This window comes from Achromobacter sp. EG18, assembly GCF_059759395.1.
This window is the reverse complement of sequence record NZ_CM186213.1, coordinates 3762896-3875738: the sequence shown is the minus strand read 5'-3', so window position 1 is coordinate 3875738 and position 112843 is coordinate 3762896. Positions and strand designations below refer to the sequence as shown.

At 67.2% G+C, this 112843-nt stretch carries 100 protein-coding genes and 2 tRNA genes (2 of these 102 cut by a window edge); 61 read left to right on the top strand and 41 right to left on the bottom strand.

The features are described from left to right. The 4 genes in view from AC6CR5_RS17670 to AC6CR5_RS17655 are tightly spaced (at most 39 nt apart) and all read right to left on the bottom strand, a layout consistent with a single transcriptional unit that may run on beyond the window. On the bottom strand, nucleotides 1–407 hold the beginning of the coding sequence (locus AC6CR5_RS17670; protein ID WP_054482505.1) for an ABC transporter permease subunit. Its footprint begins 1369 nt before the window's first position; 407 of the gene's 1776 nt are visible here — the first part of the coding sequence; it begins with the start codon at nucleotides 405–407; its stop codon lies off the left edge, out of view. Between the two features lie 4 nt (nucleotides 408–411). After that, nucleotides 412–1500, bottom strand: a complete 1089-nt coding sequence (locus AC6CR5_RS17665) for an ABC transporter ATP-binding protein (RefSeq protein WP_498084773.1) — start codon at nucleotides 1498–1500, stop codon at nucleotides 412–414. A 22-nt stretch (nucleotides 1501–1522) separates the two neighbouring features. Next, entirely contained in the window at nucleotides 1523–2605 is a 1083-nt protein-coding gene (locus AC6CR5_RS17660) for an ABC transporter substrate-binding protein (RefSeq protein WP_006386246.1), read from the bottom strand. 39 nt (nucleotides 2606–2644) lie between these two features. Next, on the bottom strand, nucleotides 2645–4072 hold the full coding sequence (locus AC6CR5_RS17655) for an FAD-binding oxidoreductase (RefSeq protein WP_437262670.1): 1428 nt from the start codon (nucleotides 4070–4072) through the stop codon (nucleotides 2645–2647). Nucleotides 4073–4292: 220 nt separating this feature from the next. Here AC6CR5_RS17655 and AC6CR5_RS17650 point away from each other — a divergent pair, with 220 nt between their 5' ends. Together AC6CR5_RS17650 and proC are read left to right on the top strand one after the other, a co-directional pair. Continuing rightward, on the top strand, nucleotides 4293–5441 hold the full coding sequence (locus AC6CR5_RS17650) for an alpha-hydroxy acid oxidase (RefSeq protein WP_020926138.1): 1149 nt from the start codon (nucleotides 4293–4295) through the stop codon (nucleotides 5439–5441). Between the two features lie 18 nt (nucleotides 5442–5459). Continuing rightward, on the top strand, nucleotides 5460–6266 hold the full coding sequence (gene proC, locus AC6CR5_RS17645; protein WP_054446728.1) for a pyrroline-5-carboxylate reductase: 807 nt from the start codon (nucleotides 5460–5462) through the stop codon (nucleotides 6264–6266). A gap of 14 nt (nucleotides 6267–6280) precedes the next feature. Here the strand turns inward: proC and AC6CR5_RS17640 are convergent, their stop codons facing one another. Next, a complete protein-coding gene (locus AC6CR5_RS17640) occupies nucleotides 6281–7726 on the bottom strand; it encodes an MFS transporter (RefSeq protein ID WP_498084772.1) in 1446 nt (481 codons plus the stop codon). Nucleotides 7727–7820: 94 nt separating this feature from the next. On the opposite strand from AC6CR5_RS17640, the gene AC6CR5_RS17635 reads away from it, so the two are divergent. The 4 genes from AC6CR5_RS17635 to AC6CR5_RS17620 all read left to right on the top strand — a co-directional run bounded on the left by AC6CR5_RS17635 (nucleotide 7821) and on the right by AC6CR5_RS17620 (nucleotide 11542). Continuing rightward, nucleotides 7821–8759: a helix-turn-helix transcriptional regulator gene (locus tag AC6CR5_RS17635; RefSeq protein ID WP_251200258.1), complete on the top strand. Its 939-nt coding sequence runs from the start codon at nucleotides 7821–7823 to the stop codon at nucleotides 8757–8759. Between the two features lie 78 nt (nucleotides 8760–8837). Next, complete coding sequence (locus tag AC6CR5_RS17630) at nucleotides 8838–9755, top strand: DMT family transporter (RefSeq protein WP_498084771.1); 918 nt, start codon at nucleotides 8838–8840, stop codon at nucleotides 9753–9755. 84 nt (nucleotides 9756–9839) lie between these two features. Continuing rightward, complete coding sequence (locus AC6CR5_RS17625; RefSeq protein WP_047991987.1) at nucleotides 9840–10700, top strand: PadR family transcriptional regulator; 861 nt, start codon at nucleotides 9840–9842, stop codon at nucleotides 10698–10700. Between the two features lie 26 nt (nucleotides 10701–10726). Next, nucleotides 10727–11542: a siderophore-interacting protein gene (locus AC6CR5_RS17620; protein ID WP_006385675.1), complete on the top strand. Its 816-nt coding sequence runs from the start codon at nucleotides 10727–10729 to the stop codon at nucleotides 11540–11542. 84 nt (nucleotides 11543–11626) lie between these two features. Here the strand turns inward: AC6CR5_RS17620 and AC6CR5_RS17615 are convergent, their stop codons facing one another. Continuing rightward, a complete protein-coding gene (locus AC6CR5_RS17615; protein ID WP_035199499.1) occupies nucleotides 11627–12505 on the bottom strand; it encodes a LysR family transcriptional regulator in 879 nt (292 codons plus the stop codon). Nucleotides 12506–12609: 104 nt separating this feature from the next. On the opposite strand from AC6CR5_RS17615, the gene AC6CR5_RS17610 reads away from it, so the two are divergent. Continuing rightward, complete coding sequence (locus tag AC6CR5_RS17610) at nucleotides 12610–13470, top strand: isocitrate lyase/PEP mutase family protein (RefSeq protein WP_020926146.1); 861 nt, start codon at nucleotides 12610–12612, stop codon at nucleotides 13468–13470. A 44-nt stretch (nucleotides 13471–13514) separates the two neighbouring features. On the opposite strand, the gene AC6CR5_RS17605 is transcribed toward AC6CR5_RS17610, so the two are convergent. After that, complete coding sequence (locus AC6CR5_RS17605) at nucleotides 13515–16391, bottom strand: WG repeat-containing protein (RefSeq protein WP_498084770.1); 2877 nt, start codon at nucleotides 16389–16391, stop codon at nucleotides 13515–13517. Next, nucleotides 16388–19489, bottom strand: coding sequence for a WG repeat-containing protein (locus tag AC6CR5_RS17600; protein ID WP_498084769.1), 3102 nt, complete (start codon nucleotides 19487–19489; stop codon nucleotides 16388–16390). The genes AC6CR5_RS17605 and AC6CR5_RS17600 overlap by 4 nt, the downstream gene beginning before the upstream one ends. 418 nt (nucleotides 19490–19907) lie before the next feature. Between AC6CR5_RS17600 and AC6CR5_RS17595 the strand changes: the two genes are divergently transcribed. After that, nucleotides 19908–21320: a sensor histidine kinase gene (locus AC6CR5_RS17595; RefSeq protein WP_498084768.1), complete on the top strand. Its 1413-nt coding sequence runs from the start codon at nucleotides 19908–19910 to the stop codon at nucleotides 21318–21320. Nucleotides 21321–21404: 84 nt separating this feature from the next. Next, nucleotides 21405–22655 carry an MFS transporter gene (locus AC6CR5_RS17590; RefSeq protein WP_026382521.1) on the top strand — a complete coding sequence of 417 codons (1251 nt, stop codon included), beginning with the start codon at nucleotides 21405–21407 and terminating at the stop codon, nucleotides 22653–22655. Nucleotides 22656–22710: 55 nt separating this feature from the next. Here the strand turns inward: AC6CR5_RS17590 and AC6CR5_RS17585 are convergent, their stop codons facing one another. Continuing rightward, entirely contained in the window at nucleotides 22711–23091 is a 381-nt protein-coding gene (locus AC6CR5_RS17585) for a cupin domain-containing protein (protein ID WP_006385683.1), read from the bottom strand. Nucleotides 23092–23236: 145 nt separating this feature from the next. On the opposite strand from AC6CR5_RS17585, the gene AC6CR5_RS17580 reads away from it, so the two are divergent. The 3 genes from AC6CR5_RS17580 (at nucleotide 23237) to AC6CR5_RS17570 (ending at nucleotide 25666) form a co-directional block, all read left to right on the top strand. Continuing rightward, a complete protein-coding gene (locus AC6CR5_RS17580; protein WP_006385684.1) occupies nucleotides 23237–23476 on the top strand; it encodes an Arm DNA-binding domain-containing protein in 240 nt (79 codons plus the stop codon). Next, nucleotides 23473–24021 (top strand): ureidoglycolate lyase, encoded by a 549-nt coding sequence (locus AC6CR5_RS17575; protein ID WP_498084767.1) that lies wholly within the window; start codon nucleotides 23473–23475, stop codon nucleotides 24019–24021. Before AC6CR5_RS17580 ends, AC6CR5_RS17575 begins: the two co-directional genes overlap by 4 nt. Nucleotides 24022–24208: 187 nt before the next feature. After that, nucleotides 24209–25666: a DUF1254 domain-containing protein gene (locus AC6CR5_RS17570; RefSeq protein ID WP_020926153.1), complete on the top strand. Its 1458-nt coding sequence runs from the start codon at nucleotides 24209–24211 to the stop codon at nucleotides 25664–25666. Nucleotides 25667–25718: 52 nt separating this feature from the next. Here the strand turns inward: AC6CR5_RS17570 and AC6CR5_RS17565 are convergent, their stop codons facing one another. Beyond that, a complete protein-coding gene (locus tag AC6CR5_RS17565; RefSeq protein WP_020926154.1) occupies nucleotides 25719–26414 on the bottom strand; it encodes an XRE family transcriptional regulator in 696 nt (231 codons plus the stop codon). 272 nt (nucleotides 26415–26686) lie between these two features. Here AC6CR5_RS17565 and AC6CR5_RS17560 point away from each other — a divergent pair, with 272 nt between their 5' ends. The 15 genes from AC6CR5_RS17560 to AC6CR5_RS17490 all read left to right on the top strand — a co-directional run bounded on the left by AC6CR5_RS17560 (nucleotide 26687) and on the right by AC6CR5_RS17490 (nucleotide 41078). Then, on the top strand, nucleotides 26687–27280 hold the full coding sequence (locus tag AC6CR5_RS17560; protein WP_020926155.1) for a hypothetical protein: 594 nt from the start codon (nucleotides 26687–26689) through the stop codon (nucleotides 27278–27280). Between the two features lie 250 nt (nucleotides 27281–27530). Further along, nucleotides 27531–27998 carry a phage tail tube protein gene (locus AC6CR5_RS17555; RefSeq protein WP_006385689.1) on the top strand — a complete coding sequence of 156 codons (468 nt, stop codon included), beginning with the start codon at nucleotides 27531–27533 and terminating at the stop codon, nucleotides 27996–27998. Nucleotides 27999–28003: 5 nt separating this feature from the next. Continuing rightward, the gene (locus AC6CR5_RS17550; protein ID WP_498084766.1) at nucleotides 28004–28477 is read left to right on the top strand and encodes a phage tail assembly chaperone; all 474 of its coding nucleotides are present in this window, start codon (nucleotides 28004–28006) and stop codon (nucleotides 28475–28477) included. Then, entirely contained in the window at nucleotides 28477–28767 is a 291-nt protein-coding gene (locus tag AC6CR5_RS17545; RefSeq protein ID WP_006385691.1) for a phage tail assembly protein T, read from the top strand. The genes AC6CR5_RS17550 and AC6CR5_RS17545 overlap by 1 nt, the downstream gene beginning before the upstream one ends. 57 nt (nucleotides 28768–28824) lie before the next feature. Next, nucleotides 28825–30123, top strand: coding sequence for a phage tail tape measure protein (locus AC6CR5_RS17540; RefSeq protein WP_498084765.1), 1299 nt, complete (start codon nucleotides 28825–28827; stop codon nucleotides 30121–30123). A gap of 2 nt (nucleotides 30124–30125) precedes the next feature. Next, complete coding sequence (locus AC6CR5_RS17535) at nucleotides 30126–30464, top strand: phage tail protein (protein WP_054472578.1); 339 nt, start codon at nucleotides 30126–30128, stop codon at nucleotides 30462–30464. A 5-nt stretch (nucleotides 30465–30469) separates the two neighbouring features. Continuing rightward, a complete protein-coding gene (locus AC6CR5_RS17530) occupies nucleotides 30470–33106 on the top strand; it encodes a pyocin knob domain-containing S74 family peptidase (RefSeq protein ID WP_054486041.1) in 2637 nt (878 codons plus the stop codon). Nucleotides 33107–33108: 2 nt separating this feature from the next. Next, complete coding sequence (locus AC6CR5_RS17525) at nucleotides 33109–33837, top strand: phage minor tail protein L (RefSeq protein WP_238877555.1); 729 nt, start codon at nucleotides 33109–33111, stop codon at nucleotides 33835–33837. A gap of 2 nt (nucleotides 33838–33839) precedes the next feature. Beyond that, nucleotides 33840–34619: a C40 family peptidase gene (locus tag AC6CR5_RS17520; protein WP_327761243.1), complete on the top strand. Its 780-nt coding sequence runs from the start codon at nucleotides 33840–33842 to the stop codon at nucleotides 34617–34619. Further along, nucleotides 34616–35221 carry a tail assembly protein gene (locus AC6CR5_RS17515; RefSeq protein ID WP_269877331.1) on the top strand — a complete coding sequence of 202 codons (606 nt, stop codon included), beginning with the start codon at nucleotides 34616–34618 and terminating at the stop codon, nucleotides 35219–35221. The genes AC6CR5_RS17520 and AC6CR5_RS17515 overlap by 4 nt, the downstream gene beginning before the upstream one ends. After that, nucleotides 35218–38829 (top strand): TipJ family phage tail tip protein, encoded by a 3612-nt coding sequence (locus AC6CR5_RS17510; RefSeq protein WP_498084764.1) that lies wholly within the window; start codon nucleotides 35218–35220, stop codon nucleotides 38827–38829. Before AC6CR5_RS17515 ends, AC6CR5_RS17510 begins: the two co-directional genes overlap by 4 nt. After that, on the top strand, nucleotides 38826–39197 hold the full coding sequence (locus AC6CR5_RS17505; RefSeq protein ID WP_047991973.1) for a hypothetical protein: 372 nt from the start codon (nucleotides 38826–38828) through the stop codon (nucleotides 39195–39197). The genes AC6CR5_RS17510 and AC6CR5_RS17505 overlap by 4 nt, the downstream gene beginning before the upstream one ends. Then, nucleotides 39178–39414, top strand: a complete 237-nt coding sequence (locus AC6CR5_RS17500; RefSeq protein ID WP_024070527.1) for a hypothetical protein — start codon at nucleotides 39178–39180, stop codon at nucleotides 39412–39414. Before AC6CR5_RS17505 ends, AC6CR5_RS17500 begins: the two co-directional genes overlap by 20 nt. After that, nucleotides 39411–40007 (top strand): tail assembly protein, encoded by a 597-nt coding sequence (locus tag AC6CR5_RS17495; protein WP_006385701.1) that lies wholly within the window; start codon nucleotides 39411–39413, stop codon nucleotides 40005–40007. The genes AC6CR5_RS17500 and AC6CR5_RS17495 overlap by 4 nt, the downstream gene beginning before the upstream one ends. A 141-nt stretch (nucleotides 40008–40148) precedes the next feature. After that, nucleotides 40149–41078 (top strand): LysR family transcriptional regulator, encoded by a 930-nt coding sequence (locus AC6CR5_RS17490; protein WP_026382512.1) that lies wholly within the window; start codon nucleotides 40149–40151, stop codon nucleotides 41076–41078. 18 nt (nucleotides 41079–41096) lie between these two features. Here the strand turns inward: AC6CR5_RS17490 and AC6CR5_RS17485 are convergent, their stop codons facing one another. The 5 genes from AC6CR5_RS17485 to AC6CR5_RS17465 form a co-directional block, all read right to left on the bottom strand. After that, nucleotides 41097–41915, bottom strand: a complete 819-nt coding sequence (locus tag AC6CR5_RS17485; RefSeq protein WP_006385703.1) for an SDR family oxidoreductase — start codon at nucleotides 41913–41915, stop codon at nucleotides 41097–41099. A 30-nt stretch (nucleotides 41916–41945) separates the two neighbouring features. Further along, nucleotides 41946–43145: an ABC transporter substrate-binding protein gene (locus tag AC6CR5_RS17480; RefSeq protein ID WP_058665645.1), complete on the bottom strand. Its 1200-nt coding sequence runs from the start codon at nucleotides 43143–43145 to the stop codon at nucleotides 41946–41948. A gap of 52 nt (nucleotides 43146–43197) precedes the next feature. Beyond that, nucleotides 43198–44133 carry a 3,5-dioxohexanoate:acetyl-CoA acetone transferase gene (gene kce / locus AC6CR5_RS17475; RefSeq protein WP_026382511.1) on the bottom strand — a complete coding sequence of 312 codons (936 nt, stop codon included), beginning with the start codon at nucleotides 44131–44133 and terminating at the stop codon, nucleotides 43198–43200. A 345-nt stretch (nucleotides 44134–44478) separates the two neighbouring features. Further along, on the bottom strand, nucleotides 44479–44760 hold the full coding sequence (locus tag AC6CR5_RS17470; protein WP_006385706.1) for a peptidylprolyl isomerase: 282 nt from the start codon (nucleotides 44758–44760) through the stop codon (nucleotides 44479–44481). Nucleotides 44761–44959: 199 nt separating this feature from the next. Then, nucleotides 44960–45976: an amino acid ABC transporter substrate-binding protein gene (locus AC6CR5_RS17465; RefSeq protein WP_006385707.1), complete on the bottom strand. Its 1017-nt coding sequence runs from the start codon at nucleotides 45974–45976 to the stop codon at nucleotides 44960–44962. Between the two features lie 291 nt (nucleotides 45977–46267). On the opposite strand from AC6CR5_RS17465, the gene AC6CR5_RS17460 reads away from it, so the two are divergent. Continuing rightward, nucleotides 46268–46591, top strand: coding sequence for a YXWGXW repeat-containing protein (locus AC6CR5_RS17460; RefSeq protein ID WP_498084763.1), 324 nt, complete (start codon nucleotides 46268–46270; stop codon nucleotides 46589–46591). A 71-nt stretch (nucleotides 46592–46662) separates the two neighbouring features. On the opposite strand, the gene AC6CR5_RS17455 is transcribed toward AC6CR5_RS17460, so the two are convergent. Then, nucleotides 46663–47265: an SEN1982 family lipoprotein gene (locus AC6CR5_RS17455; protein WP_498084762.1), complete on the bottom strand. Its 603-nt coding sequence runs from the start codon at nucleotides 47263–47265 to the stop codon at nucleotides 46663–46665. Nucleotides 47266–47612: 347 nt separating this feature from the next. On the opposite strand from AC6CR5_RS17455, the gene AC6CR5_RS17450 reads away from it, so the two are divergent. Both AC6CR5_RS17450 and AC6CR5_RS17445 read left to right on the top strand, forming a co-directional pair. Next, a complete protein-coding gene (locus tag AC6CR5_RS17450; RefSeq protein ID WP_316242798.1) occupies nucleotides 47613–47939 on the top strand; it encodes a type II toxin-antitoxin system RelE/ParE family toxin in 327 nt (108 codons plus the stop codon). Then, entirely contained in the window at nucleotides 47936–48238 is a 303-nt protein-coding gene (locus AC6CR5_RS17445; RefSeq protein ID WP_026382508.1) for an addiction module antidote protein, read from the top strand. Before AC6CR5_RS17450 ends, AC6CR5_RS17445 begins: the two co-directional genes overlap by 4 nt. A gap of 55 nt (nucleotides 48239–48293) precedes the next feature. On the opposite strand, the gene AC6CR5_RS17440 is transcribed toward AC6CR5_RS17445, so the two are convergent. Together AC6CR5_RS17440 and AC6CR5_RS17435 are read right to left on the bottom strand one after the other, a co-directional pair. Beyond that, a tRNA-Leu gene (locus AC6CR5_RS17440) sits at nucleotides 48294–48378 on the bottom strand. Nucleotides 48379–48496: 118 nt separating this feature from the next. Next, nucleotides 48497–49888: a nucleobase:cation symporter-2 family protein gene (locus AC6CR5_RS17435; RefSeq protein ID WP_024070521.1), complete on the bottom strand. Its 1392-nt coding sequence runs from the start codon at nucleotides 49886–49888 to the stop codon at nucleotides 48497–48499. A gap of 150 nt (nucleotides 49889–50038) precedes the next feature. Here AC6CR5_RS17435 and AC6CR5_RS17430 point away from each other — a divergent pair, with 150 nt between their 5' ends. The 3 genes from AC6CR5_RS17430 to AC6CR5_RS17420 all read left to right on the top strand — a co-directional run bounded on the left by AC6CR5_RS17430 (nucleotide 50039) and on the right by AC6CR5_RS17420 (nucleotide 55171). Continuing rightward, on the top strand, nucleotides 50039–51442 hold the full coding sequence (locus AC6CR5_RS17430; RefSeq protein ID WP_058207648.1) for a DKNYY domain-containing protein: 1404 nt from the start codon (nucleotides 50039–50041) through the stop codon (nucleotides 51440–51442). 201 nt (nucleotides 51443–51643) lie between these two features. After that, complete coding sequence (htpG, locus tag AC6CR5_RS17425; RefSeq protein ID WP_045952967.1) at nucleotides 51644–53533, top strand: molecular chaperone HtpG; 1890 nt, start codon at nucleotides 51644–51646, stop codon at nucleotides 53531–53533. Nucleotides 53534–53971: 438 nt separating this feature from the next. Then, nucleotides 53972–55171: an MFS transporter gene (locus AC6CR5_RS17420; protein WP_006385726.1), complete on the top strand. Its 1200-nt coding sequence runs from the start codon at nucleotides 53972–53974 to the stop codon at nucleotides 55169–55171. Nucleotides 55172–55174: 3 nt separating this feature from the next. Here AC6CR5_RS17420 and AC6CR5_RS17415 read toward each other — a convergent pair whose 3' ends face one another. From AC6CR5_RS17415 to AC6CR5_RS17380, 8 genes are all read right to left on the bottom strand, one after another. Further along, complete coding sequence (locus AC6CR5_RS17415) at nucleotides 55175–57358, bottom strand: TonB-dependent receptor (protein WP_058665649.1); 2184 nt, start codon at nucleotides 57356–57358, stop codon at nucleotides 55175–55177. Nucleotides 57359–57399: 41 nt separating this feature from the next. Further along, a complete protein-coding gene (locus tag AC6CR5_RS17410; protein WP_498084761.1) occupies nucleotides 57400–58860 on the bottom strand; it encodes an ABC transporter permease subunit in 1461 nt (486 codons plus the stop codon). A gap of 10 nt (nucleotides 58861–58870) precedes the next feature. Next, nucleotides 58871–60259 carry an ABC transporter permease subunit gene (locus AC6CR5_RS17405; RefSeq protein ID WP_006385729.1) on the bottom strand — a complete coding sequence of 463 codons (1389 nt, stop codon included), beginning with the start codon at nucleotides 60257–60259 and terminating at the stop codon, nucleotides 58871–58873. Beyond that, entirely contained in the window at nucleotides 60256–60966 is a 711-nt protein-coding gene (locus tag AC6CR5_RS17400; RefSeq protein ID WP_006385730.1) for an ABC transporter ATP-binding protein, read from the bottom strand. Before AC6CR5_RS17400 ends, AC6CR5_RS17405 begins: the two co-directional genes overlap by 4 nt. 232 nt (nucleotides 60967–61198) lie before the next feature. After that, on the bottom strand, nucleotides 61199–62509 hold the full coding sequence (locus AC6CR5_RS17395; protein WP_024070516.1) for an MFS transporter: 1311 nt from the start codon (nucleotides 62507–62509) through the stop codon (nucleotides 61199–61201). Between the two features lie 32 nt (nucleotides 62510–62541). Continuing rightward, the gene (dgoD, locus tag AC6CR5_RS17390) at nucleotides 62542–63690 is read right to left on the bottom strand and encodes a galactonate dehydratase (protein ID WP_006391563.1); all 1149 of its coding nucleotides are present in this window, start codon (nucleotides 63688–63690) and stop codon (nucleotides 62542–62544) included. Then, entirely contained in the window at nucleotides 63687–64340 is a 654-nt protein-coding gene (locus AC6CR5_RS17385) for a 2-dehydro-3-deoxy-6-phosphogalactonate aldolase (RefSeq protein WP_054446754.1), read from the bottom strand. The genes dgoD and AC6CR5_RS17385 overlap by 4 nt, the downstream gene beginning before the upstream one ends. After that, the gene (locus AC6CR5_RS17380; RefSeq protein WP_498084760.1) at nucleotides 64337–65353 is read right to left on the bottom strand and encodes a 2-dehydro-3-deoxygalactonokinase; all 1017 of its coding nucleotides are present in this window, start codon (nucleotides 65351–65353) and stop codon (nucleotides 64337–64339) included. Before AC6CR5_RS17380 ends, AC6CR5_RS17385 begins: the two co-directional genes overlap by 4 nt. A 257-nt stretch (nucleotides 65354–65610) precedes the next feature. On the opposite strand from AC6CR5_RS17380, the gene AC6CR5_RS17375 reads away from it, so the two are divergent. From AC6CR5_RS17375 to AC6CR5_RS17340, 8 genes are all read left to right on the top strand, one after another. Beyond that, nucleotides 65611–66450, top strand: a complete 840-nt coding sequence (locus AC6CR5_RS17375; protein ID WP_054439240.1) for an IclR family transcriptional regulator — start codon at nucleotides 65611–65613, stop codon at nucleotides 66448–66450. 191 nt (nucleotides 66451–66641) lie between these two features. Then, nucleotides 66642–67148: an RNA polymerase sigma factor gene (locus AC6CR5_RS17370; RefSeq protein WP_006385736.1), complete on the top strand. Its 507-nt coding sequence runs from the start codon at nucleotides 66642–66644 to the stop codon at nucleotides 67146–67148. A 72-nt stretch (nucleotides 67149–67220) separates the two neighbouring features. After that, nucleotides 67221–68240, top strand: coding sequence for a FecR family protein (locus tag AC6CR5_RS17365; RefSeq protein WP_054442601.1), 1020 nt, complete (start codon nucleotides 67221–67223; stop codon nucleotides 68238–68240). A 300-nt stretch (nucleotides 68241–68540) separates the two neighbouring features. After that, a complete protein-coding gene (locus AC6CR5_RS17360; RefSeq protein WP_498084759.1) occupies nucleotides 68541–71618 on the top strand; it encodes a TonB-dependent hemoglobin/transferrin/lactoferrin family receptor in 3078 nt (1025 codons plus the stop codon). Between the two features lie 153 nt (nucleotides 71619–71771). Further along, complete coding sequence (locus AC6CR5_RS17355) at nucleotides 71772–72377, top strand: heme acquisition protein HasA (protein ID WP_020926196.1); 606 nt, start codon at nucleotides 71772–71774, stop codon at nucleotides 72375–72377. A 131-nt stretch (nucleotides 72378–72508) separates the two neighbouring features. Next, nucleotides 72509–74431 carry a type I secretion system permease/ATPase gene (locus AC6CR5_RS17350; protein WP_498084758.1) on the top strand — a complete coding sequence of 641 codons (1923 nt, stop codon included), beginning with the start codon at nucleotides 72509–72511 and terminating at the stop codon, nucleotides 74429–74431. After that, complete coding sequence (locus tag AC6CR5_RS17345) at nucleotides 74428–75774, top strand: HlyD family type I secretion periplasmic adaptor subunit (RefSeq protein WP_200221885.1); 1347 nt, start codon at nucleotides 74428–74430, stop codon at nucleotides 75772–75774. The genes AC6CR5_RS17350 and AC6CR5_RS17345 overlap by 4 nt, the downstream gene beginning before the upstream one ends. Next, nucleotides 75771–77129: a TolC family outer membrane protein gene (locus AC6CR5_RS17340; protein WP_498084757.1), complete on the top strand. Its 1359-nt coding sequence runs from the start codon at nucleotides 75771–75773 to the stop codon at nucleotides 77127–77129. The genes AC6CR5_RS17345 and AC6CR5_RS17340 overlap by 4 nt, the downstream gene beginning before the upstream one ends. Nucleotides 77130–77259: 130 nt before the next feature. Here the strand turns inward: AC6CR5_RS17340 and AC6CR5_RS17335 are convergent, their stop codons facing one another. Continuing rightward, the gene (locus AC6CR5_RS17335; RefSeq protein WP_035182028.1) at nucleotides 77260–78201 is read right to left on the bottom strand and encodes a LysR family transcriptional regulator; all 942 of its coding nucleotides are present in this window, start codon (nucleotides 78199–78201) and stop codon (nucleotides 77260–77262) included. A 92-nt stretch (nucleotides 78202–78293) separates the two neighbouring features. On the opposite strand from AC6CR5_RS17335, the gene AC6CR5_RS17330 reads away from it, so the two are divergent. The 5 genes from AC6CR5_RS17330 to AC6CR5_RS17310 all read left to right on the top strand — a co-directional run bounded on the left by AC6CR5_RS17330 (nucleotide 78294) and on the right by AC6CR5_RS17310 (nucleotide 84904). Beyond that, nucleotides 78294–79769, top strand: coding sequence for an aldehyde dehydrogenase (locus AC6CR5_RS17330; RefSeq protein ID WP_047991948.1), 1476 nt, complete (start codon nucleotides 78294–78296; stop codon nucleotides 79767–79769). Nucleotides 79770–79774: 5 nt separating this feature from the next. Then, nucleotides 79775–80806, top strand: a complete 1032-nt coding sequence (locus AC6CR5_RS17325) for an NAD-dependent epimerase/dehydratase family protein (RefSeq protein WP_006385747.1) — start codon at nucleotides 79775–79777, stop codon at nucleotides 80804–80806. 107 nt (nucleotides 80807–80913) lie between these two features. Then, on the top strand, nucleotides 80914–81873 hold the full coding sequence (locus tag AC6CR5_RS17320) for a tripartite tricarboxylate transporter substrate binding protein (RefSeq protein ID WP_498084756.1): 960 nt from the start codon (nucleotides 80914–80916) through the stop codon (nucleotides 81871–81873). A gap of 334 nt (nucleotides 81874–82207) precedes the next feature. Continuing rightward, entirely contained in the window at nucleotides 82208–84316 is a 2109-nt protein-coding gene (locus tag AC6CR5_RS17315; RefSeq protein ID WP_498084755.1) for a hypothetical protein, read from the top strand. Between the two features lie 36 nt (nucleotides 84317–84352). Further along, nucleotides 84353–84904, top strand: a complete 552-nt coding sequence (locus AC6CR5_RS17310) for a hypothetical protein (protein ID WP_054513677.1) — start codon at nucleotides 84353–84355, stop codon at nucleotides 84902–84904. A gap of 78 nt (nucleotides 84905–84982) precedes the next feature. Here AC6CR5_RS17310 and AC6CR5_RS17305 read toward each other — a convergent pair whose 3' ends face one another. The 4 genes from AC6CR5_RS17305 to AC6CR5_RS17290 form a co-directional block, all read right to left on the bottom strand. After that, the gene (locus AC6CR5_RS17305; RefSeq protein WP_054482543.1) at nucleotides 84983–85603 is read right to left on the bottom strand and encodes a glutathione S-transferase family protein; all 621 of its coding nucleotides are present in this window, start codon (nucleotides 85601–85603) and stop codon (nucleotides 84983–84985) included. Between the two features lie 17 nt (nucleotides 85604–85620). Beyond that, the gene (gene ampD, locus AC6CR5_RS17300; RefSeq protein ID WP_006385752.1) at nucleotides 85621–86199 is read right to left on the bottom strand and encodes a 1,6-anhydro-N-acetylmuramyl-L-alanine amidase AmpD; all 579 of its coding nucleotides are present in this window, start codon (nucleotides 86197–86199) and stop codon (nucleotides 85621–85623) included. 214 nt (nucleotides 86200–86413) lie between these two features. Continuing rightward, nucleotides 86414–86680: a PP0621 family protein gene (locus AC6CR5_RS17295; protein ID WP_054482544.1), complete on the bottom strand. Its 267-nt coding sequence runs from the start codon at nucleotides 86678–86680 to the stop codon at nucleotides 86414–86416. Nucleotide 86681: 1 nt separating this feature from the next. Next, nucleotides 86682–87524, bottom strand: coding sequence for a cytochrome C assembly family protein (locus AC6CR5_RS17290; RefSeq protein ID WP_498084754.1), 843 nt, complete (start codon nucleotides 87522–87524; stop codon nucleotides 86682–86684). Nucleotides 87525–87630: 106 nt separating this feature from the next. Between AC6CR5_RS17290 and ffh the strand changes: the two genes are divergently transcribed. After that, the gene (gene ffh, locus AC6CR5_RS17285) at nucleotides 87631–89037 is read left to right on the top strand and encodes a signal recognition particle protein (protein ID WP_020926210.1); all 1407 of its coding nucleotides are present in this window, start codon (nucleotides 87631–87633) and stop codon (nucleotides 89035–89037) included. Nucleotides 89038–89207: 170 nt separating this feature from the next. Here ffh and lysM read toward each other — a convergent pair whose 3' ends face one another. The 5 genes from lysM to trmB form a co-directional block, all read right to left on the bottom strand. Continuing rightward, a complete protein-coding gene (gene lysM / locus AC6CR5_RS17280; RefSeq protein ID WP_006385755.1) occupies nucleotides 89208–89654 on the bottom strand; it encodes a peptidoglycan-binding protein LysM in 447 nt (148 codons plus the stop codon). 46 nt (nucleotides 89655–89700) lie between these two features. Next, nucleotides 89701–90018, bottom strand: a complete 318-nt coding sequence (locus tag AC6CR5_RS17275; protein WP_006385756.1) for a hypothetical protein — start codon at nucleotides 90016–90018, stop codon at nucleotides 89701–89703. Nucleotides 90019–90268: 250 nt separating this feature from the next. Beyond that, nucleotides 90269–90469, bottom strand: a complete 201-nt coding sequence (thiS, locus tag AC6CR5_RS17270) for a sulfur carrier protein ThiS (RefSeq protein ID WP_006385757.1) — start codon at nucleotides 90467–90469, stop codon at nucleotides 90269–90271. A 10-nt stretch (nucleotides 90470–90479) separates the two neighbouring features. Then, entirely contained in the window at nucleotides 90480–91421 is a 942-nt protein-coding gene (gene pip / locus AC6CR5_RS17265; RefSeq protein WP_006385758.1) for a prolyl aminopeptidase, read from the bottom strand. Continuing rightward, nucleotides 91421–92191 (bottom strand): tRNA (guanosine(46)-N7)-methyltransferase TrmB, encoded by a 771-nt coding sequence (gene trmB / locus AC6CR5_RS17260; RefSeq protein WP_006385759.1) that lies wholly within the window; start codon nucleotides 92189–92191, stop codon nucleotides 91421–91423. Before trmB ends, pip begins: the two co-directional genes overlap by 1 nt. A gap of 181 nt (nucleotides 92192–92372) precedes the next feature. On the opposite strand from trmB, the gene AC6CR5_RS17255 reads away from it, so the two are divergent. From AC6CR5_RS17255 to AC6CR5_RS17230, 6 genes are all read left to right on the top strand, one after another. Beyond that, nucleotides 92373–93284, top strand: coding sequence for a LysR family transcriptional regulator (locus tag AC6CR5_RS17255; RefSeq protein ID WP_024070492.1), 912 nt, complete (start codon nucleotides 92373–92375; stop codon nucleotides 93282–93284). Between the two features lie 144 nt (nucleotides 93285–93428). Next, nucleotides 93429–94622: a CaiB/BaiF CoA transferase family protein gene (locus tag AC6CR5_RS17250; RefSeq protein ID WP_047991943.1), complete on the top strand. Its 1194-nt coding sequence runs from the start codon at nucleotides 93429–93431 to the stop codon at nucleotides 94620–94622. Between the two features lie 40 nt (nucleotides 94623–94662). Then, the gene (locus AC6CR5_RS17245) at nucleotides 94663–95625 is read left to right on the top strand and encodes a hydroxymethylglutaryl-CoA lyase (RefSeq protein WP_047991942.1); all 963 of its coding nucleotides are present in this window, start codon (nucleotides 94663–94665) and stop codon (nucleotides 95623–95625) included. 62 nt (nucleotides 95626–95687) lie between these two features. Continuing rightward, the gene (locus tag AC6CR5_RS17240; RefSeq protein ID WP_155872233.1) at nucleotides 95688–96674 is read left to right on the top strand and encodes a Bug family tripartite tricarboxylate transporter substrate binding protein; all 987 of its coding nucleotides are present in this window, start codon (nucleotides 95688–95690) and stop codon (nucleotides 96672–96674) included. Between the two features lie 79 nt (nucleotides 96675–96753). Then, nucleotides 96754–96827 (top strand) — tRNA-Gly (locus tag AC6CR5_RS17235). A gap of 152 nt (nucleotides 96828–96979) precedes the next feature. After that, complete coding sequence (locus AC6CR5_RS17230) at nucleotides 96980–98035, top strand: DUF72 domain-containing protein (RefSeq protein ID WP_054446767.1); 1056 nt, start codon at nucleotides 96980–96982, stop codon at nucleotides 98033–98035. Between the two features lie 31 nt (nucleotides 98036–98066). On the opposite strand, the gene AC6CR5_RS17225 is transcribed toward AC6CR5_RS17230, so the two are convergent. Further along, entirely contained in the window at nucleotides 98067–99041 is a 975-nt protein-coding gene (locus tag AC6CR5_RS17225; RefSeq protein ID WP_498084753.1) for a Bug family tripartite tricarboxylate transporter substrate binding protein, read from the bottom strand. 28 nt (nucleotides 99042–99069) lie between these two features. Beyond that, nucleotides 99070–100275: a mandelate racemase/muconate lactonizing enzyme family protein gene (locus tag AC6CR5_RS17220; RefSeq protein ID WP_024070483.1), complete on the bottom strand. Its 1206-nt coding sequence runs from the start codon at nucleotides 100273–100275 to the stop codon at nucleotides 99070–99072. A gap of 61 nt (nucleotides 100276–100336) precedes the next feature. Between AC6CR5_RS17220 and AC6CR5_RS17215 the strand changes: the two genes are divergently transcribed. After that, nucleotides 100337–101590: a citrate synthase family protein gene (locus AC6CR5_RS17215; RefSeq protein WP_131727793.1), complete on the top strand. Its 1254-nt coding sequence runs from the start codon at nucleotides 100337–100339 to the stop codon at nucleotides 101588–101590. A gap of 34 nt (nucleotides 101591–101624) precedes the next feature. Here the strand turns inward: AC6CR5_RS17215 and AC6CR5_RS17210 are convergent, their stop codons facing one another. Further along, nucleotides 101625–103169, bottom strand: coding sequence for an amidase (locus AC6CR5_RS17210; RefSeq protein ID WP_051429148.1), 1545 nt, complete (start codon nucleotides 103167–103169; stop codon nucleotides 101625–101627). Nucleotides 103170–103258: 89 nt separating this feature from the next. Here AC6CR5_RS17210 and AC6CR5_RS17205 point away from each other — a divergent pair, with 89 nt between their 5' ends. Both AC6CR5_RS17205 and AC6CR5_RS17200 read left to right on the top strand, forming a co-directional pair. Then, complete coding sequence (locus tag AC6CR5_RS17205) at nucleotides 103259–104065, top strand: RraA family protein (RefSeq protein ID WP_223308544.1); 807 nt, start codon at nucleotides 103259–103261, stop codon at nucleotides 104063–104065. A 110-nt stretch (nucleotides 104066–104175) separates the two neighbouring features. After that, on the top strand, nucleotides 104176–105222 hold the full coding sequence (locus tag AC6CR5_RS17200) for an RNA methyltransferase (RefSeq protein ID WP_054500025.1): 1047 nt from the start codon (nucleotides 104176–104178) through the stop codon (nucleotides 105220–105222). 52 nt (nucleotides 105223–105274) lie between these two features. Here the strand turns inward: AC6CR5_RS17200 and AC6CR5_RS17195 are convergent, their stop codons facing one another. Further along, complete coding sequence (locus AC6CR5_RS17195; RefSeq protein ID WP_498084752.1) at nucleotides 105275–105973, bottom strand: Crp/Fnr family transcriptional regulator; 699 nt, start codon at nucleotides 105971–105973, stop codon at nucleotides 105275–105277. A gap of 216 nt (nucleotides 105974–106189) precedes the next feature. Here AC6CR5_RS17195 and AC6CR5_RS17190 point away from each other — a divergent pair, with 216 nt between their 5' ends. The 5 genes from AC6CR5_RS17190 (at nucleotide 106190) to AC6CR5_RS17170 (ending at nucleotide 112462) form a co-directional block, all read left to right on the top strand. Next, nucleotides 106190–107413, top strand: a complete 1224-nt coding sequence (locus tag AC6CR5_RS17190; RefSeq protein ID WP_498084751.1) for an ABC transporter substrate-binding protein — start codon at nucleotides 106190–106192, stop codon at nucleotides 107411–107413. A gap of 10 nt (nucleotides 107414–107423) precedes the next feature. Beyond that, entirely contained in the window at nucleotides 107424–108338 is a 915-nt protein-coding gene (locus AC6CR5_RS17185; protein WP_047991935.1) for a beta-keto acid cleavage family enzyme, read from the top strand. A gap of 34 nt (nucleotides 108339–108372) precedes the next feature. Then, a complete protein-coding gene (locus AC6CR5_RS17180; RefSeq protein ID WP_155872245.1) occupies nucleotides 108373–109149 on the top strand; it encodes an SDR family oxidoreductase in 777 nt (258 codons plus the stop codon). 319 nt (nucleotides 109150–109468) lie between these two features. Then, nucleotides 109469–110761: an ATP-binding protein gene (locus AC6CR5_RS17175; protein WP_150101209.1), complete on the top strand. Its 1293-nt coding sequence runs from the start codon at nucleotides 109469–109471 to the stop codon at nucleotides 110759–110761. A 162-nt stretch (nucleotides 110762–110923) separates the two neighbouring features. Beyond that, a complete protein-coding gene (locus AC6CR5_RS17170; RefSeq protein WP_148317241.1) occupies nucleotides 110924–112462 on the top strand; it encodes an argininosuccinate lyase in 1539 nt (512 codons plus the stop codon). Between the two features lie 86 nt (nucleotides 112463–112548). On the opposite strand, the gene AC6CR5_RS17165 is transcribed toward AC6CR5_RS17170, so the two are convergent. Beyond that, nucleotides 112549–112843: the final stretch of a TonB-dependent siderophore receptor gene (locus tag AC6CR5_RS17165; protein WP_498084750.1), read on the bottom strand. The gene runs 2177 nt beyond the window's last position; 295 of the gene's 2472 nt are visible here — the last part of the coding sequence; the start codon falls outside the window, past its right edge; its stop codon occupies nucleotides 112549–112551.

Genomic DNA, 112843 nt, shown 5'->3' with positions numbered 1-112843 from the left:
ATCTGGTTGACCACGCCGTTGCGGCCCAGCAGCACGACCCACGCGAAGGTGCGCACCAGGAAGCTGGTCCAGAACGACAGCAACACCCAGAACAGCAGCGACGTCTTGCGCCGGGCCGACAGGCTCGAGATCAGGTAGGCGACCGGGTAGCCGGCCACCACGGCAAAGAAGGTCGTCCAGAGCGAGATCTTCAGCGTGATGAGCAGCACGTTGACGTACACCGACGACTCGAACAACCGGTGGTATTGCGTCAGCGAGAAACCCTGGTCGCCGTAGAAGCTCAGCAGCAGCAACTGGCCGACCGGATAGATCAGCAGCACCAGCAGCAGGATCGCCAGCGGCGCGGCCATGAGGAAATGGCGGCGGCCCTGGCTCATGCGTTTGCGGGGAGGGGCAAGGGGGCTCATGCGGTCACTCCGCGATGGCGACCGCGTCGGCGGCCTGCCAGGTCACCGACAGCGGCTGGCCGATGGCGTACTGCTCGGCCTGGCGGCGCGTGGGGTAGGCGACCACGAGCGGGGCGCTGTCGGGCGCGCCCGAATCGAGATAGAGCTTGGTCAGGCTGCCGGTCACCATCACGTCGAGCAGCTTGCCGGTCAGGGCCCGGCCATGGGCCTCGGCGGGGCCGGCCTGCAGATTCTGCGGACGCAGCATCAGCGTGACCTTCTGGCCGACCCTGACCGTGGCGCCATTGGAAAGTGCCTGGCCGCTGACGCCCTGGTGCGCCAGCCTGACGGTCAGCGTGGCGCCGTCGACGGCCGTGACCTCGCCCTGCAGCAGGTTGGATTCGCCCAGGAAGTCCGCCACGAACAGGGTGCGCGGGCGGAAGTACAGGTCGGCGGGCGTGCCCAGTTGCTCGATCGCGCCGCCGTTCATCAGGCAGATGCGGTCGGACATGGTCATGGCCTCTTCCTGGTCATGCGTCACGTAGACGATGGTGGTGCCCAGTTCGCGGTGGATGCGCTTGATCTCCAGCTGCATCTGGTCGCGCAGCTTCTTGTCCAGCGCGCCCAGGGGTTCGTCCATCAGGATGATCGCGGGGCGGTAGACCATGCATCGCGCCAGCGCGATGCGTTGTTGCTGGCCGCCGGACAGTTCGCGCGGCAGGCGCGCGCCGACCTGCGGCAGCCGCACCATGTCCAGCGCTTCCTGTGCGCGCCGCTTCGCTTCGGCCGCCGGCATCTTGCGCATCTTCAGGGGAAAGGCGATGTTCTCCAGGATGGTCATGTGCGGGAACAGCGCATAGTTCTGGAACACCATGCCGATGTCCCGCTCGTACGGCGCGCCGTGGGTGACGTCGTTGCCGTCGATCAGCACGCGGCCCTCGTCGGGCCGGGCCAGGCCCGCGATCAGGCTCAGCAGTGTGGTCTTGCCGGACCCGGACGGGCCCAGCAGGGTCAGGAATTCGCCGCGGGCGACATCCAGGTGCGTGGGCGCCAGGGCGACGAAATCGCCATAGCGTTTGCCCAGGCCCGAGATTTGCAGATTGGAAGAAGACATGGCGTTCGGCGTATGCAGAGAATTACTTCAAGACCCAACCGTTGAAGCGCTCGAGCACGTCGCGCTGCTTGTCCAGCCAGTAGGCGGCGTTGATGTGCAGGCCGGTCTTGATGTTGTCGGGGTGGGTGGGGCAATTGCGCGCCACGTCGGCCTTGATGTGGTCGAACGCGGCGGGTTGGGTCACGCCGGCGGCGAAGAACTCGACCAGCGCGGCCTGGCGTTTGGGGTCCGAGGCGAACTTGATGAATTCGCGGCAGGCGTCGGCGTTGGGCGTGCCCTTCAGGATCGACCAGTTGTCGCAACCCCAGATGTTCTGGTCCCACACGATCTGCACGGGCGCGCCGTTGGCGATGGCCGATTGGGCGCGCGAGACCCAGGTGGCGATCATGTCGACTTCGCCGGAGCCCAGCATCTGCTCGACCTGCGCGCCGGTGTTCCACCACACGTCGACGGACGGCTTGATCTTGTCCAGGCTGGCCAGGGCGCGGTCGATGTCGCAGGGGTAGACCTTGTCGGTCGGCACGCCGTCGGCCATCAGCGCTTCCTCGATGGTGTCGAACGGGTGCTTGCGCAGGCCGCGCCGGCCGGGGATGTTCTTGACGTCCCAGAAGTCCGCCCACGACGCCGGGGCGCGGCGGCCCTTGAAGGCGTCGGTGCGGTAGGCCAGCACGGTGGTGTAGACGTTGTTGCCCACGCCATAGGGCGACATGTATTGCTTGGGAATGGTGGCCACGACCGGGTCGGATTCCAGGCCGTGCTTTTCCAGGTAGACCTTGCCGCCTTCGGTGAGCATCAGGATGGCGGGCTGGCTGATCTTGGCCATGTCCCAGGTGTAGTTGCCGGTGTCCACCATGCTGCGGATCTGCGCGGTGGGCTCGGCGTTGGCCTGCACGCCCACCACCTGGATGCCGGTGGCGTCCGTGAACGGCTTGTAGAACACCGCGCCATAGGCCTTGCTGTAGATGCCGCCGTCGTCGCGCACGACGATGCGCTTGGAAGCCGCGCGCGACGGCGTCCAGATCATCGGCATGGCCAGGGCGGCGACGCCGGCGGCGGCGGTCTTGAGCGCGCTGCGGCGCGAGGCGTTGTAGGAGGTGGATTTCATGGAAGGACTCCAGCGGGACGGCGGACGGGAAGGGCGGCTTCAGGGCAGCAAGCGACCGGGATTGAAGAGGGCGGCGGGGTCGAAGCTGGCTTTCAGCGTGCGCATCATGGCCAGTTCGACCGGTGACTTGTAGTGCGCCATTTCGGCCAGCGACGTGCGGCCCACGCCATGCTCGGCGCTGAAGGTGCCCCCCAGCGCATCGGCCACGTCGTTGACGGCGCGGCGAATGGCGGCCGCCATGGCGTCGCGCTCGGGCAGCGCGTTCCAGGCGTCGAACGTGAAGAAGGGAATGAAGTGCACGTTGCCGTCGCCCAGGTGGGCCACGATCAGGATGGGCAGGTCCGGCACCAGGCGGCGCACGGCCTCGGTGGCGGCGGCGATGAAGCGCGGCACGCTCGAGACCGGCACGGCGCTGTCGGTGGTCAGGCCCACGCCGGCCTTTTTGTTGCCTTCCGAGACGCTATGGCGCACTTCCCAGAGCGCGGCGCGCTGGCTGTCGCTGCTGGCCACCACGGCATCTCGCAGCAATCCCAGTTCGAAGGCTTGTTCCAGGATCTGTTGCAGGACCTCCTGCAGCTCCGCGCCGCTGCCGGTGTCCGACAACTCCACCAGCACATGCCAGGGGTGCGCGCCGGGCAGTGGATTCTTGCGGCCGGGCACATGGGTCATGACGATGTCCAGCTGATTGCTGTCGATCATCTCGAAGGCGGACAGGCGCGAGCCGCATTGCTGCTGGAACAGGCCCAGGATGTCGAGCGCGGCCTGCGGATCGGTGGGCGCCAGCCAGGCGATGGCGTGGCGATTGGGCAGGGGGTGCAGCTTCAGCACGGCCGCGGTCACGATGCCCAAGGTGCCTTCGGCGCCGATGAACAAGTGCTTCAGGTCGAAACCGGTATTGTTCTTGCGCAAGGCGGTCAGGCCGTTCCAGATCGATCCGTCGGGCAGCACGACCTCCAGGCCCAGGATGTTGTCGCGCGTATTGCCGTAGCGCAGCACGCCGGTGCCGCCCGCGTTGGTGGCGATGGTGCCGCCGATCTGGCACGAACCTTCCGCGCCCAGGCTGATGGGATACAGCCGGCCTTGTTCCGCCGCGGCCTGCTGCACCGAGGCCAGCACGCAGCCGGCTTCGACTTCCATCGAATTGTTGGCCGGGTCCACGCGGCGGATCTGGCGCAGGCGCGACAGGTTGACGATAACGGGCGGCGGGCCGGCCTCGTCCGGCACCGCGCCGCCGCACAGGCTGGTGTTGCCGCCTTGCGGCAATACGGGGGTGGCGTAGTCGTTGCACAGGCGCACGATGTCGGCGACTTGCCGGGTCGACCCCGGCAGGGCCACGCACAGCGCCGCGCCTTTGTAGCGGCCGCGCCAGTCTTCGGTGTAGCCGGCCATGTCGGCGTCGGAGCGCAGGACTGCGCTATCGCCCAGCGCCTGGATAAGCGCATCGAGCAGGGGGGTACCTATGGTCATGTCTGTCGTCCCGTAGGGATCGGAAAGGTCGAGAACCGATCACGTTGAGACACAGCATACGATTACTTAAATTGCTTTTCGATTTGAATAATCGTATATCAATTGAATTTAGGGTATGTCCTAAGCGGGAAGGTCGGAATGGCTTGCTCTAAAACAATCGAAATACAATTGATGTGTTTGTTATGTAATTTAATTGAAATCCAGCCAACAAGGAAGAGACATGCTGCCCAGCGTGATGGATTACCGGGCGCGGGCGCGCAGGCGGCTGCCCCGGTTGGCCTTCGATTATCTGGAAGGAGGGGCCGAGGACGGGATCTCGCTGCGCCATAACGTGGCCGCCTTTGGCGAGCTGGAATTCGTGCCGCAAGTGCTGGCGGACGTCACCGACTGCCACCTGGAAACCACCGTGCTGGGCGCGGCCGCAGCCATGCCCGCCATTGTCGGGCCGACGGGCCTGAACGGGCTGTTCTGGCCCGATGCGGACGTGCACCTGGCGCGCGCCGCGCATCGAGCCGGCCTGCCGTTCGTGCTGTCCACCGCATCGACCTCGCTGCTGGAAGACGTGCGCGCGGCCAGCGCCGGCGAATTGTGGTTGCAGCTATACGTGCAACGCGACCGCCGCATCGCCGAACACCTGATGGACCGCGCATGGCACAGCGGCTACACGGTGCTGTTCCTGACGGTCGACGTGCCGGTGCATGGCAACCGCGACCACGATAAGCGCAACGGCTTCCAGCTGCCGCTGCGCCCTTCCGGCCGCCTGCTGCTCGACCTCGCTGCCCATCCGGGCTGGTGCTGGCGCATGTTGCGCGGCGGCGGTCCGCAGCTGAAGAACCTGGCCGTAAGCTCCAACGCGCGCGAGGACATCACCGAGCAGGCGTCCGCCCTGAGCCGGCAGATGGATATGGCCCTGACCTGGGACGACATCGATTGGCTGCGCCGCCAGTGGCCCGGCCGCCTTGTCATCAAGGGCATCCAGACGCTGGCCGATGCGCGCAGGGCGCAGGCCAGCGGCGTGGATGGCATCGTGCTGTCCAACCATGGCGGCAGGCAGCTGGAATGCGCACCCTGCCCGCTGGAAGTCCTGCCGGCTGTCGCGGCCGAACTGGGGCAGTCGCTCGAGGTGCTGGTGGATGGCGGGGTGCGGCGCGGCAGCGATATCGCCAAGGCGGTGGCGCTGGGCGCGCGTGGGGTGCTGCTGGGCCGCGCGCCGCTGTATGGGCTGGCGGGACGGGGGCCGCGCGGCGCGGGCGAGGTGCTGGCGATCCTGCGGACCGAACTGGAGAACACATTGCGGCTGCTGGGGCGTAATCGCATCGGCGCGCTCGACGCCGCGGCGGTGCGCAGGCGCCGGGCCATTTTCGATTGACACAGGGAACCAGACATCATGCGTGAAAGAATCGTCTTCATCGGCGGCGGAAACATGGCCAGCGCCATCATCGACGGATTGTTGGCCCGGGGCCGCGAGCGGACGGATTTCCTGGTGGTCGAACCCTTTGAACCTGCCCGCGCCAGCCTGCTGGCGCGCGGCCTGGCGTGCCAGGCAAGCGCCGGCCCCGAGATCGCCGACGCGGCGCTGTGCGTACTGGCGACCAAGCCCCAAGCGCTGCATGACGCCTGCGGGCAAGTGCGGGCGCATCTGTCAGCGCCGGCCACGGTGGTCAGCATCGCGGCGGGCGTGAGTCTCGCGTCGCTGTCGCAATGGCTGGGCGGCCATGCGCGCATCGTGCGGGCAATGCCCAATACGCCGGCCAAGGTCGGGCTGGGCATGACGGGTCTGTACGCCACCGCCAGTTGCGGCGCGGCGCAACGCGCGCAGGTGGATGCGCTGTTCGCCGCGGTGGGCGAATGCATCTGGGTCGATACCGAGGCCATGCTTGACGCCGTCACCGCCGTGACCGGCAGCGGTCCGGGCTACGTGTTCCATTTCATGGCGGCGCTGGAACAAGCGGCGCGGGAGCTCGGCTTCGGCGCGGTCGATGCGCGCCGCCTGTCGGTGGCGGCGTTTCGCGGCGCCGCGGAACTGGCGGCGGGCGACGACGCGGCGTTGATCGAGCTGCAGGAACGGGTGACCTCCAAGGGCGGCACCACTTACGCCGCGCTGACGCATCTGCGCGAGGCGGGCGTGGCGCCCGCCATTACCGAGGCGGCGCTGAAGGCCGCGCAACGCGCGCGCGAATTGTCGGCGGGCTAGTGTGCGGTGCCGGGTCAACGCCGCCGCCCCAGCCACCACAGCAGCAATACCGACGTGGCGATTGCCGTCACGTTGAATTGCATGGCGCTGGCGAACGCGCGCGCATAGCGTTCGCCGTCCGCGGCATCCGCGTACGCATCAAGCGCGCCGCTGAACAGCATGCCGGCGGCGGACACGCCCAGCGCCGCGCCCACCTGTTGCAATGTGGCCACCACGCCCGCGGCCATGCCCGCGTGGCGGTCCTGCACCAGGCCCAGCGCGAGATTGACCAGCGGCGTATTGACCGCGCCTTGCGCCGCGCCCAACCAGACCAGCGCCGGAACCAGCGACCACGGCGCGAGCGCGGCGCCGGCCGACCCCACCTGCAGCATCAGGGCGGCCGTGGCGCCGCCGTACAGCAATGCGGCCAGCATGATGGCGCGCGTGCCGAAGCGCGCCACCAGCCGCGGCGCCGCCATCGAGCCGGCCACGAAGCCGACGCTGGCCGGCGCGAACACCGTGCCCGCCGTCAGCGCGTCCACGCCCAGGCCGGTCTGCAACAGCAGGGCGTAGCACAGGAACAGGGCGCTGGCGGTGGAGAACACCAGCGTCACCAGCAGGCAGCCCGCGGCGAAACGCGGCTGCGCCAGCAGCGCCATGTCGACCAGCGGCGCGCGGCCGGCGGCGCCAGCGCGGCGCTGCGTCCGCACGAACAGCGCCAGCAACGCGATCGCCGCCCCGCCGCAGGCCAGGGTCCAGGCCGGCCAGTGGCGCGCAGGCCCTTCGACCAGCGCCAACAGCAGCAGGCCAAGCCCCGCTCCGACCAGCGCCGCGCCGCCCCAGTCCATCGGCGCTCCCGCGGCGTCGCGCGACTCAGGAATATGGCGGGCCAGCCGCCACGCGAGCATGCCGACCGGCACGTTCACCAGGAAGATCGTGCGCCATGCCAGGCCGAACAGGTCGGCATGCACGATCCAGCCGCCCAGCACCTGGCCGGCGATGGCCGCCAACCCCAATGTCATGCCGAGCAGGCCGAAGGCGCGGCGTCGCGCGTGGCCGTCGTAGCTGACGCGGATCAGCGCGTAGACCTGCGGGAACAGCATGGCCGCGGCCACGCCCTGCAGCACGCGCGCGCCGATCAGGGTATTGGCGTCGGGCGCCAGTCCGCACAGCGCCGAGGCCAGCGCGAAGCCGGCCATGCCCAGCATGAACAGGCGGCGGCGCCCATGGCGGTCGCCCAGCCGGCTGCCGGCGATCAACAGCACGCCGTAGGCCAGCTCGTACGCGACGATGATGAAATTGATCTGCGCGAAGCTGGCCGACAGCGTGGTCTGCATGCTGGGTATCGCGACGTTGACCACGAACAGGTCGAAGATCGTGATGAAGCCGCCGGAAAGCAGCACCGCCAGGCCAAGGGGACCGGGTGTGGCGGGCCGGGCGGGCGTGTCGGGGCAGGGCGAGGGGAGGGTGACGCAAGACATGAGCAGGCTGCGAGAGTGGGATCGGCGCTATTCTGTGGCCTGTTCGAGCCTCATACAATTTAGCTGTTTATGCTATTACTGAAGGCAATAGCCTATGCCCCGTTCCGTCTTGCATGACAGCGCTCCGGCCGCCGCGCCGGCAGCGCGGGCCGACGCCCCCGGGCCGGGCGCGCAGCGGCTGGACCGCACCCGCGACGACCTGGCCGAATTCCTGCGGCTGCGCCGCGAACGCCTGAGTCCCGCCGCCGTGGGGCTGCCTGCTGGTGGCCGCCGCCGCACGCCCGGCCTGCGGCGCGAGGAAGTGGCGGCGCTGGCTGGCGTCGGCCTGGCCTGGTACACCTGGTTCGAGCAGGGCCGCAACATCAGCGTGTCGGCCACCTTCCTGGAAAACCTGGCGCGGGTGCTGAAACTGGACGCGGCCGAACGGCGCCACCTGTACCTGCTGGCGCACCAGCGCCCGCCGGCGGAGCCGGGACGCACCTGGTGCACCGTGCCGCCCCAGGTGCGCCGCCTGATGGACGACCTGCCCACCCGCCCGGCCTATATCCTCAACCTGCGTTGGGACGTGGTGGTGTGGAACGCCGCCGCCGAACGCGTGTTCGGTTTCGGCGCGCAGCCGGCGGGACGGCGCAATCTGTTGTGGATGCTGTTCGTGGATCCGGCGATGCGCGAACTGTTCGTCGATTGGGCGGCGCAGGCGCCGGCGATGCTGTCCACCTTCCGCCGCGATTTCGCTTCGGCCTCGGGCGCGCCGGACATCACCGAGTTGGTCGATGAACTCGAACGCGTGGCGCCCGATTTCAAGGCCTGGTGGCGCGAGCACGACGTGCATGGCGCCTGCATGGGCGTGCGCAGCCTGCGCCTGCCGGCGTTGGGCGAAGTGGCATTCGAGCATTCCACCCTGTCGGTCGATGAAAGCCGCCATCTGCGCCTGGTGGTCTACGCGCCCGCGCCCGATGAACCGCAGGCCGCGGCCTTTGCGCGCTGGCTGGCCCGCAAGCCGCGCGCGGCCGCGCGTGGCTCCAGGCAATAGACGTGGCGTGGCTCTAGGGCGGGGGCGAGGCGCACTTCTATAGTCGGGGCGGTCCGCTTTCCATTCGCCACGTCCGCCATGCCCGCTGAAATCCTGTCCCGCCGCAAGGCCCTGTCGCTGCTCGTGGTGGTGGTGCTGGCCTGGGGCTTCACCTGGGTCGTCAGCAAGCTGCTGCTGCAATACATGACGCCGGTCTGGGCGGTGGCGGCACGCAGCGTTGTCGGCACTGCCGCGCTGCTGGCGCTGGGCCTGGTGCTGCGGCGCGTTGCCTGGCCGGTCAAGGCCGACATCCCCGTGATCCTGAGCGTGGGCCTGCTGCACATGGGCGCCTTCGCGGCGCTGGTCAGCCTGGGCCTGCAATACGTGCCGGCCGGCCGCTCGGTGGTGCTGGCCTACACCACGCCGCTATGGGTCATCCCGGCGGCGCGACTGTTCCTGGGCGAACCGATCGGCCGCGGACGGCAGCTGGGGCTGGCGCTCGGCCTGCTGGGGCTGGTCGTCATCTTCAACCCGCTGGCGTTCGACTGGCGCGATCACGATGCCGTGTTCGGCAATGGCCTGGTGCTGCTGGCGGCGCTGTGCTGGGCCGCCAACATCGTCTACGTGCGCGCGCATCGCTGGGTCACGCCGCCGTTCGAGCTGGCCTTCTGGCAGGCGTTGCTGGCATCGGTGGTGCTGACCGCCCTGGCCTGGGCGACCGAGGGCGCGCCGCGCGTGATCTGGAGTCCGGGGCTGGCCTGGCTGCTGGGCTATGGCGGCGTGTTCGGCATTGCCGTGGCGTATTGGGCGGCCGTGAACGTGAACCGGTCATTGCCCGCGGGCCTGACCGCGCTCGGCCTGCTGGGCGTGCCGGTGGTGGGCCTGCTGTGCTCGGCGGCGCTGTTGCGCGAGGCGCTGGGCCTGTCGCTGCTGCTGGGGATGGCATTGATCGTGGGCGGCATCGCCGCCGGGGTGCTGGGCGAGGCGCGCGGAGCCGTCGGATCAAAAGACGCTTGACGGCCTGAATCGTGTCTGTGTATCGTACGATCTATATCGTAAGATACATCGTAAGTAACACGTCAGACACCAGCGAGGCCTCCCATGCGCCATTTCCATTTCCTGACCGCCTTTGCCCGCGGCGCGCGCCACGAGTTGCGCGACGCCCATTCCGGACGCCGTGGCCATCACGGCTACCACCACGGCCACCAAGAATTCCACGAGCGCGCCGAGCGCTACGATCATCATGAACGCCACGGCCACCCGGGCGAACGCGAACACGGTCACGGTCGTGGCGCCCGCTACGCCACCGGCGACTGGCACGAGGGCGGCCGCGGCCGCCACGGACGCCATGCCGGCGGCGGGGGCGGCGGCTGGTTCGGCGGCCCATGGGGCGGCCGGGGCGGTGACGCCGACGACAGCTTCGGCGGCGATGGCCGCCACTTCGCGCGCGGCCGCAAGGTCACCGCTGACGACCTGCAGTTGATGCTGCTCGGCCTGCTGGAGCAGAACCCCAGCCATGGCTACGAGCTGATCAAGGCGCTGGGCGCCATGTCCAACGGCTTCTACACGCCCAGTCCCGGCATGGTCTACCCCGCGCTGACCTACCTCGAAGAGCTGGGCTACGCCACCGTCGAGCAGGAAGGCAGCAAGAAGCGCTATCACCTGGCCGATGCCGGCCGCGCGCACCTGCAAGCCAATCGCGAACGCCTGTCGGTGATGTTCAACAAGCTCAAGCACGTCGCCCGCAAGATGGACTGGATGCGCCAGGCCTGGAGCGGCGAACCGCGCGCGGCCGCCAGCGACGAGGACGCCGCCGGCTGGATCGACGAATTCGTGCATGCGCGCCAGGCGATCCGCCATGCGCTGCTGCAACGCACCGACGCGTCGCCGGCCGAGCAGCGCCGCATCGCCGCCATCCTGCGGCGCGCCACCGAGGAAATCACGGGCAAGGACCCTGCCTGATCCCGCCCGCCCCCATTGGAGATTCCATGACCCAGACCGCCCTGACCGTCGAACGCGTGCGCCATCCGCTCAAGATGCGCATGCTGACCGTGGCCCGCGTGGAACGCATCGCCGGCCTGCTGGCCCGCGTCACGTTCCGCGGCGAAGACCTGCGCGACTTCGTGTCCGCCTCCTTCGACGACCACGTGAAACTGTTCTTTCCCGCCGACCCCTCGCAACCGCTGGCGTTGCCCGAGGTCGGGCCCGATGGCATCAAGTTCCCCGAAGGCGCGCCGCGCCCGGCCGCGCGCGACTACACCCCGCGCCGTTTCGACGCCGAGCGCGAGGAACTGGACATCGATTTCGTGCTGCACGGCGACGGCCCGGCCTCGAGCTGGGCCGAACAGGCGCAAGTCGGCCAGCGCCTCGGTATCGGCGGCCCGCGCGGTTCGTTCGTGGTGCCCAAGGGCTTTGACTGGCATGTGCTGATCGGCGACGAAACCGCGCTGCCGGCCATCGCCCGTCGCCTGGAGGAGCTGCCCGCCACGGCGCAGGCGCTGGTGCTGATCGAAGTGCCGGGCGCCGCCAACGAGATCCCCTTGCCGACCCAGGCCCGCGCCTCGGTGCGCTGGCTGCATCGCGACGGCACCGCGGCCGGCTACAGCACGTTGTTGCTGGAGGCCGCGCGCGAGTTGGCGTTGCCGCCCGGCGAGGGCTACACCTGGATCGCGGCGGAGTCGGCCGTGGCCAAGGCGGTGCGCGAGATCATGGTGGCGCAGCACGGCGTCGACAAGAGCCGCATCCGCGCCGCCAGCTACTGGAAGCGCGGCGCCATCGCGGTGCACGAGTCGCACGAAGACTGAGGCCGCCGTGTTCAGGCCGCCGTGCCCGGGCGCTACGGTATCGCGCATCATGTCCCGCTCTTGCGCGGCATCGGGCCGGCGCGGCTATGCCCGCGCCAACGCCAGCAGATTGGCCACGCGCCCGCCGGGCGCGTCGTCGCGCACCACCAGCCCCAGCACCGCGCGCGGCCAGTCCAGCGCGAAGGGGCGATAGACCACCCCGTCCGGCCGCAGGTGGCGCAGCGAGGCCGGCACGACCGCCACCCCCATGCCGGCCGCCACCAGGTTCACCGCCGATGACAGTTGCGGCGCGCGTTGGCCCGGCAGCGGGTTTACCCCGTGGCGGCGGCATGCCGCCATGATGTCGGCGCTCAGGCCATAGCCGGACTTGCGCGAATACTGGATGAAGCGTTCCTGCGCCAGGTCGGCCGGCGCCAGGCGCTTGCGCCGCGCCAGCGCGTGGCCCAGCGGCAGCGCCACCATCAACGCTTCCTCCGTCAGTTGCGTGAAGCGCAACCCGCCATCCATCGCGAATGGCGGCCGCACGAACGCCGCGTCGATCAAGCCGTCGCGCAGCCGCGCCACCAGCGTTTCGCTGTCGTCCTGCGACAAGGTCATTTCCACGTCGGGATATTGCTGCCGGTACAGGCGGATCAATTCGGTCACGACCGGATGGAACGAGGCCGATTCGGTGAACCCCAGCGACAGCTCGCCGACTTCGCCGCGCGCGGCGCGCTGCGCTGTCTGCACCGCGTCGTGCGCGCGTTGCAGGATGTCCTGCGCGCACGCCAGGAAGGCGCGGCCGGCGTCGTTCAGGCTGACGCCGCGCCCGCGCCGGTCGAACAACGGCGTGCCGACTTCCTCTTCCAGTTGCCGGATCTGCTGCGACAGCGGCGGCTGCGCCATGCCAAGCTGCTCGGCCGCGCGGGTGAAGTGCTGGGCCTCGGCCGTGGCGACGAAATAGCGCAGGTGGCGCAGTTCCATATCGGTATCCAAAAAGTACTAGTTATAGATTTTCCATATATTGGACATTCTAGTTCCGCGGGACGATGATGCGGGCATCGATATCCCGTTTTCAAGGAATGCCCATGGCTACGACCCTTACTCCCGGCGCGCGTTTGCGCCAGCATCTCGCCCAGGACATCGTGGTGGCGCCCGGGGCCTACGACGGCATGTCGGCCCGCCTGGTGGCGGCCGCCGGCTTCAATGCGGTGTACGCCAGCGGCGGCGCCATCGCCCGCGCGGCCGGCTTTCCCGACATCGGGCTGCTGAGTTTCACCGAGGTCATGGACCGGGTCGAGAAGATCGTGGACGCCAGCGGCCTGCCGGTGGTGGCCGACGCCGACACCGGCTTCGGCGGGTCGGCCAACGTCGAGCGCACCGTGCGCGTCATGGAACGCGCCGGCGTCGCCGCCTTCCATATCGAGGACCAGTCGTTTCCCAAGCGTTGCGGCCACCTGGATGACAAGAGCCTGGTGGACGCAGAGGAAATGTGCCGCAAGGTGCACATCGCGCGCCAGACGCTGGCGGATGCCGACACGCTGGTGATCGCCCGCACCGACGCCATCGCGGTGGAAGGCTTCGATGCCGCCATCGCGCGCGCCGAACGCTATGTGAAGGCGGGCGCCGACATGGTGTTCGTCGAGGCGCCGGAAACGCTGGAGCAGATCCGCGCCATCGCGGACCGGCTGCCGGGCCTGAAGCTGATCAACATGTTCTATGGCGGCAAGACGCCCCTGGTGCCGCTGCCCGACCTGGCGGCGATGGGATATCGCCTGGCCATCATCCCGTCGGACCTGCAGCGCGCGGCGATCCACGCCATGCAGGCCACCTTGGCGGCGATCCGCGCAAGCGGCGACAGCAGCGCGCTGGCCGATCGGTTGACCAGTTTCAAGGAGCGCGAGGAAATCGTGCAGACGCGCCGCTACCTGGCCCTCGACACGCAATAGCGGGGCGTGAGCGCGGCGCCCGCGCCGCGCTCACGCGCATTTCCTCACCGACGGCAGCCCTTCGGCAGCGACAACGGCCACAGCCGCTGGCCGTAGCTGCCGTAGAGCGTGCGCACGCCGCATTCCATGCCGACACGGGCCCGCACGGCGCCGCTTGCGTCCAGGATCATCGACTGCTCCCGGGTCGACACCACGGCGCGCTGGTTCGTGTAGTCGGAAGCCCACAGGTAGGCCGGCGCGATCGCCATGCGGCCCTGTCCGTCCGCATAGCCATATTGATCGCCGACCAGCGCGATCGAAAGGCCGTCGTGCCGGGCGCCCAGGTAGTCGAATGTCGGCCCGTTCGCCACGCCCTTCTCGTCGACCGCGCGCATGCCGCCATTGGGCTGCGCGACCACCGCCTGGCCTTCCGAGAATGCCGTGGCGTTGCCGGCCAGTGTCAGGCGGACCTTGCCGGCCGTGTCGACATAGGAGGTGGCCGGCATGCCCTGTCGTTCGTGGCGCCGCACCAGCCAGTCCGCGCCGGCGGGCCAGTACCACTCACCGGCCGGCAGGCTGGCGACGGTCTTGCCTTGCGTGTCGATCAGGCGCGCGCCATCGTCGCCGCTGAGCAGCGCCCGCGCCGGCGCGCCCTGGAACGCCGTGCCGGCCACCGGGCCGGGCGCGAACTGCCAGCGGCCCTGGCCGTCCACGTAGCCGTGGCGGTCGGCGCGGCGGACCGCGAGCCAGTCGCCCATCGCGGTGTAGCTGGCGTCCTGCAGATCGAGCGCATCGGAGGCGTCGGGCGAGATCACCCAGCGCTGCTTGTCGTTATAGGCCAGGAACGTGCCGTTGGCTTCGCGCGAGGCCTCCAATCCCGGCTCGAAGGGCGTCAGGGCGCGCCCGTCGCGATTGACCAGCGAGGTGGGGCGACGATACTCGTTCTCCTGCGGGCCGGGCTGCTGCACCAGCCACAGTTTGTCGCTGACGCGCTTGACGTCGTGGTGGCGCGGCGGCACGACCCATTTGCCCTGGAGGTCGATCACGCCCACCTTGCCGGGGCCGAGCGAGGCGGCCGCCTGGCCGTCGCGGAAGCCGCCGATGAACTGGAACACCGGGGCCGACACCTCCTTGCCGGCGTGGAAATCGTACAGGCCCCAGGGATCGCCTTCGGCGGCGGTCTTCAAGTAGCGCACCAGGCCGGGCGCGACCACTTCGGCCTCGAAATAATCCGGCAACGCGTAGCGTTTGCCGGCGCGGTCGATCAGCTGCGTCACCCCCTTGGCGTAGACCAGCGCATAGCCCTGCCGGAAGGCGCCGATGTATTGCTGCATGGGCAAGTCCATCGGTTTGCCGCTGCCATCGAGCAACAGCACGCCCTCGTTGGTGTGCGCGGCGAAACGCAATTGATCGGCGCCGAGCTTTTCGGCGTTGTCGTCGTCGGCGGCGTAGCCATCGCGCTCGCCATCGAGCGACACGACCTCGTTCCAGGCCTGGTCGGTGGCGACGCCGCCATCGGCCAGCAGCAGGCCCGCGCCGCCGTCGTTGCAGTGGCAATAGCCCTGGCCCAGCAGGCCGAGCGGTCCGCCCGGCACATCCAGCGGCATGTCCTGCAATTGCGAGCCTTGCGCCGCTTGCAGCGCTTCGGGCCGCAGCACCGTGCGGCCGTCGGCATCGAGTGCGTTGAGCAGTTGGCCGTCCTTGTCCGACAGCCACAGCTTGCCCTGGCGCAGCGTCAGCCGGCTGGCTTTCGCCAGCCAGGGCGGCGCGCTGTCGCCCTGCAGCCAGACGCCCTTGGGCGTCAGCAAGCCGGCGACCTGGCCGGCCGCATCGTGCAACAGCAGGTAGCCGCCTTCCTCCTGCACGGGCTGGAGGCCGGCGCCCAGCGTTACCGGCTCGGCACGGCCGGGAACGAACGCCTTGAGCGTCTCGCCCGACAGATAGAGCAGCGTATCGTCATGGAGCGTCGACGCTTGCGCTTCCTCCGGGGTCAGCGTCGTCAGTGTCTTGCCCGAGGCGTCCAGCAAAGCGTAACCCTTGCGCGGCAGCTGCGCGCTCCAGAAGGCGTTGCCCACGCGCGTCATGCGTTGATAGCCCTGGCCTTCGCCGATCAGTCCGCCGCCGGCGTCGATCAGCACGACTTCCTCCTCACCGATAGCCAGCGCCACGGCGTCGCCCTTGCGTTGCGAGATGTCGCTGAAACTCGGCGCCACGCGCCAGTTCCAGTTGGCGTCGAGCAGGCCATACATCCCGTGGTTGTCGATCGCGATGAACAGATCCTTGCCGTAGTGGGACAGGATGCGGATGCCGTCCCGGGCGTAGCGCCGTTCGCCATCGGGCGAGCGGTATTCTTCGCGGTAGCTGACCGATAGCCTGGCTGGCGACCCTTCGTGCAACCACGCGCTTTCGACGCTGGGATCGATCGCGTCGCCGACCGCCGCGCCGCTGCGATCGATCAGTTGGTACTGGCCGTCGCGCATCACCAGCGCCAACCCATTCTCGACGAAACTGAAGGCGGCGTCGTAGCGCGGCGGCACCGCCATCCGGCCCTTGGCGTCGACGTACCCCCACTTGCCTTGCCAGCGCACCGCCGCCAGGCCGTGGTGGAAGTCGCCCACGCGTTCGAACTGTGGCTTGATGGCCAGCCTGCCGTTGCCATCGACGAAACCCCAGGCGTGCCGGCGCAGGGATTGGTCCATGGGGACCCGGTCGATCGGCTCCAGGGCGGATGGCAGCAGCACGGCGGCGCGATCGTCCGACAGCGTGCCGATGCAGCCGGTGGGGCCGTATTGGTCCTGGTCGCGGTAGACCGCGGCGGCATCCATCAGGCTGTCGACGCAGTTGGCCTGGCCATATCGATACTGCGCCTGGGCGGACAGGGAAACGCCGAGCGCGGCGACGGCGCAGGCGATGCGGGTGGCATGAAACGCGCGTGAGGTCATGATTGTTCTGCTTTGGCGGATTCGGGGGCGGGCGCGTATTCCATTTCGGCGGCGTCGGGGCAGGTGAGCTTTTCGCGCGGCCAGGTCAGCTTGCCCTGCCCATCCAGCACGATGACCTCGCCGCACATGACGCTGAACAGCGCCGTGGTGGCGCCGCGTTTGTCGATGAACTCCAGCAGGCCTTCGCGCCGCACCAGCGCGCGGCCTTCGTGGAAGTCATCGGCCCAGCCGAATTCAGGCGCGATCACGTAGCGGCCCGTCAGATCGATATAGCCCAGCAACTGGCCGCTGCGCTGGTCGCGCCTGGCCAGGGCCAGCCCGTCGCGCAGGGGGCCCAGACGGTTGAAGTACGGCCCGACGATACGCTTGCCATCGGCGTTGACGAACCCATAGCGGTCGCCGTCGCCGCGGTAGGTCACCACGCCTTCGCTGGCGGTGCGCTCCTCGATCGTGAATTCCCCCTTGAAGCGCGTGATCTCGCGGCCCTGCAGATCGGTCATGACGCTTTGCGAGTTCTTGCGGTCGCGGAACACCACGCGCTTCATCGACGCCAGCGGCGTGCCGTCGCCAAGCTTTTCCAGCAGCGCCTTGCCGTTCTCGTTCATCACGCGGTAGCGCTGGCCGTCGTAGACGCGGGCCAGGCCTTCGGGTTGGACGAAGAACGGGTTGAACTCGCCAGTGCCGGCGGAAACCTTGAGATTGCCGCGCGCATCGATCGCGCCGTTGCTGGCGCGGTATTGCACATAGATCCAGTCGCCATATTGTTCCTGGCGATCGGGTTTGCCTTCGAACAGGCGGGTCATGCCGCCCTGCGCGTCGAACAGCAGCGTGGCGCCGTCCTTGCCTTGCGCCAGGTAACGGCCCTGCTTGAGATCCTGCGGCTTGTCGTGCAGCACCACGCTGCGCTTGCCGGTGCGCAGGTTGATCAGGCGGTAGTTGTCGCCGTAATCGGAGGCCTCCTCGCTTTTCGGTTCGCGCGCCAGCAGGTGGCCGTTGCCCAGGTATTCGAGGTCGTAGCTGCCGGAATAGGTGGCGGGCACGATCCATTTGCCTTGGCGGTCGATGACGCCCCAGCGATCGTTTTCCTGCGCCTTGGCCCAGTCGTCCTCGAAATCGTCGATGCGGTCCAGCGATGGTTTGACGGCCACGCTGGCGCCGCGGATGTTCCACAGGCCCCAGCGGCGCTGGCGCCGTTCATCCAGCGTGTAGTAGTAAAGCAGATCGCCGTCGAGCTTCTCGCCGTTGGCCGCGACCTGCGCCGGCAGCTTCTGCACCGTGCCGCGGGTATCGATAAGGATCGCGTTGCCCCGCGTCATGTCGGGCGTGCGGGCCCAGGCATAGGCGCCCTTGAAGCCGCCAATGCCGGCGTAACGGGGTTCCATGACCCAGTTGCCTTCGGCGTCGATGGTGCCGAACCGGCGTTCGCGGGTCTGTACCACCAGCGGCGCGACGGCTCCATAGGTGTTCATGTCGTCCCAATCCGGATTGGTGACGATCTTGCCGGCGCGCGTCAGGATGCCGTTCAGCTGCGTATAGTCCTTCGGGCGCAGCAGGGCCAGCGGCAGTCCATCGCGGTCCTGCCGCGCGCTGCGGGACCTGCCGCCGACAGGCTTGGCGGTGAAGGGCATGACCTGGTATTGCCGCAGCTGCTTTACCGTGTCTGCATCCAGCAGCGGCGTGCCGTCGGGCCGGTAGATCTGCACCAGCGTCCTTTCGGGATCCCTGCCGCCGGCGTCCGCGCTGGTGGCGGCGTCCGCGGCCGCGGCGGCGGCTTCGGCACCCGCGGCGGCGGCGTCGGCCACCGCCTGCGCGTCGGCTTCGACCTGGGCCGGATCCTGGGCCACGTCGATGTTGGCCGGGGCGGTCACCGTGTCGGCGGCCGCGGTTTCGATCGCGGCATCGGCCTCGGCCGCGGCAGTGGCCGCGGTCGCAGCATCGGCCTGGGTTGCGGCATCAGCCTCGGTCGCCGCATCGGCCTCGCTCGTCGGCCCGGCCGCGTCGCGCGGGGACGCATCGAACGGCGCCTGGCCATGAAGCCAGGCCAGGCCGTTGTTGACATTGACGTCGCCAAAAACCGCCGGGACCACCTGGTGCTTGCCCGCCGGGTTTATCAGCACCACCGCGTCGATGTCGGCGAGCACTTTCCAGCCATCGGCTTCCTCCACGCTCAGGTAGTCGCGCGTGAAGGTGTAGAGCGGCTTCAGGGCGGCGTCCAGCAAGGCAAAGGGCGCCTTGCCCCGGGGTTTGGTCAGCCACAAACCCGGCACGACCCGCTGCACGGTTTCGTAACGGGTGGCGGTCAGCGGCGAACCGTCGGGGCGCACGAATTCCCACTCGTCCCGGCGGTACACGGCCAGCGTGTCGCCATCGCGCAGCGGCGCCTGTTGCGAGCGCAGCACATCGGGCGCGATGGCCCAGCGGCCATTGGCATCCAGCAGGCCCCACCAGCCGCCGTAGCGCAGACTGCGCTGCTGCGCCGGCAGGTAGCCCGATTCCGGCCGCGCCAGCGTCATCACGTCGGCGGGCAGCGTCAGGGCGTGTCCGGTCGCGGTGTTGAACAACTGCGGCGGCTGCGGCATTTCCATCGCCGCGAGTTTCTGGCCGGGCTCGAAGCCCCACGAGCGGGTGCCCAGTTCGAAAGTCTTGAGCACTTGCCCCTGGCGGTTGATCAACACGTCGCGTTCTTCCGCCTCGACCAGCGCGGTGCCTTCGGCGTTGAAACCGGAGGCCCGCGTGAAGCGCGGCTTGATGACCCAGTTGCCGCGCGCATCGATATAGCCCCACAGGCCATCGCGCTGCACCGCGGCCAGGCCGTTCTGGAACGACTCGGCTTCCTGGAACGCCGGCGTGATGACCATGCGGCCTTGCTTGTCGATGTAGCCCCAGGTCCCGGCCTGGTCGCTGGCCTTGCCTGTCAGCACCGCGGCCAGCCCTTCGGCATAGGGCCGGTTGCAGCTGACGTCGGGGTTGATGGCGTACGTGCGGCCGACGCAATCCTGCTGCCAGTCCGCGATCGACTCGGCCGTGGCGGGCAGGGGGCCGAAGCTGGCCAGCAGCGTGGCCAACGCCAATGGCCGCAGGGCGAACGCGCGCGTCATGATGCGCGCGCGTGTTGTGCGCGAAGGCGCGCGGACGTTACAGGACGGAAGAAGCGAAGCCGGACGTGCCGCATGGTCGGAATGCCTGCTATAAAGGAGCAAAGGCAGCACTGTAACCAGCAGTAGTACTTAAGAAACCGGCAAATGTAACGATAAGGCACGAACCGTTAATGGGACAGCCGGGTGCGCATCTTCTACCGCGCTGCTGCTGCTCTTGCGACAATTCGTCCGCGCAGACCATGATCAGCAGCTCGCTCAGGCCTGGCCGGGGATGGTGGCCAGCCACCGGTCCCGGAGATGCGAAGGGGCTGGCGCGGTTCGATGCTTGGCGCCGGGCGGGAAGGGCGGAGCATGGGAGCGGACGGGGCGCCGCAGCAAGGGTCAAATGATGCAAAATTATACGGACCTATCCGCACGCATGACCGCCCCAGCCGCGTTCTCCCCATCCCCTCCTCCGGGGCTCTCCTCGTCTGCCGCCTCGCCCGCGCCGGTTGCCGATGCCGTCGCGACCGAGCTGGCCACGCTGCTGTACAAGCAATCGTATGGCGTGCTGTTCGCCAATTTCGCCGTGGCGCTGCCTGTCGTCTACGTCATGCGCAACGCCGCCCCGGATTGGCTGCTGGCGTCGTGGATCGCCGTCGTGTACGCGCTGACCCTGGCGCGGGTCCTGGTCTGCCATCGTTTCCTGCGGCGCGGGCCCGGTCCGCTGCGGCCATGGATCCGGGGTTTCTGCCTGCTTTCCTGGACGTCGGGCCTGTTATGGGGCCTGGCGGGGGTGGTCGCCGTGCTGTCGGGGCAGGACATGATGCTGGCCTTCGGCTGTGTGATGCTGGCCGGCATGTGCAGCGGCGCGGTGCCGTCCTTGTCGGCCTATCCGCCCGCCTACGCCGGCTCGGCATTGGGCATGGTGGCGCCCTTCATCCTGGTCTGCGTGGCGGCGGCCGATGGCCTGCACCTGGTGTATGCCGCCTTCGGCGTCTGCCTGTTGCTGGTGAACCTGTATTTCAGCGCGGTCACCTATCGCAGTCTCAAGACCACCGTGGCGTTGCGCTTCGAAAACACGGCGCTGGTCCGGAGCCTGGAGCTCGAACGCGACCGCGTGGCCGCGGCCGACCGCGCCAAGACCCGCTTCCTGGCCGCCGCCGGTCACGACTTGCGCCAGCCGGTGCATGCGCTGGGCATGTTCACCGACATCCTGGCCAGCCGCGCCGAGAGCGGCAACGTCACGGCGCAGGACGCGCTGCACGTCGCGCGGCGCCAGCAGACCGTGCTCGACAGCCTGAACCGCCTGCTGGATGGATTGCTGGACGTTTCGCGCATGGATGCGCATCTGTTGCGGATCGAGGGGCGCGCCGTCGATCTCGATCAGCTGTTCGACGACATCCGCCTGGATTTCGAATCGCTGGCCCGCGCGCGCGGCTTGCGGCTGTCGGTCGCGCCCACCTCCCTGGCCCTGGACACCGATCCGGCCTTGCTGCGCCGCATCCTCGACAACCTGCTTACCAATGCCCTGTCGTACACGCCCAAGGGGGGCGTGCTGCTGTCGGCCCGCCGACGGCGCGGCGGCGTACTGATCCAGGTCTGGGACACCGGCGTGGGGATCGCCCCCGAGTTGCAGGAAGCCGTTTTCACCGAGTTCACCCGCGGCGCCGGCGCGCCAGCCTCGCCGCCTGCCGGGCAGGGCCTGGGACTGGGGCTGGCCATCGTGCGCCGCCTGGCGGGCCTGCTGCATGGCGAAATCACGCTGCGGTCGATGCCCGGCAAGGGGTCGGTCTTCTCGCTGTGGCTGCCGGCTGGCATTCCCCCGGCGCATGCAGCCGGCGAAAATTAATCAGTTGATCGGCGGCCGCGCCGCCCCTGTAATAGCGTCAACCGCCCGCCCGCGCGGGATCCGCCTTCACGCCAGGGGTTCGCCATGTCCGTCGCCGTTTCGCCGTCCGATCGTTCCCGCGCGTCGCGCAATCTGTGGCTCATGGTATTGGCCGGCGGCGTCGTCATGGGGCTGGCGCTGGGCGTGCGGCACGTGCAGGGCCTGTTCCTGCTGCCGGTCACCATGGAGCGAGGCTGGTCGCGCGAGACCTTCGCCATGGCCATGGCGGTGCAGAACCTGACGTGGGGCGTGGTGCAGCCGTTCACCGGCATGATCGCCGACCGCCATGGCTCGGCCAAGGTGATCCTGGGAGGACTCGCATGCTACGCCCTGGGGCTTGCCGGGATGGCGCATGCCGGCACGGTCACCGCCTTCATGCTGAGCGCCGGCGTCTGTATCGGCATCGCTTTGTCGGGCACGGCATTCGCGGTGATCTACGGCGCCCTCAGCCGCCTGGTGCCGCCCGAGCGCCGCGGCTGGGCGCTGGGCGTGGCGGGCGCGGTCGGCGGACTGGGGCAGTTCACCATGGTGCCCGCGGCGCAGTGGTTGATCGGCAGCCGCGGCTGGGTCGATGCGCTGCTGATCTTCGCGGTGGTGCTGGCCGTGGTTGTCCCACTGGCATGGCCGCTGAAGGAAACGGCGCGCCAGGCCCCGGGCGGCGGCGCGGCGCCGGATGACCAGCCGCTGGGCGCCGCGATCCGGCAGGCGTTTGCCCAGCCGGGCTTCTGGCTGCTGAACCTGGGCTTCCTGGCCTGTGGCTTCCAGCTGGCGTTCATCGGCACGCACCTGCCGGCGTACCTGATGGACAAAGGCATGCGGGCGGCGGATGCCGTCGCCGCGCTGGCCATCATCGCGCTCGCCAATGTCGCCGGCACCTACGTCTGCGGCATCCTGGGCGCGCATCACCGCCGCAAATACCTGCTGGCGGGCATCTATCTGCTGCGCACCGCCGCCATGGCGCTGTTCTTCCTGTTGCCCTTGTCGGCTGGCTCGGTCTACGTGTTCGCGGCCGTCATGGGCTTCGTCTGGCTGGGCACCGTGCCGCTCACCAACGGCCTGATCGCGCAGGTCTTCGGCGTGCGCTACATCACGACGCTGTTCGGCTTCGTCTTCTTCGGCCACCAGGTGGGGTCGTTTCTCGGCGTCTGGCTGGGCGGGCTGGTGTACGAGGCCACCCATTCCTATGACCTGATCTGGGTAGGGGCGATGGCGCTGGGCGTCCTGTCGGCGGCGCTGCATTGGCCCATCGATGATCGCCAGTTGCCGCGCGTCGGGGCCGCCGTGGCGGCCGGCTGAGCCAGGGCGCGATGCGAGCCGGCGCCCGGCGCGATCCCGCAAAGGGCGGGCGTGGCTACAACGGCCGATGCTGCGTGCCCGCGCCCATGGTGATGTGCAGTATGCGACAGGACTCCGTCACCTTGAGCGTGTGCCAGGCGCCCTTGGGTATCACGTAGGCGTCGCCCGCCCGCAGGTGAACCGCCTGGATGCCGGTCGGCCACTCCAGCTGCAGTTCGGCGCTGCCGGACATCAGGCGCACGATCTCGTCGGCCTGGGGATGCATTTCCCATTGCGACCAGTCCGCGGCGCAGGCGTATTCCGACACCAGCCAGCCATCCCCATAGCGTTGCAGTTCGTCGCGCGGCAGCGACCAGAACGCGTCGCCGCCGGCCACCGTGGCGGCGTTGCCGGCGGCATCCAGGAAAACGTAATGCGATGACAGGTCGGTCGGCATGGAGCGTCTCCAGTGGGTGGGGCAATACGCGCGTTATAACAGCGTTGCGGCCGTGTCGGCGGCGCGCGGCGTCCGGGGGCGAAAAAGCTGCGATAATCCGGGACTTTCCCAGGGGGCGTCGGGTCGCATCCGGCGCAATGTCGGCATGAGCACAGGCTTTGACGGCGTACGGCCGGCATCCGAATCGTCCATCGAGATCGGCTTCTTCTACCAGGGCCGGCATTGCGTGGAACGCATCCGCGTCAAGCCCACCGCCGCCAACCTCAAGCGCGCCGCCGAGCGGCGCAACGCCATCCTCGCCGCCATCGCGCGCGGCGACTTCGACTACGACGCCGAATTCCCCCGACGCGCCGCTTCCTCCCGCTCCAGCAAGGACCCGACATGACCCGCGCCGCAGCAGTGCCCGTACACGATCTGACCGCCGATGCCTTCAGCGCCTACGGCTGGATGCTGGGCAAGCCCATGCCCCTGGGCAACGGCGTGCCGCTGTTCAGCAACGACGCCACCGACTTCTGGCAGGAACATGTGTTCAACACGGGCGCTGGTGGCGATGCGCAAGTGTTGTGGGTGAACTACCGCAGCGCTTCGGCCGACGTGGCCAGCCTCGAAAAACACCTGCTGACGCAGCAGGCCATCGTGCCCCTGACCGGCGCCATCATCCAGGTGGTGGCGCGCAGCGCGGCCGACGGCACGCCGGACCTGGCCACGCTGGCGGCGTTTCGCGTGGAGCCGGGGCAGGGCGTCTGCATGCGGCCCGGCTGTTGGCATGCCACGCGCGTGAAGGACGCGCAGGTCACCTGCCTGATGCTGACCCGCCGCTCGACCACGCTGGACCTGATCCAGCACCTGACGACCGACGCCGCCGCCAGTGAAAGCGCGATCGCGGCGATCCCCGCTTGCCGGCTGGACGTCCCGCATTCGCAGGACTGACTTACTCACAGTGCGCCCGCCCGCCAGCGCGGGCCGGACCGTGGCGCGGCCCTGGGGGCGACGCTGTAATCGTCCCGCGGTTTCACTACGGTTGCGAAATGTGCCAGAATTTCAGCGCCTGTTTGTCCTGTCCGCGACGCTGCCGCCATTCGGGCGTTGCCAACGCTTCCCCCTGTTGGAGCATGGAATGCGCATACGCCCCGCCGGCGCCGGATCTTCCCCTTATGTCCGTGGCCTTGCCGCATTGGCGCTGGCCGCCAGCGTGAGCGGCTGCAGCTTCACCTCGCCGGATGCGGCCACGGGATCGCAATTCGTCGGCATCGATGGCGTGTCGGCGCCCGAAGCGCGTCGCATCGCCAAGGAAGCCTACCTGTACGGCTACCCCATGGTGGCCCGCTACCAGGCCATCTATTCCACGAACATCGACCAGGGCGGCGCGCAATACAAAGGCCCGTTCAATACCTTCAGCCACGCCGCGCCGGCCGTCACGCCCGACGACAACGCGACCGCCGCGCCCAATGTCGATGCGCCCGCGTCCTCGGCCGTGCTCGACCTGCGGGCCGAACCGGTCGTCATCAGCGTGCCGCCGATGGAGTCCAGGCGCTATTTCGCGTTGCAGCTGACGGACCTGTATGGCTACAACTTTGCCTACATCGGCAGTCGTGCCACTGGCAACGGCGGCGGTCGGTTCCTGGTGGCCGGCCCGCGCTGGAAGGGCGCCCCGCCGAAGGGATTTACCCAGGTGATCCGGGCCGAGACCGACCTGGTCAGCGTCAGCGGCCGCACCCAGCGATTCGCGCAGTCGGACATCGCCAACGTCAAGCGCATCCAGGCCGGCTACCGGATCCAGCCGCTGTCCGCGTACCTGAAAAAGGCCGCGCCACCGGCGCCCGCGGCGGTGCAGTGGATCAAGCCCGAGCCGCCCACGCAGATGCGCAGTTCGCTCGAGTTCTACAACCAGCTGGGCTTCCTGCTGCAATTCGCGCCGGTGGCGCACAGCGAAAAGACCTTGCGCAAGCGCCTGGACAGCCTGCGCATCCGCCCGGACGCCCAAGCGGTGACCGACGCCATGCCGCCGCGCCTGCGGCAGGTCATGCAGGAGGGCATGCATGACGGCCAGAACGACATCGACAAGCATCGCGTGGCGCTGGCCGGCCGGACCGATACCTTGTTCGGCGATCGCCGGACATTGCGCAATGACTACCTGGCGCGCGCCACGGGCGCCCAGGTCGGCCTGGGCACCGACAGCCGCGAAGAATCGCTGTCGACGGTGCTGGCCACCGACATGGCGGGCCTGCCGCTGGATGGCGCCCAGGCCTACACGTTGCGGTTCGCGCCGCGCGCCCTGCCGCCGGTCAACGCCTTCTGGTCGGTCACGCTTTACCGGCTGCCGGGGCAATCGGTCGTGGCCAACCCCATCCAGCGCTACGTGATCGACTCGACGATGTTGCCCGCGCTCAAGCGCGATCGCGATGGCGGACTGACGCTGCGCATCCAGCATCAGGCGCCGGCCAAGGGCGGCCAGGCCAACTGGTTGCCGGCGCCGGCCGGCCCCTTCATGCTGGCCTTGCGCTACTACTGGCCCAAGCCAGGGTTGCTGGACGGCAGCTGGCAAACGCCGCAGGTGCAGCGCGCCGGTTCATAGGGCGTAGGCCGCGCCGCTGCGCGGCTCGCGGGCCGCACGTGCGGGCGGCGCGTCACAGATCCTCGCTGCGCCAGACCTTCAGCACGCGCCCGAAAATCTGCAGGTCCATGTCTTCGGTGATGTCCCAGGCATCGTATTTGGTGTTCTCGGATTTCGCCCGGATCAGCAGGCCGCGGGCGCTGGGAATGCGTTGCAGGCGCTTGATGAAGCCTTCGTTGCCGACGCGAAAGAAGAACACGCCATCCACGTCGGCCTTGACCACGCCCAAGTCCACCAGCAGGGGATCGCCGGGGTTGTACATGGGCCGCATGCTGTCGCCAAAACCGGTCACCACGCACAGGTTGGCGGCGGCGGTGTAGTGCCGCAGGTTCTTGTGCAGCCATTCCTGGCTGACGCGCAGGCTCTGGATCACGCCAGGCTGGTCGCGCAGTTCCACCCCCGCGCCCATGGCGCCGCCCGTGTCGAAGCGCGGAATGCGCAGGTCGCCAGCCGCGCCGTCGTCCGCGCGCGACGCCCCGCCGCTATCGGCCAGCACGACGTCCGGCGGATATTGCGCGGATTCGTCCAGCAGTTGTTCCAGCGTCAGCCCCAGCCCCGCCGCCAGGCGCGAGGCGTACTTGGAGCGTTCGCTGTCGCGCCCTTCAAGGGCGGCGATGGTGCCCACGCCCACGCCGGTGCGCGCTTCGAGTTGTTCGAGGGTGAGGCCGAGCGCGGCGCGATAGTGCCTGATTTGTTTTCCGAGAGCCATGATGGGACGCTAAACAGTTGTGGAAAATTGTGCAACAACAAGTGTTGAAATGGTGATTATACATTTGTAGAATTCTACTCATGGATCACCTAAAACGTGTGTTGTTATCAGACGGAAGCGTGGGTAGCGTATCGCTACTTCATCGCTTCTCCCGGCAACCCATCCGGACGGCGGCATCGCCCGTCCAACGTCGCGGTGCCGCCACGGCACCCATCCGGCCCCTCGTGTTGACGACGGGCGCCACCATCGAACCCAACGCCAAGGAGCGGCAAATGAATCAGGCAGGAAACATGGCGCTGCGGGCGCCGCAAGACTGGATCGCCGCGGCATCGCAGGCGGGCGCGGCCATCGCGCGCTCGCTTTCCGCGCGGCCGGCAGCGGCGGCCGCCAGCCGCCAGGAGGGCGCGCGCGGCCAGCACCAGAAGGGGCAGAATATGACACGAGAGGAATCGGATCAGGTCGAAGCGCTGATCATGGAGTGGTATCACTGGAGCCGCGGCTATCGGCCGCACCTGGGCGTGGGCAGGGTGGCGGCGTTCGCGCGCGGCATGACGTCCGACGAAGCCTATGACGACGAGGATGTCGACGCGCGCCTGGCCGCCACGCGCGGCGAGCAGACCGAATTGTGTATTGACGAGCTGCCGTGGCAGCAGCGCTCGGCGATCGGCGTGCATGCCGGCAACAAGGCGGCCGGCGCGCGCGTCTTCAGCAACCCGCGGTTGACGCCCGAGCAGCAGCACGCCGCCTACCAGGAGGCCAAGGCCGCATTGCTGCCCGCGCTGCGCCGCCGCGCGCTGGTGACGGCGCCGCAAGTGCGACACGCGGATCGCGCCAAACCTTGCGGCGCGCGCGGTGCTTCCGCATAATTGATTCGTCGGGGCAAGTTGCGCCCGAACCACGCAGACCCGCTGAACGCCCAAAGGCACCAGCGGGTTTTTTTATGAGAGCCGTCGGAACGGGCATCGCGCAACACGCATGCCGCGTGGTTCGCCATGCCGTTCCCGACAGACCGATCCAGCCCCGCGGCATTCGCCGCGGGGCTTTTTCGTGGCCGCCCCGGTTTGCCGGGCGTCCGCAATTGCCCGCCATTGGCGGGCTTTTTTTTTGGAGTCTGCAATGGCAGGTACTACCGTTTCGCAATTCGTTCAAACCCAGGGCACGCAACTGGAAGTGTCGACCACGGCCACCGAGGACCTGGGCGCGGCTGGCCTGGCTTATGCCGATCTGGCCATCACCATCAAGGACCCGAACTTCCAGGGCGGCCAGACCACCGAGATCGACGTCACCGTGCTCAAGTCGACCGCCAAGGAATACGCCCTGGGCCTGGACGACAGCGGCACCTTCAGCATGGCCGGCAACTGGAAGGCCGGCGACCCGGCGCAGAAAGCGCTGGTGGCCGCGCGCAGCGACAAGAAGACCCGCGCCTTCCGTGTGACCTTCGCCGACGGCGCCAAGTTCGAGTTCCTCGGCCTGGTGACGCAATACCAATGGCAAGGCCAGCTGGACAACGTCGTGTCCGCCACGTTCAACGTGCGCGTGACCGGCGCCGTCAAGATGACCGACGCACCCGCCAACGGGGGCTGAGCGCCATGACGGACACGTCGATCAATTCCCCGGCTCGCGCGGCGGGCGTGCGCGGCCTGGCGGCCGATCCGCTGGCCGGCTTCGCGCATGAAACCCTCAGCGTGCCGCAATGGCAGGACGCGCGCGTCATCGTGCGCGCGCCCAGCGCCGGCGATCACCTGTTTCACATCCGCGCCATCTGGGCAGCCGCGGGCGTGATGCCGGGCGAGGACAACGAGACCGTGCGCGCCAAGCTGGACGCGCCGGGCGTGGACTACACCCGCGCCTCGGCCAGCCTGCTGGTGCGTACGCTGTTCGAGCAGACCGAGCATGGCCCGCGGCGCGTCTTCAGCGATGACGACGTCGACATGGTGGCGGCGGCCTACGGGCCGGCCCACGCCACGCTGGTGGCCAGGGCAATCGAGCTGGGCAACCTCGGGGAGGGTGCGCAGGAGCGCGCAAAAAAGCCCTCCAGGAAACGCCAGACCTCCGTTTCCTGATGGTCCTGGCTCTTCGGCTGGGACGCACGCTGGGCGAGTTGATGGACAGCATCGACACCCATGAATTGTCCTTGTGGCGCGAACTGGACCGCACCTCTCCCCTGGGAGACGAGCGGGCCGACCTGCTTGCCGCCAGCCTCGCCGCCACGGTGGCGCAGGCCGCCGGCGCCAAGGTGCGCGCCACGGACATGCTGGTGCGTTGGGGCGCGCACGACGAGGAACCTCCCGCCGAGGCGGGGGCGGACGCGTTGAAGGCGTTCCTGCTGTCGAAGGCCGGGAAGGGGTCTTGACGACGTGTCCGGCCCGCGCAAGCGGGCCGGAGGCGGATCTATGAGAGGTAAAGGACCATGACAACCATACAGACCGCGGCGCAGATCGCCGCGGAAACTGCGGCGTTGAAGCAGCAGACCACCGAAATCAACCGGAATTGCACGGCGCTGAAGGCGCGCGGCAGCGAACTCGCGAAGACCGCGACGGCAGGCGCCAAGAACACCGCCGTCACCAGGTTGGGAACGGCTGAAAAGGCCAAGGCGACGCAGGCGCTGGATCGCAACGCCCGCGCTATCCGGTCGGAAGCCGTCGAGAAGACGCTGGCGGACATGCGCAAGACCGGCGCGCTGCTGGGCGTGGACTCGGAAGTTGGACGAATGCGGGTGGAAACCGAGATCGGCAGATTCTCGGGCGAGAGCGATGACGACAAGGTCAGCCTGTTGGCTGGCGCGTCGCGGTTGGACAAGTTGCGCGCGCAGATGAAGATGAGCGCGTATATCCAGAGCCTGGCGAATCCCGACGCGGCCGCCAACGAAGAAAAGCGTCAAAAGCAGGAGGCGCTCGATCAGGCCTTGAGCGATGGCACGCTGAGCCAGGACAAGTACGACACGGCAAGACGCGGTCTCGGTCTGGTGAAGCGGGACGGCGACTTCATGCTGGACGTGAACGACAAGCTGCTCGAATCGGCGCGTAACGGCGCAAGCAAGATCCAGGACATCCTGGGCACGAAGATGTACGACTTCGTCGCGGACAAGTTCGACAAGCTGGGCCTGTCGTTCCTGAACAACGTGGCAAAGATGGTGACCTCGGCGGCGTCCGCCAAATTGATGGAAACCCTGCTGGGCAATAGCTTCATGGAGGGCAAGGGTGGCGTGGGGGGATGGATCGGGAAAGCCGGATCGTTCCTCTCAGGCCTCTTCAGCGGCGGCGGAGCGGCTGCCGGGGGGATTTCCGTTGGCAGCAGCTTCGTCTCCGGCGGAACGGCGCTGTCATTCTTCCCCAGCGCCAAGGGCAACGCCTTCACCAACGGCATGGTCACGAGTCCCGTCGCCTTTCCCATGGGCGTCATGGGCGAGGCCGGGCCCGAGGCCATCATGCCGCTGCATCGCGGCGCCGACGGTTCGCTCGGCATTCGCGCGGCCTTCCCGAGCGTTGGCGGCGATACCAACTCCGTCGCGGGCGGCGTTGCCGTCAACGTCTACGTGCAGGACGGCAACGTCAGTGCCTCCAGCGAATCCGGGGAGGGCGGCTGGCAGCAGTTCGGCCAGCAGATCGGCGAATACGTCACGCAACTGGTCGATCGCCGCATGTCGCAATCGTATCGCCAGGGCGGCCTGGCGTGGCAAGCCAACAACAACCGTTTAGCGGGGGCATGAGCATGGCAATCGAAGTCTTCAACTGGTCGCCTCGCATCAATCCACAGGGCCGGACCAAGTTCCGTATCTTGACCGCGCAATTTGGCGACGGCTACAGCCAGCGCGCCGCGGACGGTATCAACAACAAGGTGGCGTCGTGGCCCTTGCAGTTCTCGGGGTCGGCGGCGCAGATCGGCCCTATCGTGACCTTCCTGGACCGCCACGAGGGGCATCGCGGATTCCAGTGGCAGCCGCCGCTGGGCGAACCGGGTTTCTACACCGCGACGGAGTACGACCTGACCGCGCTGGGCGGCGAGATGTACTCGCTGGCGGTCACCTTCCAACAAGTCTTCAGGTCTTGAGCATCATGGCGAACATGCAAACCATTCAGGTCGGCAAGACCGACAACGACAAGACCGGCGATCCCTTGCGCGTGGCCATGCAGAAGGTGAATGCGAATTTCGCGGCCACCCAGGCCGGGCTGGACAGTGTTGGGAACGCGTCGCCGATCGGGGCCGGCGTGGACCTGAACACGCTCACCAGGCCGGGGCGATACCACCAGGCGACCAACGCCAACGCACAATCCGGCAGCAACTATCCCTTGGCGAATGCCGGCCTGCTGGAAGTGGCCGCCTCTCCGGACGGACTGTTCGTGTATCAGGAATTCACGCAGTACCGTTCGGGCGCGTATTCACGGCGATTCTGGCGCTCGTTCTACGGCGGCACCTGGGCAGCGTGGCAGGAACTCACGGCGCTGTCGCAAAAGGGTGCCGCCAATGGCCTTGCCACGCTGGACGCTAGCGGCAAGGTGCCGGCCGCGCAGATTCCCGTGGCCTACTCGGCAGTGCTGCCGACGTCGGCGCACGACCTGAACGATTGCGTCACGCCGGGATCGTTCTACCAGGCGACGATCGCAGGGGCCGCGGCCGGCGCCAACTATCCGGTGGCCAACGTGGGATTCCTGGAGGTCACAGCGACAGGCACGCCCATCGTGCAGGTCTACACGACGCGCACCAATGTCATGACCGCGATGCAACGCTTCTGGCGCGTGCGGGTGTCGGCGACCACTTGGTCGGCCTGGAAGGAACTGGCCGACACCACCACGGTGGTTTCTTATGCGGGCGCGCTGGCGACGGAGCAGGACCTGGATAGCTACACCCAGCGCGGCTTGTGGATGGTTGGCACATCGGCGATCGCCGCGGGAGGGACCAATTTCCCGGTGTCGCAGTCCGGCTACCTGCTGGTGATGTCGGGGTCGCCTCAGGGCGGGCCCGCCATGACCTCCGGCGTGTGCCAGGTCTACTACGCCGGCAACGGCAACAAGGTCTACAACCGGTCCCTGATCGGTGGCTCCTGGTCGCCGTGGGTGGCCAGCGTGGACTCCGCGCAGCTGGGCTCGCCGGGCGGTGTTGCCACGCTGGACGCTAGCGGCAAGATTCCGCAGGCGCAGGTGCCGGGCGTCAACGCCAGGCAGCTGGGCGCCGCGGAGGATCTCAATACTTGCGTCACGCCGGGCGACTACAGCCAGAATACGAATGCGGCCGCGGCGGCCGGGGCGAACTATCCCACGCCGTTGGCCGGGCTGCTCTCGGTGAAGTTCGGCACCGGCAGCAACAATGCGGTGTACCAGGAGTACACCACCTACACGCTGGCCAATCCGCGCAAGTTCATTCGCAATCGCTTCCTGAGCGCGGGTGTCGCAACCTGGGGCGCCTGGTTCGAACTGGCCCGCGCCGACCAGGCCGTGACGCACGTCTACCTGGGCGCCGCGACCGACGCCAATACCCTAGTCGCCGACAACACTTTCTACACCTGGAGCAATGCGACGCCGATGTCGGGGGCGAATTGGCCGCCGAGCGCCGCCGTGAATGCGGGGTACATGAATGTGTACTGGCTGGCGGCGGGTAGCGTGTGCCAGGAGGTGTCCGTGCTTTTCTCGGGCCAGAAGCCGCGCCGCTACGTTCGCCATGGCAACGCCACGGCCGGCAGCTGGCAGCCGTGGCGGGTCGCGGGAAGCTGGAGCAATGCGGTGCAGATGCCTACCGCCGATTGCGGTGACATCCATGTGGATGGTTCGGGCTGGTACCGCTGGAACGGCACCGCCTATGCACGGTTCGACGCGAATATCGCGCAGGACTTGACGTTCGATTCCACGAGCTGGAAAGTTCGCGGGGCCACGGGGTTCGGCCCCAATGCCGGCGGTGCGTTCCAGAGCCTTAGCGGCACCGCCAACCTGAATGTGGTGCCCGGCACGGCGGCAGCTGGTGGGCGCCTGAACGTATGGCAGGACAATGGCGCGAATGCCAGTGTGCTGGCCTTGCAGTGCTTTCCGTCGGGCGCGTATGTCACCAGCGGCAGGACCGGCAGCGGCACCTACCAGCCGTTGATCTTCGAGGTCGCGGGCTATGACTGCGGGCGGGTCAATACCGCGGCGACCTGGGTGCTCGGGGCGGAATACAACCGCAACTACCTGGTGCGCCAGGCGATCAACTTCGAAGGCGGCGGAAGCCGCTTCGGCACGCTGTACAGCCCGCAAATCGATCACACGTCGGCAATCGTATTCACCAACGCGGCGGGCGGATTGGTGGGCACGGTCCAGACATCGCCTGCGGCCACCTCCTACAACACCACCTCGGACTACCGGGTCAAGTACGACATCGAGGACATGGACGGCGCCTGGGCGTTGCGTTCGGTGCTCAAGATGCGGCCACGCACGTTCAAGATGGTGATGGACGACAGCGATCATGACGGCTTCATTGCGCACGAACTGCAGGAGGTGGCGCCGCTGGCGGTCTCCGGCGAGAAGGATGCCGTGATGTCCGACGTCCATGGCGGCGCGCCCCGCATGAAGCTGCAGGGCGTCGACAGTTCGAAGCTGGTCGCGCGCATGGTCTGCGCCATGCAGGAAATGAATCGGCGGATCGAGGAACTGGCAAGCCGGATTGAGCACCCGAAAGGTGACTCCGGCGCCGCCGATTCGCCGCGACAGACCGAAGGAAAATAACGATGGGTATCTATTCTGACGTTCAAAAGCTTGAAGTCGGTGCCTTGGTCGAACTGTTCGAGCTGGACGCGACGGAGGTTGGCGGCCAGGTCTTGCGGTTTCATGGCTACACCCAGGTGGGGCCGATCTGGTGGCAGGGGCAGCAATACGAGCCGTGGGCCATTCGCGCCGAAGGCTTCGAACAGGTGGGCGAGGGCCAACAGCCTTCGCCGACTCTGTCGGTGGGCAACATCGGCCAGGACGAAAAAGGCGACCCTCTGCCCGGCGTCATCTCCGCCCTCTGCATCCACCTGGATGACCTGGTGGGCGCGCGCGTGGTCGTGCGCCGCACACTGGGAAAATACCTGGACGCGGTGAACTTTGCCGAAGGCAACCCCACTGCCGATCCGCAGGAAGAACTGCCGCCCGAAGTCTGGATCGTGCAGCAGAAGACCGTGGAGACCGCGCAGGTGGTGGAGTTCTCGCTCTCCAGCGCCCTGGACTTCAACGGCCAGAAGCTGCCCGACCGCCCGATCATTGCCGGCGTGTGTTCGTGGCTGCGCAAGGGCGGCTATCGCGGCCCCTATTGCGGCTATACCGGCAGCCGCATGTTCGACCTGGACGGCAAGCCGGTCACCGATCCCACGCTGGACCGCTGCTCGGGGTTGATGTCCGACTGCAAGAAGCGCTTCGGCGAGTACGAAGTCATCAACTTCGGCGGTTTCCCGTCCGCCGACCTGGTAAGGGGATAGGCATGCTCAAGCGCACGATGCAAGCCATCCGCGACCATGGCGTGGCGACGTATCCGCAGGAATGCTGCGGCCTGGTGCTCAAGGCCGGCCGCCGTGAATGGTATGTGCCGTGCCGCAATACGGCCGCCAGCGAAGAGCACTTCGTCATGTCGGCGCAGGACTACGCGGCGGCCGAGGAAAGCGGCCGGATCGTGGCGGTGGTGCATTCGCATCCGGATGCGCCCGCCATGCCCAGCGAGGCCGACCGGGTGGCCTGCGAGGCGTCCGGCCTGCCCTGGTACATCGTGGCGGTGGAGAAGGACCTGGATGGAAAGGTCAAGGCGGGAGAGATCCGCGGCTTCACGCCCGAAGGCTTCCAGGCACCGCTGCTGGGCCGCCAGTTCGCGCATGGCGTGCTCGATTGCTATTCGCTGGTGCGCGACTGGTATGCGCGCGAACGCGGGATCCGGCTGCCGGATTTCGCCCGCGAAGACGGCTGGTGGCAGCCTGGCCATGCGGGCGATCTGTACATGGATCACTACGCCGAGGCGGGATTCCGGCCCCTGGCGCCGCACGAAACCATGGCGCCGGGCGACGTTGTGGTGATGCAGGTGCGGTCGGACCGCGCCAATCACGCCGGCGTCTTCATCGGCCCGGAGCCGCTGCGCGAGGCGCCGGACCTGTTCCCGCTGCCCGACGCAATGTTGCATCACCTGTATGGACGTGACTCCGAACGGGTCGTGTACGGCGGTTTCTGGCGCGAAGCCACCCGCCTGGTGCTGCGTTATGGAGAAAGGACATGAACGACAAGGTACGCCTGGTCCGCCTGTATGGCTGGCTGGGCAAGCGTTTTGGCCGCGAACACCGCCTGGCCGTGGCCAGCCCGGCCGAGGCGGTGCGGGCGTTGTGTGCCCTGTTGCCGGGCTTCGAGCCAGCCTTGCTGGCCAGTGAACGACGCGGGGTGCGCTTCGCCTGCTTCGCCGGTCGCCGCAATCTGTCGCAAGACGAGTTGCGGCACCCGGTGGGCGCGGATGTCATCCGCATCGCGCCGATGCTGGCGGGCGCCAAGAACGGCGGGCTGTTCCAGACCATGCTGGGCGCGGTGCTGATCGCCGCCGCGGCGATCTACAGCGGTGGCGTGACGGCCGCATTCCAGGCAGGGGGGATGTTGCAGGCCACGGCCACCATGGGATTGTCCATGATGCTGAGCGGCGTGGCCCAGATGCTGTCGCCCCAGCAGCGGCTGCTCAGCGCCAAGGACCGGCCCGACAACGGCGCGTCCTATAACTTCAACGGACCCGTGAACACCACTGCGCAGGGAAACCCCGTGCCTTTGCTGTACGGGGAAATGTTCGTCGGCAGCGCCACGATCTCCGCAGGCATCTATTCGGAAGACCACGTATGAAACAACGACATCGCAACAGGAACAAGGCGCCCGCGGGCGCCTTTGCTTTGGGGGGCGGGCGCCACGCCGGGAATCCGGCGCTGGTCGGCCACAAGGGCAAGGGCGGCGGCGGGGGACGCACGCCCGTGGAATCTCCCGACAGCCTGCACAGCACCGCCTATGCGCGCGTCATCGACCTGCTGGGCGAAGGCGAGATCTACGGCCCGGTGCACGGCATGGACAACGCGCTGCGCGACGTCTACCTGAACGGCACCCCCGTGGCCAACGAGGACGGCTCGTTGAACTTCAGCGGCGCCTCGATCGACTTTCGCACCGGCACGCAGTGGCAGGATCCGCTGCCCGGTTTTCCCGCCTCGGAAAGCACCATCGGCATCAATGCCGAGCTCAAGTCGAGCCAGCCGTGGACGCGCCTGTTCACCAATCTGCAGGCGTCGGCGGTGCGCGTGACGCTGGCCGTGGAAGGACTGAGCCGCGCCGACACCAAGAATGGCGACATCAACGGCTACCGCGTCGAGTACGTGATCGAGCTGAACACCGATGGCGCCGGCTACCAGGTGGTGCTGTCGACCGCCTTCGACGGCAAGACCACGCAGCGCTACACCCGCTCGCATCGCATCGACCTGCCGCGCGCGCGCCAGGGCTGGACCCTGCGCGTGCGCCGGATCACGCCCAATGCCAACAGCAATACCATCTCCGACCGCACCGTGGTGGATACGGTCACCGAGATCATCGATGCCAAGCTGCGCTATCCGATGTCCGCGCTGGTGGGCATCAAGATCGACGCTTCGCAGTTCCAGAGCATTCCCACCCGGGCTTACCACATGCGCGGCCGCATCATCCGCGTGCCGTCCAACTATCACCCGGATCTGCGCAGCTACGACGGCGTATGGGACGGCACCTTCAAGCTGGCCTGGACCAACAACCCCGCCTGGATCTTCTACGACCTGGTCAGCAACGACCGCTATGGCCTGGGAACCCGCGTGCCGGCGGGCTGGCTGGACAAGTGGGGCCTGTACCAGATCGGCCGCTATTGCGACGAGATGGTCGACGATGGTTTCGGCGGCAAGGAACCGCGCTTCACCTGCAACGTCTACCTGCAGCAGGCGGCCGATGCCTATCGCGTGGTGCAGGACTTCGCTTCCATCTTCCGCGGCATGGCCTATTGGGCCAATGCCGCGGTGTTCGCGTCCGCCGACATGCCGGGCGATCCGGTCTACACCTTCTCGTCGGCCAACGTGGTCGATGGCAGGTTCAGCTACGCCGGCTCGGCATTGACCACGCGCTACACCGTGGCATTGGTCTCCTGGAGCGATATGTCCGAAATGGGCCGCCAGAAGGTCGAGTACGTCGAAAACCGTGAAGGCATCGCGCGCTACGGCATCCAGCAGGTCGAGGTGACCGGCTTTGGCTGCACCTCGCGGGGCCAGGCGCACCGGATCGGCAAGTGGATGCTGCTGACGTCCAACCTGGAAACGCGTTCGGTCACGTTCTCGGTGGGCCTGGACGCCTGCCGCGTGCGCCCCGGCAGTGTCATCCGCGTGGCGGATCAGCATCTGGCGGGACGGCGCATCGGCGGCCGCATCCGCGAAGGCACCGTCAGCAAGGTCACGGTGGACGCGGAGCTGGGGGTGCGCCCGGGTGACCGCCTGACCGTCAACCTGCCCAATGGCCTGTCGGAAACGCGCGTGGTGGCGGCCGCGGTGGGCACCGGCCTGACGGTGGACAACGTCGCCTTCACGGTGGATTCCACCGAGCTGACGGCCGACCTGGTCGGCCTGCCCGGCACCGTGCTGCACATCACGGTGACCACGCCGTTCTCGCAGGCCCCGGAGGCCGAATGCGTCTGGACCCTGGAATCCGAAGCCCTGTCGGCGCAGACCTTCCGCGTGCTGAGCGTCAAGCGCAAGGAAGGGCTGGTGGCCGAGATCTCGGCGGTCCAGCACGAACCCGGCAAGTTCGACAACGTGGACTTCGGCACCCGGCTGGATCCCAAGCCGATCACGGTGGTGCCGCCCTCGGTGCAACCGGCGCCGGGCAACATCCGCCTGGCGTCGCGCTCGGTGATCGACCAGGGCATCGCGCGCCACGTGGGCGTCATCAGCTGGGACGCCGCGCCCTCGGCCGTGGCCTACCAGGTGCAATGGCGGCGCGACAATTCCGACTGGGTCGAGGCGGGCCGCACGGGCGCATTGACGCTGGAACTGCCGGATATCCGGGCCGGCGCCTACGTGGCGCGGGTGCGTGCCATCAACGTGTCGGACATCTCGTCGGTGTGGGTCAATTCGACCGAAACGACGCTGGAGGGCGATATCGCGCCGCCGCCCGCGCTGGCCCTGCTGGCCGCCAAATCCCTGGTGTTCGGCATCGAGCTGCGCTGGGCCTTCCCGGAAGGCCGCTTCACCGCGCAGCGCACCGAGATCTGGTACAGCGCCTCCAACGACCGCGCCAGCGCCATCAAGCTGGGCGACTTCGCCTTCCCGCAAAGCGCGCATACGTTGATGGGCCTGTCGGCCGGCAAGCGCTTCTACTTCTGGGGCCGCATCGTCGCGCTGAACGGCGAGATCGGCGCCTGGTATCCGGCCGACCAGGGCGTGATGGGCGAATCCAGCTGGGAAGCCAGCGAGATCCTGGAGTACCTGAACGGCAAGATCAGCCGCGACGAACTGGCCAAGGATCTCGTCGGCACCATCGACGGCCTGACGACCGGCCTGGACGAAACGCGCGCGGCCATCACCGCCGAGGAGACCAAGCGGGCCGACGCGGACGGGGCGCTGTCCTCGCGCGTCGACACCGTGCTGGCGACCGCCAACGGCGCCGCCGCGGGTGTCGAGCAGGCGCGCACGGCGCTGGTCGGGCTGGACGGCAAGCTCAAGGCAACCTGGAGCGTAAAAGCCCAGGTCACGCAGGACAACAAGGTCTACGCCGCCGGCATGTCGCTGGGCGCCTACACCCAGCCCGACGGCCAGGTGCAGACCTCGGTGTACTTCCTGGCGGACCGGCTGGCCCTGCTGAACCTGGCCAACGGCGCGACCACCACGCCGTTCGTCATCGAGAACGGACAGACCTTCATCAATGACGCGGTGATCGGCACCGGGCGCATCACCAACGCGATGATCCGCAGCCTGGATGCGGGCAAGATCAATGCCGGATTCATGAACGCGGACCGCATCGAAAGCGCCTCGCTGTTCGCGAAACTGGCGAACTTCGACTCCGCGTACATCAAGACTGCTCATATTGGCCTGGCACAGGTAGACACCTTGCGAATTGCCAGCGGTGCGGTTGTCATCAACAACTCGGCCACCTTCAATCTACAGTGGGGCCGCTATTCCGGAACCAACACGGCCACGGTGTCCATCTATCTGAATGTGGCGGCACGCCTGATGATGCTCCAAAACCATGTCTTCGGTACCGGAGATGGGAACTGGGCGGGGACGTCCAACGTGGTGGGAACGATGACATCCAACTTCGGTTTCAGCGGTACCGGCCAGATCTGGCTCAGCGACTTCCTGTCGCCAGGAACTTATAGCTTGACGATCACTTTCCCGCGGCCGGTCGACGGCTATGGGAACGCGTCGGGCAACATAGCTCTCATGGGACTATTGCGATGAATGTCTACTCTCTTTATGACGCCGATGGGCGTGTATTCAGCGTGCTGTCTTTGCAGCAGGCCGATCAGCTGGGGGATATGGTCGCCGCGAATGGCGCATCGGGATACGTCGATGGCGCCGTCGATGGCCAAAGCCATTATGTGCGCAATGGCCAAGTCACGCCCCGTCCACGCGGCGAGGCAGTCCTGCGGGGGGCGCGGCTCTCCGGTCTTCCGGTCCCCAGCCTGATCGCCATCAATCGCAAGGAATACCCCTGCGACGAAGCGAATATCGAGCTGGAATTCGATCAACCCGGGAAGTACCGCATCGTAGTGCGGGCCTGGCCCTATCTGGACATGGAGTTCGACCTTGAAAATCCGCCACTATGAACCCTACGCGCCGCTGCGCGCGCGCGCCTATCCCGCCATCGGCGACCAGCTCGACGCGATCATGAAGTTCGCCGCGCACCTGCAATCCTCGGGGCAGGCCTTGCCCGAGCCGGTGGCGCAATGGGTGGCGCAATGCCAGGGCGTCAAGCAACGCTACCCCAAACCCGCCAGCGTCGATGCCGGGGGCGGCGCGGACCTCGCGAGGAATCCGACATGACCCAATCCCTGACAACCATCCGCCTCTATGGCAGGCTGGGCGCGGAATTCGGCCGGCTGCATCGGCTGGCCGTCTCCAGCACCGCGGAAGCGGTGCGCGCCCTGTGCGCGCTGCTGCCCGGCTTTGAAACCCGCCTGCTCGACAGCGAATCCCGGGGCGTGCGCTATGCCTGCTTCATCGGCCGCCGCAACCTGGCCGAAGCGGAGCTCGGCCGACCCGCCGGCAACGAGGACATCCGCATCGCGCCCATGCCCACCGGCGCCAAGCGGGGCGGCCTGATGCAGGTGGTGGTGGGCGTGGCGATGATCGTGGCGTCCTTCATCCCCGGCGTCAACGTGGCGCTTTGGGCGGGCGCCAGCACGTCGCTGATGACCATGGGCGTAGCCATGACCCTGGGCGGCGTGGTCCAGCTGCTGACGCCGCAGCAGCGCGCCCTGAGCGTCAAGGACGGCCCGAACAATGGCGCGTCCTACAACTTCAATGGTCCGGTCAACACCACCGCGCAGGGCAATCCGGTGCCGGTGCTGTACGGCGAGCTGTTCGTCGGCAGCGCCACCATCTCGGCGGGGATCTACTCGGAGGACCAGGTGTGAGAAGCGGCGGGCGGCTGTCCCCATGTCGGACGCGATTCCAATCCGCTCTACCTGCTTTTGGCGCCGACTCGACCTAGAATCAGGAACCGGCGCGAGCAGGGCCGCGCCGGCCATATCCAATCGGGGGAGCCGCGACGCCGCATGAAGCGCAACTTCAATATCCACGACCTGCGCATTTTCTACACGGTGGTCATGACCGGATCCACCCGCCAGGCCGCGCAGGCCATGCACCTGACGCAGCCGGCCGTCAGCCACGCGATCTCGCGCCTGGAACAGGCCACCGGCGTGCAACTGTTCGACCGGTCCCACAAGACTCTGCGCCCGACCGAAGCCGGGCAGTATCTCTACAGCGAGGCCAAGCACGTCCTGGACGAGCTGGTCCGCATCGACGAGGCATTGCACAGTATCGAGCAATTCGGTGGCCGCAACCTGCGGATCGCGGCATCGCCGGCGCTGGCGCTGGCGTACGCGCCCGATGCGGTGCGGCGCTACCTCGATGCCAACGGCACCCGGCCGTTCTCGATCGACCTGGAATCCTCGGTGCAGGTCATCAGCGCCGTGGAGACCATGCGCGCCGATTTCGGCCTTGGCGCCGTGTCGCGCGATAGCGCCCGCCTTGCCTTCCTGCCATTCCTGCGCACCGAAGTCATGGCCATCGTCCATCGAGACCATCCCCTGGCGCGCCAGGAGGCGGTCGCGGTCGGCGACATCCGGCCCGACAGCTACGTGCAGCCGCTGTGGTCCGACTACGTCATGCCGCAAGGCGATATCGCCGAGTCGCTGCAACTGCGTTCGGGCATGCAGGCCCACATGTCGCTGCTGCCGGGCACCGTCAGGGCGGTGCGCGGCATCAGCATGGTCAACGCCTTGTCGGCCGCCGACATCGTGCCGGCCTATCCCGAACTGGTGGCGCTGCCGCTGGCGTCGCGCCAGTGGTTCGATTTCGTGCTGATCACGCGCAAGGAATCCGCCAGCCAGGATCTGGCGGAGCGCCTGCTGGACGCGTTGCGCGCCGCGGCCGAGGATCGTCGGCACGGCGTCTATGCGCGGACCATCCAGCTGCTCGCATGAGTCGCCGGCGGTCGCGTGTCAATCCGCCGGCGGCTGCCAGGGCAGCGACTGCAGGTCGCCATCGATGCTGATGGCCTGGCCGCTGACCATCGCGCCGAACGGGCTGGCCAGGAACAGCGCCATGTTGGCGATGTCGGCCGCCCGCACGAACTGCCCCAGGCTGACACCGGCCAGTTCCAGCCGGGTTTCCTCGGCCACCGTCACGCCCATGTTGCGGGCGCGCGCCTCGATCACCCGGTCGATCCGCGGCCCCGCCACCAGTCCGGGCAGCAGCGCGTTGACCCGGATGCCGTAGCCACCCAGTTCCACTGCCAGCGATCGCGTCAATCCCACCACGCCCCATTTCGTGGCCGCGTAGGGCGTGCGCATCGGCACGCCCATGCGGCCGGCCACCGAGCTGATATTGATGATGCTGCCGCCGCCGGCCTGGCGCAAGGCCGGCAGCGCGTGGCGCACGGTATGGAATTGCGATGCCAGGTTGATGTCCAGCGTCGCGTCCAGCTCCTGCGGCGCAATGTCGGCGATACCGGCGGTCGGCCCGGCGATGCCGGCGTTGTTCACCAGCACGTCCAGCCCGCCCAGCCGCGCCAAGGCTTCCTGCATGTAGCGGTCGATCTGGTCGCGCTGGCTGACGTCGGCGCGTGACCAGGGATGCGGGCAGGCCGCCAGCGCGCGTTCGTCCACATCGCAGATATGGACCTGGGCGCCACGCGCGGCGAAGGCGCCGGCGATGGCCGCGCCGATGCCGGCCGCGCCCGCCGTCACGATCACACGCTGGCCGGTCAGGTCGACGGGCAGGGCGGCGATATCGCCGGGAATGGGGTTCTTAGTGGTCATGCGGATTCCTTGCGGGAGTGGGGCGCGGGATCAGGGCTTCATCAATCGGCAGGTCGATTCCGCCGGCGAGGTGTAGATCTGGTCGCCCGGCGCGCGCGCCACCAGCTTGTAGTAGTCCCAAGGCCCCTTCGATTCCGCCGGGGTTTTCACCTGCATCAGGAACATGTCGTGCACCATCAGGCCGTCCGCGCGGATCCTGCCATCCTTGACGAAGAAGTCGTTCACCGGATTGGCCTTGAGCCACTTCATCACCGTGTCGCCGTCGGTGCTGCCGGTGGCGGCCACCGCCTTCAGGTAGGTCGTGGCGGCCGAGTAGTCGCCCGCCTGCAGCATCGACGGCTTCTTCTTCATCTTCTCCTCGAAGCGCGCGGCCCATCGCCGCGAGGCGTCGTCCTGGTCCCAGTACCAGGCGGTGGTCAGGTACATGCCCTGCGCCGCCGGCAGGCCAAGCGCATGGATGTCGGTGATCAGCACCAGCAGGCCGGCGATCTTCATCTTCGGCGTCAACCCGAATTCGGCCGCGGCCTTGACCGCGTTGCTCGTGTCGCTGGCCGAATTGGCCAGGCCCAGCACCGACGCGCCAGAGGCCTGCGCCTGCAGGATGAACGAGGAGAAATCCGCGGTGTTCAGCGGGTGGCGCACGCGCCCCTTGACCTGGCCGCCGTCGGCCTGCACCACCGCCGAGGCGTCGCGCTCCAGCGCCTGGCCGAAAGCGTGGTCCACCGTCAGGAAGAACCAGTCCTTGTTGCCTTCCTTGAGCATGGCGCGGGCCGTGCCCCGGGCCAGGGACACCGTGTCATAGGCATAGTGCACGGTGTACGGGGTGCATTGGGAATTGGTCAGCTCCGAGGCGCCCGCGCTGACCACGAAGAACGGCGTCTTCTTTTCCTCGGCCACCTTGGCCATGGCCAGCGCCGCCGCCGAATTCGCGCCGGCGATCAGCATGTTCACGCCTTTCTGGTCGAGCCATTCGCGGGCCCGCGACGAAGCGATGTCGGCGCGGTTCTGGTGGTCGGCCACCAGAACCTCGACCTTCTTGCCCGCCACCACGCCGCCCAGGTCCGCCACCGCCATCTTGATGGCCTCGGCGCCGCCCGGGCCGTCGGCGTCGGCCGACAGACCCGACATATCGGTGATGAAGCCGATGCGGATCACGCCATCATCGGCCTGCGCCGCGCCCGTCCATCCCAGCACGGCGGCCAGCGCGGCCGCGCACAGTGTTTTTTTCATGTGTGTCTCCTCGATCCCGCGGATCTTGTTGATATGGACGCCCCGCCGCCGCTCAGAAGGCGACGTCGTGCCCGCCCTTCAGTTGCAGGGTCGCGCGCGCCTCGTCGGGCGTGGCGACCTGCAGCGACAGGTCTTCCAGGATGCGGCGGATGCGCCGCACCTGGTCGGCGTTGGACCGCGCCAGTTCGCCCGGCCCGTCCCACAGCGAATCCTCCAGGCCCACGCGCACGTTGCCGCCCATCGTCGCCGCCATCGTTGCCAGCGGCGTCTGCTTGCGCCCGGCGGCCAGCACCGACCAGATGTAGTCGGCGCCGAACAGCCGGTCGGCCGTGCGCTTCATCATCATCACGTCTTCTGGGTGCGTGCCGATGCCGCCACGAATGCCAAAGACCGACTGGATCAGGAAGGGCGGCTTGAGCAGCTTGCGATCCACGAAATGCGCGGCGGTGTAGAGATGGCCGATGTCATAGCATTCGATCTCGAAGCGCGTGCCGTTGTCGCCGCAGGATGCCAGGATGTGCTCGATATCCTTGAAGGTGTTCTTGAAGATCAGGTCGTTGCTGCCTTCGAGATAGGGGCGTTCCCAGGCGTGCTCGAACGCCTTGAAGCGTTCCAGCAGCTCGTACATCCCGAAATTCATCGACCCCATGTTCAGCGAAGCCACTTCCGGCTTGAAGCGCAGCGCCGGCGCCATGCGGTCCGCCAGCGGCAGGATCGGCGATCCGCCCGTGGTGATGTTGATCACCACGTCCGACGCTTCCTTGATGCGCGGCAGGAACTGGGCATATAGCGCAGGGTCCTGGGTAGGTTGCCCGGTGTCGGGCTGGCGCGCATGCAGATGCACGATGGCCGCGCCCGCCTGGGCGGCTTCGATCGCCGCCTGGGCGATCTGGTCCGGGGTGACGGGAAGGTGGGGCGACATCGACGGCGTGTGGACCGAGCCGGTGATGGCGCAGGTGATGATGACTTTGTTTCGGGACGGCTTCATGGGCCTGGCACCTCGCGGTTTTTGGGGCCCCGGTTGTCTCCTCCGGGTGCAGGCCATTCTGTCGTACCCCCGCAGGGCTGTCACCTGAACAGAAATTATCAATTGATAGGAAATCCGGTGCTGCGGCGCAGCGGACGGTCCGCTGCGACCGCCCCGGCTCTTGCCGGTGCATGGCATTTCCGGTTGGGCCCACGCTCAAGCGCAACTGGAACGGCGTCTTCAGGGGGGCTCTATTCGTTCCAGCCGGCAGCGACATGCAGTCCGACACCCCCGCGTCGGTCGCGGACAATAAAAAGCCGCCGCCGGACATGCCCGGCGGCGGCCTCGCAGCTTGGCGCGGCGGAATCAGTCCTTGCGGCTGGTGACTTCGACCAGGTGATAGCCGAATTGGGTCTTCACCGGCCCCTGGACTTCACCAACCGGGGCGCTGAACACCACGGTGTCGAATTCCTTGACCATCTGGCCCGGGCCGAACGTGCCCAGGTTGCCGCCGTCGCGGCTGGACGGGCAGCTGGAGTTTTCCTTGGCCAGTTGCGCGAAGTCGGCGCCGTTCTCGATGGCGGTCTTCAGTTCGTTGGCCTTGGCTTCGGTCGAAACCAGGATGTGACGGGCGGAGGCTTGTGCCATGTGGTGGCTCCTTGCTGGGGAATGATCGGGGAGGGGAGAGTAACGCATTTGGGCGGACTCGATACCGCTCCATCATAAACGGGGTTGGGAACGCGGCCGGTGCCTGGCGGGACCGCGCTTACATCTTGGAATGGATGGCAGCAAGGCGCACAAGAAAACGGGCGCATCGCGCGCCCGTTGGTCCTGCTGGATGGCCGTCTTACCGCACCGGCCACCCATACATCAGCCCGCCATTCCGATACGACGCATTCAATCCCCGCGACAGCTTCATCGGGCTGGTGGCCCCGAGGTTCTTCTCGAAGCTCTCGCCGTAATTGCCGATCTGCTTGATGACGTTGTAGGCCCACTTGTCATCCACGCCCAGGTTCTTGCCCATGCCCGGGGTCACGCCCAGCAGGCGCTGCACATTGGGGTTGGTGCTCTTGAGCATCTCGTCCACGTTCTTCGAGGTGACGCCGTATTCCTCGGCCTCGAGCATCGCGAACATGGTCCAGCGCACCACGTTGAACCACTGCTCGTCGCCCTGGCGCACCATGGGGCCGAGCGGTTCCTTGGAGAAGTTCTCCGGCAGGATGTCGTACTTCTCGGGATTCTCCAGGTTGGTGCGGGCCGCGGCCAGTTGCGATTTGTCACCGGTGAAGGCATCGCAGCGGCCCACCGCGAAGGCGCGGATGATCTCGTCCAGGCGCTCGACCACCACGGGCTTGAAGGCGATGTTCTGCGAGCGGAACCAGTCGGACAGGTTCAATTCCGTGGTCGTGCCGGGCTGCACGCAGACCGTGGCGCCGTCCAGCTCCTTGGCGCTTTTCACGTTGAGCGACTTGTTCACCATGATGCCCTGGCTGTCGTAGTAGTTCACGCCCACGCCGATCAGGCCCAGGGTGGTGTCGCGGGTCAGGGACAGGGTGGTGTTGCGCGGCAGGACGTCGACTTCGCCGGACTGCAGGGCGGTGAAGCGCTGCACCGCGCTGACCGCCATGATCTTGGCCTTGGAGGCATCGCCGAACATGGTCACGGCCAGCGCGCGGCACAGGTCCACGTCCAGCCCCATCCAGCCGCCCTTGCTGTCGTTGACCGAGAAGCCGGCCACGCCCGTGGACACGCCGCACTGCACGAAGCCCTTGTTCTTGACGCTCTCGAACGTCACGCCCGCGCTGGCGCCCCACGACGAGAGAAGGAGCGCGGCGCCTGCCGCGACGGTAGTCAGTGCTTTCATGGTGTCTCCGCGCGGGGGCGCAACTTATTGATCCGTGTCCGCCGGTCGGCGGAAATTCGGCGAATGGTATCGGCCGGACCCGGGGCGGAGAATCGGGGAATTCCCCTTAAATCCACTGGGCGGAATTTACCGGGGCCAGATGGGTTGGCCGCAGGTCCCTTGGCGCGTCTCACCGCGCGAAATCCACTGAAACCGTCTGCCCCCGGCGCGTAACCCTTTCGATAATTTCCTGCGCGCACACTCGCCTTACCGCGTCCGCATCGGCGGGCGCGACTGCGAGGGAAATGCATCATGAAGAATCTTGCCAAAGCCGCGATGGCCGCGGGCGCCGTGGTGGTCCTGTCCCTGGGGGCGTTGAGCGTCCCGGGTGTGGCGCGGGCCGGCGTGGCCATCAGTATCGATGTGGCGCCGCCGCCGCCGCGCGTGGAAGTGCTGCCCCCCCCACGCGTGGGCTACGTGTGGGCGCCGGGGCATTGGGAGTGGGTCGGCGGCCGCCATGCCTGGATTGGTGGCGTGTGGATGCCGGCCCGGCCTGGCTACGTGTATCACGGGCCGGAGTGGCGCCAGCGGCATGGACAGTGGGTGTACTACGAGGGGCGCTGGGGGCGGCATTGAGAGTGCGCCTGGCGTGAGGGGGTAAGTGGCGTAAGGGGCGGCCTTTCCGACGCGGGCGGCCCTCTTGCGCTTCAGCGCTTGAACAGGCGTTCGTGCAGCCAGCCGTCGTTGGTCAGCACCAGCCCCGCGTGGCCACGGATGTCGCCCTTCGCTTCTTCCGCCATGTTCGTGTATGCGGCTTGCACTTTGTCGTTCTTGATCCAGTCGGCCGTGTCTTTCGCCTTGTAGTGGAAGTTCACCTGCGAGACCTTCATGCCCATCATGTCGCTGGGCTCCGTGAAGTTGTCCACGTCGACCACGGTGTACGAGCCCGTGCAGAAGGCAAACTTGTGCCGCTCGCCAAGGTACTTCCTGCCCAATTCGGTGACCTCGTATTCGGTGCCGGGCACGGTGCCGCCGAACAGCGCCTTGAGTTCCGTATCGTGCTTGCTGAGCAGGCCGGCATCGGCAAGCGCGTCTGCGCGGGATTTGCGACCCCGGCCCAGCATGTCCTGGTTTTCCAGCCTGAAGGGCAGTTCCCGCGCGGGGAGGTCGGCGCAGATGCCGTTCTGCGTATCCAGGTAGGCCTGGATGGCTTTGCTGAAGTTGCTCTTGTTGGCGTCCTTGGCGCCGCCGCACGCCGCCAGGGCGAGGGCGATGCTGCTCACGGCAACGAGTTTGAAGGCGGTCTGCAAGGTGGGATCCTCCGTGTAGGCAACGCGCCCAGGCGCAAGCGTGTCGCGACGGATGTCGACCCCTGGCTGAGCCAGACGATTATGTCGATGATCGTACGGTCGGATCAGGTGAATTCTTCTGATTAGCTCCGTGGAGCGCGGGATCAGGAAGGGCGGCAGTCAATGGTCAGGGCACGCCCTTCAGGTGCTGAAACCCGGCCGAAAGTGTGCTCGTAATGTCCATGTTGAGGTCTCCGTGCGTGTTGGGGAGCTTACTCTTTCAATGGCCGTGCGCGTGACCATGTCCTTTCCTACTTCGGAGGCTCCCGCATGTTTTTCAGCCGCGGCTGGTTTGGTTTTTATCCCTTTTGAGCGACAATGGTGAGATGCTGAGGTTCCGCGAAACCGACGTTTTTTCAAGATGGATCACGGAGTTGCGGGACGCGCGTGCAAAGGCGCACATCGTGCGCAGGCTGGCCAGGGCGATGGTCGGGAATTTCGGCGATGTCGCGCCCGTGGGCGACGGCATCAGTGAAATGCGGATCGACGTCGGTACAGGCTATCGGGTCTATTACCGTCGCCAGGGACTAGTGGTGTATGTACTGCTGTGTGGCGGCGACAAGGCGTCCCAGGCGCGTGACATCGTCACCGCGAAACGCCTGTGGAGCGAACTGAAAGGGAAGGCACTCAAATGATTCAGCTGCGTGATTTCGACCCGGTGAACTACCTGTCCGATGAAGAGGCCATTGCGCATTATCTCGCCGATGCCGCGGCCGATCCCGATCCGGATGCCTTCCTCCAGGCCTTGGGCGATGTGGCCCGTGCGCGAGGTATCGGAGCCATTGCCAAGGAGACCGGTTTGGCGCGCACGAACCTTTACCGCGTGCTCGCGCCGGGAGCCAACCCGAGCTACCTGACGTTGCGCCGGGTGATGGACGCGCTGGGAGTATCGCTGACGGCCGTTTCCAAGGGCAAGGACGCGGCGCACGCATAGCGCCACCGACCCAAACAAAAAGCCGCGCTGCATGGCAGTCGCGGCTTTTGCAATCTGGTGCCCGGGGCCGGAATCGAACCGGCACGCCTTGCGGCGGGGGATTTTGAGTCCCCTGCGTCTACCAATTTCACCACCCGGGCAGGCTGGTCGCGGAGCCGTCCAGGTGACGGTCGCGGGTAAAGCGAAGACCGCGATTATATGCGGTCTGGCGGAAATTGTCAGGCAAGGGCCCGGCGCAATGGGCGCCGGGCCGCCAGATCACTTCTTTTCCGGCAGGAACCAGTTCATCACCAGCGCGCAGATGCCGCCGGTGGCCACACCCGATTCCAGCACGTTTTTCACGGCGTGCGGCAGGTGCGACAGGATCTCGGGCACTTGCGACACGCCCAGGCCCAGGGCCAGCGACACGGCGATGATCAGCAGGGCGCGGCGGTCCAGGTGGATGCCGGCCAGGATGTTGATGCCCGAGGCGGCCACGGCGCCGAACATGACCATGGCGGCGCCGCCCAGCACGGGTTCGGGCACGGCCTGCAGCACGCCGGCGACGGCGGGGAACAGGCCCAGCAGGACCAGCATGCCGGCGATCCACACGCCGACGTGGCGGCTGGCGATGCCGGTCAGCTGGATGACGCCGTTGTTCTGGGCGAAGACCGAGCTGGGGAAGGTGTTGAAGACACCGGCCAGCAGCGAGTTGGCGCCGTTGACCAGTACGCCGCCCTTGATGCGCTGCATCCACAGCGGGCCTTCGACCGGCTGCTTGGACACCTTGCTGGTGGCGGTGACGTCGCCGATGGCTTCGAGCGAGGTGACCAGGTAGATGATCAGCATCGGCACGAACAGCGACCACGAGAAGCCCAGGCCGAAGTGCAGCGGCATGGGCACCTGGAACAGGGCGGCTTCGCGCGCGCCGGTGAAGTCCAGGCGGCCCATGTAGGCGGCGGCGATGTAGCCGACGGCCAGCGCCAGCACCAGTGCGGTGCTGCGGATCCACACCACCGGCACCCGGTTCAGCAGGATGATGGTGCCCAGCACCAGGCCCGACAGCGTCAGGTTCTCGGCGCTGGCGAAGGTGCCTTTGGCCATGGCGCTGTAGCCGCCGCCCATGCTGATGAGGCCGACCTTGATCAGCGTCAGGCCGATCAGCAGCACGACGATGCCGGTGACCAGCGGGGTGATCAGGCGCTTGACGAAAGGCAGGATGCGGCTGATGCCCATCTCGACGAAGGAACCGGCGATGACGACCCCGAAGATCGCGGCCATGACGGTTTCGACCGGCGTGCCCTGCTTGACCATGACCGAGCCGCCGGCGATCAGCGGGCCGACGAAGTTGAAGCTGGTGCCTTGCACGATCAGCAGCCCCGCGCCCAGCGGGCCGAAGCGCTTGCACTGCACGTAGGTGGCGATGCCGGAGATGACCAGCGACATCGACACGATCAGGGTGGTGTCGCGGCTGCTGACGTCCAGGGCCTGGCAGATCAGCAGACCGGGGGTGACGATGGGGACCAGGATGGCCAGCAGGTGCTGCAGGGCGGCGACGAAGGCGACGGGGGCGGCGGGACGGTCGTCCGGGCCATAGACCAGGTCGTGGCGGGGTTCGGCGTCGTCGGACGCGCCGTGGGAGGCGGGTTGGGTCAGGGAGGCGGGTTGCATGGCGGCAGGGTCGGCCAGGGCGGGGGTAGGGGAGGAAAGTGCGGGATTTTAGCGGGGAAGACCCCCGGGCGCACCGCGACCGCCGCGGGGCCGCCAGGAGGCTTGATAGAATTCCTGTCCGCCAACCAGGGGCCGCCGGCCCGGGAATCGATGCAAAAGCGCACCAGAGGGATCGTGATCGGCCTGGTCCTGTTGATCGCCATCCTGCCGCTGTGCCTGCTGTTCTGGTTGATCGACGACGGCGACAATTTCGCCGCCATCGATCGTGGCGAGTCCTACGGCAGCAGTATCTACAAGCGCTACCAGGGCGAGGTCTATGCGGCCGTGCCCAGCAATGGCTATTACCGGATGCCCGAGGCCGACCCGGCCGGCCTGCAGACGTTCGACACCGGTCGCTACGACGGCCGGCAGGCGGCGCGCGACAGCCGCCACGTGTATTGCGGCAACCGCGTGCTGCCTGGGATGCGGCCCGGATTGACGCGCTACCTGGGCAACAGCTATTTCAGCGACGGCGCCATCACCTATTTCTGCGACTTTGCTTCCGAACTCAACCGCGACCTCGGCGGGCTGGACGAGGTCTGGCAGAAGATCCTGTATCGCGCCGGCAAGGGCGACAAGCCGCAGACTTACCTGTACCCGTTCCTGGCCCTGCCGGCCAGCGCCCAGCCGTATCGCCCTTTGCTCGACCGCCAACTGGCCACCGACGGCGCGCGCGTGTTCTACGAGGGCCGCGAAATGCCGCGGGCGGACCCGTCGCGGCTGCGCCGTATCGCGGCGATCCAGGGCGGTGAAACGCGGCCGGGCAACGACTTCTTCGCCGATGGCAGCCGGGTGTATTACCGGGAAACGCCATTGCCGCTGTCGGATGATCCGGCGCTCTATACCTTCATGGTGGGCAACCTGCACCGCCAGCCCTATCTCTATGACCGGCGCGATGGCATGGTGTACCTGGGCGCGCTGGCGTTCGACGCGGCGCATGCGCCGTACCGGCTGCTGAACGAGCCGGGACGGCACGTGCACCACGCCCTGTTCGCCAGCAAGGACGGCATCTACTTCTATGACAGCGAGAAGCGCCAGGTGGAGCGCGCCGGCGACGATCCGTTCGCGGCGGGCGGCTTCACGGCGCTGTCGCCGTACGTGTTCTGGGACGGCAGGCAGCTGCTGTTTCTCAAGAGCAAGGAGGTGTGGAGCCGCTCGCGCGGCGGGGGCGGCCTGATGTCCCGTTCCACGCTGGTCCTGCGCATGAAGGACGCGCCGACGGGCCAGTGGACCAAGCTGGGCGATGTCTATCACGGCTTCGGTTCGGTCTGGCGCCACGGCGATGCGCTCTATTATCTCGACGAGTTGGGCGCCACCCAGCTGATCTACAGCCCGATCTACCGCATCCTGGACCACAAGGCGGCGGATTTCCTGTTGCGGTCGCAGCAGACCCGGCAGATCAAGGCGGATGACATCCGCAAGCTGGTCCACGGCGGCACGCTGGCCGTGCCCGCGTTCGACGAGGTGCTGGAGGCAAAGACGCGTTATCGCCGCGGCTTGCTCTCCCTGTTCTGATGTGCCGGGCGGCGCATCCTTGCCTGTTCGGTTCCCCTTTTTTCGTGTTCGCCGGCAGGGCTGGGGCGGGCCGGCGATTTCCCGGTCTTGAAATATTTCGGATGGCCCCCATCACAACAGGGTTTCCCGGAAACCGCCTGGGCTGCGCGCCCCGCCATCCGGCTTTCTTTTGTCCCTAATTTTCCGACTTTTCATACAACGATGAGCCAAACCGCCACGTCCGAAACCCTGGGATTCCAGGCCGAGGTGAAGCAGCTGCTGCACCTGATGATCCATTCGCTGTACAGCAACAAGGAAATCTTCCTGCGCGAGCTGGTGTCGAACGCATCCGACGCCTGCGACAAGCTGCGCTTCGAGGCCATCGATAATCCGGCGCTGCTGGAAGGCGATGGCGAGCTGGCCATCACCGTCAGCTACGACAAGGACGCGCGCACCATCACGATTTCCGACAACGGCATCGGCCTGTCGCGCGAAGAGGCCGTGGCCAACCTGGGCACCATCGCCCGTTCCGGCACGCGCGAGTTCTTCTCGCAGCTGACCGGCGACAAGCAGAAGGACGCGCAGCTGATCGGCCAGTTCGGCGTGGGCTTCTATTCCTCGTTCATCGTGGCCGACAAGGTCACGGTGGTCAGCCGCCGCGCCGGCGCCACCGACGCGATCCGCTGGGAGTCCGACGGCCAGGGTGAATTCACCATCGCCGCCGCCGACAAGGCCACGCGCGGCACCGACGTCACGCTGCACCTGCGCGCCGACGAAGACGAGCTGCTCAACGGCTGGAAGCTGCGCGAGATCCTGCGCCGCTACTCCGACCACATCTCGCTGCCGATCCGCATGGCCAAGGAAGAGTGGGATTCGGAGAAGGGCGAGCAGGTCAAGAAGGACGAACTCGAAACGGTCAACCAGGCCAACGCGCTGTGGGCCCGCAACAAGGCGGATGTGACCGAGGAACAGTACCGCGAGTTCTACAAGACGGTGTCGCACGACTACGACGACCCGCTGGCCTGGACCCACAACCGCGTCGAAGGCCGCAGCGAATACACGCAGCTGCTGTACGTGCCCAAGCATGCGCCGATGGACCTGTGGGACCGCGACGGCCGCCGCGGCGTCAAGCTGTACGTCAAGCGTGTCTTCATCATGGACGACGCCGACCAGCTGTTGCCGTCGTACCTGCGCTTCGTGCGCGGCGTGATCGACTCGGCCGACCTGCCGCTGAACGTGTCGCGCGAGATCCTGCAGGAAAGCCGCGACGTGCGCGCCATCCGCGAAGGCTCGGCCAAGCGCATCCTGTCGCTGCTGGAAGACCTGGCCGAAAACAAGCCGGAAGACTACGCCACGTTCTGGTCGGAATTCGGCCAGGTGCTCAAGGAAGGCGCGGGCGAAGACCATGCCAACCTGGAACGCATCGCCAAGCTGATGCGCTTTGCCTCGACCCACACCGGCGACCAGGCCCAGACCGTGTCGTTCGCCGACTACGTGGGCCGCATGAAGGAAGGCCAGGACAAGATCTACTACGTCACGGCCGACACTTTCGCCGCTGCCAGCAACAGCCCGCACCTGGAAATCTTCCGCAAGAAGGGCATCGAGGTGCTGCTGCTGTCCGACCGCGTCGACGAGTGGATGCTGTCGTACCTGCGCGAATTCGACGGCAAGTCGCTGGTGTCGGTGGCCAAGGGCGGCCTCGACCTGGCCGAGCTGGCCGACGAGGAAGAAAAGAAGCACCAGGCCGAAGTGGCCGAGGACTTCAAGCCGCTCGTCGAGCGCCTGCAAAAGACCCTGGAAGACCAGGTCAAGGAAGTGCGCGTGACGCTGCGCCTGGTGGATTCGCCGGCGTGCGTGGTGGTGGGCCAGAACGAACTCAGCCCGCACCTGCTGCGCATGCTGAAGGCGGCCGGCCAGGAAGCGCCCAACGTCAAGCCGGTGCTGGAAATCAACCCGGAACACCCGCTGCTGGCCCGCATCCGCGCCGCCGAAGACGGCGAGTTCGATCAATGGGCCCGCCTGCTGCTCGACCAGGCCTTGCTGGCCGAAGGCGCGCAGATCGCCGACCCGGCGGCGTTTGTGAAGCGGCTGAATGCGTTGCTGCTGAAGTAAGCGGCGGTACGAAGGCAGGAAAAGGGCGCCCGCGAGGGCGCCCTTTTTCATTGGCGAGCGGCGGTTGTGGCCGGACTACCTCGTTGGGGATGGAATCGTGCAATCGGTCCCTGTTGTCCTCGACGCATATTCCCGCTCGGTAATTTCTTGATGAACAACGCGATTTCCGTCGAAAGAATTACCGAGCGGGAATTTTCTTGTGCAATCCGCGCGCATAAAACGTGTGGCGTTGACGGGCCGAGCGCGTTCCTCTCTCGAACCCCCCCCCACGTCATTCATGACTCCAGGTCAAAAGTCTTTCCCCGTTTAGTCGCTTTTTCCGTAAGGGTATACCCGTCATACTGGCCGCCTGTCTTCCGATCAGACCCGCCCCACGCTCCGGCCTTCGCCGCGACGCTTCTGGATTCCCTGGTCGGCGCACCCAACCAAGGAACCCGTATGTCTACCCATGAAACCCCGCCGGTGAAAGCCGGCCTGCCATTGCTGGCATTGGCCGTCGGTGCCTTCGGCATCGGCGTCACCGAATTCTCTCCCATGGGCCTGCTGCCCGTGATCGCCGACGGCGTGGGGGTGTCCATCCCCAGCGCCGGCATGCTGATCAGCGCCTACGCCATCGGCGTGATGCTCGGCGCGCCGCTGATGACCCTGGCGTTGTCGCGCTGGTCGCGCCGCAAGGCGCTGATCGTGCTGATGGCGATCTTCACGCTCGGCAACCTGCTGTCGGCGCTGTCGCCCAACTACACCACGCTGCTGCTGGCGCGCCTGGTGACCAGCCTGAACCACGGCGCCTTCTTCGGCCTGGGTTCGCTGGTGGCCGCCAGCGTGGTGCCGCGCCACAAGCAGGCCAGCGCGGTGGCGACCATGTTCCTGGGGCTGACCATCGCCAACGTCGGCGGCGTGCCGGCCGCGACCTGGCTGGGCCAGGTGATCGGCTGGCGCATGTCGTTTGCCGCCACGTCGGTCCTGGGCCTGGTGGCGATGCTGTCGCTGTGGTTCGCGCTGCCCGCCGGCGAGGCCGGCCGGCGTCCGGATATCCGTCATGAGCTGGCGGTGCTCAAGACCCCGGTGGTGCTGGTGGCGCTGTTGACCACGGTGCTGGGCGCGGGCGCGATGTTCACGCTGTACACCTACGTGGCGCCGACCCTGGCGGAGTTGACCGGCGCATCGCCCAACTTCGTGACGGCGATGCTGGTGCTGATCGGCCTGGGCTTCACCATAGGCAATACCGCGGGCGGCCGCTTCGCCGACCGTTCGCTCGATGGCAGCCTGATCGCCTTTCTGGTGCTGGTGATCGCCGACCTGCTGGCTTTCCCCTGGCTGGCGCAGACCCCGGTGGGCGCCGCGATCGGCCTCTTGATCTTCGGTTTCGGCACGTTCGCCGTGGTGCCGCCGCTGCAGATGCGGGTGATGCGCGCCGCGACCGACGCGCCCGGCCTGGCGTCGTCGGTCAACGTGGGCGCCTTCAACCTGGGCAACGCGGTGGGCGCGGCGGCCGGTGGCGGCGTGATCTCGGCCGGGCTGGGCTACGCCGCGGTGCCGGTGGCCGGCGCGGTGATCGCCGCGGCCGGCCTGGGGCTGGTGCTGTGGCAACGCGCCGCCAACCAGCGCCAGCGCAAGCTGGCGGTGCAAGGCTGCTGAACGTCAGAACTCGAACGTCGCGCCCAGTTCGTACGTGCGCCCCGGCGCCAGCAGCACCTGGCTGGTGGCGCGGCCGCCGTAGTAGGCGTAGAGCTTGTCGGTCAGGTTGCGCACGCGGAAAGTGATCAGCGCCGGCCGGATGCGGTAGCTGACCGCCGCGTCCACCGTGGTGTGGCTGTTGATGCGGACCTGGTTGGCGTTGTCGGTGTAGATCTTGCCGGTGTGGTTCAGGCCGACGAAGAAGTCCATCGGCACGTCCTTCAAGCGGTAGGTGGCGTACAGGTTGGCGACGCGCTCGGGCACGTTGGGCGGGGTGTTGCCCACGCGGGAGGTGCCGTCGGCCTCGGTCAGCGAATCGAAGCGCGCGTTCAGCGCGGCGATGTTGCCCGACAGCGTCAGCTGTGGCGTGATGCGCCAGTCGGCCGACAATTCCACCCCGCGCGAGGATTGGCGGCCATTGTTGACCGTCACGCGCGGGTCGTTGGCGTCGCGCGTCAGCACGTTCTCCAGCTTGATGTGGTAGACCGCCGCGGTCCATTCCACGTCGCCCAGGCTCTGCTTGAAGCCGGCTTCCCATTGTTCGCCCTTGGCCAGCGGGAACGAGGCATTGGACTGCGACAGCAGGAACAGCGAACCTACCGGGATGGTGGCATTGGTGTACTGCGCGTAGACCGACGACGACGGCGTTACGTCGTATACCGTGCCCAGGCGCATGGAATTGGCGCTGTAGCGCGTGCCGAAGGCGCTGCGGGTGCCGGCATTCAGGTCGGTGACGCCGCGGTCGACGCGGATGCGGTCGTAGCGGTAGCCGCCCACCACCGTCCAGCGCTCGGTCAGCTTGAGCGAGTCTTCCAGGAACAGCGCGGCGCCGCGCACGTCGGTGGTGAAATCGGTGCGGTTGCCGGGGCCGCTCATCAGCGCCGGGTCATCGTTGAAGTAGCCCACCTCCGGATTCCATAGCGAGACGCGCAGCGCGTCCGCGGTGGCGGCGGAGCGGTTGGAGAAGCGCCGCTCGCTGTCCAGCGTGGTCTTGCTGAGTTCGCCGCCGATCACGAACTTGTTCGGCAGGCCGGCGATGGTGCCGTCATGGCTGGCGTCGAAGCGGTCGATGAAATAGCGTTGGTGGTGCGTGATGATGGTCTGGTCGCGGTCGATCGACGCGGGGGCGCTGAAGGTGGCCGATTCAGAGTTCTTCCACAGGCGGTCGACCTTGTTCATCGCGAATTCATTGCGCAGCGTCCACGACGGCGTCAAGCGGTGCGTGACGCGCGCCCGCAGCCAATAGGATTCGGCCTCGTTGCGGTCGTCCAGCACATTGTAGTTCTTGCGCGCCAGGGCGCGGTCCAGCACGCGGCCATCGGGCGTGCTGACCACGCCGGTGGGATCCTTGGCCAGGCTGCGCGGGATCAGCGGCGTGCCCCAGTAGGCGTGGCCGGTGTCGCGCGAATAGTCGAACGACAGGTCCAGCCGGGTGGCGGGAGCGACGTCGAAGGCGATGCCGGTGGTCAGGTGGTCGAGCTTGTTGCTGTTGCGGTCGATGGTGCCGACGCGGCTGTCGTTGTGGCTGTAGTCGATGCGGTAGGCGCCGGTCTCGCCGAAGTTGTCGCCCAGGCCGATACCGGTGCGGGTGCTGCCGTAGCTGCCGTAAGAGAACATCGCTTCGCGCGACGGGTTGTCGCGATCGGGGCGCTTGGTCTGGAAGTTGACGATGCCGCCGATGGCGCTGTCGCCCTGCAGCACCGATGCCGGGCCTTTCAGCACCTCGATGCGTTCGTAGTTCCAGGTGTCTTCGACCCGGTTGGTCGAGCCCGCGCCCGACATGCGCAGGCCATCGTACAGGTACAGGATGTCGGTGAAGCCGCGCGAGGACAGCGTGGTGGGCGAGGACGGCGGGCCGCCGCCGGCCAGACCGGTGGCGCCGCGCAGGGCTTCGCTGAGGGTGCTGGCGCCGCGCTCGCGCATGGCCTGTTGCGACACGATCTCGACCGATGCCGGCGTCTCGCGCAATGTCAGGCCCAGCCGCGAGGCGCTGCTGCTGCGGCTGTCCAGGTGCAGGCTGTCCGCGTCGCTGGAGGCTTCCACGCGGATGCTGGGCAGTTCGGCCTCGCGCGCCTGGGCCTCCTGGGCCTGGACATTGGGCACGGCGGTGCATGCCGCGAGGGCGGCGGTGGATACGACTCTTCTCATGACGCTTTCCCGAAACTCGATGGGGGGTGAAAAACCTGTCTCTAGACCACGCGGTAGCGGCGCAGGCGCCAGCCGGCCAGGGCCAGCAGCAGCGCCGCGGGCACCAGCAGTTGCAGCAGCGCGCGTGCGGCCCGGGCGCGGACGGCGGCGGGATCCTCTTCCCGCCACTGGAATACCGGCATGGCGGCGAAGTCCGCGGGCGTGATGGCGCGGCTGGCTTCGATGCGGGGCAGGAAGAAGTCCTTCCAGGCGCGGTGGTAGGCGTCGATCTGCCGCATGAAATGCGCGTGGCGGCGTTGGCCGGTGCCGGCCAGCGCGGTGATGCCTTCAAAGGCGACCGCCGCTGGCGACAGCACGCTGTAGCGCGCCACCAGAGCCTGCTGGCGCGCCATCTGCGCGTCGAAGCGGTCCAGCTCCGGTTGCATTGCCGCATCCACCTGGCGCTCGACGCGGGCGTGGCCCAGCGGGCGGCCGGTGATTTCCAGGCGGCCATCGCGTGGAATCAGGGCGTCGGGCTTGTCCATGTGCTCGTAGTCGGTCGACAGCAGGGCGGCGTGGTCGCGCATGGCCAGCGCCGTGGCCACGCGGGTGCGGGTGGCCAGTTCGGCGCGCGACGGCGCCGGGCTGGCGTAGGCGGCCACCAGGTTGAGCAGCACCGGCACCACCAGGACCAGCAGCACCCAGCTGACCATCAGGATCATGGCGTTGGCGGCGGAAGACTTGCCAAAGGCGTTGACCGCGACCACCGCCGCGAACCAGAACAGCGCGTAGGCGCCGACCAGCAGCGCCCACCACAGCGTGGCGCTGGCCGCCTGCAACGCCTGGGGGCGGGCGATCAGCAGGGCGGCCACCGGCAGCAGCACCGCGGCGCCCAACAGCACCGCCGCGCGCAGGACCACCTTGCCGCTGATCAGGGTCAGCAGCGACAGCGGCTGCGACAGCAGCAAGCGCAGCGTGCCGTCTTCCTTTTCGCCGGACAGCAGGTTGTGCCCGAGCGCGAAGATCAGCAGCGGCAGCAGGTAGACCACCACGAACGCCAGGTCGAAATGCCCGCTGAGCAGGTGCCAGGGGTTCTCGATGTCGTTGTTGTGGATGAAGTTGACCTTGCTGTCGTAGGTCACCTTGAATTGCGACGGGAACAGGTCGGTCTGGCCCAGCGCCACCGGCGCCAGCGGCACGCTCGGCATGATGGCGTAGTGCGCGCCCAGGCCGCCGCCCATGTTGGCGGGGCTGGCGGGGTTGCCGAACGGCGTCGGGGCCTCGCTGCCGTCCATGATGCGCTGCAGCTGCGCCAGCTGGCTGGCGCGGTTGTGCGCATCGGCGCGCGCCAGCGCGGCCTGGGCCTCGTCTCGCTGCGACGTCTGCAGCAGGCCGTTGAAGACCGCGTAGCCCACCAGCAGCAGGAACAACAGGCCGCACAGCCACAGCGCGCGCTCGCGCGTCAGCAGGCGGAGTTCGTGCCGCAGGACCATCCCGAAGCGGCCAAATTGCGTATCGTGCACCGGAAGTCTCCTACAGGGCGGTCTGGCGGGCCACGGCGCGCCAGGCGAAGGCCACGCTCAGCAGCAGCGCGGCGGCCAGCATCAACAGGCTCAGGCGCGCCTGGTGCAATGCCCAGCCGGCCGCGGGCGGCTGGTAGCGGAAGGGCGGCACGCGCGCCCACAGCGACGGATTGGCCTGGTACGAGAAATGCTGGTGTTCCAGCGTGTCGGCGTGCGCCACCAGGTCGGCGCTGACGATGTCCTGGATCACGCGGCGCTGTTGTTCGGCGGCGGTGGTGAAATCGCGGTGGTGAGCAAAGTCGGTGCCGGCCATGGCGGCGGACAGGGCGCGCACCGCCAGCAGCGGCATCAGCCAGCCGGCCGATTCCTGCACGGCCTGCTGCCGTTCCCAGGTGTCCCACAGGTGGCCGAAATGGCGGTCGTAGACCGCGTAGCTGGACTGGTCGTCGAGCTTGAGCGCCAGACCCCATTGGTTCAGCGGCACGTCGCGGCTCCAGCGCTCGGTCGTGCCGAAGGCCTGCATCCAGACGCGGTCCGACGTGGCCTTCAGGTCATCCTGCAAGGCCTGGTTGAATTCGAGGCGGGTGGGGCTGGGATAGAGTCCGCGGGACAGCTCGGCCATGACGCGCGGGGCGATCACCGTATTGGCGATCCACAACGCCAGCAGCACCGTGATGGCCACGCGCGAGGAGCGGGCGGCGGCCGACACCCCCAGCGTGACGAAGATGAACGCGGCCAGGTACACCGCGTAGCCGCCGGCCAGCACGCCGAAGCGCCACAGCGCATCGGCCCGGCCGCCCGCCAGCCACACCGCCACGATGGCGGCCAGCGCGGCCGGCGCCAGCAGCAGGCCAAGGCTCAGCGCCAGCGCAGTGGCCTTGCCCCACAGCAGGCGCCAAGGCGCCACGCCCAGGCTCAGCGTCTGGCGCAGGATGCCCTGTTCGCGTTCGCCCGAGAAGGCGTTGAAGCCCAGCACGATCACCAGCAGCGGCCCCAGCGCCTGCAGGATCCAGGCGGCCGACAGGTCGCCGAAGCGCTGCAGGCCGGTGGCGTCCTGCGCCGGGCGGAATTTCACCTCGCTCTGGCGGTGCGCCTGCAGCCACACGGTGCTGCCGATATACGGATTGATGCCGGGATCGAGCAGCGCCAGCGTGGTGTCGGGCTTGAAGACGTGCATGCCCTGGTGGGCGGCATCGTGCGGATGGCGCGCGCCCTGCTTGAGCCAGTCGCTGTAATCGGTGTTCTGGGCCGCGGCCTGTTCGGCGCGGGCCTCCTGCTGATGCAGGTAGCCCACGGCCAGCGCCGTCATCAGCAGCACCGCGACGATGCCGCCGGCCCAGTAGAGCCGGCCGTCGCGCAGCCGTTCGCGCAGGTCCTTGAGGGCGATCAGGAGGATCATGCCTCGGTCCTCATGTGCGCCAGGTACAAGGCCTGCAGATCGACGTCGCCGATCTGCCGGGCGTCGAGGTTTTCGACCAGCCGGCCGCGTTTCATGATGCCGACGCGGGTGGCGGTCTGACGCGCATGGAACAGGTCGTGGGTGGTGGCCAGGATGGCCACGCCGCGTTCGGCGGCGCGTTGCAGCAGGCGGGTGAACTCGGCGGCGGCCGACGGGTCCAGCCCCGAGGTGGGCTCGTCCAGCAGCAGCGCGCGCGCGTCCTTGGCCAGGGCCACGGCGATCCACACCTTTTGCCGCATGCCCTTGGAATAGGCGGCCACGCGCTTGTCGGCCGCGGCCGGGTCCAGCCCGACTTCCGCCAGCAGTTCCAGCAGCCTGGCGCGCGGCGGCGCCTCGCCCAGCGCCAGCGCGGCGAAGTAGCGCAGGTTTTCCAGCCCGCTCAGGGTGCCGTACAGGTTCACCTGTTCGGGGATGTAGGCCACGTGGCGCTTGCTGGCGAGCGGTTCACGCGTCACGTCCAGCCCATGGATCAGCGCCTGGCCGCCGTCGGGGGCGATGAAGTTCAGGAACAGGTTGATGGTGGTGGTCTTGCCGGCGCCATTGGCGCCCAGCAGGCAGTAGATCTCGCCCGGCTCGATACGCAAATCCAGCGGGTGGAGCGCGATCTGGTCGCCGTAGCGTTTGGTCAGGCCGATGGCTTCGAGCACTGCAAGTCCTTCTTCGTCCGAAGATGCCGGGAAATCAAGGGGAGGGGGCGGAGCGCGGATGACGCCTGGGCAGGCCTTCCGGACTCCAGTGGGAATGACTATCGTTAGATATGATATAACATAACGTGATTATATCGCCATTCTCGCGCGGAACTCCGGCAAAAACGACAACCCAAAGCAGAAGGGCGCCCACGTGGGCGCCCTTCGCATTGGCTGCGGCGGTGCGTGCGGATCAGGCCTCGATCCGCTCCACCTTGCCCACCAGCAGGATGTACGACAGCGCGCCCAGCAGCGCCAGCGACGACACGTACACGATGGCCGGCGCGAAACTGTCCTTCGACACCAGGAAGCCGATCACGATCGGCGTGCAGATCGACGACAGGTTGCCCACGAAATTGAACACCCCGCCGGTCAGCCCCAGCAGCCGCACCGGCGCCAGCGCCGACACCAGCGACCACGTGATCGACGCCAGGCCATTGCCGAAGAAAGCCACCGCCAGGAAGAAGATCACCCATGGCGTCGAGTCGGTGAAATTGGCGCCGATCATCGACGTCGAGATCAGCAGGCCCAGGATAATGGGCAGCTTGCGCGCCAGGCCCACGGTGGCGCCGCGGCGGATCAGGAAGTCCGACAGCACGCCCGAGCACAGCACGCCGATGAATGCCGCCAGGAACGGCACCGACGCCAGGAAGCCCGACTTGATGAAGTCCATGCCGCGGTACTTCACCAGATAGGTGGGGAACCACGTCAGGAAGAACCACAGCGTCGAGGTCAGGCAGAACTGGCCCAGGTACACACCCCACAGCTTGCGCTGGCTCATCACCAGGCCCAGGTCGTTCCAGTTGAACGGCGCCTTCTTCTCGGTCACACGTTTGTCCAGGTCCACGACGCCGCCGCCTTTCTGGATAAGCTCGATCTCGGCCGCATTGGCGCCCTTGAACTGGCGCGGTTCACGGTAGATCAGGTACCACAGCACGCCCCAGACGATGCCCAGCAGGCCGGTGCTGACGAACACCATGTGCCAGCCGTAATGGTGCTGCAGCCAGGCCAGCACCGGCGTCAGGAACGCCAAGCCGACGAACTGGCCCGAGGTGTAGAAGCCGATGGCGGTGGCGCGTTCCTTTTCCGGGAACCAGGTCGTGACGACGCGGTTGTTGATCGGATAGGCGGGCGCTTCCAGCGCGCCCACCGCCAGGCGCAGCACGAACAGGATCACGAAGCTGCCGGCAAAGCCCATGAAGAACGTCGCCGCCGACCACAGGATCAGCGCGGCCGCGTACAGCACGCGCGGCGACACGCGGTCCACCAGCCAGCCGCCGGGGATCTGCATGGCGGCGTAGGTCCAGCCGAACGCCGACAGTATCAGCCCTTCGTGCACCGTGTCCAGGCCGAACTCGTCCTTGAGCGCGGGCGCGGCGATGGACAGGTTGCTGCGGTCCAGGTAGTTGATGACGACGGTGATGAACAGCATCACCATGATGAGATAGCGGCTGCGCGTCGGCCGCTGGGCGCTTTGCAGGCCCGGGTGGGTGGCGGTGGTCAAGGGGGTCTCCTCTTTCGCTTTTTTCTACCGGCTTACCACTCGGCGAAGCTGCCGTCGGCGTGGCGCCAGATCGGGTTGCGCCAGCGGTGGCCCACCGCCGCGCGTTCTTTCACGTATTCCTCGTTGACCTCGATGCCCAGGCCGGGGCCCTGCGGAATCGCGACCATGCCGTTCTCGTAGGCGAACACTTCGCGGTTGCTGACGTAGTCCAGCAGGTCGTTGGCGGCGTTGTAGTGGATGCCCAGGCTCTGTTCCTGGATGAAGGCGTTGTAGCAACCGGCGTCGATCTGCAGGCAGGTGGCCAGCGCGATCGGGCCCAGCGGGCAGTGCAGCGCCAGCGCCACGTCGTAGGCCTCGGCCATGGCGGCGATCTTGCGCGTTTCGGTGATGCCGCCGGCATGCGACGGGTCCGGCTGGATGATGTCGACGTAGCCGTCGGCCAGGACGCGCTTGAAGTCCCAGCGCGAGAACAGGCGCTCGCCCAGCGCGATCGGCGTGGACGTCAGCGGCGCCAGTTCCTTCAGCGCCTCGTAGTGTTCGCTCAGCACCGGCTCTTCGATGAACATCAGCTTGAACGGGTCCAGCTCCTTCATCAGCACCTTGGCCATCGGCTTGTGCACACGGCCGTGGAAGTCCACGCCGATGCCGACGTTGGGGCCGACCGCATCGCGCACGGCGGCCACGTTCTCCAGGCACTTCTCGACCTTGTCGAACGAATCGATGTACTGCAGTTCTTCGGTGCCGTTCATCTTGACGGCGGTGAAGCCGCGCTCGACCGCGCCCTTGGCGGCCGCGGCGGTGTCGGCAGGACGATCGCCGCCGATCCACGAGTACACGCGGATGCGGTCACGCACGTTGCCGCCCAGCAGTTGCGACACCGGCACGCCCAGGTCCTTGCCCTTGATGTCCCACAGCGCCTGGTCGATGCCGGCCAGCGCGCTCATGTGGATGGCGCCGCCGCGGTAGAAGCCGCCGCGGTACAGCACGGTCCAGTGGTCCTCGATGTTGCGCGGGTCCTTGCCGATCAGGTAGTCCGACAGTTCCTCGACGGCGGCGGCCACCGAGTGGGCGCGGCCTTCCACTACCGGTTCACCCCAGCCGACGATGCCGGCGTCGGTCTCTATCTTCAGGAAGCACCACCGCGGCGGCACGATGTAGGTAGTGAGCTTGGTGATCTTCATGCTTGGGTCTCCTGGGCGGGATAGGCGCGTTGCCAGGCGGCGATGAAAGCGCGCGCGTTCTGGCCGACTTCGTTGGCCGTGAGGCCGGGTTTGTACAAGGCGGAGCCCAGGCCGAAGCCGCTGGCGCCCGCCTGGGCGTAGGTGGAAAGGTTGTCGGGCGTGATGCCGCCCACCGGCACCAGCGCGATCGGCGGACGCATCACCGCGCGCCAGGCCTTGAGCACGGCCGGGCCGAGCTGTTCGGCGGGGAACATCTTGAGCACGTCGGCGCCGGCGGCCAGCGCGGCGAAGGCTTCGGTCGGCGTGGCCACGCCGGGGCACGAAGCCAGGCCGGCGGCCTTGGCCGCGCGCACCACGGCCAGGTCGCTGTGCGGCATGACGATCAGCTCGCCGCCGGCGTCCTTGATGCGGGCCACGTCATCGGGATCCAGCACCGTGCCGGCGCCCACCAGGCAGTCGGCCGGCAGCGCGTCGCGCATGGCGCGGATGCTGGCCAGCGGTTCGGGCGAATTCAGCGGCACTTCGATCAGGCGAAAGCCCGCGTCGTACAGCGCGCGCCCGATGGGTACGGCCTCGGCGGGCGTGATGCCACGCAGGATGGCGATCAGGCCGCAACGGGCCATGGCGGTTTGCAGTCCGGTATGGGTCATGGTGTGGTCTCGGAAGAAGGCGCGGCGGGCACCAGCCCGGCGCTGACGGCCAGATGCCAGAGGCCGCGTTCGGTGGCGTGTTGCGCCAGTTGCGGCGTGCCCAGGCCGTAGTGCCGCAACGCCAGGATGTAGCGCTGGCACAGCGCATCGTCGCCGCACAGCACGATGCGCGGCTGGTCGCCCTGCAGGCGCAGCATGTCGGCCAGCGCGGAAATTTCATGGCCGATCAGCAGGCCCGACAGGTAGTCGGCCTGCGACACGCCGGCCAGCTCGCCGGTCAGCCCCAGCGCGCGGGTGCTGAAGATGGTCGACAGCACGCCGGCGCGGCCGGCCGGCACGCCGGCCACTTTCAGGCCGCGCTCGAAGGCCGCCATGTCGGACGCCGGCGCCTCGACCATGGTGCGGCCCAGGATGGTGTGGCCGCGCAGCGCGGCATAGACCTCGCCGGTCATGAAGGTATCGAAGTGGGTGACCTGGCCGCGGCGCGCGTTGACCCATTTCGAATGGGTGCCGGGCAGGCCGATCAGCACGCTGTCGGCGGGGTCGCCGGCCTGGTCGAATAGCACGCCGAAGACCTGCGTTTCTTCGCCGCGCATCACGTTGGGCAGTCCGTGGCGCTGGATCAGGCCGGGCACGATGTGCACCGGCGTGGCGCCGTTGCGCTCGACGCGCGTCAGCAGGGTGCCGATGTGTGCCAGGTCGACCGGCACGTCGAGGTAGGCGGCTTCTTGCCAGCCCTGCGCGCTGCCGACCATGCCGCAGGCGATCACCGGCAGCTGCGGTTCGGCTCGCAGCCAATCGCCGCAGGCCTGTTCGAAAGCCAGTTCAAAACCCGATTGGCCGCTCGGGGTGGCGGCGCCGTCCTGCAAGGGTTGCGGCAGGCGCATGATGCCCCACGGCAGGTGGCGGGTATCGAGCGTGCGGCCGGCGCCATCCAGGCGGTAGGCGCGCAACGAAGAGGTGCCCCAGTCCAGCGCTATGAGGGCCGCGCGGGCAGGCGATCCGGTTGTCATCAGAATCTGTCTCGTCTCGGGGCGGCGGCACGCTGCGGGCGAGGGCGCGCAAAGGGCGCGTCATTCGCGGGCTTGCAGGACCTGGCCGGCCTTGTTGTCGTCAAGCCCGCGATGGCGCCGGAGCGGCGCCAGTCGGGGCTGGGAAAAATTCTAGATCAGCGCTTGAAAAATCTCAAAATATAGAATTAAATCCCATATATAGGGAATGCGCTTCGATTCCCGCTCCCCATATCCGACTCCCAGCGCCAGCCTTGTCCATGCCCGATTCTTCGACCGTCTCTCCCGCCTACGATCCCGACGCGGCGGCGCCCGCCGGCACGCAGACCCTGATGCGCGGACTGGGGGTGATCCAGGCCGTTGCTGCGGGCGCGCGCGACCTCAAGGACATCTGCGCCCACATCGGCGTGGCGCGCAGCACCACGCACCGGCTCGCCAGCTGCCTGGTGCAGGAGCGCTACCTGCGCTCGCTGCCTGGCGTCGGCTACGTGCTGGGCCCCAAGCTGATCGAACTCGGCTTCCAGGCGCGCGAAGCCTTCCCCATGGCGACGCTGGCGCGGCCGTACCTGGACGGCCTGGCCGCCGAGACCGGCGACACCATCCATCTGGCGGTGCGCGACAACGACGAAGTGCTGTATCTGGAAAAGATCCCCGGCAAGAAGGGCCTGGAGATGCGTTCGCGCGTCGGCCACCGCATGCCCTTGGCCGCCACCGGCGTCGGCAAGGCGCTTCTGCTGGATGCCGACGAACCGCAATGGAAGGCGCTGCATCGCGTCGGCGCGCCGGTGTCGTCGCGCGCGCCGGGCGGCCGCCAGACCTGGGAAGCCTTCCGCGACCGCATGCGCGACTACGCCGCCAACGGCTATGCCTTCGACCTGGAAGACAACGAGCCGTCGATCCGCTGCGTGGCGGCGCCGGTGCGCGACGCTTCAAGCGGCATCGTCGCCGCGATCAGCGTGTCCAGCACGGTGCCGTACATGTCGCTGGAGCGCATGCGCGACATGGTCGACGTGGTCAAGGAGGCGGCGGCGCGCATCTCGGCGGAACTGGGATGGAAGGTGCAGGGCGCGCCCGCCAAGCCGCGCGACGCCGCCACGTAGCGCAGCACGCCGCCCAACAATGGGCGACCCCGGCAAGCGGCGCGCGGCGTCCGCCGGCAATGCCAGCCCCGGAAAAATCTCCGACCAATCCATATGCCGTCGCTACCGGCAGGGCGCCTTATCGGTGCTAGTCTCTTGCTCAATCATCAATGACGCTCATCACGAGTGAGTAGATCCCCGGCGACGAGCAAGTGGCGCCCCAACCTGATGTCGAGCGCCTGTATGCCGCCCATGCCGAGCGGCTGCGCCGTTACCTGTTCCTGAAAACCGGCGAAGCCGAGCTCAGCGCCGATCTGGTGCAGGAGTGCTTCGCCCGCATCGTCGCGCAGGAAGACGAGCTGCCGTCCGACAACGTGCTGGCCTATCTGTACGCCATCGCCAACCGCCTGCTGATCGACCATCGCCGCAATCATCACCAGTCCCACACCGATGCTGTGTCGGACGACCTCCTGGAAAATATGCGCGACCTGCGCACCGCGCCCGACGTACACGTGCACGTCCGCCGGCAACTGGCGCGGCTGGCCGCCACCCTGGCGGAGCTGCCCGTGCGCACGCGGCAAATATTCCAGCTTTGCCGCGTCGAGGGCCTGAGCCACGCGGAGGCGGCCCGCTACCTGGATATCTCTCCCAGCTCGGTGCAGAAGCACCTGGCGATGGCGTTGGACCTGATGCGCGAACGCTTGGGAGACGACCCTTGAACGCCCGCATCCGCGACTTTTTTTACTGTATTTCGTGGCTGGGCCGTTTATCTTGTTTATGAAGATCCCATCATGTACTCCTTGAGCCGCCCCTGCCGCGAACGACGCCTGCGCCGGCAGGCCAGCCAGTGGGCGTTGCGCCTGGCCGCCGGCACGCTTGCGCCGGCCGAACAACACCGGCTGGACCGCTGGCTGGCGCGCGACGCGCGCCACGGCCCGGCCCTGGCCGATGCCGAGAGGGTCTGGGCATTGGCGGGGGAGTGCCGCGGCCTGCCGTTGTTCGCACAGCCGGTGCCTCGGCCGCGCCGCTCGCATTGGCGTGCCTGTGTTGCGTCGTGGTGGCGGTCGGGACCCATGGCGCCGTGGCGCCGCGCGGTCGTGATGGCCGGTGTGGCGTTGGTGGTCGCCGGCGCGGCCGGTGCTCCGGATGCCGTGGCGCCCTGGTTGGCCGACTACCGCAGCGCGGTCGGCGAAATCCGCTCCTTCGATCTCCCGGATGGCAGCCACGTGCTGTTGGGCAGCAACAGCGCGCTCGACGTGGAATACGATGCCACGACGCGCCGCGTACGGCTGCTGCGCGGCGAAGCGGTGTTTGCGCCTGCGCCCACGGGTACGGACGAACCGCGCAGATTCGTGGTGGCAACCGCCGGCGGCGGCATGACCGCGCTGGGCACGCGCTATGCCGTGCGTCGCCGCGATGCCGGGCATGGCTGGATCGGCGTGTTGCAGCATCGTGTCGAGGTGGCGCTGGATCGCGCGCCCGCATCGGGCGATGCGCGCGCGGTGCTGGCGGCGGGCGACAGCGCCACTTTCAGCCACGCCCATGGCATCGAGCGTAGCGCCGTCGCGCCCGCGCGCGGGGCCGCCTGGGCCGACGGCTATCTCATCTTCGAAGGCGAACCCCTGGAGCAGGTCCTGCAACGCATCGGCGATTTCCGGCCGGACCGGCTGATCCTGGCGAACCGCGCCGCGGCGCACAGGCCGGTGAACGCGCTGTTCCATCTTGATAACCTCGACGGCGCATTGGCCACGCTATGTGGCGAGATGCAGCTTGGGCGGTTGCGGCTGCCGGGGGTGACGGTGCTGTACTGAAAAGCGTCGATTTCTTGAGTGTCGAGTTCCGCTTTACAAAGCCTGGTTTGTAAAGCGGAAAAACAAACGCTGATTTGTATTCGACACCCTTTCGCGTGCCGACCGCACGATCCAATCGCGGTGAGCGCGCCGCCATCGTCGGGCCCCGAGTAAGACGAAGTCAGGACGCACCCGCACCGCTCTCCCTCTGGCAACTGTCTTTTCCGAACTTTTTTTACTGTAGTTCGATTCTCAATCGTTAATGGTAATGATGCGCGTTTGCATCGGCTGAAACCAGAGACGAAAGTGAAGATAAGACAGGTGAAGTTCCGTGTTGCGGGTCGCATGCTGGCTGCAGGCGCATTGGCGCTACCTTGCGTGTCAGTCGCGCAAACGCAGGAGCGTGCCTCAGGCATCTCGGCGCCTGCCGATCGGAAGGACGATGAGCGTCAGCGGACGTTTGTCTTCGACATCCCGGCGCAAGCGATGGCGCAGGCCGTGCTGGCATTCGCGCGTCAGGCAGGCGTCGACCTGTACATGAACGACGTCGATCTCTCGGCCTACACCAGTGTCGCCCTCAAGGGCAGCTTCAACGTCGAGACCGGCCTGGCCCGGTTGCTGGGAAACAGTCCCATCGGCTACCGCTATCGCCGGACCGCGGGCGCTGTGCGTCCGAATGTGCAACTGGTCGACAACGGTCCTGGCGCGCGTGCGCGGGTGTACTCGATGGCGCCCGTTGTGGTGCGCGGCAACGATGTCAACGAGCGCGTCTATCAAGCCCCCCGCGCCGTCAGCATCGTCACGCGTGAAGAAATGGACCGCGTGCCGGTCCGCCACGCCGCCGAACTCATCCAGGACACCCCCGGCGTCGCCAGCGCCGTCAACCGCCAGAACCCCGGCCTGTCGATCAACATCCGCGGCATGCAGGACTTCGGCCGCGTCAACATGATGATCGACGGCATGCGCCAGGACTTCGTGCGGAACGGGCACATGCAGCGCAATGGAGAAATGTATGTCGATTCGGAATTGCTGTCCGAGGTGGAGGTGGAGCGGGGCGTGGTGCGTGGGGTGCATGGCACCGGTGCGATGGCGGGGAGCGTGGATTTTCGGACGTTGGACTTTGGGGATGTGCTGCGCGAGGGCAGGGATATCGGCTTGCGGTTGCGCGCTACGTCTGGCGCAGGCCACCAGGGGAACGGCGTCAATTTTCTGGGAAGCGCCGCTGGCGCGGCTAGCGCCGGCGAACATCTGCAAGTCTTGGCGGCGATCTCCCGACGATCCGTTGGCGATTATCGAATTGGTACTCACAAAGGGGCTGATGACGATTCGAATACGGCATTCCTTAGCAAAGGAGTCAAAGCCGAATACAACGATGTGAAATTTTCCGGACAGACGCAGGAATCCTATCTGTTCAAGTCCCGTTGGCAGTTGAATAAAGCGCAGTCGGTTCAATTCAACTATGTCGGAACACGCGTTGATTACTCATACGTTGGCGATGCCAGCAACACGCTACAAGAAAATGGGTCTCCATGGAGAAAACTGGGTATCTCTCGGGCGCAATCTGATAGCTACTCCTTGGACTATCGGTTGGCGCCGGAGGGCAGCACATGGATTGACTTGAACATCAAGCTCTATGGGGTCGATACCCGTGTGAGCAATTACACGAATCCCACATATCCACGAACGGTTCATGGACTCGTCCTCGACCCAGCGGATGTACGGGAACATGTCGATGAGTATTGGGACAAGGGAACATGCGAAGACCCGAACAGGACGGGGTACGCACGGGATATCTGTCGGCAATACGGGGCGGGACGGAACAATCAGATTCGCACCAAGACGCAGGGCGTACTGCTAACCAATACGTCGCAATTCAATCTCGGAGCCGAAACCCTGCTCAGCGTCAATTATGGTGCCGAATATTTCAGCGATCGAGCTATCTCGAAAACCCGATGGGCCTACAAGGGCAGGGATGTCGTTCCCATCGGTACGACGGGTCAGAGTCTTCTCAATCCGCAGGGCCGGCGCAGCATGGGCAGTGTCTTCACCGATCTCACGCTACAGAACGATTTCTATACCGTATCGGCCAGCCTGCGCTACGAGAGTTATAGGCTCAAGGGAGAGACCCAGCTGCCCGGAGGAACAAAGAGTGTCTATGAGTCGAGGCTTGCTCGTTTCGAGCAAACCGTCTGCGGCCAAGGCGGAGTGAATACTGGTTTCCCCGACAAAGCAGCAGTCTACGAGAAGGCCTGCCGATTGGCGGTGGCGGGTGATGAGGCTGGACTCGCTGCCTGGTGGGAATCCAACCCTGTCTACCATTCAAAGCGGGGTAAGCCGATGCAGGTAAACACTCTCCACACTAAGTATGCGGAAGATTGGCGGCACGCGCCGCGATGGGTGGAGCGACCTGCCGACTACGACTACGAAGTTGATCGCAGTGCCGGCAAGCTATTGCCTTCCCTGTCCGCAGCGGTGCGTCCGACAGGCTGGCTAGAACTTTACGGCAGTTGGGGCAAGTCATGGCGTCCGCCAGCGATAAATGAATCGTTGATGCGGGGAGGACATCCAGGAGACGGCTTTGCCACCATCTATCCGAATCCGAATGCAGAACCCGAGACATCTCGGACCTGGGAAGTTGGTGCAAATACGATCTTCCACGACGTGGCTCTGGATGGCGACCGCCTTTCGCTCAAGCTCGGCTATTTCGATACCCGCGCCGACAATTATTTGGTTTCGTCATTAAGCAACAACCTTCCAGGCTTGAATATGGATGTACCGATGGGACTCGGTATCACCGCGTTCGTGAACAACCGCACGCTGACGCGATTTCGCGGGCTTGAGTTGGAGGGACGCTACGAGGCCGGTTGGCTGTATGGCGGATGGAGCTATACCCATTATCTCGGTGGGCCTAACAAATTTTGTGAGGATCTCTATTTCCTCGGATCTGGTCCCAATAAATTTGATCAACCCAACGAAGACGGCACCGAGACGCCGGAACGCCTGAAGGCGAGGGCGAGTGGATATGACTCTTGGCGATCCTGGGCCGACAGTCGAGTCGCGTGCGGCAACTTCGTTTTCAACAGTGCCGTCGCAAAGCCCGTGGACAAGGGAATGTTGCTCATTGGAATGCGGCTGTTGGAGCGCAAGTTGGATACAGGCGTTCGCCTCAACTATAGCGGCGATGGTTGGTACAACCGCGACGATGGCGGCTCCCAGGTTTGGTTCAAGTACTCAACTTGGGATTGGTATGCCAGCTATCAAGCGAGCGACAACGTCAAGCTGATGGCGGCGGTCGAGAACCTGACAAACCGAATGTACGTCGAGGGCTACTCCGACGCTCTGGCGCGCACATTGGCACCGGGACGCACCGTGACATTGGGAATTGAAATGCGCTTCTAGAGAAAAGCACAAGTGCGGGGCGCCAGGGAGCGCGACCCGCCCAAGGAACATGCGATGGGTTCGCATGTGCGGTGGCTAGACGGTCTAGCTCCGCTCTGGTCGACCGGATCACTCCGGGGCCTTTGTTAACTGACGATCTTCAAGGAGAAGAGTATGTCTGTCCATATCAGTAGTTTCGACCCCGCCCATTTTCCGTACATCACCACGCCGGACAATTCGCTGAGAGTGGTGTTGGAAATGTTCCAGGATGACGGCGTTCGTGGCGAACACACCGGTGTGCCCAATTCAGGAGGATTCTTCGGTGGCGGATTCTTCTCTGGTACCGAATATGGCTACACCAGCAAAACCGTCGACGGATACGCCTTCGTCGCCTCGGGCGACTTGAACTACTACTTCCCTCCGTTCAGCGGCCCCAAGATGGAAGGTGCAACGCCGCACACGCTGTGGGGCACCCTGGAATCGGTAACGTTGGGTGCCGGGGTGGACAAGGCCGGCCACGTCGTGGATCCGTTCATTACTTTCACGTTCGACGATCCGCTGCATGGCGACCTCGCAGATGGACGTGGCAATGTGACACACGACATCATTTGGGGCTTGATGAACGGTTCGGTCGAAGGCGCGGATGACAAGCTTGGAAGTGGCACACACGGCGGTTTGATCGCCGCTTTGGAAGACAACCACCTGGACGTCGATATGTCCATCGCCGACCTAGTCGGCCACAACTTCGCCACCGAGACCGATCTGGCCCTGGCGGCGTAACCCACCGACGAGTTTCCCCGCGCTTTCTCGGGCGCGTGGGTCACGGTCGCGGCGGGCCTATCCCCCGTCGCGACCGTCTTTTTGTTTCTTCATTCTGCGTGTCCCGGCAGTCATCCGGGCTAGGAAAACCAATGCAGCAAAACCAGACGCGTACAGTTGCGGCACAGGACGTGGGTGCCCTGGAGATCAAATCGCTCCTGGCGCGCTTTCGCACCGGCTGGGTCAGCGTGGCGGCCTTCAGCGTCGCCGCCAACCTGTTGATGCTGGCGCCGTCGCTCTACATGCTGCAGGTGTACGACCGTGTGCTGGCGTCCGGCAATGTCTTCACGCTGGTCATGCTGAGCCTGATGATCGTCGGGCTGCTCGCGTTGATGGGCGCGCTGGATTACGCGCGCGGCGTCGTCATCATCCAGATCGGCGCGCGCTTTGACGCGGCGCTGGCGGGGCGCGTGCATGAAGCGGCGTTCCGGCGCGGCCTTGCGGGTGTGCCAGCCAACGCCGGACAGGCGGTCAGCGACTTGAATACAGTGCGTCAGTTCCTGACCGGCAGCGCCGTGTTCGCGTTCTTCGATGCGCCGTGGTTTCCGCTGTTCCTGTTGGTGATGTTCCTGTTCCATCCCTGGATGGGCACGCTGGCGTTGGCGGGGACCATCATCCTGGTGGCGTTGGCATGGCTCAACGAGCAGGTGTCGCGCAAGCTGTTGGCCGAGGCGGGCGGGTTGTCGGTGCGGGCCGGCGTGGAGGCGGACGGGCAATTGCGCAATGCCGAGGCCATCCAGGCCATGGGCATGCTGGATCGATTGCGCGCGCGCTGGCAGCGGCTGCATGTGGGCTATGTGCGGCGCCAGGGCATGGCCAGCCAGCGCTCGGCGGTGATCGCGAGCGTGTCGAAGACGGTGCGGATGGCCCTGCAATCGCTGGTGCTGGGCCTGGGCGCGTGGCTGGTGCTGCAGAGCCATGTCAGCGCCGGCATGATGATCGCGGGTTCGATTCTGATGGGGCGCGTGCTCAGCCCGATCGATCAGGTGATCGGCGCCTGGCGGCAATGGGCGGGCACGCGGCTGGCGTGGCAGCGCTTGCAGGAGTTGCTGGCGACGTATCCGGCGCCAGCCGCCGGCCTGACGCTGCCCGAGCCAAAGGGCGCGCTGCGGCTGGAGGGCGTGACGGTGACGCCGCCGGGCGCGGCGCAGCCGACGCTGGTGAACGTGTCGCTTTCGCTGGAGCCAGGGCAGGTGCTGGGGGTGGTTGGCCCCTCGGGCGCGGGCAAGTCGACCCTGGCCAGATTGGTGGCGGGTGTCTGGCCAGCCCGCCTGGGCACGGCACGCCTGGATGGCGCCGACCTGCGGCAATGGGAGCGAGGGCGGCTGGGGGAGTGGCTGGGGTATGTGCCGCAGGACGTGGAACTGTTCTCCGGGACGGTGGCCGAGAACATCGCGCGCTTTCCCGCCCCGGACAGCGATGGCGAAGTATTGGCCCAACGCGTGATCGACGCTGCCCGCATGGCCGGCGCGCACGACATGATCCTGGCCTTGCCGCGTGGCTACGACACGCCGATCGGTACCGGTGGCCAGGGATTGTCGGGCGGGCAGCGCCAGCGCATCGCCTTGGCGCGGGCGCTGTACGGGACGCCGCGCCTGGTGGTGCTGGACGAACCCAACGCCAGCCTGGACGATGCGGGCGAGCAGGCCTTGCTTGATGCGCTGGGCCGGCTGCGGGAGGCGGGCGCGACGGTGGTTCTGGTGACGCACCGGCCCAAGGTGTTGGCGGCGACGACACACTTGCTGTTGTTGCGCGATGGTCAGGCGCAGCGCTTCGGCGCGACCCATGAGGTGCTGCGGCCGCCGCCTGAGAGCGCGTCAGGGACGATGGCATCACCCTCGGCGTCGACCTCCGCGGCGGGCAACCGCCCGGCTGCGACGGCCAGCACGGCGGGCGCGGCGGCTTCCGGCGGGACAGCTCCACCGGCGCAGGCACGCCCTGGCGGGGCCGTGGCGCAGGTGTATCCCCTGGCCGGCGGCGCGTTTTCAGGGCTGATCTTCGGAGGCAAGGCATGACGGGACGCGCCGGCAATCGTGTGGTGGTGCTGCGGCCCGAGCTGGACAAGGCCGAGCCGGTAGCGGACGCAGACGAGAACGGCGGCTGGTCGGCCCGCTTCGGCTGGTGGGTACTGGCGCTGGGCTTTGGCGGCTTCCTGGCGTGGGCGGCGTGGGCGCCGCTGGACAACGGCGTGGCGATGCCCGGCATCGTCGTCGTGACCGGCGAGCGGCAGGCGGTGGACAGCATCGAGGGCGGCGTGGTGAGCGCCTTGCTGGTGGCTGAAGGCGACCCGGTCCGGGCCGGCCAGGCACTGGTGCGGCTGGACGATACCCGGGTGCGTGGCGAGGCGCGGAGCCTGCGCGCGCAGCAGGCGGCCGTCATGGCCCGCGAAGCGCGCCTGCTGGCCGAGCGCGATGGCCGGGATGATCTTGCGCCGCCCGATGCGCAGGCGAATGCCGAAACGGCCGCCGCCTACGCGATGGAGCGCCAACTGTTCGCCAGCCGCCGCGCGACGCTGGCGGGCGAACTGGCCGGCATCGAGGCCACGCTGGCCGGCAGCCGGGCCCTGGCCGGCGGCCTGGAATCGACGTTGGCGCACAAGCGCACGCAGCGCGCCCTGCTGCGGGAACAGCTGGGCAACCTGCGCGACCTGGCGCGCGAAGGCTACGTGCCGCGCAACCGCGTGCTGGAACTGGAGCGCAGCCTGGCGCAACTGGACGGCGACATGGCCTCGGACCTGGGCGCCCTGGGCCAGACCCGCCAGCAGATCGCGGAACTGGCGCTGCGCGGCCAGCAGCGTCGCGACGCGTTTCAGCGCGAAGTGCGCACCGACCTGGCGGAAACCCGCGTGCAGCGCGAGCAGTTGACGCAGAAACTGGCGACGGCCGAATTCGATCTGGCGCACAGCGAGATCCGCGCCCCGGTCAGCGGCACCGTCGTGGCGCTGGCCACGCACACGGTCGGGGGCGTGGTGCAGCCCGGCTCGCGCCTGATGGAGATCGTGCCCGAGGACGTGCCGCTGGTGGTCGAGGGGCGGTTGCCGGTGGAGTCCATCGACAAGGTGCGCGCGGGCCTGCCGGTCGAGCTGATGTTCACCGCTTTCGATGCCAGCCGCACGCCGCGGCTTGAGGGGACCGTGACGCTGGTGTCGGCGGACCGGTTCGAGGATGACCGCAACGGCCGCCCATACTATCGCCTGCGCGCCGACGTGGCGCCGGGCCAGCTGCGGCGCATCGGCGATGCGCCGTTGCGCGCCGGCATGCCGGTGGAGGTGTTCGTGCGCACGGGCGAGCGTTCGCTGTTGAATTATCTGTTCAAGCCCCTGCTCGATCGCGCGCGGCTGGCGTGGGGTGACGCATGAAGCGCTGGCAGGGCAGGCTCGCGGCGGCATGGATGTTGATGGTGGCGGTGTTCATGCCTGGATCGGGGGCGGCGCAGGCGCTGGATTTTCAGCAGGCGTACACGATGGCGCTGGCGTCCGATCCCACGTGGCAGGCGGCGCGTGCGCGCGAACGGGCCGACGCCGAGGAGGCGGCATTGGGGCGCAGCGGCCTGTTGCCGAACCTGAGCTATCACTACAGCCGTGCCCGCAACGATACGACGTCGCGGCAGCAGACGCGCTGGGGCGCGCTGGAGCAGCGCTCGCGCTACGCCAGCTATGCCTCGGGGTTCACGCTGAGCCAGCCGCTGTTCGACGCGGCGGCGTTTGCGCAGTACCGCGCCGGGCGCGAGCGTGCCGAAGCGGGCGGCTTGACGCTGAAACGCGCGCGCCAGGCGCTTGCCGTGCGCCTGTTGCAGGCGTACACCGCCGTGCTGTACGCGCAGCAGGCCCTGGCATTGACGCAGTCGCAGGAGCGCTCGTTGCAAGAGGACGCGCGCCGCAGCGCGCGCTTTGTCGCGGCGGGGCAGGGCACGCGCACGGATCAACTGGAGATCGAGGCGCGCGCGCACGTGGTGCAGGCGCAGGAGATCGAGGCGCGGGACCGGTTGCGCGACGCGCGCAATGCGCTAAGGGCGATTGTCGGGCCGGGGCTGGCCGACAATTTGCTTGCGCCCTTGCAGGAATCAGCCCTGGCCGCGCTGGCGGTGGAGGGACGCGATTTGTCCGCGTGGCGACAACTGGCGCTGGCGAGCAATCCGGAATTGCTGGCCCAGCGCCACCTGCTTGAAGCCAGCCGCCAGCGCTACCAGGCCGCCCGCGCGGGGCACCTGCCCACGGCGCGGCTGGTGGCGCGCAAGCAGCTGACCAATTCCAACGGCGAGAACCAGATCGGGCAGCGCTATGACTCCGGTTCCGTGGGCATCGAGGTCAGCATTCCGCTGTATTCCGGCGGGCGCACCTCGGCGGCCAGCGGCCAGGCATTGGCTGAAGCGGAGGAAGCGCAGCACAAGCTCGACGCCGCCACATGGGCGTTGCTCGATGACCTGGCGCGGCAATTCCACACGTTCGCCAGCAGCCGCGAGCGTATCACCGCTTACCGGCAGGCGGCCGAGGCGGCCGCGCAGCGCGTGCGCGCCACACGGCGCAGCGTGCTCGGCGGCGAGCGCACCAATCTGGACGTGCTGGACGCCGAACGCCAGCGCTTCGAGGCGCTGCGCGACCTGGACCAGGCGCGTTACGACAACCTGCTGGCGTGGCTGACGCTGAGGTGGCAAGCCGGAGTGCTGAGCGACGACGATGTGGCGCGCATTGGCGCGTTGTTCGTGGCGGGCTGAGCCGGCAGTCGGGGGGGGGCGCGTTCGGTGCAAGACCGCTCTAGCGTTTGGCCAGGGGCGCTGTTCGTGGCGGGGTGCACCGGCATGCGGATGCGCGTTCGACCGTCGACGAATGGAGCGCGTCGTCGGATCACTTCACCGGCGGCAGCGGCAGCAGCCGTCGAACGATCTCGTCCATGGCCGTCGCCAATTGCGCCGCCAGCGCCTGCGCGGCCGGCGACAGGGAGCGGTCGCGCCGGTGCAGCAGGCCGATGGCGCGGCGGGCCGAGGCGTCGCACAGCGGCGCGGCGCGCAGGCCGGCCAGGTTCAGTTCCGGCAATGCCAGGCGCGGCAAAACGCTCACGCCCAGTCCTTGGCGCACCATGCCGGCTGCGGTGCCCATGTTGGTGACGTCGTAGCGCAAGGCGGTGGCCGGCGCGCCGGTTTCCTCGCGCACCGCGCGGTCGAACTGCTGGCGCGCATTGGAGCCTTGCGACAGCAGGATCAGGTCGTAGCGCAGCACGTCGCGCCAATGCAGCGGGCCGCGTTTTCTGTCCAGGCGGTGGCCTTCGGGGTAAATGGCGCAGAAGCAATCCTCTGCCAGCGGCGTGAATGACAGGTCCGGCGCCGGCTCGGCCAGCGCGCCGACGGCAAACTCGATCTGGTTGGTGCGCAGCATGGCCACCAGCTCGTCGTTGTGGGCCTCGACCACCCGCACTTTCAGTGCCGGATGCAGTTGGCGCAGCGCGCCGACCGCCACCGGCAGCAGCGCCAGCGCGGTCGAGGGCAGGGCGCCCAGCGTCACGTTGCCGCGCCGCACCGCCGCCAGGTCCGCCAGGCTGCGATAGGCTTCTTCCAGGTCGGCGATGGGGCGCTGCGCGCGGGCATAGAAGTCCTGCCCGGCCGAGGTCAGGCTGATGCTGCGGGTGGTGCGCTCGAACAGGCGCAGGCCCAGCACGTCCTCCAGGTCCTGGATCAGCGCGGTGAAGGACGGCTGCGTCACGCCCAGCTGGCTGGCGGCGTGGGTGAACGAACCGGTATCCACCGCCAACAGGAAGGCCTTGAGCGGCCGGTACTTGATATTCATAGCCATGAACTAAGAATATAAGAAAAATATCGAATTGTGCCTAATAGTCGACGGACCGATGATGCGTCTACCGAAGTCCCCTGGATTGCCCGACCCTTATGCATGCATCGAGCCACAAGCCCTTCCGGCTGGGCGCCGAATGGCGCCACAGCCAAGACGGCGACGCCGTCATCACCTCCATCAATCCCGCCGACGGCAGTATTGCCGGACGTGTCACGCGCGCCTCGCCGCGTGACGTGGATACGGCCGTGACCATCGCCTGGGACGCGTTCCAGCGCCAGCCATGGCGCAAGTTGCGTCCCGACCAGCGCGCCGCCACGCTGTACGAGATCGGCCGCCGCCTGGCTGCCGAGCGCGAGCCATTGGCGCGGCTGCAGATGATCGACAGCGGCAAGCCCTGGAAGGAATGCCTGAACATGGTCGACAGCGCGGCCGGGCATTTCCGCTATTACGCCGCCGTCTGCGAGACCTGGCAGAACGAGATGACCTCGCCGCGCGGCGAGTATTTTTCGATGGCGCTGGCCGAGCCGTTCGGCGTGATCGCGGCCATCACGCCGTGGAACTCGCCCATCATGAACGAGGCGCAGAAGGCCGCGCCGGCGCTGGCGGCCGGCAACGCGGTGCTGCTCAAGCCGTCCGAGGAGACGCCGCAACTGGCGCTGGAACTGGCCCGCATCTGCGCCGAGGCCGGCCTGCCCGAAGGGCTGCTGACGGTGCTGCCGGGCCACGGCGAGGACGTCGGCGCCGCGCTGGTCAAGCATCCCGGCGTGCGCATGGTGTCATTCACCGGCGGCACCGAAACGGGTCGCGCCATCGGCGGCATCGCCGGCCAGCGCCTGATTCCCGTGGGCCTCGAGCTGGGCGGCAAGTCGCCGCACATTGTGTTCGATGATGCCGACCTGGACCGCGCCGTGGCCGGCGTGGTGTCGGGCATCTTCGGCTCGGCCGGGCAAAGCTGCGTGGCCGGTTCGCGCCTGTTCGTGCAGAAATCCATCTACGGCCGCTTCATGGAAGCGCTGGTGCAACGCACGCGTCAGGTGCGCGTGGGCCTGCCCGATGACCCGGCCACGCAGATGGGGCCGCTGGTGTCGCGCGCGCATCGCGACAAGGTCGCCGGCTATGTCGACATCGGCCGCGCCGAAGGCGGCCGCGTGCTGGTCGGTGGCGCCGCGCCGGATCGCGCCGAGCTGGCCAATGGCTGGTTCTACCTGCCCACGGTGATAGACGGCCTTGGCAATGGCGCGCGCGTCTGCCAGGAGGAGATCTTCGGGCCGGTGCTGGTGGCGCTGCCGTTCGAGGACGAGGAGGACGTGATCGAGCAGGCCAACGACACGCCCTTCGGCCTGGCCGCCGGCATGTGGACCGGAGACTACGCCCGCGCCTGGCGCGTGGCGCGCGAGATCGAGGCGGGCTCGGTCTGGATCAACACCTACAAGCAATCGCATATCGCCACGCCGTTCGGCGGCTTCAAGGCCAGCGGCATTGGCCGCGAGAAAGGCCTGCACGGCCTGCGCCTCTACAGCCAGGTCAAGAGCCTGTACTGGGGCATGCACAATCAACCGATGGGACTGTGAATCACATGACGACAGACAAGAAAAGCGCGGCGCTGCCGCTGGCCGATGCCCGCATCCTGATCGCCGGCGCCGCCAGCCTGGTGGGCTCGCACACCGCCGACGCGCTGCTGGCCGCCGGCGTGCGCGAGGTGATCCTGCTGGACAACTTCGCCTTTGGCACGCCCGAGGCGATCGCCCACCTGCAAGGCAATCCGCGCGTGAAAGTGGTGCGCGGCGACCTGATGCGCCTGCCCGACCTGCTGGCCGCGACCGATGGCGTGGATGGCGTGCTGCACCTGGCTGCCTACATGACGCTGGGCTTCGCGCAGACGCCGTGGCAGGCGGTGGACGTGAACATCCGCGGCGCGCAGAACATGCTGGAAGCCTGCCGCGCCAACAAGGTGAAGAAGTTCGTGTTCGCCTCGTCCAACGCGGTCTACGGCTACGGCAGCGGCATCGCCGGCGCGCTGGTCGAGAACGGTCCGTTCCATTCCGTCGGCGCGCCGCCCGCGGCGATCCTGTATGGCGCCTCCAAGATCATGGGCGAGCAGCTGTGCCGCCAGTACTACCAGAAGGCCGGGCTGGACTATGTGGTGTTGCGCTATTCCACCGTGTATGGCGAGCGCCAGCACTACCGCGCCGCGAATTCGCTGTACATCATGGAGACCTATGACCGCGTGCGTCAGGGCGAGCGTCCCGTGCTGCCCGGCGACGGCACCGACACCAAGCACTTCGTGCACGTCTCGGACGTGGCGCGCGCCAACGTCGCCGCGTTCCAGAGCGACGCGACCGATGTCGCGGTGAACGTGTCCGGCCCGGCGCCCATCACCACCGGTGAACTGGTGCGGCTGGTGCTCGACTACTGCAAGAGCGACCTGGAACCGGAGATCCGGCCGGACCCTCCGGGCACCGTGCGCCTGACCTCGGGCGGCGCTTTCCATATCCCGCACGATCTGGCGGGACAACAGATCGGCTGGCAGCCGCAAGTGGGCATGGCCGAAGGCGTGACGCGCCTGCTGGCGTGGCGCGAGGCGCAGGAAGGGGGGAAGGTCGGTTAGGGAACAGTTTGACCCGGGGCGGCCGTCGCAGCCGTCCCGCGTGACCGGCCGGCATTTCCGGCCAGTCACAACGCATAACAACAGCACTACCCAAACAGGAGACAACCATGTTCTTTTCACGCAAGGCGGCCGCTCGCGCCGCGCTGTCCGTGGCCGCGCTGTGCGCCGCATGGCCGGCCTGGGCCTGGCCCGACCATCCCATCGAACTGGTGGTGGGTTTCGCGCCCGGTGGCGGCACCGACCTGACGGCGCGTTCGCTGGCGGTGTTCCTGGAAAAGGAGCTGGGCACCACCATCGTGGTGCAGAACAAGCCGGGCGCGTCCAGCGCCATCGCGCTGTCGTACGTGGCGCGCGCCAAGCCCGATGGCTACACGCTGGCCATGACCAACATGCCCGGGCTGGTGTCGCTGCCGATCGAACGCAAGGCCGGCTTCACCACCGCCGACTTCACCTACCTGGCCAACTTGGTGCGCGATCCCAGCGCCTTCAGCGTCGCCGCCGACAGTCCGTACCAGACGCTGGATGCCTTGATCAAGGCGGCACGCGAGAAGCCGGGTTCGATCAGCTATGGCTCGACCGGCGTGGGCACCGATGATCACCTGGCGCTGGTGCTGTTCCAGAACCTGACGGGCACCAAGCTCAACCACGTGCCCTACAACGGCGCGGGGCCGCTGCGCAGCTCGGTGCTGGGCGGGCACACCGTGATCGGCGGCCTGAACCTGGGCGAAGTCATGCCCTACCACGGCAAGAACATGCGCGTGCTGGCCCAGGCCAGCGAGACGCGCTCGCCGCTGGGGCCGGACGTGCCGACCTTCAAGGAGCTGGGTGTGAACCTGGTGTTCGCCTCCGAGCGCGGCATTGTCGCGCCCAAGGGCTTGCCGGCGGATGTCGCCGAGAAGCTGCGCCAGGCGCTGGGCAAGGTGGCCGCCAATCCGGAGTTCCAGGCGCAGATGAAGCAGCAGTTCACCGAGATGGATTACCTGGATGGGCCGCAGTGGCAGGAACGCCTGAAGCAGGATGATGGGCGGCTGCGGCAGATCTGGGCGAGCACGCCTTGGGTGGAGTAGCGCGTCAGATGGGGGGCCCCGCGATTGCGGCGACATGCTCCGGATCGCGGGACGCGGGCCAGTGTCTGAGGACTGGTCTGAATTGCGGCTTTTTTTTACTGTAAATCGTGGCTCAACCGTTTATGTCTATAGACGGTCGCCCGCGTGGTGGTGGGTGGCTATTGATTGATCTGCGATCAGGAACCGCATCATGGCTACACCTACCCTTGACCCCGTTGTCGTTTATGGCAGTTGGCCTCCTACGCCGCCGACTTGGGGGCCTTTCGGGGTATGGGATTGGTACTGGGATTGGTATAGGGAGTGTGGGGGGGATTGGTACGGGAGGTGGTATGACGTGGACGAAATTGAAGACCACGAGCCACCCAGCGCTACCCCTGATCCGTCCGAGGCTGTCGCTGCACCTGAACCGCCTGCTCCGGTTGTAGCCCCCGCACCTTTACCGTCCAATTGGGGAGGGCCAGCGTTGGGATCCGGGCTGTGGAACCTGGAGAACAATGAATACCACTACGAGCGTCCCCCCGACGTCCCCGTTCCTGGCATAGATCGATTCTTCGCTGAACTGCTGCCGGGAATAAACGACTATTACGCTTCCCACTACGCCGATGAATCCAGGCATTATCGCGATCCGGCATCCACTGGCGGCATGGCGGCGTCGGTGGTCAACGCAGTCGTGCCGGAAACAAGCAAGTTGCTGAAGTATGTTGGTCAATTGTTGCAGAGCAGTCTGGATGAGAAGGCTTTCAATGCCTTGAAGTGGATGTCCCGCAAGAATAATTTTCTAATTCAAGGGTTATTCAGTTGGAACGCCATTCAGAAGGATATCGCCGCCGGCACGCCGCCTAAGATTGCAATAGGTTCCGAGGCGGCGTTGTTCACGTTTAATCTCTTAGTGACGGGGGCGCTCGTGGGCGCGGCGGGCTTTGTCGGGCTTACGGCGACCGCGCCTGCGGCCGTTGCGGCATCCATCATCATAGGCGTCGGTGTTGCCTTTGGTTCGGATCGATTTGGATTCAAGGGCGGGGTCGCCAAATTGATCAATGATGCGCTCTCGAACGTGGATCCCATGTTGGTCGATCATACTTCGAGCGGGGATGATGTCTCTTCCGACCATCACACACCGCCGGCGGGCAGCGGTTTTGACATGTCGTTCCTGCCTGTTGTGTATGCACACATGCAGCCAAGCGCACCTTCCGCCGACGATGGCTTGACACAGTTTTCCGACTATCAGATCTATCTGGCAATGCGCGAAATCATCGAACATCCGGAGGCGTATCCGGAAGCGACGGCCATCCTGCCCGATATCCTCTCAAGCATTGCAGACGCCATTCCCCCCGAAGAGCTGGCAGGCGTCGATCAAGTGGCCGACGATTCGAGTTTGAGAACTCCGCCAGAAACGGTCCGATATGTCGAGATTGAACCGGATAACGGCGTCAAGACATATGTTGTTGATGATGACCGTTCCTATCTGTTCATCGGTGACGACATGTCAAACAAAATGGTCGGGGGCAAGGCCATCAACTGGTTTATGCCGAAGACCGATCATGGCGGGACCAATACGGTCATTGGTAATCCGGATGGCTACAACGTGCTGGATTTTTCGTTGAACGAAACCGGCATCGACATCTTCATACAAGGCAATGACCGCGTGGACCTTCGGATCGAGGTTCTGGCCCGCCTCCACGGGGTTGACGCTGGCTGGATTGAAGAGCGCTTTCTTACGCGCGACAACGCCCTGCAGTTGCTGCGGGGATGGTTTGCCTCGGAAGAATTGTATTCCGGCTCTTTTGCACCGTTCTCCGATGATATCTATCGAAACATCGACTACATCATCGGCAGCCGTCATGATGACATCATCATCGGCGATGCGCTCGGCGGCATGACGGTAACCGGCGGGGCGGGCAACGATACCTTCGTGCTACATGGCGGCGGCAATCGCGTGGTGTTCAACGATGGAGATTTCGCCGCGCCAGGAAGCGGGGAAATCACCACCAAGTTCATTCACGGCCTGACGACAGGCTCGGAGGCCGATCACTTCAACGTGCAGAGATACTTACCCAATTATCCGGAGTTGCGCGACTATTTCGGGTTCCATCTGGATCCCGATGTGCTGGATTTTTCGAATCTGGATGGCGACGTCAACACCGATGGCCATCAGGCGATGCGGTTCATCGGAGAACTCGCATTTACAGGCCATGCCGGCGAGCTTAGATACGTGACGATGGATTCTCATGGATCGAACGTCCCGATCCAGGAGCCTGACGATGGTTACTACTTCAGCACCATCGTGCGTCTGGAAGGCGACCGAACCGGCGACGGCAAAGCGGACTTCTTCATCGAATACACCAACTACCTCAATCCGTCCAACTACAACGAACTGCATTCGGCGCAGGTGGTCGGGAACATTTATCCGTTCCTAGACGACGCCAATCTCTTCTTCGGATAAACCCGCTGTTCGGACGTTTTTTTATCGAGGTGGAATATGGCATTGGCACCGAGAGGGCTGTTCGAAACCCTGGACGACGGCACCATCATCTACTACGGCAGGATGGGTTGGAACAAGCCCGGCTACATCGTCGACGAAGCAACCATGAGGGCGATCCAGAGGCTGACTGCGGCGTCGACAGGTACGGCGATTCTGACCATTCCGGCTCTGTTTCGCGCTGGTTTCTTATGGCTGTCGCTGGCGCTGGGGATCATTCTGGTCGCCGTAACTCACGTTCAACACAAAAAGCTTGTCAAAGACCTGCCGGTTTCCACGCTCCACTGCACGCCGGGGTTCAGGCGGCGGTTTGTTTTGATAAGCGTGGACATGTCCTATTTCGTGCCGGTCTTGTGCCTGATCTTCGCTTTTCCAGTGCTTGCGTGGATAGGTTGGAGCAGTCTGGATGATCCCGATATCAAGCCGCTATTGGCGTGGGCGGCATTGGCTGGCGCGGCTTTGGGATGGCTGTTCAGCGCCGCCATGTTGTCCGTCAAAGTCACGATGTCGGTGCGCCGCGTCAGGGCGTGGCTCAAAGACCGCCGGAAATGAGGCGGGTCTCTTTCCCCCATTAGGTTGTCGCCGCAGCCTGGGCAATGAACGTCGCCATCCTGGCGTGCCGGGATGGCCCTACTCCAACGGCAACGTCAACACCCCCTGCGTCGCCGGCCGCATCATCACGCGGCGGTACCACGCCGACAGCGCCGGCGTGTCCGGTCGTTCGATCGGCAGCCCCAGCCAGCGGTGCGCGGAACACACCAGGGCGATGTCGCCGATGGTCAGGTGGCGGCCGGCGATAAACTCGCGGCCTTGCAGCGCCCGGTCCAGAATCTGCGCGCGGGCGTTGCTGCGCTTGACCGACAGGTCGATGGCGGCGTGGTCGCGCTTGGCTTCGGGTGTGCGGATCAGGCCCAGGAAGGCCGGGACCATGGCGCCTTGCCATTCGGTGGTCTGCCAGTCCATCCAGCGGTCGGCGTCGGCGCGCAGGCAGACGTCCTCGGGCCAGAGGGTACCAGCGCCGTAGCGGGCGGCCAGGTAGCGCACGATGGCATTCGATTCCCACAGCACGAAGCCGCCGTCGTCGATGGCGGGCACGGTGCGGTTGGGGTTGATTTTGGCGTACTCGGGCGTGTCGACCACGCCGAACGGGCCGCCGGCCTCGATGAAGGTGTGCGGCAGCGCCAGTTCGCGCACGGCCAGCATCACTTTCTGCACATTGACGGACGTCAGCCGTCCCCAGATCTTCAACATAACCGGTCCTTGTAAGGTCAGGCGGGCGGCAATTGCCGCCGCGCAAAGCCGCTGTCGCGCCCGAAGCGCGTCCAGTTGAAAGCGGGCCCCGGGTCGGTCTTGCGGCCGGGGGCGATGTGTTCATGGCCCCAGGCGGCCGCCAGGGGGTAGCGTGCGCGCAGCACCGGCGTCAGCCGGCGCAGGGCCAGGTACTGTTCGTCAGTGTAGGGCAGGGTGTCGGTGCCTTCCAGCTCGATGCCAATAGAGAAATCGTTGCAGCGCTCGCGGCCGGCGAAGCGCGAGACGCCGGCATGCCAGGCGCGCGCATCGGTGGAGACGAACTGCACGATGCGGCCGTCGCGGCGGATGAAGAAATGCGCCGATACCCGCAGGCCGCGCAGGCGTTCCAGCCAGGGGTGCGAGCCGTAATCCAGCGTGTTCAGGAACAGGCCGGCGACCTCGGGGCCGCCGAATTGGCCGGGCGGCAGGCTGATGTTGTGCAGGACCAGCAGCGACACCTGGGCGCCGTGGGGACGCGCGTCGCAATTGGGGGAGGGCAGTCGGGAAACGCCCGGGGCCGGCGCCAGCCAGCCATGTCGATCCAGAAGCAGGGGCATGGGAGGAAAGCAGGTTGGTATCCAACATGCATTATGCCGTGCGTGTAAAAAGGGAGCGAATGAGGGCGGGGCGCACCGGGGCGGTGCTGTCGTGCGTCCGGTGATGGGCGAGCCTCTCCTGGCTGGCTGGCTAGCTAGCAGGCTGGGCTGGCTGGCGGAATGGCGGGCTGGCTGGCCGGCGAATCCGGACCGGCCAGCCGTTCAGGCCAGCCTTTTATTTGGCCGCTGGCCCCAGCCGGGCGTGTTCCTGGCTGCACCAGGTCCGGCCGCCTTGCAGCAGGGCTTCGGAGCGTGGCAGGTGGATGCCGCAGTGGGCGCAGCGCACCATGGCCTCGGGGGCGCCGGCGGCGGGCGGGTTGGCCGTGCCGCGGGGCTTGGCGCCGGCCGAGGGGGCCTGGCGGGCCGCGGCCATGCGGCCGGCGATGCGCGCCACGAACAGCACGCCGATGACGATGACGATCCAGAACAGCAGCTTGCCCACGTCAGCCTCGATGCAGAATGACTTCCAGCACGAACCGGCTGCCGGTGTAGGCCAGGATCAGGAAACCGAACCCGGTCAGGGTCCAGCGCAGGGCGACGCGGCCGCGCCAGCCCCAGATGTGGCGCCCGGCCAGCAGCACGCCGAAGGTGAACCAGGACAGCAGGGTGAAGACGGTCTTGTGGTCGAACGGCAGGATCTGGCCGGTGAGCTTCATGGAGGCGATGGAGCCCGAGCCGACGGCCAGGGTCAGCACCACGAAGCCGATCCAGATGATGCGGAACAGCAGCTGTTCCTGCACCAGCAGCGGCGGCTGCGAGTCCAGCACGCGGCCGATGATGCTGCGCTCGGCGGGGGCGTCCAGGGGACGGTGCAGGTGGCGGTCGAGCAGCGCCATCATCATGGCGTGCAGGGCGGCGATGGTGATCAGGCCGTAGGCGGCCAGGGCGATCAGCAGGTGCGCGCGCAGCCAGGCATTGTCGGCGTGGGGCACGAACTGCCCCTGGGGGAACAGCGCGGCCAGGCCGCTGGCCAGGGTGGCGGCCGGCAGCAGCAGCAATTGCAGGCCGTCGATGCGCACCAGCAGGCTTTCGAGCCAGAAGACGACCATGCCCAGCCAGATGGCGGCCGACAGGGCCAGGGCCCACCCGATGAACAGGTGCGGGGCCCCCAGCATGGATTGTTGCAGCCCGACTCCATGGAGAACCAGGGCTCCCAGCAGGCACAGACGGGCGACTTTGCCCGTTTGTTCGACTTCCCCGGCGCCCGCCAGGCGGATCCAGAGGGATCCCCCCAGCACGGCGTACGCCAGGGCGGCCGCTGTGTGAAATACAATGCCTAGTGACATAGAAACCGTTGTCTGGATGGGGCCTGGGGGCGCATGCCGCCCGACAGTGCGCAATCCGCGCCTGCGGCCACCGTTCAATCAACTAGTTTAAGCGGAAACGCCTCTCATGCTCGATAACCTAACTCAACGCCTGTCGCGCGTCGTCAAGACGCTGCGCGGCGAAGCCCGCCTGACCGAGGCCAACACCCAGGAAATGCTGCGCGAAGTGCGCATGGCCCTGCTGGAAGCCGACGTGTCGCTGCCCGTGGTGCGCGACTTCGTCGCCCGGGTCAAGGAAAAGGCGCTGGGCGAAGAAGTCGCCGGCAGCCTCAGTCCCGGCCAGGCCCTGGTGGGCGTGGTCCACAAGGAACTGACCGCCCTCATGGGCGGCGACCTGGGCGCCGATTCCGGCGAACTGTCGCTGGCGGTGCAGCCGCCCGCCGTCATCCTGATGGCCGGCCTGCAAGGCGCGGGCAAGACCACCACCACCGGCAAGCTGGCCCGCTGGCTGAGCGAAGGCCAGCACACCCAGCACGGCCGCAAGACCGGCAAGAAGAAGGTGCTGGTGGTGTCCGCCGACGTCTACCGCCCGGCCGCCATCGACCAGCTGAAGAGCGTGGCGGCGCAGGTCGGCGTCGATTTCCTGCCGAGCGACCCCAGCCAGAAACCCGAGGACATCGCCCGCAACGCGGTCGACCATGCCCGCCGCCATCATTACGACGTGTTGATCCTGGACACGGCGGGCCGCCTGGGCATCGACGAGGCCATGATGCGCGAGATCCGCGCGCTGCATGACCTGGTCAAGCCGGTCGAAACGCTGTTCGTGGTCGACGCCATGCAGGGCCAGGACGCGGTCAACACCGCCCGCGCCTTCGCCGAGGCGCTGCCGCTGACCGGCGTGGTGCTGACCAAGCTGGATGGCGATGCCCGCGGCGGCGCGGCCCTGTCGGTGCGCCATGTCACCGGCAAGCCGCTCAAGTTCGTCGGCGTCTCGGAAAAGCTGGACGGCCTGGAGCCGTTCTATCCCGAGCGCATGGCGCAGCGCGTGCTGGGCATGGGCGACATCGTCTCGCTGGTCGAGCAGGCCCAGAAGAACATCGACATCGCCGAGGCCCAGAAGCTGGCGGCCAAGATCAAGTCGGGCAACAAGTTCGACCTGAACGATTTCCGCGACCAGCTTGGCCAGGTCAAGAAGCTGGGCGACATGGGCTCGCTGCTGGAAAAGCTGCCGGCCCAGTTCCAGCAGGCCGCCGGCCAGCTGCAGGGCGGCCAGGCGGAAAAGCAGCTGCGCCGCACCGAGGGCATCCTCAATTCCATGACGGCGGCCGAGCGCGCCAAGCCGGAACTCATCAAGGCTTCGCGCAAGCGCCGCATCGCGGCGGGTTCGGGCGTGCCGGTGCAGGAGGTCAACCGCCTGCTGGCCCAGTTCGAGCAGATGCAGGGCATGATGAAGCAGATGAAGAAGGGCGGCATGGCCAAGATGATGCGCGCCATGGGCGGCATGAAGGGCATGGGCCGCTTCATGAAGGGCTGAGCGGCGCGGCAAGGCGGCACGGCCCGTCTCGTGGGCCTGTCGATGACCGCCGGCCCTTGCTCCGGGATCTCCGCCAAAAAAATGGCCAGGCATTGCGCCTGGCCAAATCATCGCGGCAGGCAGGGGGTTCTGCGCCGCGATACTGGCCCGCGAGGGCCGGTTCGCATGGGTTACGACAGGGGCGGGATGCGCAGCACCTGGCCCGGATAGATCTTGTCGGGGCTGGTCAGCATCGGCTTGTTGGCCTCGAAGATCAGGGTGTTCTTGGCGCCCTGGCCCTTGCCGTATTGCGCCTCGGCGATCTTCCACAGGTTGTCGCCCTTTTGCACCGTGTACATCTTGGCTTCGGGCGCGGCCTGCTTGACCTTCAACTGGTTGTCCACCGCGGCCACGCCGACGGTGTTGCCCAGCGCCAGCGCGATCTTCTCGGCGGCTTCGGTGTTGGCGGCCTCGCCCGTGACGGTGACCTTGTCGCCGTCCACCGAGATCTGCAGGCCATCGGCGTTCAGGCCGTGCTTGTCGAGCTCTTTCTTCAGTTCATCCGGCGTCGCCGCCTTGGCCTCGCTGGCACCGAAGAGTTTTTCTCCAACGTCCTTGATGAAATTGAGCAGACCCATCGTGTTTCCTTTATCTATGTTGCGGTGAGAAAAAGAGCGATGCATGTCAGGGCGCGCGGCCCACGAACATCTTGCGCACGATGCCGGCGATGAGCGTCAGTACCGCGCCGCCCACGCCGCCGCCGACCACGCTGCTGGCAATCGCGGAAAGATCCATTCCGCTGTTGCCCGCCGCGACGGCGCCGGCGCCGGCGGTGATCATCGGCGCCAGCCAGGAACCTCCGGCCAGGCCGCCGATCGCGCCGGCGATGGTGTTGCCCAGGGGCCCCAGGTTGAATTGCTGAAGCATTTTTCCCAGGCCGTTGCCACCGGCCGCGCCGGCGACAAGCTGGATGATGAGGTTGATGATGACGGCGGTGTTCATGATGCCTCCTCTGCCCCGCAGGGCATTGTGCAACGTTAGAACAACAACACGACAACCTGACGACGACAACGCCAGCAACGACGATTATGACTCGCGCCGTTGCCGCCAGACGAGGGGTTAACGTGTAACAGGTTGCTAGCCCTCCGTCAGATTGAGGAAAAAAGGGCTGCATTGCTGCAGCAAAAAAGGGCTGCATTGCTGCAGCCCTTTTTGCGATATTCGATCTTTCGCAGGAGTTGGCGCGATTGCCTCAGCCTCCGCCCACCGCGACCACGATCTCGACCTGGTCGCCATCGGACAGCGCGGTTTGCGCGTGCTGGCTCTTGGGCACGATTTCGCCGTTGCGTTCCACCGCGACGCGCTTGCCGGCATAGCCCAGCGTTTCGAGCAATTCGTTCACCGTGGTGTCGAGCGGGAATTCGCGGGCGTCGCCGTTCAGGGTGATGTGCATGTCGGTCTCCTCAGCGTTTGGCGTAGGCGTCGGTGGCGGCGATCAGGCGCGCCAGCGTGCCGGGTTCGTCGAAGGCGTGGCCCGCGTCGGGCACGATGTGGAATTCGGCCTCGGGCCAGGCGCGATGCAGGTCCCAGGCGCTGCGCGCGGGCGTGCAGACGTCGTAGCGGCCCTGCACGATGGTGCCGGGGATGCCGCGCAGCTTATGGGCGTCGCGGATCAGCTGGCCTTCTTCCATGAAGCCGGCGTGCGTGAAATAGTGGTTCTCGATGCGGGCGAAGGCCAGCGCGGCGCGGTCGGCGGCGTGGCTTTGCTGGTGGCGCGGACTGGGCAGCAGCGTGATGGTGCTGTCTTCCCATTTGCTCCAGGCCTTGGCGGCGCGCAATTGCTCGGCCGGGTCGTCGCCCGTCAGGCGCTTGTGATAGGCCGCCACCAGGTCGCCGCGCTCGGCTTCGGGGATGGGCGCCAGGTACTCTTCCCAGCGGTCGGGGAACAGCCACGACGCGCCTTCCTGGTAGAACCACTGCACTTCGGCGCGGCGCAGCGTGAAAATGCCGCGCACCACCAGTTCGCTGACGTGTTGCGGGTGCGTCTCGGCGTAGGCCAGCGCCAGCGTCGAGCCCCAGGAACCGCCGAACACCAGCCATTTGTCGGCGCCCATGATTTCGGTGCGCAGGCGTTCGATGTCGGCCACCAGGTGCCAGGTGGTGTTGTTGTCCAGGCTTGCGTGTGGCGTCGAACGGCCGCAACCGCGCTGGTCGAACAGCAGCACGTTGTAGCGCTGCGGGTCGAACAGCTGGCGATGCACCGGCGAGCAGCCGCTGCCGGGGCCGCCGTGCAGGAACACGGCGGGCTTGCCCTGCGGATTGCCGCAGAGCTCCCAATAGACCTGGTGGCCGTCGCCGGTATCCAGGATGCCGTGGCGGTAGGGTTCGATCGCGGGGTAGAGCATCATGCCACTCGCTTGAAGATCAGGTCCCAGACGCCGTGGCCCAGGCGCAGGCCACGGTTCTCGAATTTGGTGAGGGGACGGTAGTCGGGGCGCGGGGCGTAGCCGTCCACCGTGTTTTTCAGTTGCGGTTCGTTGCCCAGCACGTCCAGCATCTGCACCGCGTAGTCTTCCCAGTCGGTGGCGCAATGGATGTAGCCGCCCGGCGCGATGCGGCTGGCCAGCAGCGCGATGAACGGCGGCTGCACCAGGCGGCGCTTGTGGTGGCGCTTCTTGGGCCAGGGGTCAGGAAAGTAGATATGGACGCCGGCCAGCGAGTCCGGCGCGATCATGTCGCGCACGACCTCGACCGCGTCGTGCTGGATGATGCGCAGGTTGGGGATGCTGGAATCCTCGATGCGCCGCAGCAGCGAGCCGACGCCGGCGTTGAACACTTCCACGCCCAGGAAGTTGTCGCCCGGGCGCGCCAGCGCGATTTTTTCAGTGGTCTCGCCCATGCCGAAGCCGATTTCCAGCACCGTCGGCGCTTCGCGGCCGAAGGCGGCGGCCGGATCCAGGCGCCGGGCGGCGTAGGGAATCGACCACTTGCCCAGCAACTGTTCGAGCGCGGCCTGCTGGCCCTGGGTGATGTGGCCGCGGCGGTGGACGAAGCTGCGGATGTGGGTGGCGCCCGGGCTGTTGGGGGCGTGCGCGGCGCTGGCCAGCGCGGCTTCGGTCTGGGGGGAAACCGGCGCGGGCGCGTCGGGGTTGCCGGGTGTTGCGGGGGTGTTCACGGGAGGATTCCCAAAGCTGTTCGTTGTCATAGGCGGGATTGTAGTGGCAGCCCCGCCGGGCTGCAGTCCGCCTTGTGGATTAAATAGGGACTTATTGCCCGCGACCGCCCTGGGGGGCGGTGACGGGGGCGGGCCGCGCTATAGTGCAGCCGCGGCGCCCGCCTGGCGCCGTCCGTCCGCCATGAATATCGCCCGCATCGACCTCGTCACGCTCTCGCTTTTCGTCTCGGTGGCCCGCCAGGGCAGCATCTCGGCCGGCGCGCGCCAGTCGCACCTGGCGGTGGGCGCGGCCAGCAAGCGGATCTCGGACCTGGAGGCGGCGCTGGATACCCAGCTGCTGTACCGCAATGCGGCCGGCGTCGAGCTGACCGAGGCCGGCCAGGCCTGCCTGGTGCATGCCCTGCGGGTGCTGCAGGAAGTCGAGCAGATGGCCGGCACGCTATCGGACTATGCCCGAGGAGTGCGCGGGCAGGTGCGCATTGCCGCCAATACCTCGTCGCTGACGCAGTTCCTGCCGGAAGACCTGGCGTCCTTCATGGAAGCGCATCCCGCGGTGCGCATCGACCTGGAAGAGCAGAACAGCAGCGACATCGTCACCGCCGTGCTGGAGAACCGCGCCGACATCGGCGTGTTCGCCGACCGCACGCCGGCGGCGGGCCTGGCCACCGTGCCGTACCGGCTCGACGAGCTGGTGCTGATCGTGCCGCAGCGCCATCCGCTGGCGCGCCAGGCCAGCGTGGCGTTCGCCGATACCCTGGCCTACGATTACGTCGGCCTGCCGCCCGCGACCTCGCTGGCCACCCGCCTGGCCGACGAGAGCGGCCGGCTGGGCCGCGACATGCGGCTGCGCATCCAGGTGCGCAGCTTCGACGCCATCTGCCGCATGGTGGCCGCCACGCGCGGAGTCGGCATCCTGCCGCGCCTGGCGGCCGAGCCGCATGCGCGCTCCATGCCCATCCGGCTGATTCCGCTGGCCGACGATTGGGCGCGCCGCTGGCTGCTGCTGGGCGTGCGCGACGCCGATGCGCTGCCGGTGGCGGCGCGGCTGCTGCTGGCGCACCTGCGCGGCGCGCAGGACCCGGGCACGGCCTAGGGCCTGTTCACACTAAAAGGAGCCTCGCACAGGCCCTAGGGCTTTCTCGATCCGGGAATGCCCCCTTCCCGAATCGTCCATTCCGCCGCCGCAGACGATGGCGCACACTCCGCCATCATCGGTTGGATGCGCCCGGGAGGCGACATGGCAGGGCAGATACTCGCCGGCATACGCGTGCTGGAACTGGGACAACTCATCGCGGGACCGTTCGCCGCCAAGACGCTGGCGGACTTCGGCGCGCAGGTCGTCAAGATCGAACCGCCGGGGCAGGGCGACCCGCTGCGCAAATGGCGCCTGTTGCACGAGGGCACCTCGGTGTGGTGGGAGGCCCAGTCGCGCAACAAGCAGTCCGTGTGCGTCGACCTGCGCCAGCCCGAAGGCCAGGACATCGTGCGCCAGCTGGCGGCCGAGGCCGATGTGCTGATCGAGAATTTCCGCCCCGGCACGCTGGAGAAGTGGGGCCTGTCGTGGGAGACCCTGCACGCGTTGAACCCGCGCCTGATCATGCTGCGCATTTCGGGCTACGGCCAGACCGGTCCGAAGGCGCGCGAGCCGGGCTTTGCCGCGATTGGCGAAGCCATGGCCGGCCTGCGCTACCTGAATGGCGAACCCGGCCGCGCGCCGGTGCGCGCCGGCCTGTCGCTGGGCGACACCATCGCCGGCCTGCACGGCGCGCTGGGCGTGCTGCTGGCGCTGTACCAGCGCGATGCCCGTGGCGGCCAGGGCCAGGTGATCGACGCGGCGCTGTACGAAAGCCTGTTCAACCTCAGCGAAAGCCTGCTGCCCGAGTATTCGGTGTTCGGCGCCGTGCGCGAACCGGCCGGCGCATCGCTGCCCGGCATCGCGCCGTCCAACGCCTATCCGTGCCGCGACGGCTATGTGCTGATCGCGGGCAATGGCGATGCCATCTACACCCGCCTGATGGCGCGCATCGGCCGCGACGACCTGGGCCGCGATCCCGACCTGGCGCACAACGACGGCCGCGCGCGCCGCGTCGCCGAGATCGACCAGGCCATCGGCGCCTGGACCGGCGAACGCAGCATCGATGAGGTGTTGCAGGCCATGCGCGAAGCCGACGTGCCGTCGGGCCGCATCTATTCGGTGGCCGACATCGCCCACGATCCGCATTACCAGGCGCGCGGCGCCATCACCCGCCTGGAGGCCGCCAGCGGCATCGCGGTGGACATGCCGGCGGTGTTTCCGTGCCTGTCGGCCAACCCCGGCGCGGTGCGCGAGCGCGCGCCGACGCTGGGCGAACACACCGACGCGGTGCTGGCGGCGGCGGGCCTGAGCCCGGAACAGCGCGAGGCGCTGCGGGCGCGCGGCGTGATCGCATGAACCGCGTCATTTCCCTTAATCCGGCATCGAGGATGCGCTCATGAACACCGGTTCCCCCGTCCTGGAAATCAACGAGGTCGGCCCGCGCGACGGCCTGCAGATCGAAGCGCGCATGGTGCCGACCGAAGACAAGATCGCCTTCATCGACGCGTTGTCCGATTGCGGCTTCGCCCGCATCGAGGTCACCAGCTTCACCTCGCCCAAGGCGATTCCGGCCCTGGCCGACGCCGGCGCCGTGATGCAGGGCATCCGCCGCCGGCCCGGCGTGATCTACACCGCGCTGGTGCCGAATATCCGCGGCCTGGAGCGGGCGCTGGAAGCCAGCGTCGACGAGATGAACTTGGTCATGTCTTGCAGCGAGACGCATAACCGCGCCAACCTGCGCATGACCCGCCAGCAATCGTTCGACGAACTCAGCCAGGTGCTGGCGGCCGCCGGACGCGCCGGCGCGCCATGCAACGTCTCGCTGTCGACCGCGTTCGGCTGCCCCTTCGATGGCGACGTGCCGGCGGGGCAAGTGCTGGACCTGGCCGCCCGCCTGGTCGACGCCGGCGCCCGCGGCATCACGCTGTGCGACACCACCGGCATGGCCTACCCCAGCCAGGTCGGCGAGCTGTGCGCGCAGGCCGCGCAGCGCTTGCCCGGCACCGCGCTCACCGTTCACCTGCACAATACGCGCGGCATGGCCCTGGCCAACGCCGTCACCGCCTGGCAGGCCGGCATCACCCGCTTCGACGCGGCCGCGGGCGGCCTGGGTGGCTGTCCGTACGCGCCCGGCGCCAGCGGCAACGTCAACACCGAGGAACTGGTCCACATGTTCGAGTGCATGGGCGTGCGCACGGGCGTGTCGCTCCAAGCGCTGCTCGCCATCCTGCGCGGACTGCCAGGGCTGGTCGGTCGCGACCTGCCCATGGCGCTGTTGCGCGCCGGGCCGCGCCTGGCCGCGCATCCGCCGCCCGCGTGGCTGGCGGAGCGGTTCGGGCCGGCCGGCGGCGCCGCATAGGTTTTTGCTTCACACCACGCGCCTGGGGGCGCTTCATACAAAAACAGCAAGGAGACAACCGCATGACCGCATTTCGATCCATTCTCGTTCTACGCGCCTGCGCCATCGCGCTGGGCCTGGCCGCCGCGGGCGCTGCCCACGCGCAGGCGGATTTTCCCAATCGTCCCGTGACGCTGATCGTGTCCGCCGCGCCCGGCGGCACCACCGACATCGCCGCCCGCCTCATCGCCCAGCCCCTGGGCGCCGCGCTGGGACAGAGCGTGGTCGTCGAGAACAAGCCGGGCGCTTCCGGCGGCATCGCCGCCCAGGCGGTTGCCCGCGCCAAGCCCGACGGCTATACGCTGTTGCTGCAGTATTCCGGCTTCCAGGTCATCACCCCGCACGTCACGCCGACCTCCGGCTGGGATCCGATCAAGGACTTCGCGCCGGTGGCCAATGTGCTGTCCGCGCCCCAGGTGGTAGTGGTGCGGCCGGACCTGCCGATCAAGTCGCTGAAAGACCTGGTCGCGTACGCCAAGACCAACCCGGGCAAGCTCAACTACGCATCGTCCGGCAATGGTTCGTTGCAGCAGGTCGCCACCGAACTGCTCAACCAGATGGCGGGCACGCAGATCACCCACATCCCGTACAAGGGCACCGGCCCGGCGCTGAACGACCTGCTGGGCGGCGCCGTCGACATGACCATCACCACGCCGCCGCCGCTGCTGGGCCAGATCGCCGCCGGCAAGCTGCGCGCGCTGGCCGTCACCGGCAACACGCGCCTGGCGTCGCTGCCGGACGTGCCCACCGCCGCCGAGGCCGGCTATCCCGGCCTCATCGTCTCGTCCTGGTTCGCCATGTACGCGCCCAAGGACACGCCCGCGCCGGTGGTGGACAAGATCGCTGGTGAAATCCAGAAGATCATGCAGACCGACGCCTTCCGCCAGAAGGCGGCCGAGCAGGGCGCCGAGGCCGAATTCATGGGGCCGAAGGCGCTGGGCGACTATACCCAGGCCGAGCTGGACCGCTGGGGCAAGGTGGTGAAGGCGGCGGGCATCACGGCGAATTGAGGGGGACGGCCTGGGGCGGAAAAACCCAGGCTATAATCTTCGCCTCTGCCCCGGTCTTGTGCCGGGGCACGACACCCGAGCGGGTGTAGTTCAATGGTAGAACGGCAGCTTCCCAAGCTTCATACGAGGGTTCGATTCCCTTCACCCGCTCCATATCGCCAATTTCCCGCATGCGCTCGCTCCGGCAACGTGTGCCTGGTTCCCCGTCGGGGCGTTGCGTCGCATCCCGTCACTCGGTGTACATCCCCAATGCGCTGGTGGGATTCAAGTACCCTATAGCCCATCCCCGCGACCGTACATCAAGCATGCAAGACGATCTTTTCGGTGATGCGCTACCAGTGCCGCCGGCCAACGCCCCGTCGCAGACAGCGTCTCGTGACATCCCCGAGCTTTCCGCTCTCCGGGGCATGGCCAAAGTGCTTCCCGCGCCCGCGGGGCAAGAGTGGCGCGCGCTCGCCCAGCAGTTGCCCGCCCAATTGCGCTTTGGCGTCTCCACCTGGTCGTACCCCGGCTGGGAAGGACTGGTCTGGGACGGCGAATACGATTCGAGCACGCTGTCCAGGCATGGCCTGGGCGCCTATCATCGGCATCCGCTTCTGCGCACCGTTTGCGTGGACCGCACGTTCTGGCAGCCGTTGACGGCGAGCCAGTACGCCGCTTATGCGGGGCAGGTCGATGAGGATTTCCGTTTCGTCGTCAAATGCCCCGCCAGCGTTACCGATGCCCAGGTGCGTGGCGAAGCAGGCAGGACGCGGCAGGCCAATCCGCTTTTCCTCGACCCGTCGGTGGCGGTCCAGGAATTCGTGCTCCCCGCGCTCGAAGGCCTGGGGGCCAAGCTCGGTGTGCTGGTGTTCCAACTGAGTCCGTTGCCTCTGGGCATGTTGAGCCGCTCGGCATCGCTGTTCGAAAAACTGGGGCGCATGCTGGCTGCCGTGCGGGAGGCATTGTCCGCGCATGATGCCGTGATCGTCGCCGTGGAAGTGCGCGACCCGGAACTGCTGGGTCAGGCGCTGGTCGACACGCTCAAGGCGCATGGGGCCACGTTCTGCCTGGGGCTGCATGGCAAGATGCCACCGATCGACGCGCAACTGCCGATGCTGCGCGCGCTCTGGCCGGGGCCGCTGGTCTGCCGCTGGAACCTGAACCGCGTGTTCGGCGCATACGGTTATGCCGACGCGCAGAAGAAGCATGATCCGTTCAATGCCCTGCTCAGCGAGGATCTTCCCACGCGCGCGGCGCTGGCGCGCACGATCCGCGGCATTACGGGCGCGGGCCAGCCGGCCTACGTGACGGTCAGCAATGACGCCGAGGGCTGCGCGCCGCTGTCCATTCAGCAACTGGCCCAGGCCATTGCGGGGTAGGGCTGGACGGCAGACTCGGCGCCAAGGCCCGTCATTCCGGCTTTATACCCGCTGTCTTGACAGCCTCTCGCCACATCTCGACTTCGCTGGCTACCCGCCCGGCGAACGCCTGGGGCGTGGAGGATTTGGGTTCCAGCCCTTCCCTGGCGAACTGTTCCCGCAGCGCGGGCGCCTGCAACGCCTCGGACAAGCGTGCGTTGAGCAGGCTGACCACCGCGTCCGGGGTTCCCGCTGGCGCCGAGAGGCCATGCCACAAGGTCGCGGAGAATCCTGGAACGCCGGCCTCCGGCGCTGTCGGGATATCGGGCAACAGGCTGCTGCGGTTCTCGGTTGATACGCACAAGGCCGCCAACCGCCCATCGCGGACATAGGGGGTCACCGACGCCGTGCTCGCCAACATGAACTGAACCCGACCGGCCAGCAGATCGGTCAAGGCCAGACCGGTGCTACGGTATGGCACGTGGGAGACCGAAATTCCGGCTCTGCGGGCGAACAGCTCGGTGGCCAGATGCGTCGACGATCCGGTGCCCGAGCTGGCGTAGTTCAGACTGCCGGGTTTTTCTTTCGCCGCGCGCAGCAGATCCGCCAGGCGGGTGAAGCCGGTTTCCTTTCCTGCTACGAGCAACCAGGGACCGGACGCGATCATCCCCACGGCGCTGGTGTCCTTGACAACGTCATAGTTCAGCCGCATTACCGCGCCGTTGGTGGCGTGCGAGGTGGACAGCAGGACCAGGGTGTAGCCGTCGGGTTGCGAGCGTACCACCGCCTCCAGTCCCATGGCGCCGCCTGCGCCGCCGCGATTTTCCACCACCACACTGACGCCCAGCCTGTCCGTCAGGCCGCGCGCCACCACGCGCGCCAGCACGTCGGAGCCGCCTCCTGGCGCATAGGGCACGACCAACCGTATCGGCCGCTCGGGGTATCCCGCAGCCGCCCAGGCTGGCCGTAGCGCAGCGCCAGCCGCCAGGGCCATCGTTGTTGTGAGGAATTTGCGTCGTTCGTTCATGTGTGTCTCCTGCACCCTGTCCGGTGCGTCAAGCGAAGCTGGGGTCGAACAGCGACAGCGCGACGTCGCCGGGCGGGTGGCCGTCCAGGATGGCCTCGTCGACGACGATCCCCAGGCCGGGTTCGGCGCTCGCGCGGAAATGGCCGTCGCGTAGCACGGACGCGTTGCCGCGCACACCGGTCTCGAACAACGGCGACTCGGCGAACTGCTGTTCGACCGCCTCGGTGATGCCGAGCGCCGCGCACACATGCACGGTGTGCGCATGGGCCACCGGGCCCGAAGGGTTATGCGGCGAGACGGCGATATCGTGACCGGCCGCCAAGGCGGCGATGCGGGCGAATTCGCCATAGCCGCCGCAGTACTTGATATCCGGCATGATGACGTCGTACAGCCCTTGCGCCACGAAAGGCAATGCGCCGGCCACGCCGATGATGTTCTCGGCGCCGGCCAGTCGCATGCCGGCATGGTTCGCATGCCTGCGCAACGCGCGGATGCTGTCGTGCCATTCGGGGGACTCCGGTACGGGACATTCGAGCCAATGCAGGCGGGCGTCGGACAAATCATCGATGAAGCGCCTGGCGGCGTCGCCATCGAGGCGCCAGTGGCAGTCGACCATCAGCGGCAGGTCCGGCCCGATCGCGTCGCGCACCGCCAGGATGCGTTGCACGGCGCGCGCGGCCTCCGCCACGCCCTCGGCGGACGATGCCGTCCGCGGCGTCACCGCATCGAACGGCATGATCTTGATGCCCTGGAAGCCCGCGCCGACGGCGGCCTTGCAGGCTTGGGCAAAACCCGCCGGCGTGCGTTCCCTGACACTGCGATTGACGGTCGCGTAGGACCGCAGCGGCGTGCGATCGGCTCGGCCCCACAGATCGCAGATTGGCAGGTCCAGATACTGGCCGGCGAGGTCGAGGCTGGCCTGATCCAGCGCACTGATAACCGCATTGCCCGCGCGCCCTGCGGGCATGCCGGGGTAGGCTTTGCAAAGCGTGGCGAGTTCGTCCAGCGTCAGGTTGCGGATAGACGGCATCAAGCGTGCCAGGATGGCACTCATCGCACCCTCATGGGCGCGCAACGTCAGCTCGCCCCAGCCATGGCGACCGTCGTCCATGACGAGCTTCAGGAAGCTCCAGTTCGACCGCGGCGCGACGCCGGCCACGTGCAGGCTTACGTCCGCGACGCGGGCGGCCGCGCCTGTTTTTCGAGTTTCCAGGATGATTGAATGGCTGCGCATGCCGTGGGCTCCTCCGCCGTGATCGCATTGATGGGACCGAGGCACTAAGCCTCGCTGTGTTGTGTTCGACGATCTTATCGGCCACACTATTCGGGTCAACGTAGATTCGCCGAATCAATGCATGGAAAGCCACATATCCCGCGAAAAAAAGCGGATTCCGCTGATCGGATCCGATGAGGCGGCGAAGTTGCTCGGGATATCCCTGCGCACGCTCTACTCCTACGTCAGCCGTGGCCGCATCGGCCGCGTAATCGATCCCGTCACGGGCAACAGCCAGTACAACAGGGCGGAGGTCGAGGAATACGCGCGCAAGCGCGATCGCGGCCGCAGCGCGGGCAGCGCCGCGCGGGCTTCGCTCAGTTTCGGATTGCCAGTGATGGACAGCCAGGTCTGCGCCATCAAGGCCGGCAGACCGTGGTTTCGCGGCCAGGACGCCATCGCTTTCAGCGCGACCGCCACGCTCGAGCAGACGGCGGCCTTGCTTTGGGACGTGGATAGCCTGCCCGAGACGGGCCGCGCGGATGTGGCGGAGGACGCCGGCGCGGGCGGCGAGCGCTTTCTGCCGCGCTTTCATCAATGGCTGCTCACGAACATGGATCGGCTGCACGTGCGCGAGGCGCTGAGCCGCGACGAGCAGCTTAGGCACGCCAGCCGCATCCTGCGCGCCGGCGCGATCCTCGCGGTTGGCGATGAGCTGCATGGCGCTGCGATACACGAGGCCATGGCGCGCGCCTGGGGCGTGCCGGCCGGCGCGGCCGACATCATCCGACGCGCGCTCGTGCTGCACGCCGACCACGAGCTGAATCCGTCCAGCTTCGCGTTGCGCTGCGTCGCCTCGACCATGGCATCGCCCTATGCCGCCACCCTTGCGGGCTGTTGTGCGGCCAGCGGCGTCAAACACGCGAACTTTTCGGCGGTGATGGCCTTGACTGGCGCGACATTGCGCGGCGAGGAACCAGCCGCGTTGGTGGCCGCCCACGTGGCGACAGGCCAGGCGTTGCCGGGCTTTAACCATCCGCTCTATCCCAAGGGCGACCCGCGCGCGACGGCCCTTCTCGATGACCTCCGGGGCATCGCGTCCGGCCGCGATATGGCGCGCATCGACGGACTGCTCCATGCTGCCCACTCCAGTCAGGGCCTGCTGCCCAAGAACGATTTTGCCTTGGCCGCGGTCACGCATCTGCTGCGCCTGCCGACGGACGCGTGCGAGCGCATTTTCGTGGTCAGCAGGATCGTCGGTTGGAACGCGCACGCCCTGGAGCAGTACAGTTCGCCGCTGCTCATCCGGCCCCGGGCGCGCTACGTGCCGGACTAGGTGCCGTTGGCCCGGGAAAGGGCGTGCAGCGCCGTCAACGCCGATCCGCGGTCGGTGGTTTGCGGCGGGCCTGCAAGGTCTGCTCGACGGCCAGCGCCAGCCCCAACAGGCGCACGTCGTCGCCGGGCCTGGCCAGCATGTCCAGTCCGACCGGCAATCCGACTGGCGCGCCAGCGTCGGGTGGCGTGAAGCCGGCCGGCAGGTCGATCGCCGGGAATCCCAGGGCCGATGCGAATATGCCGTTGCGTTCCGGCCTGGGGGCATCGCCCACGGCCAAGGGGGGGCGCTTCTGTGCCGGGTAGACCATGGCGTCCAGCGCCTGGGTGTCCATCAAGTCCAACATCTTGCGGCGTAGCGTGTCGCCGTAGCGCAGTGCCTCGCGGTACTCCGGCATGGCAAGAGGGTCCTGCCAGGCCACGGACTGCTGCAGGAACTTGCTCATCCCGGCGGGATACCGGCCCGCGGCCACATATGCGCGCAGCGAGGCCGGCCCGGCGCCCGTGGGCAGGCGCGCCAGGAACGCCTCGAACAATGGGCCGAACTCATAGTTGGCCACGTTGAGCCGCTTGCTGCCCAAGTCGGAATCGAATTCCGCGTCGTCAATCTCGACGATTTGCGCTCCTTGCGCGCGCAGGGCGTCCAGCGCCGTGCGTATGATCGCATTCACCGGTTCGTGTTCGGGACCTTTGCCGAACAGGTTCGCCAGCACGCCGAAACGCTTGCCGGCCAGGGACGCGCGCGCCGGCGGGCCCGCCCGCAGAGCCGTTGCCGCGCGCGCCGCCTCGGCGCCGGCAGGCCGCGGATCTGCCATGACGGCAAGCACCCGCGCGGCGTCGTCCACCGACCGGCAGATTGGGCCGACCACGTCCATGGTCGAGGACTGCGCGATGGCGCCGCGCCGGCTGACCAGCCCGGCCGTGCTGCGCAGCGCCACCACGCCAGCGGAACTGGCGGCGTTGCGCAGTGAATTGACGGTTTCGGTGCCCAGCGCGCACAGGCTCATGCCGGTGGCCACGGCCACCGCTGAGCCGCCGCTGGAGCCGGCGGCAAATCGCGTGGGATCGTAGGCATTGAGCGTCTGGCCGCCCAGCGAACTGATGGTGCTGCCGGCCACGGCGAGCTCGTCAAGGTTCGTTTTACCTATGAACAGCGCGCCCGCGTCGCGCAACCGGCTCAGCGCGTCCGCGTCTTCGCCCGCCACATTGCCATGCAATAGAACGGAGCCCCCTGTCGTGGCCATGCCTTTTGCGTCGAGGTTGTCTTTGACCGCTATCGGTATGCAATGCAACGGCAACACCGTGCCCGCGCGCCGAAGCGCATCCAGCTTCTGCGCGTCCGCGAGCAGGTCCGGGTTGACCGAGATGAACGCCTTGAGTTGCGGGTCCCGCTGCCTGATCGTTGCCAGCGCATTGCGCGCGACGTCTGCGCAACGGATGCGGCCCGCGGCTTGCGCCTGGAGCATTTCGGCGATCGACAATTCGCCCGGGTCCGGCGCGGACGCGGGCGAAGCGTCGGCAGGCGGGATTGGCAAGGCCAGGGCGCATGCCAGGATGGTCTTGATATGGTGGCTCACGGCCATGGTGGTTCTCCCCATTCCCGCGCGGCGGGATCGTTCTGGTTGGATGCAACGCCGGCTCATCATGAGCGCGGCGGCGCGCGGCGTCCAGGTTGATTCGTCGAAGCAACGTTTACGTCGCCTGCGCGCATCGCCATAATTTCCACGCGGTCTCCTGCGCGCCGCCGGCGCGGCGCATTCTTCTTCTGGAATATCGAATGTCACAAGATTCTCCGCGCACATCCTGGCCGACGGGCTACTTGATCAAGCCCTGTGCCGATGCCCTGCCCGACGGTTGCGTCGACTTCTTCCGGGCCGCACCGGCCGCGGTGGTGGCGGACTGCGCCGGCCTGCAGGTTGCCTGTATTGGCCTGCGGCCTTTCCACGGCGCTGCGGGGGCGAAGCTGTGCGGTCCCGCCCTGACCGTTCGCGTGCGTCCCGGCGACAACCTCATGATCCACAAGGCATTGCTGATGGCGCGCGCGGGCGACGTCATCGTCGTCGATGGGGCAGGCTACCTGTCCCGCGCGCTGGTGGGGGGACTGATGCGCGCCACGGCGCTGGCGAAGGGGCTGGGCGGGTTTGTGGTGGACGGCGCTATCCGCGATCTTGATGAGTGGGCTGACGGCAAGGTCCCTGTCTATGCGCGCGGCCATACGCCGCAAGGGCCGGAAAAGCAGGGGCCGGGCGAAATCAACGTGCCGGTGGTGTGCGGCGGCATAGACATCGTCCCCGGGGATCTTGTGATCGGCGACACGGATGGCGCGATTGCCGTCCCTCGCAAGGTGCTGCATGGCCTGGCAGAGCGGGTAACCCTGCACCTGCGGCGCGAAGCGAGCATCCGGGAACAGAACGCCGCCGGCCGGCCGGATGCCGCGCGCATAGATGACCTGCTGCGGGCGCGCGGCGTGCCTGTCTAGGTCGGACGCAACTTTTGGAACGCTCCGATTCCCGCGATGCCGGCAAGGCCATGGTCCTTGCCCGACCGCCTGCCGTTGCTTCTGGCCGGGCGCGGTAAAATCCGCTCCCCATGCGCTATTCCGATTTCGACCAACGTCTCGCCGCCCTGGGCGCCCAACCGGCCCATCGCGGCCGGGTCATGCGCGCCTGGCTGACCGGTCAGGCGTTCGACAGCGACACGTGGCGGCGGCGCTTCGACAACTATCTGCCACTGGCGCTGCGCGAGGCGCTGCCCGCCCTGTCCGCGGAGCTGGACGGCCTGGCGCGTGTCCGCTCCGAACATACCGGCCACGATGGCTCGCGCCTGCTGGTCGACCTGGCCGACGGCCAGATGGTGGAAAGCGTGCTGCTGCCGCGCGACGGACTCTGTGTTTCCACCCAGGTCGGCTGCGCGGTCGGCTGCCGGTTCTGCATGACCGGCAAGAGCGGCCTGATCCGCCAGGTCGCCAGCATGGAGATCCTGGCGCAGGTGGTGCTGGCGCGGCGGCAGCGCGCGGTCAAGAAAGTCGTTTTCATGGGCATGGGCGAGCCGGCGCACAACCTGGACAACGTGCTCGAAGCCATCAACCTGCTCGGCACCGAAGGCAATATCGGCCACAAGAACCTGGTGTTCTCCACCGTGGGCGATCCGCGCGTGTTCGAGGCGCTGCCGCGGCAACCCGTCAAGCCCGCGCTGGCGCTGTCGCTGCATACGACCCGGGCCGAGCTGCGCGAACACCTGTTGCCGCGCGCGCCGAAGATCGCGCCGCAAGATTTGGTGGAAATGGGCGAGCGATACGCCCGTGACACGGGCTACCCGATTCAGTACCAATGGACGCTGCTCAAGGGCGTCAATGACGGCGACGACGAACTCGACGCCATCCCGCGCCTGCTCAAGGGCAAATTCGGCGTGCTCAACGTCATCCCCTTCAACAGCCTGGAAGGCGACGACTACCAGCGTCCCGAGACCGAACGCATCCGTGAGATCGTCCGTATCCTGCACCGCCGCGGCGTGCTGACGAAGGTGCGCAACAGCGCCGGGCAGGATGTGGATGGCGGCTGCGGCCAGCTGCGGGCCAGGGCGGTGGGCGCGGAGCGGGTGGTGCGGTTGCGCCGGTCACGGGGCGCGACCGCCTGACTCGGCCGCGCGGGCGGGCGCGCCGGCTACGCTGCGCGATATGCGCTGAGGCCTACCCCGGCATGTCCGCCGGATGATCCGCCGGCTCGCGGTTCAGTTTCGCGCAACGGTACAGCCCTTCCCGGTCCAGGATCGTCATCCCGCCATAGTGGGTCCGCAGTATGCCTTCCCGCGCCAGCCGGGTCAGCGCGGTGTTGCAGCGCTGGCGCGACACGCCGCACAGGCTGGCGATCTCTTCCTGCGAGATCTTGAGGCGGCCGTTGGTGCCGGAATGCTGCTCGGCGTTCAGCTGCGCGGCGACGGCGCGGGCCACGGTGGTGTCGACGTCCAGCAGCACGTTGCCGGTGTAGCTGGCCATCAGCCAGTTGACGCGCTGCGCCAGGTGCATCATCAGCGCCTTGGTGAACTCGATATTGTTGTTCCATAGGCGTTCGCAGGTGTCGCGCGGCAGGATCGCGACCTGGCTCGGCCGCAGCGCCACCACTTCGTATTCGAACGGCTCGCGGCGGATCATGGTGGCCTCGCCGAACCAGCTGCCGGTGCTGAAGCCGGCCAGCGACAGCGATTTGCCGTCCGAGCCGCGCGACGACCATTTCACCAGGCCGTCCACCACGCCGTACCAGCCCAGGGACTTCGAGCCCTCGCGGAACAGGCGTTCGCCCGCCTGCAATGACACCACCCGCAGTTCGGCCCGCACCACCTCGCGTTCGAGCTGCGGCAGGCCGTTGTACCAGGGTACGACGGCCAGCATCCGCTCCACCGGGTCTTGCCTGGCTCGCCGCTTCGGGCTGGCAGGTTCATGGCCGGTTCCGGCCGCTGCTGCACGCATGGTTGTCCCCGTTCCGCCGTGGTGAGGGCGCCCAGGTAAACCCTAGGGCGCTTTGTCAACATGATGACTGTTCGCATTTGGGGCCGGTCCGAGAATATTCGGGGCCCCAGAGCCAAAAAACCATAAGAGGAGACAGGTATGTTGTCAATGCCACGCAGGTTTTCGCGCGCTGTCCTGGCCGGCGCCATCGCCGGCGCCCTGCTGCACGCGGGCGCGGCCCAGGCGCAGGTGTCCGACGACGTGATCCGGATCGGCTTCATCACCGACATGTCCGGCGTCTATTCGGGGCCGGACGGCCCGGGCGGGGCCGAAGCCATCAAGATGGCCATCGAGGAGATGGGCGGCGAGATCAACGGCAAGAAGATCGAACTGTTGACGGCGGACCACCAGAACAAGGCGGACATCGCGTCGGCCAAGGCGCGCGAGTGGTTCGACCAGCGTGGCCTGGACATGCTGATCGGCGGGACCAATTCCAGCACGGCGCTGGCGATGTCCAAGGTGGCCGCGGACAAGAAGAAGCCGATCATCGTGGTGGGCGCGGGCGCGCCGGCCCTGACCAACGAGCAGTGCACGCCGTACACGCTGAACTATGCCTACGACACCGTGGCGCAGGCGCGCGGCACGGGCGCGGCGGTGGTGAAGGCGGGCGGCAAGAACTGGTACATCCTGACGGCGGACTATGCCTTCGGCCATGCGTTGCAGGCCGATACCACCAAGGTGGTCGAGGCGGGCGGCGGCAAGGTGGTCGGGTCGGTCAAGCATCCGCTGTCGACCAGCGATTTCTCGTCGTTCCTGCTGCAGGCGCAGGCCAGCAAGGCCGAGATCCTGGCGCTGGCCAATGCCGGCGCGGACGCCACCAACGCGATCAAGGCGGCCAACGAGTTCGGCCTGACCAAGACGATGCGGCTGGCCGGCATGATCATGTTCATTAATGACATCCACGCCATGGGCCTGGAGACGGCGAAGGGCATGTACCTGACCGACAGCTGGTATTGGAACGCGTCGGACGAGACGCGGGCCTGGGCGCAGAAGTTCTACGAGCGCCGCAACGCCATGCCGTCGTCGCTGCAGGCGGCCGACTATTCGGCGGCCATCCAGTACCTGCGCGCGGTCAAGGCCACCGGCACCGACGACGCCGACAAGGTGCTGGCGTATCTGCGCGAGAACAAGCTTAACGACGTGTACATCAAGAACGGCGTGGTGCGCCCGGACGGACGCGTGGTGCATGACATGTATCTGCTGCAGGTCAAGACGCCGGAGGAATCGAAGGCGCCCTGGGATTACTTCAAGGTGGTGCAGACCATTGACGGCAATGAAGCCTTCACCACCAAGGCCGAGACCCGCTGCGCCCTTTGGAAATAAGAGAACCGCCATGGCAAAACGCAAAGTGATCGTGACCATTGCCCCTACCGGGGGCATGGCGTTCAAGAGCCAGAACCCGCATCTGCCGACTCAGCCGGCCGAGATCGCCGAGGACGTCTACCGCTGCTACAACGCCGGGGCCAGCGTGGTCGCGCTGCATGCGCGCCGTCCAGACGACCAGGCCACCTGCGACGCGGCCATCTACCGCGACATGAACCAGCGCATCCGCGAGCGCTGCGACATCGTGCTGAACAATTCCACGGGCGGCGGCGTGCACGGCGACATGGTCAGGGAGACCACGCCGGGCACCTGGGAAATCCTGTGGGAGGAGCGGCTCAAGGGCATGGACGCCGGCGCCGAGATGTGCACGCTGGATGCCACCACGCTCAATCTGGCCTTCGGCGACCGCGAATACCTGATGAACACGCCCTTGACGCGAGCCCGCGAGCTGGCGGCGGGCATGAAGGCGCGCGGCATCAAGCCGGAGTGGGAGGTGTTCAGCCCGACCCACATCCTGCAGGACGCGACCACGCTGATCAACGAAGGGCTGGATGAAGAGCCGCATTTCATCAACCTGGTGATGAATGTGCACCGCAACTTCCAGAACGCGATGCCGTTCTCGCCGCGCCACCTGCAGATGATGGTGGACCTGCTGCCCAGGAACAGCATCTTCTGCGTCAGCGGCATCGGGCCGTCGCAGCTGGAGGCCAACATCAGCGCGCTGCTGCTGGGCGGCCACGCCCGGGTGGGCCTGGAAGACAACCTGTATTACCGCCACGGCGAGCTGGCGACCAATGTGCAGCTGACCGAGCGCATCGTGCGCATCATCCGCGAACTGGACATGGAGCCCGCGACGCCCGCCGAGGCGCGCGAGATCATGGGGTTGCCGCTGCGCAGCGGGGTGCGGCCGGAATTCGCGCTGTGAGATCGGCGCGGCATTTTTCCAAGGATGTAGGCTGATGATCGAATCGTTGAAGGGCAAGCGGGTCCTGATCACCGCCGGCGCGGGGGGCATCGGCCTGGCCATCGCGCGCAAGTTCCTGGCCGCTGGCGCGCAAGTGCACATCTGCGATGTGGCCGCGGAAGCGGTGCAGGCCGCCGTGCAGGCGCACGCCGGCTTGAGCGGCAGCGTCACGGACGTGGCCGACGAAGCCCAGGTGCTGGCCATGTTCGCGGAGTTGGCCGAGCGCTGGGGCAAACTGGATGCGCTGGTGAACAACGCCGGCGTCTCGGGCCCCACCAGCCGGCTCGAAGACACGGACCTGGCGGCGTGGCAGGCCACGCTGGACGTCAACCTGACCGGCACGTTCCTGTGCGCGCGCAGCGCGGTGCCGCTGCTGCGCGAGGCGGGCGGCGGGGCCATCATCAACATCTCGTCGGTCGCGGGCCGGCTGGGCTTTTCGCTGCGCAGCCCCTACAGCGCCAGCAAATTCGGATTGGCGGGGCTGACGCAGACCTGGGCGATGGAACTGGGACCGTCCGGCATCCGCGTCAATTCGGTGCTGCCGGGCGTGGTGGCGGGCGACCGGGTCGAGCGCATCATCGCCGCGCGCGCGGCGGCCGGCGGCCTCAGCAACGACGCCATGCGCGCGCAGTTGGTGGAAAAGGTGTCGCTGCGCAGGATGACCCAGCCCGAGGACATCGCCAACCAGGTGGCGTTCCTGTGTTCGGACGAGGGTGCGATGATCAGCGGCCAGAGCATCTCGGTGTGCGGCAACGTCGAATACCTGGGGTAAATGGGCTTTGTGGGGCATCGCGCCTGCCATGATGCCGGCGCGGCGCCTCTTGGTCCCGTGGTCCGCGACCTTCCGCGTGGGCTGAATGCCATGCGGCGGAAAACGTAGGCGATGCTCGCCCGCGTTTCACGTTTTTTCACAAATCCCCCACAAAAGGCGGCGGAAATGCCGCCGCCTTGTTTTCTATCATCCCGGGGCGCTCCCGCTCCGCCCGGCAAACCGCCGGGCCGTCCTCGCATTCCCGTTGTCCGTCTCCGCCCGCCTGCCCTTGCCGCGCGGGTGCGCCCGCCTTGGCGGGCCGTCGGCCCGAAAGCTATTGATGCTCAAATTCCTCGTTCGCGTCGTCATCGTGGTCCTGGTCAGTCTCGGACTGGCCTATCTGTTCGTGGACAAGGGACTGGGGACGCTGCTCAAGCCGATGGTGCAAGAAGTCGCCTTCCAGTCGCTGCGCGGCCAGTTCCACGAGTTGCATGAGCGGCTGGATGCGGTGCCGCCGGCGCAGCGCGACAGCCTGCTGCGCGAGCAGGTGCAGCCGCATTACGGCATCGCGCTGCGGGTGCTGTCCGCGGAGCAGATCCACCTGACCGAGGACGAGCGCGAGCAACGGCAGGCCTTTGGCGTCGTGATGCGGGACGATTTCGATACGCACCTGGTGCCGTTGCCGGGCGAGCCCGCGCAATGGCTGGAATTGCGGCTGCCCAACGTGTTCGACACCGTGGTCGCCTTGTCCGTGTGGCTCTGCCTGGGCGTGGTGGTGGCGGTCGGCCTGCTGGGGCTATGGGCATTGCCCATGTGGCGCGACATGGATGCGCTGCGCAATGCCGCGCTGCGCATGGGCCAGGGGGAACTGAGCCAGCGCGTCAGGTTGTCGCGCATCGCCGGCATCCGCCATGTCGGCGAGAGCTTCAACCAGATGGCCGAGCGTATCGCCGCCTTGATCGAGAACCAGCGCAGCCTGACGAACGCGGTATCGCACGAACTGCGCACGCCGCTGGCGCGGCTTTCGTTCGAGGTGGACATGCTGGGCCGTGGCGGCCTGCCGCCGGCGCATCAACACGTGTTGCGCGACATGCGCGCGGACATCTCCGAACTGGAAAGCATGGTGGCTGAACTGCTGGTGTACGCGCGGCTGGAACGCCCCACCGAAGAGACCGTGCGGCTGGAAACGGTCGACACGCGCGATTGGCTGGGCGAGGCGCTGGCCCAGGTCGCGCACCAGGCGCAGGCGCGCAACGTGGAGTGCCGGGTGGCCGATGGCCATCCACCGCACGTCTGCCTGCATCCGCGCTACATGAGCCGGGCCTTGCTGAACCTGGTGCAGAACGCTGTGCGCTACGCCCACGGCCGCATCGACATCGCGCTGACGCACAGTCCGACAGGGCATTTCGAACTGATCGTCGACGACGACGGGCCGGGCATCCCGGTGGCCGACCGCGAGCGGATCTTCGAGCCCTTCATCCGGCTCGATGAGAGCCGCGACCGCGGCACGGGCGGGGCGGGGCTGGGCCTGGCGATCGTGCAGCGTGTCGCGGCCGGCCACCACGGCAGCATCTGCGTGGCGGACAGTCCGCTGGGCGGCGCGCGTTTCGTGTTGCGCTGGGCGGCGGCATAGCGTTCAGCTTGCCGCCAGGGCATCCGGGTCAACCCGGAGACGGCCGCCGCCGCGCCCGGCCTGTCGCGCGCCGGCTTGCATTTTGTGGCACATGGCGCGTGGAAATGGTGTTTGATACAGGGGTTTGTTTTCCCCTCCCTGATAACTCATAACGAGAACACCATGAGACATTTCCTGCCCGCGCTGGGCGCCGCCTTCGTTTTGTCCCTTGGCGCCCAGGCCGCCTGGGGCCAGCAGGCATCCGCCGCCGCCAAGCCGCCGCGCGATCCCTTCTTCTGGCTCGGCGAGATCAACAAGGCCACGGCCGTGATCAATACCGAGCAGGGCCTGCTCGACAAGTCCATGGCGCCGCGGCTGGCGGCGGGCGTGGCCAAGGTGATCAATGACGGCAACCAGCCCGGCGCCAAGCGGCCGGCCAGCGTCATCACCTTCGAGCCGTTGCTGATCAAGGCGGCGGGCGAGGACGTGACGCTGTTGCACGCCGGCCGCTCCAGCCAGGACATGCACGCCACCTATCGCAGCGCCATCCTGCGCGACAAGCTGCTGGATCTGGCGGACCAGCTCAATGCCACGTCGACCACGCTGGTGGAGCTGGCCGCCAAGCACAGCGCCACCATCGTGCCCAACTATACCAATGGCGTGGCGGCCCAGCCGAACAGCTACGGCCACTACCTGCTGGGGCAGGCCGCCGGCCTGGCGCGCGACGCCCAGCGCATCCGCGAAGCCTACGCGCGCATCGACCGTTCGCCCATGGGCACCACCGTGCTCAACGGCACCAGCTGGCCGCTGGACCGCAAGCGCATGGCGCAGTACCTGGGCTTCACGGCGCTGGTGGACAACGCCTACGACGCCTCGCAGATCTCGTCGATGGACCAGCCGGTGGAAGTGGCGTCCATCGTCACCAGCATCGCGCTGCGCACCGGCAACTTCGTCGAGGACGTGATGACGCAGTACGCCCAGTCGCGCCCGTGGATCCTGCTGGAGGAGGGCGGCGGCAACACCTATGTGTCCAGCGCCATGCCGCAAAAGCGCAATCCCGGTTTGCTCAACGACACGCGCAGCGACGCGTCGACGGCGGTGACGCTGGCGATGGGGCCGGTGATCCAGACGCACAACATCACGCCCGGCATGAGCGACCCCAAGGACGTCAAGCAGAACTCGGCGATGGTCGATGCCGGCATCGCGGCGCTCAAGCGTTGGGACCGCGTGCTCAAGGCCATGGTGATCAGCCCCGATCGCGCGCTGGAGGAACTGAACAGCGACTGGACCGCCTCGCAGGAACTGGCCGACGTGCTGATGCGCAAGTACAAGCTGCCGTTCCGTGACGGGCACCACTTCGCTTCCGAGGTGGTGAGTTACGCCAAGACCAACAACATCAAGCCGCTGGACTTCCCGTACGAGCAGGCGCGCCGCATCTACGCCGAGGCGATGAAGGGGTCGAAGTATCCGAACGAGCTGCCGATGAGCGAGGCCGAGTTCCGGTCGACGCTGGACCCGGTCGCCATCGTCAAGAACCGCGCCACCAGCGGCGGGCCGCAGCCGGCGGAAATGGAACGCATGATCAAGGAGGCGCGAGAACAGCTGGCCTCACAGGACAAGTGGATCAAGGAACGCCGGGCCCACATCGCCGATTCCCTGGCCAGCCTGGACAAGGACTTCGACGCGCTGGTGGCCAGCGCGCCGAAAGACAAGGGCCAGTAAGCGTCGCGGGCGTGGCATGTGCGGCTCCGTCGATCAGGGCATGGGCTGCGGCCGAGGATACCGCGGCCCATGCCAGGATGTCGGAGTCAGAACCGGTGCGTCAGGGTGACCAGGGTGGTGCGGCCTTCGCCGTAGTAGACCGAGTTGTAGAAGCCCATGGCGCGGTAGTAGCGCTTGTCCGCGAGGTTGCGAACGTTCAGCTGCAGCTGGGTCTGCCTGCCGAGATCGTACTGGGCCATCAGGTCGAACAGCGCATAGGGCTGTTGCTCCACGGCGGCGGATTGTTCACCGTAATAGCCCACGGCGCGCGTGCGGCTCTGCCAGCGCATGCCGCCGCCGATGACCAGATCGCGCAGCGCGCCGGGCAGGCGGTACGTGGTG

Excerpts from the sequence above, each read along its gene's own strand:
- AC6CR5_RS17560 (WP_020926155.1), top strand. The coding sequence starts at position 26,687 with ATGAATCAGGCAGGAAACATGGCGCTGCGGGCGCCGCAAGACTGGATC.
- AC6CR5_RS17540 (WP_498084765.1), top strand. The coding sequence starts at position 28,825 with ATGACAACCATACAGACCGCGGCGCAGATCGCCGCGGAAACTGCGGCG.
- AC6CR5_RS17635 (WP_251200258.1), top strand. The coding sequence starts at position 7,821 with ATGCCCCGTTCCGTCTTGCATGACAGCGCTCCGGCCGCCGCGCCGGCA.
- AC6CR5_RS17445 (WP_026382508.1), top strand. The coding sequence starts at position 47,936 with ATGATTCAGCTGCGTGATTTCGACCCGGTGAACTACCTGTCCGATGAA.
- AC6CR5_RS17230 (WP_054446767.1), top strand. The coding sequence starts at position 96,980 with ATGCAAGACGATCTTTTCGGTGATGCGCTACCAGTGCCGCCGGCCAAC.
- AC6CR5_RS17170 (WP_148317241.1), top strand. The coding sequence starts at position 110,924 with ATGAGACATTTCCTGCCCGCGCTGGGCGCCGCCTTCGTTTTGTCCCTT.
- AC6CR5_RS17585 (WP_006385683.1), bottom strand. The coding sequence starts at position 23,091 with ATGCCGACCGACCTGTCATCGCATTACGTTTTCCTGGATGCCGCCGGC.
- AC6CR5_RS17640 (WP_498084772.1), bottom strand. The coding sequence starts at position 7,726 with ATGTCTTGCGTCACCCTCCCCTCGCCCTGCCCCGACACGCCCGCCCGG.
- AC6CR5_RS17665 (WP_498084773.1), bottom strand. The coding sequence starts at position 1,500 with ATGTCTTCTTCCAATCTGCAAATCTCGGGCCTGGGCAAACGCTATGGC.
- AC6CR5_RS17460 (WP_498084763.1), top strand. The coding sequence starts at position 46,268 with ATGAAGAATCTTGCCAAAGCCGCGATGGCCGCGGGCGCCGTGGTGGTC.
- AC6CR5_RS17365 (WP_054442601.1), top strand. The coding sequence starts at position 67,221 with ATGTACTCCTTGAGCCGCCCCTGCCGCGAACGACGCCTGCGCCGGCAG.
- AC6CR5_RS17325 (WP_006385747.1), top strand. The coding sequence starts at position 79,775 with ATGACGACAGACAAGAAAAGCGCGGCGCTGCCGCTGGCCGATGCCCGC.
- AC6CR5_RS17525 (WP_238877555.1), top strand. The coding sequence starts at position 33,109 with ATGGGTATCTATTCTGACGTTCAAAAGCTTGAAGTCGGTGCCTTGGTC.
- AC6CR5_RS17505 (WP_047991973.1), top strand. The coding sequence starts at position 38,826 with ATGAATGTCTACTCTCTTTATGACGCCGATGGGCGTGTATTCAGCGTG.
- AC6CR5_RS17555 (WP_006385689.1), top strand. The coding sequence starts at position 27,531 with ATGGCAGGTACTACCGTTTCGCAATTCGTTCAAACCCAGGGCACGCAA.
- AC6CR5_RS17620 (WP_006385675.1), top strand. The coding sequence starts at position 10,727 with ATGACCCAGACCGCCCTGACCGTCGAACGCGTGCGCCATCCGCTCAAG.
- AC6CR5_RS17660 (WP_006386246.1), bottom strand. The coding sequence starts at position 2,605 with ATGAAATCCACCTCCTACAACGCCTCGCGCCGCAGCGCGCTCAAGACC.
- AC6CR5_RS17490 (WP_026382512.1), top strand. The coding sequence starts at position 40,149 with ATGAAGCGCAACTTCAATATCCACGACCTGCGCATTTTCTACACGGTG.
- AC6CR5_RS17375 (WP_054439240.1), top strand. The coding sequence starts at position 65,611 with ATGCCCGATTCTTCGACCGTCTCTCCCGCCTACGATCCCGACGCGGCG.
- AC6CR5_RS17485 (WP_006385703.1), bottom strand. The coding sequence starts at position 41,915 with ATGACCACTAAGAACCCCATTCCCGGCGATATCGCCGCCCTGCCCGTC.
- AC6CR5_RS17225 (WP_498084753.1), bottom strand. The coding sequence starts at position 99,041 with ATGAACGAACGACGCAAATTCCTCACAACAACGATGGCCCTGGCGGCT.
- AC6CR5_RS17565 (WP_020926154.1), bottom strand. The coding sequence starts at position 26,414 with ATGGCTCTCGGAAAACAAATCAGGCACTATCGCGCCGCGCTCGGCCTC.
- AC6CR5_RS17420 (WP_006385726.1), top strand. The coding sequence starts at position 53,972 with ATGTCTACCCATGAAACCCCGCCGGTGAAAGCCGGCCTGCCATTGCTG.
- AC6CR5_RS17535 (WP_054472578.1), top strand. The coding sequence starts at position 30,126 with ATGGCAATCGAAGTCTTCAACTGGTCGCCTCGCATCAATCCACAGGGC.
- AC6CR5_RS17570 (WP_020926153.1), top strand. The coding sequence starts at position 24,209 with ATGCGCATACGCCCCGCCGGCGCCGGATCTTCCCCTTATGTCCGTGGC.
- AC6CR5_RS17250 (WP_047991943.1), top strand. The coding sequence starts at position 93,429 with ATGGCAGGGCAGATACTCGCCGGCATACGCGTGCTGGAACTGGGACAA.
- AC6CR5_RS17495 (WP_006385701.1), top strand. The coding sequence starts at position 39,411 with ATGACCCAATCCCTGACAACCATCCGCCTCTATGGCAGGCTGGGCGCG.
- AC6CR5_RS17385 (WP_054446754.1), bottom strand. The coding sequence starts at position 64,340 with ATGACCCATACCGGACTGCAAACCGCCATGGCCCGTTGCGGCCTGATC.
- AC6CR5_RS17430 (WP_058207648.1), top strand. The coding sequence starts at position 50,039 with ATGCAAAAGCGCACCAGAGGGATCGTGATCGGCCTGGTCCTGTTGATC.
- AC6CR5_RS17480 (WP_058665645.1), bottom strand. The coding sequence starts at position 43,145 with ATGAAAAAAACACTGTGCGCGGCCGCGCTGGCCGCCGTGCTGGGATGG.
- AC6CR5_RS17200 (WP_054500025.1), top strand. The coding sequence starts at position 104,176 with ATGCGCTATTCCGATTTCGACCAACGTCTCGCCGCCCTGGGCGCCCAA.
- AC6CR5_RS17630 (WP_498084771.1), top strand. The coding sequence starts at position 8,838 with ATGCCCGCTGAAATCCTGTCCCGCCGCAAGGCCCTGTCGCTGCTCGTG.
- AC6CR5_RS17595 (WP_498084768.1), top strand. The coding sequence starts at position 19,908 with ATGACCGCCCCAGCCGCGTTCTCCCCATCCCCTCCTCCGGGGCTCTCC.
- AC6CR5_RS17530 (WP_054486041.1), top strand. The coding sequence starts at position 30,470 with ATGGCGAACATGCAAACCATTCAGGTCGGCAAGACCGACAACGACAAG.
- AC6CR5_RS17610 (WP_020926146.1), top strand. The coding sequence starts at position 12,610 with ATGGCTACGACCCTTACTCCCGGCGCGCGTTTGCGCCAGCATCTCGCC.
- AC6CR5_RS17305 (WP_054482543.1), bottom strand. The coding sequence starts at position 85,603 with ATGTTGAAGATCTGGGGACGGCTGACGTCCGTCAATGTGCAGAAAGTG.
- kce (WP_026382511.1), bottom strand. The coding sequence starts at position 44,133 with ATGAAGCCGTCCCGAAACAAAGTCATCATCACCTGCGCCATCACCGGC.
- AC6CR5_RS17330 (WP_047991948.1), top strand. The coding sequence starts at position 78,294 with ATGCATGCATCGAGCCACAAGCCCTTCCGGCTGGGCGCCGAATGGCGC.
- AC6CR5_RS17350 (WP_498084758.1), top strand. The coding sequence starts at position 72,509 with ATGCAGCAAAACCAGACGCGTACAGTTGCGGCACAGGACGTGGGTGCC.
- AC6CR5_RS17650 (WP_020926138.1), top strand. The coding sequence starts at position 4,293 with ATGCTGCCCAGCGTGATGGATTACCGGGCGCGGGCGCGCAGGCGGCTG.
- AC6CR5_RS17510 (WP_498084764.1), top strand. The coding sequence starts at position 35,218 with ATGAAACAACGACATCGCAACAGGAACAAGGCGCCCGCGGGCGCCTTT.
- AC6CR5_RS17245 (WP_047991942.1), top strand. The coding sequence starts at position 94,663 with ATGAACACCGGTTCCCCCGTCCTGGAAATCAACGAGGTCGGCCCGCGC.
- AC6CR5_RS17580 (WP_006385684.1), top strand. The coding sequence starts at position 23,237 with ATGAGCACAGGCTTTGACGGCGTACGGCCGGCATCCGAATCGTCCATC.
- AC6CR5_RS17615 (WP_035199499.1), bottom strand. The coding sequence starts at position 12,505 with ATGGAACTGCGCCACCTGCGCTATTTCGTCGCCACGGCCGAGGCCCAG.
- AC6CR5_RS17320 (WP_498084756.1), top strand. The coding sequence starts at position 80,914 with ATGTTCTTTTCACGCAAGGCGGCCGCTCGCGCCGCGCTGTCCGTGGCC.
- AC6CR5_RS17605 (WP_498084770.1), bottom strand. The coding sequence starts at position 16,391 with ATGACCTCACGCGCGTTTCATGCCACCCGCATCGCCTGCGCCGTCGCC.
- AC6CR5_RS17240 (WP_155872233.1), top strand. The coding sequence starts at position 95,688 with ATGACCGCATTTCGATCCATTCTCGTTCTACGCGCCTGCGCCATCGCG.
- AC6CR5_RS17255 (WP_024070492.1), top strand. The coding sequence starts at position 92,373 with ATGAATATCGCCCGCATCGACCTCGTCACGCTCTCGCTTTTCGTCTCG.
- AC6CR5_RS17290 (WP_498084754.1), bottom strand. The coding sequence starts at position 87,524 with ATGTCACTAGGCATTGTATTTCACACAGCGGCCGCCCTGGCGTACGCC.
- AC6CR5_RS17550 (WP_498084766.1), top strand. The coding sequence starts at position 28,004 with ATGACGGACACGTCGATCAATTCCCCGGCTCGCGCGGCGGGCGTGCGC.
- thiS (WP_006385757.1), bottom strand. The coding sequence starts at position 90,469 with ATGCACATCACCCTGAACGGCGACGCCCGCGAATTCCCGCTCGACACC.
- AC6CR5_RS17415 (WP_058665649.1), bottom strand. The coding sequence starts at position 57,358 with ATGAGAAGAGTCGTATCCACCGCCGCCCTCGCGGCATGCACCGCCGTG.
- AC6CR5_RS17340 (WP_498084757.1), top strand. The coding sequence starts at position 75,771 with ATGAAGCGCTGGCAGGGCAGGCTCGCGGCGGCATGGATGTTGATGGTG.
- proC (WP_054446728.1), top strand. The coding sequence starts at position 5,460 with ATGCGTGAAAGAATCGTCTTCATCGGCGGCGGAAACATGGCCAGCGCC.
- htpG (WP_045952967.1), top strand. The coding sequence starts at position 51,644 with ATGAGCCAAACCGCCACGTCCGAAACCCTGGGATTCCAGGCCGAGGTG.
- dgoD (WP_006391563.1), bottom strand. The coding sequence starts at position 63,690 with ATGAAGATCACCAAGCTCACTACCTACATCGTGCCGCCGCGGTGGTGC.
- AC6CR5_RS17210 (WP_051429148.1), bottom strand. The coding sequence starts at position 103,169 with ATGGCCGTGAGCCACCATATCAAGACCATCCTGGCATGCGCCCTGGCC.
- ampD (WP_006385752.1), bottom strand. The coding sequence starts at position 86,199 with ATGCCCCTGCTTCTGGATCGACATGGCTGGCTGGCGCCGGCCCCGGGC.
- AC6CR5_RS17405 (WP_006385729.1), bottom strand. The coding sequence starts at position 60,259 with ATGATCCTCCTGATCGCCCTCAAGGACCTGCGCGAACGGCTGCGCGAC.
- AC6CR5_RS17600 (WP_498084769.1), bottom strand. The coding sequence starts at position 19,489 with ATGACGCGCGCGTTCGCCCTGCGGCCATTGGCGTTGGCCACGCTGCTG.
- AC6CR5_RS17180 (WP_155872245.1), top strand. The coding sequence starts at position 108,373 with ATGATCGAATCGTTGAAGGGCAAGCGGGTCCTGATCACCGCCGGCGCG.
- AC6CR5_RS17275 (WP_006385756.1), bottom strand. The coding sequence starts at position 90,018 with ATGAACACCGCCGTCATCATCAACCTCATCATCCAGCTTGTCGCCGGC.
- AC6CR5_RS17545 (WP_006385691.1), top strand. The coding sequence starts at position 28,477 with ATGGTCCTGGCTCTTCGGCTGGGACGCACGCTGGGCGAGTTGATGGAC.
- AC6CR5_RS17190 (WP_498084751.1), top strand. The coding sequence starts at position 106,190 with ATGTTGTCAATGCCACGCAGGTTTTCGCGCGCTGTCCTGGCCGGCGCC.
- AC6CR5_RS17515 (WP_269877331.1), top strand. The coding sequence starts at position 34,616 with ATGAACGACAAGGTACGCCTGGTCCGCCTGTATGGCTGGCTGGGCAAG.
- AC6CR5_RS17310 (WP_054513677.1), top strand. The coding sequence starts at position 84,353 with ATGGCATTGGCACCGAGAGGGCTGTTCGAAACCCTGGACGACGGCACC.
- AC6CR5_RS17195 (WP_498084752.1), bottom strand. The coding sequence starts at position 105,973 with ATGCTGGCCGTCGTACCCTGGTACAACGGCCTGCCGCAGCTCGAACGC.
- lysM (WP_006385755.1), bottom strand. The coding sequence starts at position 89,654 with ATGGGTCTGCTCAATTTCATCAAGGACGTTGGAGAAAAACTCTTCGGT.
- AC6CR5_RS17470 (WP_006385706.1), bottom strand. The coding sequence starts at position 44,760 with ATGGCACAAGCCTCCGCCCGTCACATCCTGGTTTCGACCGAAGCCAAG.
- AC6CR5_RS17185 (WP_047991935.1), top strand. The coding sequence starts at position 107,424 with ATGGCAAAACGCAAAGTGATCGTGACCATTGCCCCTACCGGGGGCATG.
- AC6CR5_RS17625 (WP_047991987.1), top strand. The coding sequence starts at position 9,840 with ATGCGCCATTTCCATTTCCTGACCGCCTTTGCCCGCGGCGCGCGCCAC.
- AC6CR5_RS17220 (WP_024070483.1), bottom strand. The coding sequence starts at position 100,275 with ATGCGCAGCCATTCAATCATCCTGGAAACTCGAAAAACAGGCGCGGCC.
- pip (WP_006385758.1), bottom strand. The coding sequence starts at position 91,421 with ATGCTCTACCCCGCGATCGAACCCTACCGCCACGGCATCCTGGATACC.
- ffh (WP_020926210.1), top strand. The coding sequence starts at position 87,631 with ATGCTCGATAACCTAACTCAACGCCTGTCGCGCGTCGTCAAGACGCTG.
- AC6CR5_RS17435 (WP_024070521.1), bottom strand. The coding sequence starts at position 49,888 with ATGCAACCCGCCTCCCTGACCCAACCCGCCTCCCACGGCGCGTCCGAC.
- AC6CR5_RS17175 (WP_150101209.1), top strand. The coding sequence starts at position 109,469 with ATGCTCAAATTCCTCGTTCGCGTCGTCATCGTGGTCCTGGTCAGTCTC.
- AC6CR5_RS17520 (WP_327761243.1), top strand. The coding sequence starts at position 33,840 with ATGCTCAAGCGCACGATGCAAGCCATCCGCGACCATGGCGTGGCGACG.
- AC6CR5_RS17355 (WP_020926196.1), top strand. The coding sequence starts at position 71,772 with ATGTCTGTCCATATCAGTAGTTTCGACCCCGCCCATTTTCCGTACATC.
- AC6CR5_RS17335 (WP_035182028.1), bottom strand. The coding sequence starts at position 78,201 with ATGGCTATGAATATCAAGTACCGGCCGCTCAAGGCCTTCCTGTTGGCG.
- AC6CR5_RS17575 (WP_498084767.1), top strand. The coding sequence starts at position 23,473 with ATGACCCGCGCCGCAGCAGTGCCCGTACACGATCTGACCGCCGATGCC.
- AC6CR5_RS17590 (WP_026382521.1), top strand. The coding sequence starts at position 21,405 with ATGTCCGTCGCCGTTTCGCCGTCCGATCGTTCCCGCGCGTCGCGCAAT.
- AC6CR5_RS17655 (WP_437262670.1), bottom strand. The coding sequence starts at position 4,072 with ATGACCATAGGTACCCCCCTGCTCGATGCGCTTATCCAGGCGCTGGGC.
- AC6CR5_RS17380 (WP_498084760.1), bottom strand. The coding sequence starts at position 65,353 with ATGACAACCGGATCGCCTGCCCGCGCGGCCCTCATAGCGCTGGACTGG.
- AC6CR5_RS17345 (WP_200221885.1), top strand. The coding sequence starts at position 74,428 with ATGACGGGACGCGCCGGCAATCGTGTGGTGGTGCTGCGGCCCGAGCTG.
- AC6CR5_RS17465 (WP_006385707.1), bottom strand. The coding sequence starts at position 45,976 with ATGAAAGCACTGACTACCGTCGCGGCAGGCGCCGCGCTCCTTCTCTCG.